The sequence below is a fragment of the Variovorax ureilyticus genome (assembly GCF_037889935.1).
Lineage (GTDB): Bacteria > Pseudomonadota > Gammaproteobacteria > Burkholderiales > Burkholderiaceae_C > Variovorax > Variovorax ureilyticus.
Window position 1 is genome coordinate 1 of record NZ_JBBKZU010000020.1, and the last position, 110,798, is coordinate 110,798.

The following is a 110,798-nucleotide window of genomic DNA, read 5'->3' on the forward strand; positions in this document are numbered from 1 at the left end:
CCAGATCCAGCGCGCGCTCTCGCTGGACCCCGACCACCCCAAGGCGCTCGCGCTCTCCGCCAGCGCAGCCATGGAGCGGGGCGACACACAGGAAGCCCTGCGCCAATGGCAGCACCTGCATCGGCTGCTGCCGCCGGAATCGCAGACTGCGGCGCGCGTGGCGTCGACCATCGCGCAAATCAGTGCGGCGGCCGCACCCGCTCCGCAACAAGTGGGCCCGGAGGCGATCACCGGCCGGGTGACGCTCGCGGGCAAGCTCCCGAGAACGCCCGCTGCGAACGAGACCGTCTTCATCTACGCGCGCGCGGCCGAAGGGCCGCGCATCCCGCTGGCCGTGATGAAGGGCCGCGCCGGCGACCTGCCCCTCGGCTTCGCGCTCGACGACAGTCTCGCGATGCGTCCGGACCATCGCCTCTCGGGCGCAGGCCAGGTCATCGTGGAGGCTCGCATCTCGCAAAGCGGGCGGGCGCAGCCCATGGAAGGCGATCTGATCGGCACTTCGGCGCCGGTGAAGCCCGGCGCGCGCGACCTCGCGATCGTCATCGACGGCGCTGTAGGACCCCGTCCGACGCAACCTGCGAGCGCATCCCGCTAGGGTGTGCACGAATCGACACGCGCCTTTGCGACTGGCGCGGATCGTGGCATTCTTGCGTCGGGAGTCGCTCCTCGCCATCTCCGGAGGTCTGCATGGCAGCTCGTTCACTCGCCTCGTTGTCGCTCAGCTTTGGGCTGGTCTCCATTCCGGTCAAGCTCTATTCCGCCACGGAAAGCAGCGCGACGGTCCGCTTCAACCTGCTCGCCAAGGACGGTTCGCGGGTCAAGCAGCAGTACGTTTCGGAGAAGGACCCGTCGCTCGTCGTTCCGCGCTCGGAGATGGTGAAGGGCTACGAGTTCGAGAAGGACCGCTACGTGATCTTCACGCCCGACGAGCTCAAGGCCGTCGAAGACAGCGCGACCCACACCATCGAGATCGTCGCGTTCATCCCGGAGCGTGCGGTCGACCCCATCTACTACGACAAGGCCTACTACCTCGCCCCCGACAAGCGCGGCGCCAAGCCCTACACGCTGCTGCTCGCGGCCATGCGCGAGAGCGGCCAGTGCGCGCTCGCCAAGTGGACCTGGAAAGGCAAGCAATACGTGGTGCAGGTGCGTTCGCACGAGGACGGGCTGGTGCTCCAGCAGCTGCTGTATGCGGACGAGGTGCGCTCGATGAAGGAACTCCAGATCGAGCAGGTCTCGCCCTCCGACGCCGAGGTGAAGCTCGCGCTGCAGCTCATCGACCAGATCTCGCAGGACAGCTACGACCCGGCGCAGTTCGTCGACGAGGAGAAGAAGCGCATCCTCGCGGCCATCGACGCGAAGATCGCCGGCGAGCAGGTGGTCGCGGTCGAGCACCGCGAAGAGGCTTCCGGCGGCGGCCAGATCATCGACCTCACCGAGATGCTGAAAGCCAGCCTCGCGAAGTCCGGCGCCGGCAAGCGGACCGCCCGCGCGCCGGCCGAAGAAGTCGTCACACCGATGGTCGCGAACGAGCGCAAGGGCGCCAAGCGCGCCACCAAGGCCGCTGTCGAGGCACCGGCCCCTGCCAGGGCGCGATCCAGGAAGTGACGCTCGACCATCCCGAAACGCCGCACACCCTGCGCAGCATCCAGGAGATGCTGGGCCTCTCGCGGGGCGCCATCGCGGGGTTGATCGCCAACGGCTTCGTGAGTCCCAAGCGCGGGCCGCGCAATGCCTATCGCTTTTCGTTCCGCGACGTGGTGCTGCTGCGCACCGCCCACGACCTGCAGCAGGCCGACATCCCGACGCGCAAGATCCTGCGCGCGCTGCAGCGCCTGAAGGCCACGCTGCCCGAAGAGCTGCCGCTGACCGGCCTGCGCATCACCGCGGTGGGCAACTCCATCGCGGTGCACGACCGCGAAAGCCGCTGGGAGGCGGAAACCGGCCAGTTGCTGATGGATTTCGACGTGGCCGCGACGCGCGGCTCGGTCGCTTTCGTGGACCGGCGGCGCGATGCCACGCCGCCCGCTGTGTCCGCCGAAGCGCTGTTCGCGCGTGCGGAAGCGCTCGAAGCGAACGACATGAAGGCCGCAGAGGCGATCTACCGCGAGGTGCTCGCCATCTCGCCAGATTTCGCGGACGCCTATCTGAACCTCGGCGCCATCCTCTGCGAGTCCGACCGGCAGGCCGAAGCGGCCCGGCTCTACGACGAGGCGGTGCAACGCCTTCCGGACGCGCCGCTCCTGCACTTCAACCACGCGGTGGCCCTGGAGGACCTCGGGCGGCTCGACGAAGCGATCCGGTCCTACGAGCGCTGCCTGAAGCTGGACCCGACCATCGGCGACGCGCACTTCAATGTCGGGCGCCTGTACGACCACCTCGGCCACCGGCGCGAGGCGATCCGGCATTTCAGCGCCTATCGGCGGCTCCAGAAATGAGGCGAGCGCGGCTTGGCTATTCCGCCTCGATGCCGGCCGCGTTCACGATGCGACCCCACTTCTGCGACTCCGACGCCTGGAACTTCGCGAGGCCCTCGGGCGAGGTGGTGAACACCTCGGTGCCGGTCGGCTCGTAGAAGGCGGCCTTCGCGGCGTCGCTCTGCGCGGCCTTCACCAGCAGTTCGTTCAGGCGCTTGACCACGGCCGGCGGCGTCTTGGCCGGCGCGTACGCGGCAAACCAGTAGCCCATTTCGTAGCCCTTCACGCCGGCTTCCGCGATCGTCGGCACCTCGGGCGCCAGCGGAGAGCGCTTCGCGCTCGACACGCCCAGCGCGCGCAGCTTGCCGGACTTGACCTGCGGCAGACCGGTCGCGGTGTCGGTGATCATCATGTCGATCTGCCCGCCGAGCAGGTCGGTCACCGCGAGCGTGTTGCTCTTGTAAGGCACATGCAGCAGCTTGACATCGGCCATCTGCTGGAACAGTTCGCCGGCGATCCGGCTCGACGAACTTCCGCTGCCGAAGCTGTACTTGCCGGGCTGCTTCTTCGCCATCGCGACGAACTCGGCGACCGTCTTCGCAGGGAAGGACGGGTTGACCACCATGATCTGCCCGCCCTTGCCCAGCGCGGCGATCGGCGTGAAGTCCTTCACCGGGTCGTAAGGCAGCTTCTTGAACAGATGCTCGTTCGCCGCGTGCGTGGTGTTGGTGGTGATGAGCACGGTGTACCCGTCGGCGGGCGCCTTCGCGACCATCTGCGAGGCGATGAAGCCGCTGGCGCCGGCCTTGTTGTCGATCACGACTGCCTGCTTCGTCTCCGCAGTCACGCCGTTGCCCAGCGCACGCGCGATCTGGTCCGTCGCCGTGCCGGCCGCGAAGGGCACGACGAAAGTGATCGGCTTGTCGGGGAAACCCTCTGCATGCGCGGCGGATGCCGCCAGCGCGGCAGCGAGCGCGAGGGAAGAAATGCGGTTCATCTGTCTGTCTCCTGGATGGTTGAGGGTCTCGATCGGATTTCAGAATTCGTCAGGGCCCGCGAGCCGGTCGGCAAGTTCGCGCGGCACGCGGATCGGAAGGTCGAGCAGCAGGAAGGACAGTGCCTTGCCATGCGTGTCGAGATTGAGCGCATCGTTGACGCCGCCATCGAGCACGCCGTCGAGCACGAAGTTCATCGCATGCAGCTTCGGCAGCAGATGGCGTTGCACCCCGGTCGGCGCGCGGTGCTCGAATTGCGCCGCGACAGCCTCGGGCGTGACCTGCTCCACCAGCAGCGCGTAGAGATCCGGGTGCCACGCGATCACGCTGATGTTGGAACGGTCGCCCTTGTCGCCCGTTCGTCCATGCGCGGCGCGATAGAGCGCGACTTCGATGTGCGAGTTCATGACGTCGCCTCCTCGATGAAGACATGCCGCACGGTCACGGCGTCGCGCGGCAGCAGGCACGAGATGGTGTTGAGGCGCGGCGTCAGCGCCGTCCGCACCCCGCCGCCGCCAGCCGGCCCGCAGGTGTAGAGCGCCATGACCTCGCGAGCGAGCCGCTCGGCCTGCGCACGGTCATCGTGCGCCGCGGCCACACGCAGACGTACATCGCGCCCGCCCGCGTCGGCTGTTGCCGCGAGCGTGCGGCCGGCGTCGTCTCCGAGCACGCTGACGGCACCGATGAGGTCGACGCGCAGTTGCAGTCCCGAGAGGCGCTTGCGGAGAACCTCCGCCGCGAGCCTTGCGCGAGACTCGGCGCGCGGCCCGGCATAGGAAATCTCCCCCTCTGCGAGCCAGCCGCCTTCGTGGCAGACATTGACCTTGTAGTGCGACGGCCGCGAATGACCTTTCACGCCGCGAAGCGCCACCCGGTCGCGGCCAAGCGCATGGACCGCGGCCTCGGAGATGTCTGCAACCACGTCAGGCGTCAGGTAGGCGCCGGGATCGTGCACTTCGTAGAGCAGTTGCTCCTTCACGGTCGCCTCGGTCACCAGGCCTCCGGTGCCGTCGGACTTGCCGATGATGCAGCCGCCATCGGCATCGATCTCGGCGATAGGGAATCCGACCGCTTCGAGGCCCGGTACGTCCTTGTAGCCGGGGTCAGCGAAATAGCCGCCACAGACCTGCGCGCCGCATTCCAGAAGGTGGCCGGCCATGGTCGCCCGGCCGAGCTTCGCCCAATCGTCCCGGGGCCAGCCGAAGTGCGACATGGCGGGGCCGACGGTCAGGGAGGGGTCCGCCACGCGGCCGCAGACCACGATCTGCGCGCCCGCATCGAGCGCGGCCGCGATCGGCTCCGCGCCGATGTAGGCGTTGGCACTGACGATGCGGATGCCGTCCATGCGCGCGCCGAGTTGCTCGCGCAGCAATGCGAGGTGCTCCGGCGACGAGAGATCGTCTCCTTCGACCACCGCGATGCGCGGCGGCTTCGCGCCCAGTTCGCGCGCCATCTGCGCGATGAGCCGAGCGGCAGCGCGCGGATTGGCGGCGCCGAAGTTGCTCACGATCCGGATGCCATGCTGGAGGCAGCGCACCAGCACTGGCCGCAACATCGCGTCGAGCAAGGGCTCGTAGCCCGCCTCGGGATCGGCACGCCGCCGAAGCTGCGCCAGCGCCAGCGTGCGTTCGGCGAGGGTTTCGAAGATGAGAAAGGCGCGCCGACCGGAAGGGCCGGCTTCGAGCCGCGCGATCAGCGTATCGACCACCGGTCCGGCAGCATCGATCCGATCGCCGGAGAAGCCTGCGGCGCAGCCGATGAGAAGCGAGGGCGTGTCCATGCGAAGGACTCTAAGGCCTCGCAGCATCATCCGTAAAATCGAAAGTTCAGATGAATTGATCGGAATGGCAAATCAATCATGAAGACGCCCGACCTCTCGACACGCCAGCTTCGGGCCTTCCTGGCGTTGGCGGACCAGCGCAACTTCACGCGCGCGGCGGAAAACTGCCATCTGTCTCAACCGGCTTTCAGCGCGCTCATCCGCACCTTGGAAGACGGGCTCGGCACTCGCCTCTTCGATCGCGACACGCGCAGCGTGCACCTCACGCCCGAGGGCAGGCTGTTCGAAGGTTCGGCACGCCGGTTGCTGGAAGAGATGGGCGGCGCGATCCGCGATCTGGCCGATCATGTCGAGCGGCGCAAGGGCCGTGTCCGCGTGGCCGCCCTGCCCTCGCTCGCGGCGGGCTGGCTTCCACGCGTGTTCGCCGAGTTCATGCAGAAGTGGCCCGGCATCACGATCGACCTCGACGATGCCCTGTCCGATGCCTGCCTCGCGCTGGTGCGCGGCGGACAGGCGGACTTCGCCCTCGCTGCTTCAGGCGCCGGTGCGGCGCAGGGCAACGACCTGCGCAGCCGGAAGCTGTGCACCGATCGCTTTCATCTGGTGTGCCGCGCGGACCATCCGCTGGCGCAGGAAGATCGGCTGACACTCAAGAAGATCGCGCCGTGGCCCTTCATCCAGATGGCACGCAACAGCAGCGTGCGACAGTCGCTGGACGCGGCGCTGCACCCGATGCGGCTGAACCAGGTCTTCGAGGTGGAGCACCTCGCGACCGTGATGGGCCTCGTCGAGGCCGGGCTCGGCGTGAGCATCGTGCCGGCGCTCACGCTGTTTCACTTCCGTCGCGAATCACTCGTGACGCGGCCGCTCCCTGTGGCGGGGCTGACGCGCACGCTGCATCTGGTGCAGCGGCGCGAAGGCAGTCTGTCGGTCGCGGCGCAGTCGCTGCACGACCTGATCGTGGAGCGGCTGGGCTCGCTGAAGGTCGACTGATCGCAGAGCGCTTCTTCAACGGATGAGCGTCTGCAGTTCCTTGAAGAGCGGATGCTCCGCGGTGCGCACCCACTCGAAGCCGACCATCTCGGTCGTGACGAGTTCGGCGCCCGCACCGGCCAGCCGGTCGAAGGCCGCATCGCGGTTGCGCTCGGTACGCGAGCTGCAGGCGTCGGTCACCACCCACACCTCGAATTCGTCTTCGAGCAGATCGAGCGCGGTCTGCAGCAGGCACACATGCGCTTCGCATCCGGCGATGACGATCGTGTTGCGCTCTTCGGCGGCGGGCTGCTGCTTCTGCAGATGCTTCGGCAGGCTGCGCGCATTGCCCTGCGGCGCCTTGGCCGGCGTGCGGAGCCATTCGCCGAGGCCTTCTTCCGCGCCGCTGAAATGCATCTTGGCGAGCGTGCGCTGGCACAGCGCGCGGATGTCGGGGAGGTTTTCGCCGAGCTTGGACGGGTTCTGCTCCGTGCCGAAGACCGGCACGCCCACGAGTTGGGCCAGCTTGCCGAGCCGCACCGCGTTCTTCGCGACGGCCTCGGCCTCGAAGATCGCGGGCATCAGGCGGGCCTGATAGTCGACGAGGACCAGTTGGGATTGCGATGCGTCGAGCAGCATGGGGTGTCTTCTTTCGGAGGTGATGGCGGCGATGCGCGCCATGGGCGATTCGATGGTCAAATTATCGAACAAGCGCCCGGGCCGACGAGCCTTGCGCAACCACCAAGGAAGAGACGATGAACGCCCCGCTCAGCACCGCCGCGCTGATGTCCGGCCAGGACTTCCGCGAATCGCTCCGCCGCTCGCGCCCGACCGTGTATGTCGACGGCCGCAAGGTGGACAGCGTGGCCGACGAGCGCGCCTTGCAGCCCGGCATCAACGCCATCGCGCTGACCTACGACCATGCGCTGAAGGCGCAGTCGAACTCGTATTGATGTGCGAGAAGCGGTGGACCCGCTTGCCGCTGGTGTGCTGCACCACGGTCATGACCGGCTCATCGACTTGCCCGTGCCGCCTGGCCGCGCAGACGGGAGTCAGTGAGATTCGCGAGCCCGGCAAGCATCTCCTGCTCGTGTTGCTGGCGGCCGCGCTGCTCGCGGGCTGCGCATCCGTGCGGCCTCCGAAGAGGCCGATGGACACGTTCCTCCACAAGAGCCCCTGCACGCCGGATGCACGCACGCTGCTCGTGCTGCTGCCCGGCGCCTATTCGGAGCCGGACGAGTTCGTACGCGAGGGCTTCGTCGCCGCAGTCGAAGAACGCCGGCTGGCGGTCGACGTGCTGCGTGCCGATGCCCCGCTGGGCTACTACACCAGCGGAATGGCAATCCTCCGGCGCCTGGGCGAAGACGTGATCGCGCCCGCGCGACGGCAGGGCTACACGTCGATCTGGATCGCCGGCATCTCGGTCGGCGGCCTCGGTGCCCTGTCCTATGCGACGACGAATCCGGGCCAGTTGGACGGCATCGTCGTGCTGTCCCCCTACCTCGGGGAACGCACCACCAGCCTCGACATCGCGAACGCGGGCGGCCTCGTGCGCTGGCGCGCGCCGAACCGCAGCCTGCCCGGCGACAACGGCGAGCAGCGCTTGTGGGCATGGCTCCAGCGCTACGGCGCGCAGCCCGATGCGCCGGACCTGCCGCGGCTCTACCTGGGTTTCGGGCGCGACGACCGGTTCGCGTTCAGCCACGAGTTGCTGGCCGCCGTGCTGCCGCCCGGCCATGTGTTCCGCACCGAGGGCGGGCACGACTGGCCCGAATGGCGGCGGCTCTGGGACGAGATGCTTCCGGTGCTCGGGCTGCCGGGCTGCCCCTTGCCCTCGCGCTAAGGCTGCAACCGCATCAGCTTGCCGTTGGATTCGTCCGTCAGGATGTAGAGCAGGCCGTCCGGCCCCTGCTTGACGTCGCGGATCCGCGCACGGCCTTCTTCGAGCAGCTTGTGCTCGGCGGCCACCTTGCCGTCCTTGATCTCGATGCGATCGAGATACCCGAACTTGAGCGAGCCGATGAAGAGATTGCCCTTCCACGCCGCGCCGTAGCGGTCGCTGGTCAGGAACGCCATGCCCGAAGGCGCGATCGACGGCACCCAGTAGTGAAGCGGCTGCTCCATGCCTTCCTTGTGGGTGATGCCCTCGCCGATCTTGCCGCCGCCGTAGTTCTCGCCGTAGGTGATGACCGGCCATCCATAGTTGCGGCCCGCAAGGGGGATGTTGATCTCGTCGCCGCCCTGCGGACCGTGTTCGTGCATCCACAGCCTGCCGTCCGGTCCGATCGCCGCGCCCTGGCCGTTGCGGTGGCCGTAGCTCCAGATCTCCGGCAGCGCCCCGGGTCGGCCGACGAAGGGGTTGTCCTTCGGCGCCATCCCGTCCTTGGCCACGCGGACGATCTTGCCGAGGTGGTTGTCGAGCTTCTGCGCGTCTTCCTTGCGGCTGAAGCGCTCGCCCAGCGTGAGGAACAGCGTGCCGTCCGGCATCTCGACGATGCGGCAGCCGAAGTGATTGCGGCTCACGACTTTCGGCTGCTGGCGGAAGATGATCCTGAGGTCTTCGAGCTGGCCGCCGTCCGCCGAGAGCGCTGCCCGCGCGAGTGCCGTGCCGTTGGCCGCGTCGTTGTCCTTGTCGGGCTCGGAGAAGCAGAAGTAGATCGTCCGGTTCTGCTCGAAGCCGGAATCGGCGAGCACATCCAGCAAACCGCCCTGCCCGCCAGCCGCGATCGGCGGAAGCCCCTTGACCGGCGCGCCGACCTTGCCATCGGCCGCGACCACTCGCAGGCGGCCAGGTCGCTCGGTGACGAGGAAGCGACCGCCGGGCAGAAAAGCCACGCCCCAGGGGTTCTCCAGCCCCGACGCAACGACTTCGGGCCGGGGTGCTGCGACGGCGGCGCCCGCGACCATCGCTGCAAACCAAAGAGTCCATCGCGGCACTGCACGGGCGTTCATCCATATGGAGGTCATGCGCATCCTTCGAAGAAGCGGTCTTGCAATCGTTTGGCCATTCCATCCAATTTCAAAGACTTTTGCATTACACGCCGCTCGACGCTTATCGCGGATAACTGAAACATTTACATTTTTTGATATGAGAGGATCGAAAAAATCCATCTGCAGCAACAAGTTACGTGCAAAATCGCGACTTCGCTTCAAATTGACACCCCGGGGTGTCATCCATATCCTTACGCGCCATGCGTTTTATCCTACTCACCGCCGGCCTGCTGCTAGCGATCTCGGTCCATGCCGCGCCGCTCCAGCGTGCGGAGTTCGGCGATGACGCCGTCGAGGCGCAGGTCGTCGTCGACAAGACCCTGAAGGGCCAGTTCCAGCAGGTGCGCCAGACCGTCGTCGACCGCACTTCCGACCTCGTGGTCACCACCATGGGTTTCCTGGGCGTTCCTTACCGCCGCGGCGGCAACACGGTCGAGACCGGTTTCGATTGCAGCGGCTTCGTCCGCGCGATGTACAACCAGACCGTCGGCCACCTGCTTCCCCGCCGCGCCGAAGAACAGGCCGCCGCCACCCAGAAGATCGACCGCAGCGAACTCAAGCCCGGCGACCTCGTCTTCTTCAACACCATGCGACGCGCTTTCAGCCACGTCGGCATCTACGTCGGCGAAGGGAAGTTCATCCACTCGCCCAAGCCCGGCGCGCAGGTTCGCGTGGAAGACATGAGCGGCAGCTATTGGCAGCGGCGCTTCAGCGGCGCTCGGCGCGTGGTCGACGCGCAGGACGACGCCGCCAAGACCTCCGGCGACTGACCCGCAAAGCCATTCCATGAAAAATCCCGCCGCTGGCGGGATTTTTTTGTTCCAGGACCCCGGCGGATCCGGCTCCGCCGGTCCGCCGGGGGTGCCCCCTGAAAGGGGGTGCCCGAGCTACACGAAGTGAGCGAGGCTGGGGGTCAGCGCTTCTTCACCGGGGGGAGATCCGTGCAGCTCCCGTGCGCCACTTCCGCCGCCATGCCGATGCTCTCGCCGAGCGTCGGGTGCGGGTGGATCGTCTTGCCGATGTCGACCGCATCCGCGCCCATTTCGATGGCCAGCGCGATCTCTCCGATCATGTCGCCCGCATGGGTCCCGACGATGCCGCCACCGACGATGCGGTGCGTCTCGGCGTCGAACAGCAGCTTCGTGTAGCCCTCGTCGCGCCCGTTGGCGATGGCCCGGCCGGAGGCGGTCCATGGAAACAGCCCCTTCTCGACCTTCACGCCCGTCGCCTTGGCCTGGTCCTCGGTGAGGCCGACCCAGGCCACTTCGGGATCGGTGTAGGCCACGCTCGGGATCACGCGCGCATTGAAGGCTGCGCTCGCGAGTTCGTGATCGCCCTTCTGCTCGCCGGCAATGACTTCGGCGGCCACATGCGCCTCGTGCACCGCCTTGTGGGCCAGCATCGGCTGGCCGATGATGTCGCCGATCGCGAAGATGTGCGGCACGTTGGTGCGCATCTGCACGTCCACCGGGATGAAGCCTCGGTCAGTCACGGCAACGCCCGCCTTCTCGGCGCCGATCTTCTTGCCGTTCGGGCTGCGGCCGACCGCCTGCAGCACCAGGTCGTAGACCTGCGGCTCCTTCGGCGCCTGCTCGCCCTCGAAGGTCACGCGGATGCCTTCCTTGGTCGCCTCGGCGCCGACGGTCTTCGTCTTGAGCATGATGTTGTCGAAGCGCGGCGTGTTCATCTTCTGCCAGACCTTGACGAGGTCGCGGTCCGCGCCCTGCATCAGCCCGTCGAGCATCTCGACCACGTCGAGGCGCGCGCCGAGCGTGGAATACACCGAGCCCATTTCGAGGCCGATGATCCCGCCGCCGAGGATGAGCATGCGCTTGGGTTCGACACCGAGTTGCAGCGCGCCGGTGGAGTCGACGATGCGCGGATCGTCCTTCGGCATGAAGGGCAACTGCACCGCCTGCGAGCCGGCCGCGATGATGCAGTTGCGGAACTTCACCACTTGCGACTTGCCGCTCGCGTCCTTGCCGTCGCCCGAGGTCTCCTGCACCTTGAGGTGATACGGGTCGACAAATTCGCCGATGCCGCGCACGGTCGTCACCTTGCGCATCTTGGCCATCGCAGTCAGGCCGCCGGTGAGCTTGCCGACCACCTTGTTCTTGTGGGCGAGCAGCTTGGCACGATCGATCTTGGGATCGCCGTAGCTCACGCCCAGATCGGCGAAGTGCTTGACCTCGTCCATCACCGCCGCGACGTGCAGCAGGGCCTTGGATGGAATGCAGCCGACGTTGAGGCAGACACCGCCGAGCGTCGCGTAACGCTCGACCAGCACGACCTTGAGCCCCAGGTCGGCCGCGCGGAAGGCGGCCGAGTAACCGCCGGGGCCGGCGCCGAGCACCAGGACATCGCATTCGACATCCACGCCGCCCGCATAGGTCGACGCAGCCGGCGCCGCAACAGGAGCAGCCGCGGCCTTGGCCGCCGGTGCCGCCGCGGGTGCTGCAGGAGCGGGTGCCGGCGCAGCAGAGGCGCCTTCCGCCGCATCGAGCGTCAGCACGACCGAGCCTTCGCTCACCTTGTCGCCCACCTTCACGGCCACCGCCTTCACCACGCCGGCGTGCGACGAGGGAATCTCCATCGACGCCTTGTCCGATTCCACCGTGATGAGGGACTGCTCGACCTTGACCGTGTCGCCCGCCTTGACGAGGACCTCGATCACAGCGACTTCCGAGAAATCGCCGATGTCCGGCACTTTGACTTGTACTTCGCTCATTTGGACACCTTCAGTTTGAGTGTGAGAACGTCGACCGGTGCGGCCGAGTTTCTATCGAATTCACAGGCCGCCGCCACGCCGGCTTCGGCCACGTCGCGCGCGCTGCGCGCCTTGTCGTAGGCGGCGTGCATCGCGCCGAGTGCGAAGCTGCGGCCGGAGCCGATGCTCCAGAACTGCTTGAACTCGAAGACTTCGCGATAGCTGTAGACGCCGTAGATGCCGCTCGGGTTGGCCATCAGCATGGTGAACTGGCTCGACTCGTACGGCTCATGTTCGTCTTCCTTGGTCTGCAGGTAGAACGAGTCCTTCAGCACCGGATGCAGCCGCGTGAAGGTGTGGAAGATCTCGTCCTTGCTGCCGAAGCGCAGCGCCTCCACCGGCTGCCCCGCAAGCGCGTGCTGCAGCACGAGGTAGTGCGCCGCCGCGCCGGCCATCGCGAAGATGGTCTGGCCGGCTGCGTCGTTGACCATGAAGAGCTTCCGGTTCGCCTCGGCGTTGAACGACAGACGCGTGTCGCCGAACGTCACCAGCGAATCGGAAGCCATCACGACCTGACCGCCTTTGCGGACGGCCACGACCGTGGTCATAGGATGATTCGACGGTAGTCGGCGAGGACCTGACCCAGGTACGCATTGAACCGGGCGGCCGCGGCACCATCGATGACGCGATGGTCGTACGACAGCGACAGCGGGAGCGTCAGGCGCGGCACGAACTGCTTGCCGTCCCAGACCGGTTTCATCTGGCCCTTGGAGAGACCCAGGATCGCCACTTCGGGCGCATTGATGATCGGCGTGAAGTGCGTGCCGCCGATACCGCCGAGCGAACTGATCGAGAAGCAGCCACCCTGCATGTCGGCCGAGCCGAGCTTGCCGTCGCGCGCCTTCTTGGCGAGTTCGCCCATCTCCTGGCTGATCTGGATGATGCCCTTCTTGTCGGCATCCTTGAGCACCGGCACCACGAGGCCATTGGGCGTGTCCGCCGCGAAGCCGATGTGGTAGTACTGCTTGTAGACGAGCTGGTCGCCGTCGAGGCTGGTGTTGAACTCGGGGAACTTCTTGAGCGCCGAGACCACGGCCTTGATCACGAAAGCCAGCATCGTCACCTTGACGCCCGACTTCTCGTTCTCCTTGTTGGTGGAGACGCGGAAGGCTTCGAGCTCCGTGATGTCCGCTTCGTCGTTGTTGGTGACGTGCGGGATCATCACCCAGTTGCGGTGCAGGTTCGCACCACTGAGCTTCTTGATGCGCGACAGGTCCTTGCGCTCGACGGTGCCGAACTTGTTGAAGTCGACCTTCGGCCAGGGAATCAGCCCCAGCGCAGCACCGTCCCCGCCGCCCGCCGGCGCCTTGGCCCCCGCAGCCTTCGTGCTGACTGCGCCGCTCATCACGGCACGGGTGAAGTTCTGGACGTCTTCCTGCGTGATGCGGCCCTTGGGCCCGCTGCCCTTCACCTCGTCGAGTGGCACGCCGAGTTCGCGCGCGAACTTGCGCACCGACGGCGATGCGTGCGGCAGCTTGCCGCTGGGTGCGGCGGTCGGGTCATGCGGAGCCGGCGCGACGGCCGATGCCGAAGGCGCTGCGGCCGGTGCAGGTGCCGATGCGGTCGCGGCCGCAGGCGCAGCGGCGGCCTGGGCGGGCGCCGGAGCCGGAGCAGCCGCACCACCGCCTGCGCCTTCGATCACCGCGATCAGGTCGCCGATGTTGACCTTGTCGCCGACCTTGACCTTGAGTTCCTTGAGCACGCCGGAGGCCGACGACGGGATCTCCATCGAGGCCTTGTCCGACTCGACGGTGATGAGCGACTGCTCTTCCTTGATGGTGTCGCCGGGCTTGACCAGCACCTCGATCACCGCGACGTCCTTGAAGTCGCCGATGTCGGGCACCTTCACGTCGATCGGGCCGGCGGCTGCGGCCGGTGCGGGCGCAGCGGCTGCAGGCGCGGGCGCAGGCGTCGGCGCTGCAGTGGCAGGCGCCGCCGCGGCCGGTGCCGGTGCCGGTGCTGCGGCAGCCGCGCCTTCGGCCTCGAGCAGCAGCACCACGGAGCCTTCGCTCACCTTGCTGCCGACCTGGACCTTGAGTTCCTTCACCACGCCGGCCTGGCTCGACGGGATCTCCATCGACGCCTTGTCCGACTCCACCGTGATCAGCGACTGCTCGGCCTTGACCGTGTCGCCGACCTTCACCAGCACTTCGATGACTGCGACCTCATCGAAATCGCCGATGTCCGGCACCTTGACTTCCACTGTAGCCATATCGTGTCTCCCGCCCTAGGGCGCAGTTGATTGTTGGTTGGTCGTTTTATGCGTAGAGCGGGTTGATCTTGTCGGCGTTGATGCCGTACTTCTTGATCGCATCGGCCACCTTTTGCGCGGGAATGGCGCCGTCCTCGGCCAGCGCCTTGAGCGCGGCCAGCACGATGTAGTGGCGGTTGATCTCGAAGTGCTCGCGCAGCTTGGCGCGGAAGTCGCTGCGGCCGAAGCCGTCGGTGCCGAGCACCTTGTAGTTGCGGCCCTTCGGGACGAAGGGGCGGATCTGCTCGGCGTAGGCCTTCATGTAGTCGGTCGATGCCACCACCGGGCCGGTGCTCGCGGCGAGCTGCTGGGCGACGAAAGGCACGCGCTGCTCTTCGGTCGGGTGCAGCAGGTTCCAGCGGTCGGCATCCTGGCCGTCGCGGGTCAGCTCGTTGAAGCTCGGGCAGCTCCACACGCCGGCGCTGACGCCCCAGTCCTTCTCGAGCAATTCCTGCGCGGCGATGCTTTCGCGCAGGATGGTGCCGCTACCGAGCAACTGCACGGCGGGCGCCTTGGCCTTGAGCGCCGGCGCCTGCTTGCACAGATACATGCCCTTGATGATCTGCTCTTCAGTGCCGGGCTGGAGGCCGGGCATCGCGTAGTTCTCGTTGAGCAGCGTGAGGTAGTAGTAGACGTTGTCCTGCTTCTCGACCATGCGCTTGAGGCCGTGGTGCAGGATCACGCCGACTTCGTGCGCGAAGGTCGGGTCGTAGCTCACGCAGTTCGGGATCGTGTTCGCGAGGATGTGGCTGTGGCCGTCCTCGTGCTGCAGGCCTTCGCCGTTCAGCGTGGTGCGGCCCGAGGTGCCGCCAAGCAGGAAGCCCCGCGCCTGCATGTCGCCCGCCGCCCAGGCGAGGTCGCCGATGCGCTGGAAGCCGAACATCGAGTAGTACACGTAGAACGGCACCATGATCCGGTTGTTCGTGCTGTACGACGTGGCCGCCGCGATCCAGCTCGACATGCCGCCGGCTTCGTTGATGCCTTCCTGCAGGATCTGGCCGGCCTTGTCTTCCTTGTAGTACATGACCTGGTCCTTGTCGACCGGGGTGTACTGCTGGCCCGCGGGGTTGTAGATGCCGACCTGGCGGAACAGGCCTTCCATGCCGAAGGTGCGTGCCTCGTCGACGAGGATCGGCACCACGCGCGGGCCGAGGGCCTGGTCGCGCAGCAACTGCGTGAGGAAGCGGACGTACGCCTGCGTGGTCGAGATCTCGCGGCCTTCGGCGGTCGGCTCCAGCACGGCCTTGAAGGTTTCGAGCGACGGCACGGTGAAGCTCTCGTCCGCCTTGGTGCGGCGATGCGGCAGGTAGCCGCCGAGGGCCTTGCGGCGCTCGTGCAGGTACTTCATTTCCGGGGTGTCGTCGGCCGGCTTGTAGAACGGCAGGTCTTCGATCTGGCTGTCCGGGATCGGGATGTTGAAGCGGTCGCGGAAGGCCTTGATGTCCTCGTCGCCGAGCTTCTTGGTCTGGTGGACAGTGTTCTTGCCTTCGCCGATCTTGCCCATGCCGAAGCCCTTGACGGTCTTGATCAGCAGCACGGTCGGCTGGCCCTTGTGATTCACGGCCGAGTGGAAGGCCGCGTAGACCTTCTGCGGATCGTGGCCGCCGCGGCGCAGCGCCCAGATGTCGTCGTCGCTCATCTTCGAGACCATCTCGAGCGTGCGCGGGTCGCGGCCGAAGAAGTGCTTGCGAACGTAAGCGCCGTCGTTGGCCTTGAACGACTGGTAGTCCCCGTCGTTGGTCTCCATCATGATCTTGCGCAGCGCGCCGTCCTTGTCACGCGCCAGCAGCGGGTCCCAGTTGCTGCCCCACAGCAGCTTGATGACGTTCCAGCCCGAACCGCGGAACTCGCCTTCGAGCTCCTGGATGATCTTGCCGTTGCCGCGCACCGGGCCGTCCAGGCGCTGCAGGTTGCAGTTGATGACGAAGACCAGGTTGTCGAGGTTCTCGCGCGCGGCCAGGCCGATGGCGCCGAGCGACTCGACTTCGTCCATTTCGCCGTCGCCGCAGAAGACCCAGACCTTGCGGTTCTCGGTGTTGGCGATGCCGCGTGCGTGCAGGTACTTGAGAAAGCGCGCCTGGTAGATCGCCATCAGCGGGCCCAGGCCCATCGACACGGTCGGGAACTGCCAGAACTCCGGCATGAGCTTTGGGTGCGGGTAGCTCGACAGGCCCTTGCCGTCCACTTCCTGACGGAAGTTGAGCAGTTGCTCTTCGGTCAGGCGGCCTTCGAGGTAGGCGCGGGCGTAGATGCCGGGCGAGACGTGCCCCTGGATGTACAGGCAGTCGCCGCCGTGGTTTTCGCTCTCGGCGTGCCAGAAGTGGTTGAAGCCGGCGCCGAACATGGTCGCCAGCGAGGCAAAGGAGCCGATGTGGCCGCCGAGGTCGCCGCCCTCGGGCGGGTGGTGGCGGTTGGCCTTCACGACCATCGCCATCGCGTTCCAGCGCATGTACGAACGCAGGCGCTCCTCGATTTCGTTGTTGCCCGGCGAGCGCTCTTCCTGGTCGGTCTCGATGGTGTTCACGTAGGCCGTGTTGGCCGAGAACGGCTTGTCGATGCTGTTCTGACGGGCATGTTCGAGGAGTTGCTCGAGCAGGAAGTGCGCCCGTTCCGGCCCCTCGCTTTCGATGACTGCCGATAGGGCATCCATCCATTCGCGCGTTTCCTGCGCGTCTTGGTCGTTCGCGGCCGAACCGAAGAGGTTCTGAGGATTCGCCGACATGCTTGTCTCCTTTTTGACAGGGGTTGTGGCAGTAATTTAGTGCCGGATTGGCAGTGCGGCGGGAGTTTCTCACAGAATTTCCGCGATTTCAAATAGTGCGTAGCGATTTCTTAATATGAAATTCACCAATGAAACCTTGATTGCGTTTTCATGGGTTTCCCCTGCCGGCCGCATTTCGAATGGACGGGTTGACACCCTGTCCGAAAGGTGATCACCTAAACTCGCCCGATGCCCTTCTCCTCCCCGATCGCGGTCGCGCGCAGCGCGGTCCACGCATCGCCGCTTTCATGGTGGCGCCGTTGGTGGCGCCGGCAGACGCCCATGCTGCAGGACGCCGTGGCGATGCTCGCGCCGCTCGCCGCCGTGCTGCTCTTTCTCGCGGCCATCGTGTCGGCCTTCTGGTACTTGCGCGCGGAGGAAATGGAGCGCGTGCAGGAATCGGTCAGGCGCGACGTCGAGTACGCGCAGCAGCGCGTTCGCATGCGCCTCCTCGAACGGCAGGAGCAACTCTCGCGGCTGGCCCGCGATGCCGCCAACCGCGAGATCGACGTCGCCGAATTCGCGAGCCGCGCCGAGTCACTGGTCAGCCAGTTTCCGGAACTGCAGGCCGTGACATGGATCGACGACCGTCGCCGCGTCAAGGCAAGCTATGCGGCGCCAAGCGTGCATCCCGCGCAGCAGCGGGCGATCGGCGAGGTGCTGCGGCCCGGCGACACCGAAAGCAGCTACGCCCTGGCACGCGAACTGGGGCAACTGGTGTACTCGCAGGCGCTCGCGGGAGGCGATCCGGCACCGATGCTGCAGCTTCACATTCCGATGTTCGACCAGGGGTTGTTCGCCGGCACGCTGCTGGGCGAGTTCTCTGTCGACGGGCTGCTGCGCTACGGCATGCCGGCGGAGGTCTCGGCGCGCTATGCGGTGTCGCTGCTCGACGCCAAGGGCGGCCTGATCGCCGGGAACACCGTCGCCAATCCCAAAGGCGCCGGCAACCGCCTGCTGCCATGGGCCGTGCATACCAACGAATACGAAGTGCCGGTGTCGCCGGTCGGCAATGGACTGGTGCTGCGCGCACAGGCCTATCGCACCTCGCAGGGCGTGGTCGGCAACGGCCTCTTCTGGCTGGTCGGCGCGCTCAGCGTGCTGACGAGTTGGATGCTGATCGGCACCTGGCGCCACACGCGGCGACGTCTGCAGGCGCAGCAGGCGCTGGTGGCCGAGACCAACTTCCGTCGCGCAATGGAGAACTCGATGCTCACCGGCATGCGCGTGCTCGACCTCGAAGGCCGCATCACCTACGTGAACGCCGCCTTCTGCGCGATGACCGGCTGGAGCGAAAACGAACTGGTCGGCCAGACGCCGCCCTTCCCCTACTGGCTGGAGTCCGACCGTGAGGTGATGAACGAGCGGCTCGAGGAAGAGCTGCACGGTCGCGCCCTGCCCGGCGGCTTCCAGGTGCGCGTGAAGCGCAAGAACGGCAGCGTCTTCAACGCGCGGCTGTACGTCTCGCCGCTGATCGATGCACGCGGACACCAGACCGGCTGGATGACCTCGATGACCGACATCACCGAGCCGACGCGCATCCGCGAGCAGCTGTCGGCTTCGTACGAGCGCTTCACCACCGTGCTGGAAGCGCTGGACGCGTCGGTGTCGGTGGCGCCGCTCGGCAGCGAAGAGCTGGTGTTCGCGAACAAGCTCTACCGCCTCTGGTTCGGGTCCAATACCGTCGGCCACTTGAACATGGTGGCGCAAGCGGGGGTGCCGGCTTCACATGCCCGCGACGAGGAGCTCGACGACGTGGACCCCTTCGCCGGACTGCCGATCGATCAGCTCACCGCGGCCCAGCCGGCCAACAACGAGATCTTCGTGCCCGAACTCGGGAAGTGGCTGGAGGTGCGCTCGCGCTACCTGACCTGGGTCGACGGCCGCCTGGCGCAACTCGTGATCGCGACCGACATCACGCCGCGCCGCGACGCCGAGGATCTCGCAGCGGCGCAGGCCGACCGCGCGCACGCCGCGAGCCGCCTGATCACGATGGGCGAAATGGCCTCCAGCGTGGCCCATGAACTCAACCAGCCGCTGACCGCCATCACCAACTACTGCAACGGCATGATGTCGCGGATCAAGGGGAACCAGATCGATTCCGACGCCCTGCTCGCGGCGCTGGACAAGACATCCAAGCAGGCCCAGCGCGCCGGCCAGATCATCCAGCGCATCCGCTCCTTCGTGAAGCGCAGCGAGCCCAACCGCACACCGGCCGAAGTGGCGATGATGGTCAGCGAAGCGGTCGAATTGGCGGGCATCGAGTTGCGCCGCCGCAACGTGCGCCTGAACCACTACGTCGCCGCGCGCCTGCCGGTGCTGCGCGTCGACCCGATCCTGATCGAGCAGGTGATGGTCAACCTGCTGAAGAACGCCGCCGAATCCATCGACCTCGCCAACCGGCCTCTGGCACGCCGCAGCGTGGAGCTGCGGGTGCTGCCGAAGATCATCGAGGGGCACAACGCGGTCGAGTTCTCGGTCCAGGACACCGGCATGGGGCTTTCGCCCGAAGTCATGGAGCGCTTGTACGAGGCGTTCTTCTCCACCAAACCCGAAGGCATGGGGATCGGTCTGAACCTGTGCCGAACGATCGTCGAATCCCACCGGGGCCGAATGCAGGCGGAGAACATCTACAATGGTCCGGATGTGGTCGGATGCCGTTTTTCCTTCTGGATTCCGGTGTTAGACGCTATCGATTCAGTAGCAAGCAACGAGGCGAAGGTACCTGCATGAGTTTGATTCCCAAGAAGGGCACGGTGTATGTCGTTGATGACGACGAGGCAGTTCGTGATTCGTTGCAATGGCTTCTCGAAGGCAAGGACTACCGGGTCCGCTGCTTCGATTCGGCCGAGTCGTTCCTCTCCCGCTACGACCCGCGCGAAGTCGCCTGCCTGATCGTCGACATCCGCATGGGCGGCATGTCAGGCATCGAACTGCAGGACCGGCTGATCGAACGCCGCTCCCCCCTGCCCATCGTGGTCATCACCGGTCACGGCGACGTGCCCATGGCGGTGGACAGCATGAAGAAGGGTGCGATGGATTTCATCCAGAAGCCCTTCAACGACGAGGCGCTGGTCGCACTGGTCGAGCGGATGCTCGAACACGCCCGCGGTGCCTTCGCCCAGCATCAGCAATCCGCCAGCCGTGACGCCCTGCTGTCGAAGCTCACGGGCCGCGAGGCGCAGGTTCTGGAACGCATCGTCGCAGGTCGACTCAACAAACAGATCGCCGACGACCTCGGCATCAGCATCAAGACGGTGGAGGCGCACCGCGCCAACATCATGGAAAAGCTCAACGCCAACACCGTGGCCGATCTGCTGAAGATCGCGCTCGGCCAGGCGGCGCCCGCCAAGGCCTAGCAGCCCAACGGCCACCCTCTCGCACCCTACGCCTGCGCAAGCGGGCGTTTTTACTTGGAAAACAGGAAAACGATGACAGCCCAACTGATCGACGGCAACGCGCTGTCCCGAAAAATTCGCGCGGACGTGTCCGGCCGCATCGCGGCGCTCAAGGCGAGCGGCGTCGAACCCACGCTCGCGATCGTGCTGGTGGGCGACGATCCGGCAAGCCAGGTCTACGTCAAGCACAAGGTCAACGACAGCAGCGAGACCGGCCTCACCGCCAACCTCGAGCGCTACCCGGCGAGCATGACCGAAGCCGACCTGCTCGCCCGCATCCATGCGCTCAACGAGGACCCCAAGGTGCACGGCATCCTCGTCCAGCTGCCGCTGCCGCCGCACATGGACAGCCACCGCGTCATCGAGGCGATCTCGCCCGCCAAGGACGTGGACGGCTTCCACGTCGCGAGCGCCGGGGCACTCATGGTCGGCCAGCCGGGCTTCTGGCCCTGCACGCCGCACGGCTGCATGAAGATGCTCGAATCGATCGGCTACGACCTGCGCGGCAAGCATGCGGTGGTCATCGGGCGCAGCAACATCGTGGGCAAGCCGATGGCGATGATGCTGCTGGCCAAGAATGCCACGGTCACCATCTGCCACAGCGCGACGAAGGACCTCGGCGCGATCACGCGGCAGGCCGACGTGGTGGTCGCTGCCGTGGGCAGACGCAACATCCTGACGGCAGACATGGTCAAGCCCGGTGCGGTCATCATCGATGTCGGCATGAACCGCAAGGAAGACGGCAAGCTCGCGGGCGATGTCGATTTCGACGGCGTCAAGGATGTCGCGAGCTGGATCACTCCCGTGCCCGGCGGCGTCGGGCCGATGACCCGCGCCATGCTGCTCGCCAACACACTTGAAGCCGCCGAACGCGCCGCAAGATAAAGACCACCCCGTTGCTTGCTCACTGCGTGTAGCCGCCTCCCCCTCGAGGGGCGTCACCGGCGGCCCGGCAGAGCCGGTTCCGCGGTGACTCCCGAACGGTCTTCGCTTCGCTCGACCTGGAATTGACATGACTGACAACCCGCTTCTCGACTTTGCTGATCTTCCCCTGTTCGACCGGATCCGGCCTGCGCACGTGTCGCCGGCGGTCGATGCCCTGCTGGCGGAGGCCGAGGCTGCGCTGCAGACCGTGACCGCGCCGGAGTTTCCGGCGGATTGGCTGGCGATCTCCCGGGTGCTCGACGTGGCGTCCGAGCGCTTCAGCCGTGCATGGGGTGCGGTGGGCCATCTCAATGCGGTTGCCGACACGCCCGAGCTGCGCGCCGCCTACAACGAGGCGATGCCGCGCGTGACCGCCTTCTGGACGCGCCTCGGCTCCGACGAGCGCCTCTACGCCAAGTACAAGGCGATCGATCCCGCCACGCTCAATGCAGAGCAGCGCCAGGCGCATCACAACGCGATCCGCAACTTCGTGTTGGGCGGTGCGGAACTGCAGGGCGCGGCCAAGTCTCGCTTCGCAGAGATCCAGGAGCGCCAGGCCGAACTGAGCCAGAAATTCAGCGAGCACGCGCTCGACGCCACCGATGCCTTCGCCTACTACGCTTCGGCCGGAGAGCTCGAAGGGCTGCCGGACGATGTGGTCAGCGCCGCTCGTACGGCCGCGGAGGCCGAGGGCAAGCAAGGCTACAAGCTCACGCTGAAGATGCCCTCCTACCTGCCGGTGATGCAGTTCGCCAAGAGCACCGCGCTGCGCGAACGGCTCTATCGCGCCTACGTCACCCGCGCGAGCGAACTCGGCGATCCGGCCTTCGACAACACCGAGCTGATCCGTGAGATCCTCGAATTGCGCCAGGAAGAAGCCAAGCTGCTCGGCTACGCGAATTTCGGCGAGCTCTCGATCGTTCCGAAGATGGCGGAATCCGCCGACCAGGTGATCAAGTTCCTGCGCGATCTGGCTGGCAAGGCCAAGCCATATGGCGAACGCGACCTGGCCGACCTGCGCGTCTTCGCGGCCGAGCAGCTCGGCATCACCGATCCGCAGCCCTGGGACTGGAGCTACATCGGCGAAAAGCTCAAGGAAGCGCGCTACGCCTTCAGCGACCAGGAAGTCAAGCAGTACTTCACCGCGCCGAAGGTCATGGCGGGCTTGTTCAAGATCGTCGAGACGCTGTTCGAGGTGTCGATCCACCGGGACCAGGCGCCGGTCTGGCACCCGAGCGTCGAGTTCTACCGGATCGAACGCAACGGCCAGAAGGTCGGTCAGTTCTACCTTGATCCGTCGGCACGGGCGGCCAAGCGTGGCGGTGCCTGGATGGACGACGTTCGCGCGCGGTGGCTGCGCCCCGACAACGGCGCGCTTCAGACGCCGGTCGCACAGTTGGTCTGCAATTTCGCCGAAGGCGTCGACGGCAAGCCGCCGCTGCTCACGCATGACGACGTGACCACGCTCTTCCATGAGTTCGGCCACGGCCTGCATCACATGCTCACGCAGATCAACGAGCGCGATGTCTCCGGCATCAGCGGCGTGGAGTGGGATGCGGTCGAACTGCCCAGCCAGTTCATGGAGAACTTCTGCTGGGAGTGGGACGTGCTTGCCCACATGACCTCGCATGTCGACACCGGCGAGCCCCTGCCACGCGCGCTGTTCGACAAGATGACGGCGGCCAAGAACTTCCAGAGCGGCCTGCAGACGCTGCGGCAGATCGAGTTCTCGCTGTTCGACATGCTGCTCCACACCGCCTACGACGCCACGACCGCCACGCCCGGCGACGTGATGGCGCTGCTCGGCGAGGTGCGCCAGGAAGTGGCGGTCATGCCCTCGCCGGCGTTCAGCCGCACGCCCCATACCTTCAGCCACATCTTCTCGGGCGGCTATGCGGCCGGCTACTACAGCTACAAGTGGGCCGAGGTGCTGAGCGCCGACGCCTACGCCGCGTTCGAGGAAACTGCCGGCGCCAACGGCGAGCCGAGCATCGAGACGGGTCGCAAGTATCGGCAGGCCATTCTCGAAGCGGGCGGCAGCCGCACCGCGATGGAGTCGTTCAAGGCCTTCCGCGGCCGCGAACCGCAGATCGACGCCCTGCTGCGCCATCAGGGCATGACGGAACCGCAGCCCGCGTGAGGCCGGCCCTTGGCGGAGCCTGAGATACTCGGCGGCATCCGATTCCGGGAGACCTCGATGAAACACCGCTTCGCCATCGCCAGCCTTGCCTTCCTGCTGGTCGCCACGTCGTCCTTCGCCCAGGCGGTTTACCGCCAGGTCGACAAGGACGGGCGCGTGACCTTCTCCGATCAGCCCCCGACTGCTTCTTCGCAGCCCGCCACCCCGCGAGCCGGCAATACCGTCAGTTCAGCCGTGGGCCTGCCCTACGAATTGCGGCAGGTGACCCAGCGCTACCCCGTCACGCTCTACACCGGCGACGAGTGCGGCCCCTGCACCGCAGCGCGTTCGCTGCTGACCACGCGCGGCGTGCCATTCAGCGAGCGCACGGTCAAGAGCAACGAGGACATCACCGCGCTGCAGCGCCTGAGCGGACAGAATGGCCTCCCGTTGCTCACGATCGGCTCTCAACAGCTCAAGGGTTTCTCGGACAGCGAGTGGTCGCAATACCTCGACGCGGCAGGCTATCCGAAGAGTTCGCAACTGCCTGGCGGCTACCAGAATCCCCCGGCCCAGCCCCTGGTGGCGCTGGCGCCCGCTGCGCAGCCCGCCCCCGCCGCGGCGCCGACGCCTGCCGCGACTCCGGTCCCCGCGACCTCATCCAACGAGCCGTCGCCGAGCAATCCGGCCGGCATCAAGTTCTGAGAGCGCCCGGAGGCTGCCTCGGCCTCAACCGAACCGCATCGTCCGCACGCCGGACGATGTCCCCAGCAGGCACACGCTGGCCCGCTGGCGAGCGAAGACCCCCACCGTGATCACCCCGGGCCACTGGTTCACCTCCGTCTCGAAACCGAGCGGATCGGTGATCCGGAGGCCAGTGACGTCGACGATGTGCTGGCCGTTGTCGGTCACGAGCGGCGCACCGTCCTTGCGCCGCACCTGCGCCTGCCCACCCAGGCGCGCGAACTGGCGAATCACGCGCTGGGTCGCCATGGGGATCACCTCGACCGGGAGCGGGAACGCCCCGAGCGTATTGACCAGCTTGGACGAGTCGGCGATGCAGACGAACCGGCGCGACTGCGCCGCCACGATCTTCTCGCGCGTCAGCGCCGCGCCGCCGCCCTTGATCATGTAGCCGCGGCCGTCGATCTCGTCGGCGCCGTCGATGTAGACCGCCAGTTCTTCGACCTCGTTGCTGTCGAAGACCGGGATGCCAAGCGCCTGAAGACGCTCGGTCGATGCCACCGAGCTGGAGACCGCGCCCCGGATCTGCGTCTTGAGGGTCGCGAGCGCGTCGATGAACTTGTTCACCGTCGAGCCGGTGCCGACCCCGACGATCTCGCCCTTGACCACGTAATCCAGCGCGGCGAGGCCGACCTGCGCCTTGAGTTCGTCCTGGGTCAGGGCCGGAGCCGGAGCGGGGGAAGTCATCGGGGAAAATCCTTGGCTGATTGAAGTCGAGAATTATCCGATGCCCCTGCTGTTGCCCTCGTCGCTTTATGGACTTGCCCGTCCGTTCCTGTTCGGTATGGATCCCGAGCATGCCCACGAAATCACCCTGGATGCGCTAGCGCGCACGCAGAACACACCGCTTGCCTGCGTCTACGCCGCGCCGCGCGTGGAAGACCGGGTCACGCTCGCGGGACTGACCTTTCCGAACCGGGTGGGGCTCGCGGCCGGACTCGACAAGAATGCTCGCTGCATCGACGCCTTCGCCTCGATGGGCTTCGGCTTCGTGGAAGTGGGCACGGTCACGCCCAAGGCGCAGCCGGGCAACCCCAAGCCGCGCATGTTCAGGCTGCCCGAGCGCAACGCCCTCATCAATCGCCTGGGGTTCAACAACGAGGGGCTCGAAGCCTTCATTGCGAACGTGCAACGCGCCCGCTTTCGTCGCAACGCATCGAAGGTCCCGATGCTTCTCGGCCTCAACATCGGCAAGAACGCAGCCACCCCGATCGAGCGCGCGGTGGACGATTACCTGATCGGCCTCGACGGCGTGTACCCGCATGCCGACTACGTGACGATCAACATTTCGAGCCCCAATACGGCGAACCTCCGCTCGCTCCAGAGCGATGAAGCCCTGGATGCACTCCTTGGCGCCGTGGCCGACAAGCGCGAGGCACTCGCCGCACGTCAAGGCAAGCGGGTGCCCCTGTTCGTGAAGATCGCGCCCGATCTCGACGAGGCCCAGGTCAAGGTGATTGCGGCCACGCTGCTGCGCCATGGGATGGATGGCGTCATCGCCACCAACACGACGCTGTCGCGCGAAGCGGTGGCCGGCCTGCAGCATGCCCAGGAAGCTGGCGGCCTGTCGGGCGCGCCGGTCAGGGAAGCCAGCAACCGCGTCATCTCGCAGTTGCGGGCCGCGCTGGGAAGCAAGTTCCCGATCATCGGAGTCGGCGGCGTGCTGAGCGCGGCCGATGCCAAGTCGAAGATGGATGCCGGTGCGGACGTGGTGCAGATCTACACCGGCCTGATCTATCGGGGGCCGGGGCTGGTCCGGCAGGTTGCCCAGGCGCTGCGCCGCGGCGACGCCTGAGCGCAGGGGTCAGCGCATCCGCCAGAGGACTGGCACGATCACGCTGGCCCAGCGCACGATGCGGCGCGGCCCGAGCACCGCGACCACCGCCGCCGCAGCCACGCCGGTCGCGACCGGGTGCTCGCGCGCGATGCGCATCGCGGCGGCACTGGGGGTTTCGTTCGGCACCGGCGCTTCACCCTTGCCCGACGAAGCCGCTTCGAGCGTGGCGATGCGCACCCGCTGCTTCTCGATACGCACCAGCAATTCCTCGCGGGTGAGGGGGCGGCGTTCGCGCTGCGCTGCGCCGTGGTTTCCCTTTCCGAGACTTTGACGCAGCCAGGCCCGGTCGCGCTCGAACTCGCGGAGAACCGGCTCGAAAGCCGACGACGACTTGCCCGTCATCGACAGGAGTGCGATCACCGAGGCCAGCCAGAGCGCCACCCAGACCAACGCGACCAGCCAGGCGGCCAGTGCACGATGCGGCGTATCCCAGAAGTGGACGACGATGGCCACGGACAGAAGTGCGATCGCGATCGTGGTGAGCCCGACCACCGCGATGACGAGCCCGAGCATCCATCGCAGACGCTTCTTTTCGTCTTCCCAGGCAAAGCGCAGGAGTTCGGCACGGTCTTCGGCCGCCAGGGCACCCTCGCCGATCAGGATTCGCAGACGTCGAAGCTGGGACTTGATCCCGAAAAGCGACGACAGCCTCATGCGCCGGCCTCGCGAGCCTCGGCAGCGCTGGGGCGAAGGAACTCAGCGGCGGCCAAGCAGCAGGCCCACCAGCACACCCACCGCCAGTGCTGCGCCGGCGATCTGCCAAGGCTCGTCATGGGCGTAGGCGTTGGCGCTGGTAGCCGCCTCGCGCGCCTTCTGGGCGGCGACGCGGCTCTTCTCTGCTGCCAATTCGCGCGCGATCGCCAGCTTGCTGTCGATGCGCTGGCGAAGCGCCTTGATGTGAGGGACCGAATCGAGATCCTTGCTGGCGAGCACGCCACGCACGTCGCTCGCGATGTCTTCAGCCACGGCGTTGGCGGCCGCTTCGAGGTTGGTGGTTGCAGTCATTGAAAAAGGTCCTCCTCAACGCGCCGGCACCGCGCCGGCAGCTCACGCCGACAAACGACGCACCGCCGCATGGTACATGCCCGCGCGCGTCTACGACAGCAGTTCAGCCACCTGACGGGCAATGGCCAGGCTGCTCGTCAGGCCCGGCGATTCGATCCCGAACAGGTTGACCAGACCCGGCACGCCATGGTCGGCCGGCCCGGAAATCACGAAGTCGGCCACCGCATCGGCCGGGCCCGAAATCTTGGGACGCATGCCCGCGTAGCCGGGCTGGAGCGCACCATCGGGCAGGCCGGGCCAGTATCTGCGAACCTCTGCGTAGAAGCCCAGGCCGCGGGCAGGATCGACCACAAGATCGTCCGGACGATCCACCCACTGCACGTCAGGCCCGAACTTGGCCTGGCCACCCAGGTCGAGCGTGAGATGCACTCCGAGCCCGGCCGCCTCCGGTACGGGGTAAATCAACCTGCTGAACGGTGCCCTCCCCGACAAGGTGAAGTAGCTTCCCTTTGCATAAAAGGCCTGCGGCACGGCTTCCGGAGCAAGCCCTTCGAATCGCCGCGCCAATAGCGGGGCCGAGAGTCCCGCCGCATTCACCACGCCGTTGCAGCGCAGGCGGGTGCCGTCGTCGGTCGTCAGCACGATCCCCTCGTTCGTGCAGGCGGCGCTCGCGACACCCGACTTGAGAGCGACGACACCTCCCGCGTGCTCCAGATCGGCCTGCAGGCTCAACATGAACGCATGACTGTCCACGATGCCCGTGCTGGGGGAAAGAAGCGCTGCGGTGCACGCCAGATGCGGCTCCAGCGCACGCGCTTCTTCGCGGGAGAGGAGAACCATGTCGTCCACACCGTTGGCAGCGGCCTTGGCCATGATGACGGTGAGCTGGTCGACCTGAGGATCCGAGGTCGCCACGATGAGCTTGCCGCAGCGACGGTGCGGCACGCCGCGCTCATGGGCATAGGCATAGAGCAGCTTCTTGCCTTCGACGCACAGCCGCGCTTTCAACGAGCCCTTGGCGTAGTAGATGCCGGCGTGGATCACTTCGCTGTTGCGAGAGCTCGTGCCGGTGCCGATGGCCCCTTCGGTCTCGAGCACGATGACATCGCGCCCCTGCAACGCGAGGGCCCGCGCTGCGGCCAGACCGACTACGCCAGCGCCGATGACGGCGCAATCGAATTCATCCATGACGCAAGGATAGCGGCGCGCGGCCGCCGCTCACGCCGGCTTGCCTACGGACGCTGTCCGGGGAAGCGCGAGATCGCCCGGCGGCGTCGCCGGCCCCTGATCGGGCTCGACGGGCAATTCCGGAAGATCCGGCGGATCGGGGGAGATGGGAGGCGGAAGATCGGGACTGGTCGCCATGGCGGTTCTCCTTCAACCACAGCCCTCGTTCTACGGGAGGTGACAGCGCGACGCAACAGGCCAGGCGCGCGACTTCAGGCGGACTCGCGCCGACTGCTTCGCAAACGCGCAGCCATGCTGCCGGAAGAACAAGAACCTGGGAGGGGAAATTGGTGGGCGGTGCAGGCTTCGAACCTGCGACCCCAGCAGTGTGAATGCTGTGCTCTACCCCTGAGCTAACCGCCCGAAGCGCCGGCGAGGATGCCTGCGCTGTCTTGGAATTTCGTACCGTTCGGTGCGAAGCCTGCGATTATGCCACAGCCATTTCGCCGATCTTGCGAAATAGCGTCCGACCGCTGCTACTTTTGTCGAGCTGCACCAGAACTTCCTCGTGCGCAGCCAGTTCGTGCTCCGCGGCAACCAGCACCGGCAACTCGAAAGTGCGCAGGTCGACGATCAACACAGCGCCTTGCTGGGGCTCGTCGGCCGCGACGTCGATCAGGAGTGCATCCTGTCCGCGCGTCAGGTTGATGTAGACGTCCGCGAGCAGTTGCGCATCCAGCTTTGCGCCGTGGAAGGTGCGGTTCGAGCGATCCACGCCGAAGCGATCGCACAGCGCATCCAGCGAGTTGCGCTTGCCGGGGTAGACCGACTTCGCCATCGCCAGCGTGTCGGTCACCTCGGAAACGAAGCTGCGCAGCGGCGCAAGCCCTGCCAGTTCGAACTCCTTGTTCAGGAAGCCAACGTCGAACGCCGCGTTGTGAATGATCAGCTCGGCACCGCGCAGGTACTCCACGATGTCGTTGGCCAGGGTGCCGAACTTCGGCTTGTCCCGCAGGAAGTCGGTGGTCAGGCCGTGCACCTTGAGCGCGTCCTCGTGGCTTTCGCGCTCAGGATTGAAGTAGATGTGCAGGTCGTTGCCGGTGAGCTTGCGGTTTAACAGCTCGACGCATCCCAGTTCGATGATGCGGTCGCCGTTCTCGGCGGACAGGCCAGTGGTTTCGGTGTCGAGGACGATCTGCCGGGTCATCAATGATTTTCTTTGGCGTGATTGATGGAGTACTTCGGAATTTCAACCGTGAGGTCCGATTGTGCAAGGATCGCCTGGCAGCTCAGGCGCGATTGCGGCTCCAGGCCCCAGGCGCGGTCGAGCAGGTCCTCTTCCTCTTCCTCCGCCTCGTTCAGGGACTCGAAGCCCTTGCGCACGATCACGTGACAGGTGGTGCAGGCGCAGCTCATTTCGCAGGCGTGCTCGATGTGGATGTCGTTCTCGAGGAGCGCTTCGCAGATCGAGGTGCCGGCGGGCGCGGTGATCTCGGCGCCCTCGGGACAGTACTCGGCGTGGGGGAGGATCTTGATCGTGGGCATGAAGTGTTCTTTAGAGGGACTCGATCTGGCGGCCCGCGAGCGCACGCGTGATGCCGGCATTCATGCGCCGGGCGGCGAACGACTCGGTGCCGTCGGCGAGCGCCTTGGTGGCGGCCTCGATCACGCCAGCGTTGCCCGAGGACTGCGCGCGGCGCAGCGCATCCATCAGCGTGTCGATATCGTCGCGCTCTTCCGAGGACAGGAGAGCACCGTCGGCATCAAGTGCGCTTTGTGTGGCCAGCAGCATGCGGTCGGCATCCACGCGGGCTTCGACGAGCGCGCGGGCCTGCATGTCCTGCTGCGCGGTGGAGAAGCTCTCCCGCAGCATGGTGGCGATCTGGTCGTCGGAAAGCCCGTAGGAGGGCTTGACGGTGACGCTCGCCTCGACACCGCTGCCCTGCTCCTTCGCGCTGACGCTCAGCAGTCCGTCCGCATCGACGGTGAAGGTCACGCGGATCCGCGCCGCACCGGCGGCCATCGGCGGAATGCCGCGCAATTCGAAGCGCGCGAGGCTGCGGCAGTCGGCGACCAGATCGCGCTCGCCCTGCACGACGTGGAGCGCCAAGGCCGTCTGGCCGTCCACGTAAGTCGTGAAGTCCTGCGCCATCGCGGTCGGGATGGTCTGGTTGCGCGGCACGATGCGCTCGACCAGTCCGCCCATGGTCTCGATCCCGAGCGAGAGCGGGATCACGTCGAGCAGCAGCAGGTCATCGGCGCCGCCATTGCCGGCCAGCTGATGGGCCTGGATCGAAGCGCCGAGGGCCACGACCTCGTCGGGGTTCAGGTTCGTCAGCGGTTCGCGGCCGAAGAACTTGCCGACGGCATTGCGGATCTGCGGCATGCGCGTCGCGCCGCCGACGAGCACGATGCCCTTGAGTTCGGCCGGCTGGAGCCGCGCATCGCGCAGCGCCTTGCGCACCGATGCGATGGTGCGCGCTGTGAGCTTTTCCGTCACGGATTCGAACTGCTCGCGCCGCACTTCGAACTGGATGTCCCCCGCCTGCAGGTGCGCCGAAAAGACCGCCGAATCCGTCGAGGAAAGCGCTTCCTTGGTCGCCCTGGCGGCCACCAGCAGCGCGGCCTTGTCTGCATCGCTGACCGCCTTGAGGCCCGTCTGCGCGAGGACGAATTCGGCCAGCGCGTCGTCATAGTCATCGCCGCCCAGGGCCGAGTCGCCGCCGGTCGCGATCACCTCGAAAACGCCCTGCGTCAACCGCAGGATCGAAATGTCGAAGGTGCCGCCACCGAGGTCGTAGACCGCATAGACGCCTTCGCTCGCGTTGTCGAGCCCGTAGGCGATCGCCGCGGCCGTGGGCTCGCTGATCAGGCGCAGCACATGGAGGCCGGCCAGCTGCGCGGCATCCTTGGTCGCCTGGCGCTGGCCTTCGTCGAAGTACGCGGGGACGGTGATCACCGCACCGTACAGGTCATCGTTGAAGGTGTCTTCGGCACGGTAGCGCAGCGTCGCGAGGATCTCGGCGCTGACTTCGATCGGCGACTTCACGCCAGCGGCGGTCAGGACGCGGACCATGCCGGCCTCGTCCGTGAGGTGGTAGGCCATCGCGTCGCGATTGCCGATGTCCTGGACGCCGCGTCCCATCAACCGCTTGACCGAGGTGATCACGTTCGCGGGATCTTCGGCGCGCGCTGCCAGGGCGTCGAAGCCGATCTGCCGGCGGTCCTTGTCGAGGTAGCGGACGGCCGACGGCAGGATGACGCGGCCCTCTCCATCGGGCAGGCATTCGGCCACGCCATTGCGGACAGCGGCGACCAGCGAATGCGTCGTGCCGAGGTCGATGCCGACGGCGATGCGGCGCTGGTGCGGGTCGGGCGCCTGGCCGGGTTCTGAAATCTGGAGCAAAGCCATCAGGCCTCCCGCCGGGCCGCCCCAAGGGAGGCCTGCGCCCCCTCGGGGGACAGCGAATACACGAAGTGACGAGCGTGGGGGTGGTTCATCGCGCTATTGTCCCAATTGGTCCGACTTGGACTCGATGTCCTCGGCAAAGCGCTCAATGAACATGAGGGCTCTGATCTGCTTGGCCGCTGCCGGGTAGTCGCCCTTTTCGTCGATCAGCCAGTCGAGCGACGACAGCGCGCGGGCGCGGCCCGCTTCGACTTCGGCGCGAAGCTTCCCGATCGCAGCATCGCTTTCCGCCTCTTCGAGTTCTTCTCGCCATTCGATCTGGTGCATCAGGAAGTCCGCCGGCATCGCCGTGTTGTTCTCGGCATTGATCGGCGCACCGTTGAGCCCGCAGAGATAGGTCGCGCGCTTGATCGGGTCCTTGAGCCGCTGGTAGGCCTCGTTGATCCGCACCGACCATTGCATGGCAACGCGCTGCGCTGCGGCTCCCTGCGCAGCAAAGCGATCCGGGTGCGCTTCTCGCTGAAGCTCCTTCCAACGGGCATCCAGCGCGGCGCGATCCTGCGCGAAGGTCGCCGGAACGGCGAACAGGTCAAAGTCGGTATCTGTCAGGTTCATCAGGCAGGTCGCCGGGCCGCCCCTAGGCCTGCCTGCGCCCCCTAGGGGGGCAGAGAGGACACGAAGTGCCGAACGTGGGGGCAAGCATGATTGCTAAAAAGCCGCCAGCACGTGACATGGTGGCGGCTCGGGCTCGAAGCCGGGTGAAATCAGATGCGGAAGCTCTCGCCGCAACCACAGCGGTCGCGCTCGTTCGGGTTGTTGAACTTGAAGCCCTCGTTGAGGCCTTCCCGAACGAAGTCCAACTGCGTTCCGTCGAGGTAGGCGAGACTTTTGGGGTCGACCAGCACCTTCACGCCGTGGTCTTCGAAGACCACGTCTTCGGGCGAAAGCTCGTCCACGTACTCGAGCTTGTAGGCCAGCCCCGAGCACCCGGTGGTCTTGACGCCCAGCCGCACCCCCACGCCCTTGCCTCGCTTGCCGAGGTAGCGGGTGACGTGACGGGCGGCGGATTCGGTCAGGGTCACAGCCATGTCAGTGTGCAGCCTCCGCCGCATTCGTGGCGGCGCCATGCTTGGCCTTGTAGTCGTTGACTGCCGCCTTGATCGCGTCTTCCGCGAGGATCGAGCAGTGGATCTTCACCGGCGGCAGCGCCAGTTCCTCGGCGATCTGCGCGTTCTTCAGCGCGGCCGCTTCGTCGAGCGTCTTGCCCTTGACCCATTCGGTCACGAGCGAGGACGAGGCGATCGCCGAACCGCAGCCGTAGGTCTTGAAGCGCGCATCCTCGATCACGCCCGTTTCGGGGTTGACCTTGATCTGCAGCTTCATGACGTCGCCGCAAGCCGGTGCGCCGACCATGCCGGTGCCCACCGTCGTGTCGCCCTTTTCGAAAGAGCCGACGTTGCGGGGATTTTCGTAGTGGTCAATGACCTTCGATGAATAAGCCATGGGGTACCTCTTGGATTTCTAGTGGGCCGACCACTGGATCGTGCTGAGATCGATGCCGTCCTGGAACATCTCCCAGAGCGGGCTCAGCTCGCGCAGCTTGGCAACGTTGTGCTTGATCGTCGAGATCGCATAGTCGATCTCTTCCTCGGTCGTGAAGCGGCCGATCGTCATGCGCAGGCTGCTGTGGGCCAGCTCGTCGCTGCGGCCGAGCGCGCGCAGCACGTAGCTGGGTTCGAGGCTCGCCGACGTGCAGGCGGAGCCGCTGGACACCGCCAGCCCCTTGATGCCCATGATCAGCGACTCGCCTTCGACGTAGTTGAAGCTCATGTTCAGGTTGTGCGCCACGCGGTGCTCGAGGTCACCGTTGATGAAGACCTGCTCGACGTCCTTCAGGCCGTCCAAGAGGCGCTGCTGCAGCGCCTTCGCCTTGGCGATGTCTTCCTTCATTTCGAGCTTGGCGAGGCGGAAGGCTTCGCCCATGCCCACGATCTGGTGCGTGGGCAGCGTGCCCGAACGCATGCCGCGCTCATGGCCACCGCCGTGCATCTGGGCTTCGAGCCGCACGCGCGGCTTGCGGCGAACGTACAGCGCGCCGATGCCCTTCGGGCCATAGGTCTTGTGCGAGGCCAGGCTCATGAGATCGATCGGCAGCGTCTTGACGTCGATCTCGACCTTGCCCGTGGCCTGCGCAGCGTCGACGTGGAAGATCACGCCCTTCTCGCGGCAGAGATTGCCGAGCGCCACCATGTCCTGCACCACACCGATCTCGTTGTTCACGAACATCACGCTCGCAAGGATCGTGTCGGGCCGGATCGCAGCCTTGAATGCCTCGATGTCGAGGAGGCCGTCTTCCTGGACGTCCAGGTAGGTGACTTCGAAGCCCTGACGCTCGAGTTCGCGCATGGTGTCGAGCACGGCCTTGTGCTCGGTCTTCACCGTGATCAGGTGCTTGCCCTTGCCCTTGTAGAAATGGGCGGCGCCCTTCAGCGCGAGGTTGTTCGATTCGGTGGCGCCCGACGTCCATACGATTTCGCGCGGATCGGCGCCGATCAGTTCGGCCACGTAGCCGCGCGCCTTTTCCACCGCCTCTTCGGCTTCCCAACCCCAGGCATGGCTGCGCGATGCCGGGTTGCCGAAGTGCTCGCGCAACCACGGAATCATCGCGTCGACAACGCGCGGATCGACCGGCGTCGTGGCGCCGTAGTCAAGGTAGATCGGGAAATGAGGAGTGACGTCCATGGCTGGCTCGGGCTGTCGTGGGTGTTTGGTTCTTCGTGTGCGATGAGTCGGCGCCCGCAGGCGCCTTCGAGGTCAGGACTTCGCGAAGGCGTTGCCCAGCGCGAACACCGAATTGGGCGCATTGACCCGGATCGGCTTGACGACCGGCTGGCTGGAGATCGCGCGCTTGACGGCGGGCTTGTTCTCGATTTGCACGCCCTTCGCGATCTGGTCGTCCACCAGCTTCTGCAGCGTGACTGAATCGAGAAACTCGACCATGCGCTGATTCAGCGACGCCCAGAGTTCGTGCGTCATGCAACGGCCGGCCTCGCCAAGGCAGTTCTCCTTGCCGCCGCATTGGGTGGCATCGATGGGCTCATCGACGGAAACAATGATGTCGGCCACGGTGATATCCGCAGCCTTGCGGCCCAGCGAATAGCCCCCACCCGGTCCGCGGGTCGATTCGACCAGTTCATGGCGGCGCAGCTTGCCGAAGAGTTGCTCCAGATAGGACAACGAAATCTGCTGCCGCTGGCTGATTGCGGCCAGCGTGACCGGACCGGTGTTCTGGCGCAGCGCCAGATCGATCATGGCCGTCACCGCAAAGCGGCCTTTGGTAGTGAGACGCATCGCAAGCTCCTTGAGTGCTTACCGTTGAAATGACACCGCGACCAGGGGCCTCGGTGACGTCGTCTCCGCCCTGCCCGACCCCTGCTTGACTGGTGAACCAGTGAATGGGAGTCGGCCCTTCATCGCGAAGTTTCTTGTTTGTTGACTGTTTCGCTCAAGTATACCAGAAGCCCCTGTTGAGCGCTCGGGTAAACCCGATTGCAGTCTCGAAGGGTCTCAGGCGGCCGATTCGCCGGGGGCGATGCTGTCGTGTCCCGGACCGCCGAAGGCCTGTTCGCGCAGCAGCGCCAGCTGGTCCCGAACCCGCGCTGCCTTCTCGAATTCGAGGTTCCGCGCATGCTCCAGCATCGTCTTCTCGAGGCGCTTGATCTCGCGCGCGATGTCCTTTTCGGACATGTCTTCCACCTTGGCCCGCTCAAGCTCGCGCTTCGCTGATTCCTTGCTCGACTTTTCGCTGTAAACCCCGTCGATGAGGTCTCGCACCTGCTTCACGATGCTCCGCGGCGTGATGCCGTGCGCCTCGTTGTAGGCGATCTGGCGCGCGCGGCGGCGCTCGGTTTCGCCGATCGCCTTTTTCATCGAGTCGGTGATCCGGTCCGCGTACAGGATCGCCTTGCCGTTGAGGTTGCGCGCCGCCCGCCCGATCGTCTGGATCAGCGAGCGCTCCGCGCGCAGGAACCCCTCCTTGTCGGCATCCAGGATCGCCACCAGCGACACCTCGGGAATGTCCAGCCCCTCGCGCAGCAGGTTGATGCCGACCAGCACATCGAACGCGCCGAGGCGCAGGTCGCGCAGGATCTCGACCCGCTCCACCGTATCCACGTCGCTGTGCAGGTAGCGCACCTTCACCCCGTTGTCGACGAGGTAATCGGTGAGTTGCTCGGCCATGCGCTTCGTCAGCGTGGTGATGAGCACCCGTTCGCTCTTCTCCACCCGCAGGCGGATCTCCTGCAGCACGTCGTCCACCTGGTGCGTCGCGGGACGGACCTCGACCTCGGGATCGATCAGTCCGGTCGGCCGGACCAGTTGCTCCACGACATTACCGGCGTTGTCCTTCTCGTACTGCGCCGGCGTGGCGGAGACGAAGATGCACTGCCGCATCCGGTGCTCGAATTCCTCGAACTTGAGAGGCCGATTGTCCAGCGCCGACGGAAGCCGGAAGCCGTATTCGACGAGCGTGGTCTTGCGCGCCCGGTCGCCGTTGTACATGGCGCTGAGCTGGCCGATCATCTGATGGCTCTCGTCGAGGAACATCAGCGCGTCCTTCGGCATGTAGTCGGTCAGCGTGGCCGGCGGATCGCCGGGGGCGGCGCCCGAAAGATGCCGCGTGTAGTTCTCGATGCCCTTGCAGTGACCGATCTCGGCCAGCATTTCGAGGTCGAAGCGCGTGCGCTGCTCCAGCCGCTGCGCCTCGACCAGCTTGCCTTCCGCGAGGAAGAACTTGAGCCGCTCGTCCAGCTCGAGCTTGATCGTCTCGACCGCGCGCAGCACCTTGTCGCGCGGCGTCACGTAGTGGCTCGACGGATAGACCGTGAAGCGCGGGATCTTCTGGCGGATGCGCCCCGTGAGCGGGTCGAACAGCTGCAGCGATTCGATCTCGTCGTCGAACAGCTCGACGCGGATCGCCAGTTCGCTGTGCTCGGCCGGGAAGACGTCGATCGTGTCGCCGCGCACCCGGAACGTGCCGCGCGCGAAGTCCTGCTCGTTGCGCGTGTACTGCATGCGGATCAGCCGGCCGATCACGTCGCGCTGCCCGATCTTGTCGCCCTGCCGCATGATGAAGCGCATCTGCGTATAGTCCTCGGGCGTGCCGATGCCGTAGATCGCGCTCACGGTGGCGACGATCACGGTGTCGCGCCGCTCCAGCACGCTCTTGGTGGCCGACAGGCGCATCTGCTCGATGTGCTCGTTGATGGAACTGTCCTTCTCGATGAACAGGTCGCGCTGGGGAACGTAGGCTTCCGGCTGGTAGTAGTCGTAGTAGCTGACGAAGTACTCCACCGCGTTCTTCGGGAAGAACTCCCGGAACTCGCTGTAGAGCTGCGCCGCCAGCGTCTTGTTGGGCGCGAAGACGATCGCCGGCCGGCCGAGGCGCGCGATCACGTTCGCCATCGTGTAGGTCTTGCCCGACCCGGTCACGCCCAGGAGCGTCTGGAAAACCTCGCCGTCCTGGACGCCTTCGACCAGGCCCGCGATCGCCGTCGGCTGGTCGCCCGCCGGCGGGTAAGGCTGGTAGAGCTCGAACGGCGAACCCGGAAACCGGACGAACTCGCCCTGCTCCACCGGCCCGAAGGACTCGGCGTGCGGCGGTTCTGAAGGCTCTGGAATGACTTGGGAGGCTTGTGGCATGGCGTGGGAGCGGGAAAGGTGCGGGCGCGGCCGGTAAAATTCAAGCGAACCGGAAAGCTTAAACGCTGCTCCGGATTCACGCGAATCGTCCACCCCCCAAAGGATTTCTCCATGTCTATGTTCACCGCCGTCGAGATGGCGCCCCGCGACCCGATCCTGGGCCTCAACGAGCAATACGCCGCCGACAGCAACCCGCAAAAAGTCAACCTCGGCGTTGGCGTGTATTACGACGACAACGGCAAGCTGCCGCTGCTGAAGTGCGTCCAGGCGGCGGAAGAGGACATGATGAAGGCGCCCAGCGCGCGCGGCTACCTGCCGATCGACGGCATCGTCGCCTACGACAACGCGGTCAAGGGCCTCGTCTTTGGCGCCGACAGCGAACCCGTCAAGTCGGGTCGCATCGCCACGATCCAGGCGATCGGCGGCACGGGCGGCCTCAAGGTCGGCGCCGACTTCCTCAAGAAGCTCTCCCCGTCGGCCAAGGTGCTGATCAGCGATCCGAGCTGGGAAAACCACCGCGCCCTCTTCACCAACGCCGGCTTCACCGTCGAAACCTACGCGTACTACGACGCCGCCAAGCGCGGCATCAACTTCGACGGCATGCTCACGGCCCTGCAGACCGCGGCCGCCGGCACCATCGTCGTGCTGCACGCCTGCTGCCACAACCCGACCGGCTACGACATCACGCCCGCGCAGTGGGACCAGGTCATCGCCGCCGTCAAGGCGCGCAATCTCACCGCGTTCCTCGACATGGCTTATCAGGGCTTCGGCAACGGCATCGCCGAGGACGGCGCGGTCATCGGCAAGTTCGTCGACGCGGGGCTGACCTTCTTCGTCTCGACCTCGTTCTCCAAGAGCTTCAGCCTTTACGGCGAACGCGTCGGCGCCCTGTCGGTGCTGTGCAAGGACAAGGAAGAGGCCGCCCGCGTGCTGTCGCAGCTCAAGATCGCGATCCGTACCAACTACAGCAACCCGCCGATCCACGGCGGCGCCGTGGTGGCCGCGGTGCTCAACGATCCGGCGCGCCGTGCCGTCTGGGAAGAGGAACTCGCCGAGATGCGCGTGCGCATCAAGGCCATGCGCCAGAAGCTGGTCGACGGCCTGAAGGCCGCCGGCGTGAAGCAGGATATGAGCTTCATCACCTCGCAGATCGGCATGTTCAGCTATTCGGGCCTCACCAAGGCCCAGATGGTTCGCCTGCGCGACGAGTTCGGCGTTTACGGCACCGATACCGGCCGGATGTGCGTCGCGGCACTCAACAGCAAGAACATCGACTACGTCTGCCAGAGCATCGCGAAGGTTCTCTGAAACCGATCGGCGCCGCGGAGGACTGCGGCGCCGGGGTCGTCCAGTTCCCGGCCGAAGGCGGCGGACTACGCCGTCCGATGGCCGCGACTGACGGCATCTGAGGCATCCGCGACTGCGTTGCAAACGCTCGCACAGGCTCAATGTCACAAGTGCGGCTCTTAAGTGGGGCGCACACTCTATTTCGGCTGTTGAGCTGCTGATATATTGCATCGCAATAACTAATTGGGCCCTCCGATGCTCTACCAACTCTATGAAGCGCAACGCTCCCTGATGGAGCCCTTTGCGGACTTCGCCCAGGCAGCTTCCAAACTCTATGGCCAGGGCGCCGTGTTCGGTCAGACGCCCATCGCACAGCGCATGGCCGCCGGCTACGACCTTCTCTACCGTCTCGGCAAGGACTACGAAAAGCCGGAATTCGGCATCAAGACCGTCAACGTCGGCGGTCGCGACGTCGTCATCCATGAAAGCATCGAAGTCGACAAGCCTTTCTGCCAGCTGCGTCGCTTCAAGCGCTTCACCGATGAACCCAAAATACTTCAGACACTGAAGAGTCAGCCGGTCGTCCTCATCGTCGCTCCGTTGTCAGGCCACTACGCGACGCTGCTGCGCGACACCGTGCGGACCATGCTGCAGGACCACAAGGTCTACATCACCGATTGGGTCAATGCCCGCCTCGTGCCGCTTTCGAAGGGCGAATTCCACCTCGACGACTACGTCAACTACGTGCAGGAGTTCATCCGCTACCTCCAGGGCGAGTACGGCACCTGCCACGTCATCAGCGTGTGCCAGCCCACGGTGCCGGTTCTGGCTGCGGTGTCGCTCATGGCGAGCCGAGGCGAGAAGACCCCGCTCTCGATGACCATGATGGGCGGTCCCATCGACGCTCGCAAGTCGCCGACCGCGGTCAACAACCTGGCGATGAACAAGAGCTTCGAATGGTTCGAGAACAACGTGATCTATCGCGTGCCTGACGGCTTCCCGGGCGTGGGCCGGCGCGTGTACCCGGGCTTCCTGCAGCACACAGGCTTCGTGGCTATGAACCCGGACCGCCACGCGAGCAGCCACTACGACTACTTCAAGAACCTGATCAAGGGCGACGATGCCAGCGCCGAAGCGCATCGCACCTTCTACGACGAGTACAACGCCGTGCTCGACATGGATGCGGACTACTACCTGGAAACCATCCGCACGGTGTTCCAGGAGTTCGACCTGGTCAACGGCACCTGGGAAGTGAAGAGTCCGGAAGGCACGCAGGAACTGGTTCGTCCGCAGGACATTCACTCGACCGGCCTGCTCACCATCGAAGGCGAACTCGATGACATCTCGGGCTCCGGCCAGACGCGGGCCGCCCACGAGTTGTGCACCGGCATCGTTTCCAGCGAACAGCACCATCTCGAAGTCAAGGGCGCCGGCCACTACGGCATCTTCAGCGGCCGCCGCTGGCGCGAGAAGGTGTATCCGCAAGTCACGGCATTCATCCTGGAGCACGATCAGCCCCAAACGCGCGCGCCGCAGGGAGTCCTGGCCCAGGAAGATGCGGTTCCGGCCCCGTCGAGGGCCAGGAAGCGCGCGACGTCGGCCGCCGCACGCAAGACCAGCGCGCCCCGGACCCGTACAGCCGCGCGCAAATCGCCGTGACATCGTGATCCCGCTGGCCTCGCGCCTTCTCGAGGCGCTGCCGCAGACGCAATGCACGCGTTGCGGCTACCCGGACTGTGCGGGGTATGCCAAGGCGATCGAAGCCGGCGAGGCCGGCATCGATCAGTGCCCGCCCGGCGGGGAGGAAGGCGTCATCCGCCTGTCGCAATTGACCGGCCAGTCCGCCGGCCCCGTCGATCCGCACTTCGGTGTCGAAGGTCCGCGCATGCTCGCGGTCATCGACGAAGCGTGGTGCATCGGATGCACGCTCTGCCTGGATGCCTGCCCGACCGACGCGATCGTCGGCATCAACAAGCGCATGCACACGGTGATCGAGGCGCACTGCACAGGATGCGAACTCTGCATTCCGGTGTGCCCCGTCGATTGCATTTCGATGGAGTCCGCCACGCCGGGCAGGTCGGGTTGGCAGGCATGGTCGCAGGCGCAAGCCGACCATGCGCGCCAACGCTACGAGAGACTCCAGGAGCGGCGCCAGAAACACGTCCCGGCAGCGGAAGCGACGCCACCGGCCGCCCCGACGGACCGCAAACGCGCGATCATCGAGGCCGCGCTGGCGCGCGCACGCGCCGGCAAACCCACTGCCGAATCCGGAAAGCGATGAGCGTCGACACCCTTCTCCTCTTCGTCATTGCCTCCCTCGCCCTCGCGATCACCCCGGGGCCGACGATGCTGCTGGCAATGTCCAACGGCATCGCGGGCGGAATGCGCGCGGCGGCCTGGGGCATCGCGGGCGCCTCGCTGGGCAGCGCCATCGTGATCGGCACGGTGGCGCTGGGATTGGGTTCGATCCTCGCCGCGTCCGAATACCTTTTCAACGCGATCCGGATCTTCGGCGTCGCGTATCTCGTCTGGCTCGGCGTGAAGCTCTGGCGCGCACAGCCGACGGATGTCGCGTCCGAACTGACCGCCGCGGCCGCCAAACCGCTGCGTGGACGGCTCGCGCTGGCGCGCAGCCTGGCCGTGGCGTTGTCCAACCCGAAATCGCTGATCTTCTTTGCGGCCTTCCTGCCGCAGTTCGTCGATACGGCGCGGCCGCAAGGCATGCAATACGTGATCCTCGGCGCGGTCTTCGTCGGCATCGACACCTGCGTCATGCTCGGCTACGCGACGGCCGGCTCGCAGGCGGTGCGATGGCTGTCGCAGCGCAGCCTGCGCATGCTCAATCGCGGCTGTGCGGCGGGTATGTGGCTGCTGGCAGCCACGCTGGCGGTCTGGCGCCGTCCGGGCGCCTGAGCGCCTACGCGCTTCAGGTGCCGGCCAATGCCGAGAAAGCCTTGACGACCTCCGGCGGCGCCTGAACCAATTCGACCAGCACACCCTCCCCGGCAATCGGAAATTCCTCGTTGCCCTTGGGGTGGAGAAAGCAGATGTCGAAGCCCGCCGCCCCCTTGCGAATGCCACCCGGCGCAAAGCGGACACCCCGTGACGTGAGCCATTCGACCGCACGGGGCAGATCGTCGATCCACAAGCCGACGTGGTTCAGCGGCGTCGAGTGAACGGCCGGCTTCTTGTCGGGATCGAGCGGCTGCATCAGGTCGACCTCGACCTTGAAGGGACCGCTGCCCATGGCGCAGATGTCTTCGTCGACATTCTCGCGCTCGCTCCTGAACGTGCCGGTGACTTCGAGCCCCAGCATCTCGACCCAGAGCTTGCGCAGGCGCAGCTTGTCGGGCCCGCCAATCGCAATCTGCTGGACGCCCAGCACCTTGAACGGCCGATCCATCACGCGAACTCCAGGATCACCTGGTCGACCGAGAGCGATTCGCCCTTGGCGGCCGCGATGTTGCCGACGACGCCATCGCGGGCCGCGAAGAGCACGTTCTCCATCTTCATCGCCTCAATCACCGCGAGCTTCTCGCCGGCCTGCACCCGCTGGCCCGGCTGCACGGACACCTCGACGAGCAAGCCCGGCATCGGCGACATCAGGAACTTGCTGAGATCCGGCGGTGCCTTGTAGGGCATCAGCTTCATCAGGCGCGCACCGAGACGCGACAGGACCACCGCCTCGATCTGGGTCCCGTTGTGCGAGATGCGAAGCGCGAGTGGATTCTTGCCCGCGCCGCGCTCGACCTGGGCCGTGAACGCGCGGCCGTTGACCGCACCTTCGACGCGGATGCTCCCCAGTGCCGCCTTGCTGTCGATCTTGTAGCTGCGATCGCCCACGGTGACCGCGCTCGAACCCGTCTGCCCATGGAAATCCGAGACCGACACCGGTTTGTGAACGTGCTCCCCCTTCTCGTCGAGCACGACCACGACGAACTGCTCGCCCACCTTGACGCCGTGCCCATCGAGTTGGCCGCTGATGCCCGATGCGCGGGCGCGATAGCGGCGGTTCATGTAGGCGGCGAGCGCAACCAGGAAGTCCGGATCGTCATGGGGCACATCTTCCGCATGGAAGCCCTTGCCGTAGTGCTCGGCGATGAAGCCGGTGTTGAAATCGCCGCTGACGAACTTCGGATGCGCCAGCAGCGCCGCCTGGAACGGGATGTTGCTGTTGATGCCCCGGATCACGAAGCCGTTGAGCGCCTCGCGCATCATCGAGATCGCGTGCGCGCGGTCGCGCCCGTGCACGATCAGCTTCGCGATCATCGAGTCGTAGAACATCGGGATCTCGCCGCCGTCGTACACGCCGGTGTCGACGCGCACGCCATGGAGATGCTCGGTGTCGGCCGAGAACATCGTCTCCTTCGGCGGCTGGAAGCGCACGAGGCGCCCGGTCGACGGCAGGAAGTTGCGGAATGGATCTTCCGCGTTGATGCGGCACTCGATCGCCCAGCCGTCGCGCTTCACGTCCTGCTGCGAAAGCGGCAGCTTCTCTCCCGCGGCGACGCGGATCATCAGCTCGACCAGGTCCAGACCGGTGATGGCCTCGGTCACCGGATGCTCCACCTGCAGCCGCGTGTTCATCTCGAGGAAGTAGAAGCTCTGGTCCTTGCCGACCACGAACTCCACCGTGCCGGCGCTCTGGTACTTCACGGCCTTGGCCAGCGCCACCGCCTGCTCGCCCATGGCCTTGCGCGTCTCATCGCTGATGAACGGCGACGGCGCTTCCTCGATCACCTTCTGGTGCCGGCGCTGGATCGAGCATTCGCGTTCGTTCAGATAGATCACGTTGCCGTGCGCATCGCCCAGCACCTGGATCTCGATGTGGCGCGGCTCCTCGACGAACTTCTCGATGAAGACGCGATCGTCGCCGAAGCTGTTGCGCGCCTCGTTGCGGCACGAGGTGAAGCCCTCGAAGGCTTCCTTGTCGTTGAAGGCCACGCGCAGACCCTTGCCGCCGCCGCCGGCCGATGCCTTGATCATCACCGGGTAGCCGATGTCCTTGGCGATCTCGACCGCCCGCTCGGCCGAATCGATGGCATCGTTCCAGCCGGGAATCGTGTTGACCTTGGCCTCTTTCGCGAGCTTCTTCGAGGCGATCTTGTCTCCCATGGCCGCGATCGAATAGTGCTTGGGGCCGATGAAGACGATGCCTTCCTCTTCCACCTTGCGCGCGAAGGCTTCGTTCTCGGACAGGAAGCCGTAGCCCGGATGCACGGCCTCGGCGCCGGTCTTCTTGCAGGCCTCGATGATGCGGTCGGCCTGCAGATAGCTTTCGCGACTCGGCGAGGCGCCGATGTGCACCGCCTCGTCGGCCAGTTCGACATGGCGCGCTTCCTTGTCGGCATCGGAATAAACGGCCACCGTGAGGATGCCCATCTTCTTCGCGGTCTTGATGACGCGGCAGGCGATTTCTCCGCGGTTTGCAATGAGTATTTTTTTAAACATAGTGACGTTCTCTCGCGCGCTCAGAGGGGGATGTTGCCGTGTTTGCGCCACGGGTTCTCGAGTTTCTTCTCGCGCAGCATGACGAGGCTGCGGCAGATGCGCTTGCGGGTTTCGCTCGGCAGGATCACGTCGTCGATATAGCCACGCGCGCCGGCCACGAAGGGGTTGGCGAAGCGCGCCTTGTATTCGGCTTCGCGCGCGGCGAGCTTCTCGGGGTCGTTCTTGTCTTCGCGGAAGATGATCTCCACCGCGCCTTTTGCGCCCATCACCGCGATCTCGGCGCGCGGCCAGGCGAGGTTCACGTCGCCGCGAAGGTGCTTCGAGGCCATCACGTCGTACGCACCGCCGTAGGCCTTGCGCGTGATGACGGTGATCTTCGGCACCGTGCATTCGGCGTACGCATAGAGCAGCTTCGCGCCGTGCTTGATGATGCCGCCGTACTCCTGGCTGGTGCCGGGCATGAAGCCGGGCACGTCGACGAAGGTCACGACCGGGATGTTGAAGGCATCGCAGAAGCGCACGAAGCGCGCCGCCTTGATCGACGACTTGATGTCCAGGCAGCCGGCCAGCACCAGCGGCTGGTTGGCGACGATGCCCACGCTCTGCCCTTCCATGCGCGCGAAGCCGATCACGATGTTCTTGGCGTAGTCGGGCTGCAGCTCGAAGAAGTCGCCGTCGTCGACCACCTTCAGGATCAGCTCCTTCATGTCGTAGGGCTTGTTCGGGTTGTCCGGCACCAGCGTGTCCAGCGACAGGTCGGCGCGGTCGGCCGGATCGCCGCTCGGGCGCACCGGCGGCTTCTCGCGGTTGTTGAGCGGCAGGTAGTTGTAGAGGCGGCGCAGCATCATCAGCGCCTCGACGTCGTTCTCGAACGCCATGTCGGCGACGCCGCTCTTGCTGGTGTGGGTGGAAGCGCCGCCGAGCTCCTCGGCGGTCACGTCCTCGTGCGTCACCGTCTTCACCACCTCGGGGCCGGTCACGAACATGTAGGAACTGTCCTTGACCATGAAGATGAAGTCGGTCATGGCCGGCGAATACACCGCGCCGCCCGCGCAGGGGCCCATGATCATGCTGATCTGCGGCACCACGCCGGAAGCCATCACGTTGCGCTGGAACACCTCGGCATAGCCGCCGAGCGAGGCCACGCCTTCCTGGATGCGCGCGCCGCCCGAATCGTTGAGGCCGATCACCGGTGCGCCGACCTTCATGGCCTGGTCCATCACCTTGCAGATCTTCTCGGCGTGCGCTTCGCTCAGCGCGCCGCCGAAGACGGTGAAGTCCTGGCTGAAGACGAAGACCAGCCGACCGTTGATCATCCCGTAGCCGGTGACCACGCCATCGCCCGGGATCTTGTTGTCGGCCATGCCGAAGTCGCTGGAGCGGTGCTCGACGAACATGTCCCACTCTTCAAAGGTGTTGTCGTCGAGCAGCAGCTCGATGCGCTCGCGCGCAGTGAGCTTGCCTTTGGCGTGCTGTGAATCGATGCGTTTCTGTCCGCCGCCGAGGCGAGCCTGCTCACGGCGCTTTTCGAGTTCTTCGAGGATTTCTTTCATGGCTTGAGGGGAGTCGGAGTTGATCTTGCGGGGTGTCGGGTTCTTCGCATTTGGCATGGACGGCAGGCTACGCCTGTCCAGCCTGCGACGCCAGAAGATTGCGTGCGGCCGTCGACGCCGGGAGCGTGCCCGCCGCGACTTGGGCGATGGCCTGCGGCAGCAGCTCGCGCACTGCCGGATGCTGGCGAAACGCCTGCTTGAGGCCTGCGTCGATGCGCTCCCACATCCACGCAAGCGCTTGCTTCTCTCGCCGCGCGGCGAGGCGGCCGTTGGCGGTCTGCACGGACTTGAATTCGAGGACGGCGTCCCAGAAGGCATCGACGCCGGTGCCGACCAGCGCGCTGAGCTGGATGACCTTGGGCTGCCACTGGGCTTCCGGCGCTGCAGTGCCGTGCCCGCCGTGCGACCCATGGACCACATGCGCATGCGCCGGATTGCCGTGGTGCCCGAACAGGCGCAGCGCGGAAGTGATCTGCGCCTGCGCGCGTGTGGCGGCGTCCTTGTCGAGATCGGCCTTGTTGATGACGACCAGGTCGGCGAGTTCCATCACGCCCTTCTTGATCGCCTGCAGATCGTCGCCCGCGTTCGGCAGCTGCAGCAGCACGAACATGTCGGTCATGCCCGAGACCGCGGTTTCGCTCTGGCCGACGCCGACCGTCTCGACGATCACGATGTCGTAGCCGGCGGCCTCGCACACCAGCATCGCCTCGCGCGTCTTTTCCGCGACGCCACCGAGCGTGCCCGACGAAGGGCTCGGGCGGATGTAGGCGCGCTCGTCGATCGAGAGCTTTTCCATCCGCGTCTTGTCGCCGAGGATGGAGCCGCCAGATACGGTCGAGGACGGATCGATGGTCAGCACCGCCACGCGATGCCCGCGCCCGATCAGGTACAGCCCCAGCGCCTCGATGAAGGTCGACTTGCCCACGCCGGGCACACCCGAGATTCCCAGACGGAACGACTTGCCGGTGTGCGGCAGCAAGGCGGTCAGCAGTTCGTCGGCCTGCGCGCGATGGTCGGCGCGGGTGCTTTCGAGCAGCGTGATCGTCTTCGCGATCGCGCGGCGCTGGGCAGGCCCTTCCGACGTCACAAGCGCCTCGGCCGTGAACGGGGTTCGAAGCGGCATGTCAGCGTCCGCCCGGCCGCCCGAAGGACGCTGAGCACCCCCTCGGGGGGCAACGAACGAAGTGAGTGTGGGGGCTCATTCGACCGCGACCGCCGCGCGGATCTGCTCCAGCACGTCCTTGGCGCTGGCCGGGATCGGCGTGCCGGGGCCGTAGATCCCCTTCACGCCCGCGTCGTACAGGAAGTCGTAGTCCTGGCGCGGGATCACGCCGCCCACGAACACGATGATGTCGTCGGCGCCCTGCTTCTTCAGTTCCTCGATGATGGCGGGCACCAGCGTCTTGTGGCCGGCCGCGAGCGTGCTCACGCCCACGGCGTGCACGTCGTTCTCGATGGCCTGGCGGGCGCATTCCTCGGGCGTCTGGAAGAGCGGGCCCATGTCGACGTCGAAGCCGAGATCGGCGAAAGCGGTCGCGACGACCTTCGCGCCGCGGTCGTGGCCGTCCTGGCCGAGCTTGGAGATCATCACGCGCGGGCGGCGGCCCTGTTCCTCGGCAAAGGTGGCGATTTCCTTCTGGAGCGCTTCCCAGCCTTCGGCCGAGTCGTAGGCCGCGGCATAGACGCCGGTGACCTTCTGCGTGTCGGCGCGATGCCGGCCATAGACCTTCTCGAGCGCATCGCTGATCTCGCCGACAGTGGCACGCAGCCGCACCGCCTTGATGCTCAGGTCGAGCAGGTTGCCCTGGCCGCTGTCCGCCGCGGCGGTGAGCGCATCGAGCGCCGCCTGCACCGCGGCACCGTCGCGCTTCTCGCGGATGCTCTTGAGCCGGGCGATCTGGCTTTCGCGCACCTTGACGTTGTCGATTTCGAGGATGTCGTGCGTGTCCTCGTCCTTGAGCTTGTACTTGTTGACGCCCACGATCACGTCCTTGCCCGAATCGATGCGCGCCTGCTTGTCGGCGGCCGCGGCTTCGATCTTGAGCTTGGCCCAGCCGCTGTCGACCGCGCGGGTCATGCCGCCCATCGCCTCCACCTCTTCGATGATCTTCCAGGCGGCATCGGCCATGTCCTGCGTGAGCTTCTCCATCATGTAGCTGCCAGCCCAAGGGTCGATCACGTTCGTGATGTGCGTCTCTTCCTGGATGATGAGCTGCGTGTTGCGCGCGATGCGGGCGCTGAACTCGGTCGGCAGCGCGATCGCTTCGTCGAGCGCGTTGGTGTGCAGGCTCTGCGTGCCGCCGAAGACCGCGGCCATCGCCTCGATCGTGGTGCGGACCACGTTGTTGTACGGGTCCTGCTCGGTGAGCGACCAGCCCGAGGTCTGGCAGTGGGTGCGCAGCATCAGGCTCTTGGGGTTCTTGGGCTCGAACTCCTTCATGATCCGGCACCACAGCAGGCGTCCCGCGCGCATCTTGGCGACTTCGAGATAGAAGTTCATGCCGATGGCCCAGAAGAAGCTCAGCCGACCCGCGAAGTCGTCCACGTCCAGGCCTTTGGCCAGCGCCGTCTTCACGTATTCCTTGCCGTCCGCGAGCGTGAAGGCCAGTTCGAGCGCCTGGTTGGCACCGGCTTCCTGCATGTGGTAGCCGCTGATCGAGATCGAGTTGAACTTCGGCATGTTCCTGGCCGTGTACTCGATGATGTCGCCGATGATCCGCATCGACGGCTCGGGCGGGAAGATGTAGGTGTTGCGGACCATGAACTCCTTGAGGATGTCGTTCTGGATGGTTCCGCTGAGCTTGTCCTGCGCGACGCCCTGCTCTTCCGCCGCAACCACGTAGCCCGCGAGCACCGGCAGCACCGCGCCGTTCATCGTCATCGAGACGCTGACCTTGTCGAGCGGGATCTGGTCGAAGAGGATCTTCATATCCTCGACCGAATCGATCGCCACGCCGGCCTTGCCCACGTCGCCGGTCACGCGCGGATGGTCGCTGTCGTAGCCGCGATGGGTGGCGAGGTCAAAGGCCACGCTCACGCCCTGGCCGCCCGCGGCGAGCGCCTTGCGGTAGAAGGCGTTCGATTCCTCGGCGGTCGAGAAGCCCGCGTACTGGCGGATCGTCCACGGGCGCACCGCGTACATCGTCGCCTGCGGACCGCGCAGGTAGGGCTCGAAGCCCGGCAGGGTGTCGGTGTACTTCAGGCCCTGGAGGTCGGCGGCCGTGTAGAGAGGCTTGACGGTGATGCCGTCCGGCGTGATCCAGTTCAATGCATTCACATCCCCGCCGGGCGCCGACTTGGTGGCGGCCTTGGCCCAGGCCTCGAGGGTGGCATTGGAAAATTGCGGTTCGGGTTTGCTCATGGCGCCGTTCTTCTGTGGTCGGTCGGGTCTCTGGGGGTGCGTGCGCAGGGGCGCAGCACGGGATGATCGCGAGTCTAACCCATCTGTAATTATTAATTCAAACCCAAAATTTGGGTTACAGTTCTAACCATGTCAGCCGCCACCCTCACCCCTCGTGCGCTCTACGAAGAAGTCGCCGAGCTGCTTCGCCAGCGCATCTTCAAACGCGAGCTCGAACCGGGAAGCTGGATCGACGAACTCAAGCTAGCCGAGGAATACGGCATCAGCCGCACGCCGCTACGGGAGGCGCTGAAGGTGCTGGCAGCCGAAGGGCTGGTGACGATGAAGGTTCGCCGCGGCGCCTACGTCACCGAGGTGTCGGACAAGGATCTGGCCGACGTGTATCACCTGCTGAGCCTGCTGGAGAGTGACGCCGCCGGCGTGGTGGCCGAGCGCGCCACCGACGCCGAACTGACCGAACTCGAAGCGCTGCATGCCGAACTCGAAGCCGCGGCGCGGCCGGGCCATGTGGATCGGGAGAACTTCTTCGCGATCAACGAGCGCTTCCACATGCGCCTGCTCGCAATCGCCAACAACCGCTGGCGCGATCAGGTGGTGGCCGACCTGCGCAAGGTGATGAAGCTCAATCGCCACAACTCGCTGCTCAAGTCGGGGCGCATCAGCGAATCGCTGAAGGAGCACCGCGCGGTCATGGCCGCCATCAAGGAACGCGACCGGGCGAGCGCGATGGCCCGCATGCAGCAGCACTTCCGCAACGGCCTGGAGGCCGCGGCCTGACCGCGATCAGCCGGCCGCGGGGGCGGAGATCCCCATCTCGGCGTTGATCTGCCGCACGGTTTCGAGCAGGCGCGGCGCGATGCGTCCGACCATCGTCTCCCTGGGCAGCAGATAGGCCGGCCCCCCGCAGCTCACCGCATAGCGTTCGCCGCGCGGCCCGCGAAGCGCGAAGCCCAGCGCATGAATGTGCGGGTGCCATTCCCCGAACGAAGCGCAGTACCCCAGCCGCGCATGCTCTTCGATGCCGGCCATGATCCGCGGCGCCAGTTCGGCCCAGTTTTCGCCGCTCGCAAGCTTGATCTGGCCCAGCAAATCTTCGCGGTCGGCCGGCGGCAGCGCCGCAAGATACGCCCGGCCCGCGGCAGAGGTTGCGATCGTCATGCGCGAGCCGACTTCGATGCGCGAGGTGATGAGCGCGGTGCGCGGACGGATCGAATCGATGATGAGCATGTCGAGTTCATCGCGCACCCCCACGTGAACACTGGCGCCCGCGAACTCGGCCAGCGCGGTGAGGTGCGGCCGCGCCAGTGAGCGCAGATCGAAGTGCCGCAGGTACCGCGTGCTCATGTCCAGCAGCGCCGGACCGAGGGTGAAGCGCTCCGTATCGGGCGACTGCCTCAGGTAGCCATTGGCCACCAGCGTCGCGGCGAGCCGCGAAACGGTGGCCTTGGGGATGCCCGTCGCGTCGGCCAGGTCGCGGTTGCTGAGCGGGCCGGCCGCGTCGCCGACGACCTTGAGCACGGCCAGGCCTCGCGCCAGCGCAGTTACTTCGTCCTTCGCGGAACCGCCCATGGGATCGGTCATCGGCACATCCATTTTTCAAAACGTTGTTTCATATTTTCTCAAGAAGTCGTTGACGACGGTCAAGTAGTCGCTATTATTTCAAAACACTGTTCCATAAATTACCATGACGAGACAAGCAACCTCCACTTCCCGCCGCAGGTTTCTCCTGACGGGCACCCTGATGGCCGCAGGCCTGGGCATCGGATTCGACGCCGCCGCCCAGGATTTTCCGAAGGGCCCCGTGAAGATCATCATCCCCTTCGCGCCCGGCGGGCCGACCGACACTGTCGGCCGCCTGATCGCCCAGAAGCTGCAGGAGATGTGGGGCCAGCCGGTGCTCGTCGACTACAAGCCCGGCGCAGGCACTGCGATCGGCGTCGACTTCGTCGCCAAGGCCCCGCCGGACGGCCTGACCATCGGGATGGTGAACTCCTCCTTCGCGGTGAATCCGTCCCTCCGAAAGACGCTGCCCTACGACACCGTCAAGGATCTCCAGGGCATCACGCAGATCGCGAACCTGCAACTGGCCATCGTCGCCCGCCCGGATGCGCCCTTCAACACGCTGGCAGAACTCGTCGCCTACGCCAAGAAGAACCCCGGCAAGCTGACCTACGGCACCCCGGGCGCCGGCAGCACGACCCACCTGGGCGCCGAACTGCTCAAGCGCGAAGCAGGCTTCGACATGCTCCATTCGCCCTTCAAGGGCAGCGCACCCGCGCATACGGAACTCATGGGCGGACGCATCGACATCGTGGTCGACCCCTTCCTGTCGGTGCTGCCTTTCGTGAAGGCCGGGCGCATGAAGATGATCGCGACGATGGGCCCGAAGCGCGTCGAAGGCTTCAACTATCCGACGGTTGCCGAGACGATCCCCGGCTTCAACGTCAACGCGCTGCTGGGCTTCGTCGCGCCCCACGGCACGCCGCGCGCCATCGTCCAGAAGATCCAGGCCGACACCGAGAAGGTCCTGCGCAACCCCGAGATGCGAAAGCGCATCGAGGAACAGGGCATGGAGGTGGTCGCTTCCACGCCCCAGCAATTCGACGCCTTCGTGCAATCCGAAATGACCCGCTGGGCGCGCGTCATCAACGAAGCGGGCATCCAGGCCGAGTGAGCGTTCCTCCAATCCATTCCCAACCCACCATGTCCCTCAAGCTCAAGCCCCTCCATCCCGTCTTCGTCGCCGAGGCCAGCGGCATCGACATCACGCGCCCGCTCTCCGACACGCAGGTGCGGCAGATCAACGCGGCCATGAACGAGTACGCCGTGCTCGTCTGGCGCGGCCAGGCGCTCACCGGCCAGCAGCAGATCGACTTCGCCAAGTCCTTCGGCCCGCTGGACCTCGGCCTCAAGAAAGTGTTCAAGCGGCAGGAACGACTCGAAGACGAGCGCCTGATCGACATCTCCAATGTCGACGCGCAGGGCAATGTCGCGCGACGCGATTCGCCGAAGAACCTCTCGAACTTCGCCAACCAGCTCTGGCACAGCGACAGCTCGTTCCAGAACCCGCGCGCCGCGTACTCGATGCTGCATGCGCTCGTCCTTCCGAGCTGGGGCGGCACCACGGAATTCGCGGACCTGCGCGCGGCATACGACAGCCTGCCCGAGCGCACCCGGGCCGAGATCGAAGGCCTCTGCGCAGAGCACTTCGCGCTGCACACGCGCATCCTGCTGGGCGACGATGCCTATACCGACGATCAGAAGAAGACCATCCCGCCCGCGGTGTGGCCGCTGGTGCAGACGCATCCGGGCTCAGGGCGCAAGCTGCTCTTCGTCGGCGTGCATGCGCGGGAGATCATCGGCTGGCCGATCGCGGAAGGCCGCATGTATCTGCAGGACCTGCTGGAGCACGCCACGCAGCGCGAACATGTCTACCGCCACGAATGGCAGGTGCACGACCTCGTGATGTGGGACAACCGCAGCACGCTGCACCGGGGGCGGCGCTACGACATCAGCGAGCGGCGCGAACTGCGCCGAACGACCATCGAGGACGTGCCCGAGGCGCATCTCATGGCCGCTTGATCGGGCAGCGCGGCTCAGGCGGCCTGCGCGACCGGCTCGCGCGCGATCGCCATGACTTCGTGCGGCGCGTGCGACTTGAGGCGGTGGTCGCTCCAGACCTGCCGCCAGCGCCGCGCCCCCGGAAGGCCATTGCGCAGGCCGAGCATGTGGCGCGCGATGTTCGACCAGGGCGTGCCGTGCTCGGCGGCCTCGCGCGCCATGTAGTCGCACATCTGCTCTTCGACCTCTTCCCGCGTGAGCGTGGTGGGTTCATCGCCGAAGAAGGCGGCGTCCCACTCCGCGAGCCACCAGGGGTTGTGATAGGCCTCGCGCCCGATCATCACCCCGTCGAGAAGGCGCAGGTGCGCGTGCATCCCGGCGTTGTCGTTCAGGCCGCCGTTGATCGAGATCCGCAACGCCGGAAACTCGTGCTTCAGCCTGTGCACGATCTCGTAGCGAAGCGGCGGCACTTCGCGGTTCTGCTTCGGCGACAGACCCTTGAGCCACGCATTGCGCGCATGGACGATGAAGGTATCGCACCCCGCCTCGCTCACCTTGCCGATGAAGTCGCGCACGAACTCGTAGCTCTCGACCTTGTCGATGCCGATGCGGTGCTTGACCGTGACCGGCACGTCCACCACGTCGACCATGGCCTTGACGCAATCGGCAACGAGGTCCGGCTCGTTCATCAGGCAGGCACCGAAGGCGCCACGCTGCACCCGTTCGCTCGGGCAGCCGCAGTTGATGTTGATCTCGTCGTAGCCCCATTCCTGGCCCAGCTTCGCGCACTGCGCGAGATCGGCGGGCTCGCTGCCCCCGAGTTGCAGAGCGACCGGATGCTCTTCGGCGTTGAAGCGCAGATGGCGCGGCACATCGCCGTGGATCAGCGCGCCGGTCGTCACCATCTCGGTGTAGAGCAGCGCGCGGCGCGTGAGAAGGCGATGGAAGTAGCGGCAGTGGCGATCCGTCCAATCCATCATCGGAGCAACCGATATGCGCCCCTCGTAACTCGTTGATTTTAAAGGATTCATGTTAACAACATGGAGGCAAAAACCCCCTGTTTTTGGAGTCTCATACACACGGGATACACACGCGGAGTACATTATCTAGGACCATCCAATACCTCCAAACCTGTACTCACACGTGGCCTCTATCACCACACTCCCCTCTGGAAAGATCCGCGTCACTGTCCGTCATCACACGACCGGGTTCTACAAGAACGGGACTTTCACCACACCAGCAGAAGCACGTGCAGCTGCTGTCGCTTGGGATGCCGAAGCCCAGGCAGCGAAGACCGGCAACCTGCGAACCGTTCCCAAGGGATCGACGCTGGCTGACCTCATCGATCGCTATATCCAGGACACCCCCAAGACCTACGGCAGGTCCAAGCGCCTTGCTCTCGAACTACTCAAGCGCGACTTGGGCGCTATCCAATTGTCCAAGCTTTCCGCTGTTGTCCTAAATGACTGGGTGGACAAGCGCCTGAAGGCGGGAGCTGGAGGTGTGACCGTCGCGATGTACCTCAGCTCCCTCTCATCGGTGCTCAGCTTCGGCAAGCATGCTCGGCGTCTCAACCTTGATGTTGACCTCGCCAAGAACGCTAGGAAAGCGATCACCTATCGAGGCATCTCTACCAGGCCCGGTGAACGGTCGCGGGAACCTACCGCTGACGAGTTGTCGAAGCTCTACGCCTACTGGGCTGGTCGCGATCGACTCAAGAACCCCATGCAGACCATCTGCGAGTTCGCCCTTGCGTCGAGCATGAGGCTTGGGGAGATTGTCAAACTCAACGTGGCTGACTTCGATCCAGAGGCCTCCACTATTTGGATCAGGTCACGCAAGCACCCTGACCCAACCATCAAGGCAACCAATGACCAGCTGGTGCCCCTCCTCCCTGACGCGCTGGCCATCGTCAAGGAGATGGTGGGCAAGCGGAAACGCGGCAAGGTCTTTGAAGGCGTGACGAGGGTCGCTGTCTCAGCTGCCTTCACGCGTGCAGTGGCGGCCCTTGGGATTGAAGACCTGCACTTCCATGACCTGCGACATGCGGCCACCGCCCAGTTCTTCCGTGACGGCCTGGACATCCCCACCGCCTCGCTGCTCACGGGCCATAGGGATTGGGCGATGCTGCGCAGGTATACCAAGGTGACCCCGGCAGACGTGCTCGCGAAGTACAAGCCCGCCAAGAAGCCGACGGTAGAGCAGGACTAACCATTCGCGAAAGTCGATAGTCTCGACACTATCAAGGTTCCTTCTTCACCAACTCAAGGAACCTCGATGACCAAGACCATTGCCCCTGAAGCCCCAAAGCTGACGCCGTCCCAAGCCTCCATGGCATCACGCAAAAAACGGCTCGCCTCCATGACACTCGAACAGCTCGCAGAGTGGAGGCGATACCAAAGCGAAGCGAGCATGCGCTCTCAACGAATCAAAGCGATTCGGAAACAGCTCGAAGAACTTGCCGCAGCAGACTGAAAATCAAAGCCCCGTTGAACGGGGCTTTTTATTTTTTAAGGAATCGCGTTAACACAGACCTGTTAACAGCGATGCATTTGAGTCCTGTTAAATAGACCCTCACGCCCACATTGACATTGGTCAATGTGGGCGTTTCTATTTGGGCCATCGGGTTTATCCCTATTTGTAAATGAATCGTCTCGCGCTTGGCATGGATAGGGGCTTTGCAAAAGTCAGTGAGCCCTCTTCCACCTGTTTAGCCCATCGCATTTCGTAAATCGGTTGCAGCGCCTCCATCGCTTTGCAAGTATTGGCCGCGTGGACGACGAACTCACTTCAATTGCCAACGACCTGGGATACCTGACAGAGCCGCAGCTGCTGGAACTCTGTGGGATCACGAGCATTACAGCTACTAAGTGGAGGTCGCTTAAACGCGGGCCACCATATGTCTTGGCAGGGAACAGCTTCCTTTACCAAAAGCAAGCTGTTCTGAATTGGCTGGAGAGTTTGTCTCACAAAGAAGTGCTTGTTCCCAAGGGCAAGCGCATTTCACGAAGTCATCTTTTGTAGGAGCTTATATGTCTCTCGATTTTCAACAACTCTGCGATCGCTTGACCGTTCTCTATGGTCGGTGTGAACTTGACCGCGATCCTTGTGAAACATATGAAGGAGCTGGTCATATGCATGTCAGCATCCTTGATAAAAGCAGGTCTCTGCCTCGATTCATTAAGGTCATCTCTGAAAAGCCTATTAATACGGATCAGTTCATTTCTTCGTTTGCTGAAATCATGAAGTTGATGCCTCCAGGGGAAAAGGTCAATGTCAAGTTCATCAATTACAAGAGCGAAGATTTCAGTGTAACTGGCACCATTCAGGCGAATGGAGATTTCAAGGTCACCGACAAGGGCAACTTCATGAGGGTCTTCAGCTTGGATGAACTCGATCCCTTGGAGTATCTCGATTATTGTGCTACTCAGATGATCGTTTGCCGGAGTAGCCCCGAGAAGTGGGACGCGCTTTTGATTATCAGTGAGCGAGGCAATGGTAAGTGGAATGTCGGCCTCCATCATTTCATGACCGGCAATGGAACCCGTGAGGAATTTGTCGCGGCTGCTAAGGTGAAGCTGGATCAAACCGAACTTGGAAATATTGGTCGCCCCAATGGCCCTGGGTTGGTGTACCTGGACCTCACGCAGCCTGTCGAAGAGGTGGAGGCCAGCGATGTCTAAGAAACAAAGGATCGATACAGACAATTCACTGTTTATGGCTCTGGCGTCTATGTTTGAGAATGGGTGGCCCCCACCTGCTTTTGAACTCAAACAAGTGGTCTGGGACAACATTGTCACAATTCAATTTCATCCAAATGAAGGCGGGCTCATTACCACTGAACCCACTGATGAGAAATATACGGGCGATGTCACTGTGACCAAGATTGTCAAATACAAACCGGAGAATTGAATCATGCGTTCACCTGACCTTACAGATCAAGAGCGTGAAATCTGGACCGCCATCCTTCGCTGCCTCGGCGAAGAGTACGAAGAGCGCCGTATGGAAGTACACCGCAATGGCGAGATGAGCCATTTCCTTTTTCCTGACAATACCTATGGAGTTGCTTGGGGATTGGAGGGAAGCGATTGCCTCAAGAACAATTGCTTTTTTATCTCCGTCGGTGTGCCTGGAGATGGCACCTATACCAATTACGAAATGGTCGTCAAAGATCTTCTCACGGAGCAGATGACCGTTGAAGTCAAGCATGTGGGTTGGGGTAGCTATATGCCTCCGGAATTGCTGGAAGAACACTGACCAGCATCAGGCGGTAGGTGGGTAGCAGGTCAGTGTCGCCTGCCCTGCTCCACCAGTGGAGCAAGCTCCCTGGGTACCTGTTCCAGGCGCCCAGGGACACCCCCAAAAGACATCCCACTGCAGCTGTCCGTCGGTCCCGGGATCACACGAACGATGGGGGGCCTTGGTACCACCAAGGGTAGGAGGAAAAACGCGACGTACCTTTAGATGCACTGAGCGCTTTAGCGCTATAGATATAAGACCTAATTCCCAAATAGCTAAAAAGTCTATTCGACAATTTAAATAAATCTCGACTTTATATCTTCGCGAATTCTTTTAGGGCTAAATATAAGAATCCAAACCTGAAAGGATAATCTTTATATGAGCCACACTGCAAATGAAATTGAGGCCATTGGCCGGTACAACCGCGAAGCACAAGCCAGGACCCGTGCTCGAACTTTAGGCTTGGACCCAGAACAATTGAATTTTGACCCGAATCAATGTCCATGCTTCTCACCGTCTGGTCTGGCGAAGTCAATTGAATCAACGGCTGTTATGCGATTACTGGAGGCCAGATGGCATGAACAACAGACCTCCACTGGTGGTGCCAAGAAGACCAAGAAAGGAGTTGCAGCATGAGGGGAACAGATATTTCGCCTGGGTCTATATTTGGTCGACTGACCGTGGTCGAGGTATATGCCAATCCAAATAAGGCTTCACATACACGTGTACTGTATATGTGTAAATGCTCTTGTGGATCAGTGGCCCATGTTACTAAAGCCAATCTTATAAACGGCAATTCAAAATCCTGTGGCTGTTTGAATCGAGAAATTACTTCCAAGAGATCCAAGACTCATGGTTGTAGCCGAGGCAATAGAACATACAAAACATGGAAGTCCATGATGAGTAGGTGCTACGCCAAAGGTTATTCAAATTATCCGTTTTATGGAGGTCGTGGGATTACTATTTGTGATCGCTGGCATAGCTTTGAAAATTTCCTTGAAGATATGGGCCATCGGCCTGCTGGTCTAACTATTGAACGTCTTGATAACAACGGCAACTATGAGCCTGGGAATTGTCGTTGGGCGACACGTAAGGAACAGTGCAGAAATACTAGATTGACTGTCTGGGTCAAATGTCTGGGTGTGCGAGTTCGTTTACCTGCTCTCATTGAAGCTACAGGTATTTCTTATAGCACCGTATATCGCAGGCTTTATCGTGGTTGGTCCGTGGAACGGGCCATTGAATTGGAAGGATATGCATCATGAAATCAAGTGCTGAAACGGTCGCCTATGACACTGCCACGGGTATTGGGAAATTGTTCGACCCGCCACTGACCGCACAGGAAGTGAATGCGCGACTGGAGGCCGCGGGGCTTCATGTAAAGGATGAAGCTGGTGTATGGCGTGCGACCAAACTTGGGTCGCAGTTCTGTGTATTCATTTCCATTGGCCCTGGAGGAATGAATAAATGGAAAGGATCAGCAGTCGTTGAATTGCTGAAAGCAAAGCCCGCAGCTGCCAAGCCCAAAACGAAATTGGGAGCGTTTGCGAAGAAGGCCAAGGTGCCATGACCATTTACTTCACCGTCACGAAGCTCGGAAGACGAATGACGCCACCCCGCCGAGCCAGGGAATTAAATCAAATGCTGGAGGCAGCAGGTATGCAGGTCCATGACTTTGATCGCTGGTCACTGACACCATTAGGCAAGCGCTTCGCAAGAGTGGCGGTGAAACAGATCGGACTCATCAAGTGGAAAGAGGATGTTGTTCCTCATCTGGACAACCCTAATACACAAGCGGGTTAAATAAAAAAGCCCCGACCAAATTAATGACCGGGGCTTTGAGCAGGTTTACCATGAACTCCATCACCCCATTGTCAATGAGGCGAATATATGATGCCACAATTTGGCCCAATTGATTCAACGACCAGTGTCGAAGATGCAGCGAGAAGCTACATGATGGCTGGCCTCCATGCTATTCGCCTTGTATTTGGGACCAAGGCAGCACTTGAACGAAGGTGGCAGCATAGAGAGACAGCACCGCCTCATAAGTTCAAAGGGTTCGGTGTTGGCCTGCATCATGGTCCCAGCGGCACTTGCTGCATTGACCTGGACGATTTGATGATGGCCCGTGTCTATTTCAAAAGCCATCAGATCGACATCGACAAGTTCCTCAATGATCCAAGGTCAGTGAAGATTGACAGCGGACGCAAGAACAGGGCAAAGCTTTTGTACCGGGTTCCTGATGGTGTCGATCTTCGCTATTTGCCAGTTATGGGTGCAGACAAAAAGCGTCCCATCATTGAGCTACGTGCTGGCTATGGCCGCCAAGATGTGTTGCCTCCATCACGCCATCCTGATACAGGCTTGGCCTACGGATGGGTCGGCGACTGGCAAAATATCCCGGAGCTGCCTAGTGAACTTTTAATGCGATGGAAGGTCGAGCAAGCTTCGATCAAAACCAAGCGCCTTAAAGATCTGGAAGCCAGTGCGGTTAACCTTGACCCAGATGAGAAGCCTCTTTACTTCAGATCGTCAATGCAGCGAGCAGAGGCCTATGCTGCATTGAAGGCTATCCCAGCGACCGGCGAACTTAAGTGGCCTGATATAGATGATAAGACAATCATCACTCAATGGAACCATGACAAGTTCACTGATCTAGGTTTCGCCTTTGTAGATGCCACGGGTTATGGTGTCAGTCAAGAATTGAGCTTGGAAGCATTCAACCAATTTCTTGAATGGTGCCGTCAAGATCAAGATGTGTATGACGAGGACGGCCTGTGGACCAAGTGGTTAAGTTATCAGACACCCGGTGGTGTTAAGGCCGCCATTTTATTCAAACTCGCAAATTTGAATGATGACGGATGGAAGCCCAGATTCCTGGCCCAGTGGTATGAAGACCACCCGGAAGACGACCCGCATAACAATGACGACGATGTGGAGGCCGATGACGACGACGACGGGGAAATGTCTGATGTCGAGCGACTGAAGGCGGCTCCGCAGTTGATGCGGACTAAACCCAGGCCTCCAACTCCTGCCGTACCTGGATTCTTCAATGTCGGTGAGCTCGCGTCTCTTGTCGCCAAAGGAGGGACAGGTAAGACGACATTTCTATTGCAGCTAGCCATCCACCATGTTCTTGGCAGAGAGTTTTTTGGCCTGGATATTATCGAAGGCGATGTGGTCTATTTTTCCAAAGAGGATACGCTCGAAGATTTGCTGCTTGCAGTGAATTACCAGATGCAGGCGCTCATGCTCTCAGCGACTGATCGAAAGCGGGTCAAAAAGGGTCTAATACTGATTTCGACCCTGCACCCAGACCTTCAGTTGAAGACCAACGCTTTGGTGAAGACGGATTTCAAATCAGCCACGCCTACCAAATTAATTAAAAATATAATCGAGGCCTTCGAACATAGATCAATGGCATTGTTCGTGTTCGACACTAACCGCCATTGGATTTCCTCCGATTCAATGAGTGAAAGCGCGCAGATCGTTGGTCTGGGTGAGATTAGCAAGCTCATCAATCATCCGGCTTTCAAAGGCAGCTATGCCATTGTTCTCGACCATACGGGACAGTCTGTCAACCAAGACCATCAATATGCCGCCATTGGATCGAGTACCAAAGGCGATCTTATTCGAGGCGTCACCACGTTGATCCCTCAAAGCGAACCCAATGCAAATGAGGATTTGATCTACACCTGGGAATCTGCTCGAGGTTCCTTGCATCGTAGAGGTAAAGCTCAACTCAAATTGAAGCGTCGTAGCAATTCCTATATCTTTGAACGTCATGAACCGGAGGCCGCCATTATTGATCCAGAGTTTGGGGAATTGACCCCGGATGTCCAACGGGTTCTGAAGCACCTCCACGCTCAAACTGACCATAGTTCAACCAAGACCGCGATCGCTGAAGAGCTTGGTATCACAACCAAGACCTTACTTAATCGAAAGGTGATTGAGGATATGGTTAGCAGGAAGCTGGTCACTGATTCTGGCAAGAATAAGGGCGCCAGGATCACTCTCACAGCCGAAGGCCTTTTGGCATATGAGGCTTGCGTCAGGAAACCTAATTGAGATTTTATTGGGTAGTACCCGATATTTTATTGGGTAGTACCTGATAAGAGGCCCCCACTCATCCCACCATCCCCTCCGTAGTGAAACGGAGGATGGGTGCGTGGCTATTGGGTATCAGGTAATTCTCTAGGGACCGATAAAACTTCCTAATAAAATGGAGGCCTTAAGCGCTACAGACCACAGGCTTAATGTTCCTATAAGTAACATTACCCTGCTCCCCCTGGTTGTCCCTGCCGCTCCAGGACGCCCCTGGTTCCTGCCACGATGGTCCAGGTGCTCACGGATGGTCTGCCCTAGGCATCGAAGCTGCCCTAGGACTTCATCGCCCCACAGACCACCCTGCCCTGTGTACTTCCTTATGCATGCATGGCATAACGTTGGCATGGCTTATACACGTCCCCTCATCATCGAGCGTTCGTCCAGTGCCACTGTCTTCTGGTTCGCCGCTCATCTTGATTACACCGAGGCATCTCAGATGCTTCAGCCTGATCGGTTGAAGTTCAATTCGTGGTGTCCAAGACCTGACGACTTCATAGGTTCCAATAGACCTGTGTTCACTGAGAAGGTTCGACATGGTGTACCTGTACCACCGTCAGTGGTTCAAGCACCCAAGCCAAAGCGAGAGAAGAAGCCACCTCCTGTTGTGAATCAATCCGCTCGTGCTATTGCCACAAGACAAGCGCGTGAATGGGCCAAAGCAATGATTGGTTAATGACAGGGGTCCAAGGCGAAGATCGGCTGTCGATGGCTACACCGTGAATAGAACTCAACATATTCGAAGTTCGTATTCGCAATCACGTTAATTGAATATCGCTCGGCTATTGCCATGTCTGCGCATTCAATACTCGCCTAGCAGTGCAACGATTTGCATGCACTCGCGTTAAGCAAGTCGAGAATCATTATCACTCACAGTACCACTGGCACCGCACATTTTGCCAAGCCCCGGGGGGTCTTCTCCAGTCGAGAGGGGGGTGGGGGCACATCGCCCGTTCTCTCGAATTTTTTCTTGTTTATCGATTTCCGATTTGACCCAGGCAGCTGCCAAATATCCAGTATTAAGCCAAAAGTCGATCAATGAGGATTGCGACAAGGTTAAGACAGATGGAGACCACATCAATCTGGATCGCAGGGGATCATAAATAGGTCAAATTGGATCATTGACCAATGACTCTCGAAATTTTGTCAAGTCGACCCAATTGCACCCCCCCCCTAATTCTTTTAACCAAACGTTGCAGTATTGTTCCAAGGGCAGCTCCTTTTGCCAGCCTAAAAGCACATAGTGCTTCTATAGGCCCACCAGTTTAATGGCCTATTGGAGCCAGTGCTTCTTGTCTAATTGAACAGCGCGGCTCCTGGTAATTAAGGAGCTAATTCAATGGACTTGATTCGCACTAAACAAATCGCCCAGTATGTTCCTCGGTGTGAAGAATGGCGACCACCACCCGATTCAATTGAACAAATCACCCGTCAGTTGGCGGCCCAGGGTATCAAGGTCAAGGAGTCAAAGAAATGACTCCCACACTGGGCCAAGCAGCCCGCGAACTCGACAGGCTGAAAACATACCTCAATCTAACTGATGATCGCTATGCAGCGATCGAGGTAGTTTGTCCTACAGTTCAGATTGGAAAAGGCCTTGCGTCTTTGCAATCGTCAATGGTGGCCCTGGCTCAATTCTCAGTTCCATCTGAGCTTGAGGATATTCCACGAGAAGGCACCGAACGTCTAGCCAAAGTCACAGACGCTATTCATGCCGTCGAAGCTCAATTGACAATTCTCCGCAGCTGCGTCGAGCACATTAAATCCGGTGCGCCTATCGAGGATAGCAATTCCTCTTATGCAATGGCTGCACGGCTGGTGAGGTCTGCCTCTCGCGCTGGTGAAAGCGTGGAGGCCAATGCGCTTCAGAAATATCTCGATGAGAGCATCGTCCTGGCACAGCGGAAAGTGGACGTGCTCAAGGAAAAGAAATTCCGAGTTGCCAATGCCTGTGAAATGAGTCATGTCAAGAACAGGTTGAAATATCTCACTGCCCTGCTTCAATTGTCAAGGCAAACTCCTGCCTCGGTTCTTGCCAATGGTGTGGTGGAAACAGCCATCTCTCTTGGCAATAAAGAACTAAATGATTTGTCGGCTCGTTTGAATTCCTACTATGCCAAGAATGGACCCGCATCATGACCGCTATCACTACCCAAGTAGAACAATTGCGGAAGGACCAGGCCATGTTAGCAGCCCAGCAATTGGAATTCGATAAAAGGCTCAAGGCTTTCAAAGCTCCCGTGGCCTCCACTGGCATTACAAAGGCCCAAGTGGAAGTTATCTACGAAACTGTGAGGAAGGCTTTGGATCAGCGGGAGGAAAAGATCCTGCAATCCCACGGACAAGTTCATCGAGCTGCGATTAATGAAGTAAAGGATCAAGCCCTTGCTGCTACGCTGCTAGGCAAATCAAGTTTCATTGACGCTTGCGATCTATTGCGTGGTGCAGTGGAATCAATTCTCGCAGGCACAGGCAGTCGAACATGATTTCGGCCATGCTCAAATCCTTCGAGCTATTCGAGAAGTTTCGTACCGCGTTGGCTGATGAAGCGGTCAAGGCAGTAGGGCCTGATGCGCTGCTCAGTGTGTTGCGATACACCTCGAACCCGAACAGCCGCATGCTGACCGCCAGACACAGATCAGCGTCACTGTTGGACCGTGCAGCGCACATGGGCTACTTTGCACCGCTCCATCTGAAAGACGAGTTCGGTGCAATAGCGTTCTATCTCAGGCAAACCGATAAGCTGAATCTGGTCAAGGGTCTGGGTCGTGCGTTGGTGGGCATCGAGAGCGGGGCAACTTCCTGTGCTTTCTTGATGGGTCATGTCGTGCCCCAAGGACCACTGTCCACGGCTGCTAAACAGCGTGTAGCGATCGCAGGCCCGACTACCCTGGTCGCATACCTCCTGGCTCGCTACGTCCAGGAGCTTCTGTATCTCCCGCCAGATCAGTTCGTCCGCCTTCTCCATGAGATGAAGGTCACGGGCCAATTGTTCATGTTCACAGACGATGAACGCGTGATCCTGGGCATGCCCCATGAGGAACGAATGGAGGCCACCACTCAGGGCTTCTTGATCGGCCAAATGCTTGCCTTTCACGACCCATCGCTGGATGAGGAATCCAGTTCCATGCAGCTGCGACTCACCCCTGCAGAGGTCAAGCAACTGGCATTCAACGGCCGCCACAACTTCGAACCATTCCTACTGGAGCAAGACCATGGAAACAATTCCGATCGATCAGGACCGCCTCAGCTTGTTCATGAAGATGGAGATGGCTCGTGACCTCAAACCAGCATTGAGACGTCATGCGGAGATGTGCCTTCGGTCCATGAACCGTGAACCATCGGAAGACAAGGTGGAGGCTATTGTCAATGAAGTCATTCAGCAAGGGCTGGATGCGGCTGCTTGTTTCACTTGCATTGAGAAGGCGGTTCAATCATGAGAACCCCATATGACCCGCTCAATGGTGTTGGCCAGAGAGACTTCGGTGCACCGCCGACTCATGCCGTTGACTCGTTGGACACGCTTCGTGGTTACGTCGGCCCGCAACCAGAACAGATGGCGGCCATAGATGCAGACCCAATGAATACCTCGGCGTACTGGCTGAAGCGCGGGCAGCAGGAACAGGTGATACAGGCCAAGGAAACCTTTGTGCGGTTCACGGCCATGCTCAACGCCATGAACATTCCGGCTTCTGCGGAGGCTCAACTGCGCGACGAGCTTCTGTCTGTTCTTGGTGGTCACGGATACACGGCTGCTGGTTGATTGTCATGGCTGATCTTCAGTTAGCGCGGAACACCACGCAAACGATCAAGTACACCTATCCAGGTGATACGCCAATGTCGAAGGCGACTGCGGCATTCCTTACCAAAGGCTTGCGGGCTGAACTCATCACAACTGCAATGGCAGGTGCTCAGGCCCAAGAGAAGATGGGTAACTCGTTGAACTTCACTGTGGTCGATGGCACTGCCGGTAGGTCATTGCTAGAAGTCAACAGGAAAGCTGTGCTCCGCTTTGGTCAGGTACTTTCGCGTCAAGCCCTGCGCGATGTTGAGCGTGCACTGGTGGCGGCCATTAATAACAAGACCACGCGTCGTAGTGGTACGTTGTCTTCGATGGGCAATTGGCATTGGGTCATGACGAACAGGGGAGAGAACGTCAATCTCAATACCATGGGCAAGAACATCCAGTTCTCTGCTGATTCAAAGTTGATGTTGCTCCCTGAGAACGTGCCCTATGCCACTGTGACTAACAGGAAGGTGGCAAATAGCAAGCTTCCGGGTTTCATGAAAGTTGCTGCCAAAGTAGCTTCTCAATCCAGGTACCTCGTCGGGTTCAGGGTCAGTGTGAACACGACTCGAAGGTTCGCTGTTCCTGGTGAAAAGAATGACTATGGCACAGCGTATCTGGTCATCAGGCCGGGTGCACGTTCCAGCTCCCGGCGTCGTTAAGAAAGGAATACGGCCATGGTCGACATTACCGAGAATCTGGTTACCACATGGACCTTGGATATTTCCAAGGCGCTGACCAATATCAATAAGGCCACTGAGTCGTTGAAGGGTATTGATAAGGGGATGAACAATCTCAACAGTAGTGTTGGGAAAATGAGTTCAACGTTCGATGGCCTTGTCGGTGGGCTCACGAAGCTAGCTGCCGGCTTCGGTGTGTTCAAGATCATGGAAGCAGGTATCGGTGCACTGAAGGACACCGCCGCCGCCATTCTTGAAATGTCGAAGGCGGTCGATGAGTTGGCAGACGCCTCGGAACAACTTGGCATCACTGCTGAAGACTTGCAGGCATTGCAAGCAGCCGCCATTCTTGGTGGTACTGGCGTTGAGAAGATGGACGCCGCGCTTAACTCGCTCGTCCCTAAGCTGGCCAATGTGGACGATGCGACGTCGAAGGTCTCCCAGCGGCTGCGTCTGTTTGGTATCAGTGGAGCAGACAGCCCGCTTGATGCCATGATGAAACTGGCAGATGGGTTCAGCCAGTTCGGTGATGCTGCGCAGAAGCAGAGAGTGGCGATCGAGCTATTCGGTAAGGCAGCTGGTCCGCAGATGGCGCAGTTCCTGAGTCAAGGGTCTGAAGCTATTCGCCTGCTGATGAACAATGCAGACAAGATGGGGGCCGTCTTGCGTGATGACGTGGTCAAGTCCACGGCTGAATTCAGGGACAACCTCGACCGTCTGTCGCTGAACCTGAAGACAATCGGCAACACGATCTATTCCTACCTGATCGGCCCACTCGCCGACTTGTCTACTGCGCTGGTCAACAACATCCAAAAATGGGGTCTGTGGTCTGGGACCTTGACCACTATCTGGCAGACCATGGCAGGCACTCCACTGGAGAACATCAAGAAGTCGATTGAGGCCGATGTCAAGGCGATCGAGGGGATGAACCAGAAGATCGCCCAGTTGAATAGCTCTGGCAACACTACATCAGTTGCCTACAGTGAGTTGGTGCGGCAGAAGGAACTGCGTGAAGCAACCTTGGCCACCAATGAAGCGCTTCAAAAACAGCTCGAATACAACTACACCTCGCCTGCTTTTGTTGGTCCTACAAAGCCGTCAGGTCTTAAAGAGAATCCATTCAAGGCTTTTACTGCTGGTGCTTCCGGTGCAAAGAAGGCGGTCAAGGAACTTCAAGATACTTGGACTGCCTGGATTGAAGCGGTCAACAAGGGGCTGGTCAAAGCCAATGAATCTGTAGGCCTTGATATCGACAAGCTGATTGTCCTTGAGATGGAACTCGCACGACTCAAGGCCATGGGTCAGGAAGGCTCTGCCCAGTTCAAGTACATCCAGGGTTTGTCTGAGGCCATCATGCCTGTCTCTGCCGCGGTTGCGGAACTGCGGAAACTGGAAGAGGTTATCTTTGACATCGGTAAGCAGCAGTCCGCTGTACAAGGCCTTGAATTCAAGCTCAATGAACTGGAGACCGCTGGTAAAGGTTCCATGCTCATGGCTGAGAAGCTGCGTGACCGTATCGGCGAAATCAAGTCTCTTGGTGATCCAACGTTTGCAGCAATCGAGGGCCTGAGGAAATTTGATCGGGCTGTCATCGAGGCCGAGAAGTCCACCATCGCGATGTGGGATGCCTTTGCCAAGGGCGATATCAGCATCAGGGCATTTGTCAAGGGTGTGAACGAGATGAACTCGACCACCGGAGAAATGCAGCAGTCTGTGGACAAGATCACGAAGCAGACCGAGAGCATCGGCGAAGCCTTCGCAAAGGCCGGTGAGAGCTTCACTTCAGGGTTCGTGTCGGACCTCATCGACGGGCTTGGAAAAGCTGAGTTCGCGTTGGGCGACTTCTTTGAGTCGTTCGTAAAGATGGTGGCCAAAACGCTCGTGAATTACCAGGTCCAAAAGTTCTTCAAGATGTTTGGGGACGCCTACCTTGGCGGCGGAACCAGTAGCAGCAGCCCGTTTGCCAAGGGTGGTGCATGGAATCTCGCAGGCCTCCAGTTCATGGCGAGTGGAGGCATCCTCAACAGCCCCACGATGTTCCGTAATGCTGGTCGTCTGGCTGTGGCCGGTGAGGCCGGTCCTGAGGCAGTGGTTCCCCTGCAGAGGAACGCCTCCGGCGATCTGGGTGTCAGCGCGTCCCCGGTGAATATCACGATCAACAACAACGCAGCCCAGACCACCGAGGTGACGCAGACCTCCAGCGACAACGCAGACGGGTCCAAGCAGATCACGGTTTTCATCGAGCAGAAGGTTCGCTCCATGTTCTCCAGCGGCAGCATGGATAGGACCATGAACTCGTCCTATGGCCTGTCGCGCCAGCCTCGCTGAATGGAGGCCACCATGTCTATGCCAGTGATCAGGGTCACGAAGTTCGACGGGATAGAGGTCTTCGACGTCCCCCAGCAGAGGGCGCTGGCGATAGCCCAGGAATATGGCCCACAGATGTCTACACAGAAGGTTGCTGCGCTACTGGCAGCCTCAACCAACCTCACTGCTAACCAGATTGAGCGGTTGCCTGTAAGCACATATACCAAGATCGCATTCGAGGTGATGCGTCGCCTGAATGCCAGGGTCGCAGCCGCGAATCGTTGACCTACTTCCCCGTTGAAATCGGGCGCAGCCATTCAACGGCTGCCTGATCTGGAGGCAGCCCCCGGAGGTGCTCGTCGTGGGCAAGGTCCTCTGCCACCCCCTCCAACTGCACTGGATCAACCGTCCTCCATCTCTTTGCCAGTTCGTGGGCGCAGGCAGCGATCCACACGTTCTGGGGAAGGTTGATGACTGGGGTTTCCATGCCCCAAGAATACTGGATAAAACTACAGTGTTCAAGTAGGCTTCGAAGGCGCGCCCTACTGGCAGAATCGGGAAAGGTAACCGACATGAAACACCTCGACTGGCAATACGAGCTTCACGTGCATGGCGTCTCGAAGGGGAAGCTGTCGCTGGATGACTTTGCCGAGCTCGCGAAGAAGCTTGCCGATCTGCTGGGGTCGAAGGACAAGGTGCATTTCGGTGCCCTCAAGAACGGCAGCGCCAAGCTTCAACTCAAGGTAGAAATCCCGGTTCGCCAGGCAGTCAACGTTCAGCTTCTACGGGCGAAGAACGATGACGGCCCAGGTGCCAACAAGGTGGTCTGGATCGATGAGTTCCTTGGGAAGAGGGGTTGGCATGGCGAACTCAAGAACGACCAGGGAAACGTCGTTATCAACTTCCCTGGCGCCATCAACAAGGCACCCCCTGAGCCTGTTCAAACGGTGCATCAGGCGAGCACGATCGTTGGCCAAGTCATAAAGATTGGTGGCCGCGATGAAACCGTCCCCATGCAGATCCGAACACCTGACGGCGTTTTCGTTGATGTGAATGTGAAGGGTCGCGAACAGGCAAGGAAGCTGGGCCAACATCTCTTCGGCGCTGATCTGAAGTTCAGCGGTAATGCGACTTGGACGAGGGATGAGGAAGGCCATTGGAGTTGCAGCGATATGGAAGTGCTTTCGTTCGAGGAACCGGACGCGACCTCGCTGGTAGGTCTGTTCGCATCCCTCCAGCAGGTTCCCGATAACCATTGGCATCAGGTCGACGACCCAATCGCCGAATGGAAGAAGCAGCATCGGGAGGACCACTGATGAAGGCGCTCATCGATAGCAACGCCTTGATCGACCTCCTCGATCCGCGTACTCCAAGGAGCCGGTCTGATCGGATGAAGGGTCTTCTGGAGGACATCGACAAGAGCAATGGGAAGCTGCTCATCCCTGCCCAAGTCGTCGGCGAGTACATCGCAGGTGCTGGTCCCGCAGGTCAGCCCATTCTCAAGGCGCTTCTAAACAACCGACGTATCGAGGTTGTCAGCTTCGATCATGTGGCGGCCACTGAATGTGCACTCATGGATCGGGCAGCCGTGGCTGCTGGAGGACACAAGCGAGCGCCCCTCGGTCGGGACGCTCTTTGGCAGAAGGTCAAGGTAGACCGCCAGATAGTGGCGCTCGCCAAGGTGCACGCGGTAGACCTGATCGTCTCCAGCGATGGAGATATTCCGAAGCTTGCTCAGGCAGTCAATATTCGATGCACTGCAGTCAAGGACCTCGCGCTACCTGGATGGGCACAGCAGGTCCACATCGATGAAATCGCAGAGCCGCCACGACCAAGGCGTACCGAGCGTGTGAAAGTCTTGGAGGAGCCTGTACTACGCGCGGTCGCTCCTTCCGATGGGTCTGGCGCTATCTAGCCTCCAGTGGGTCGGCTGTTAGGGAACTTAGCTATTAGCGAGGAAAGCTTGGCTGCCTTCTTTGCTTTGTCAGACTTCGCCTTGCGCTCCATCAAGATCATCTCAATGGATTCTCGAAGCAGAGGAAGAACTTCGGCACACTGTTCCTCAGTTAGCTGATGCACGCCTTCGCTGAGAATGCTGTAAAGGGCAGCGTTGTCCACCATGAACTCGGGTAGTTGGTCTGCCAGCATCTTGATTCGCTCCGGCGTCTTGGCGGCCACATACTCAGGCCAAGCGTTCATCCCGACGGCTTGCATGTGTGCAGCCTTGGCCTCGTCCAAGACCTTCTCGAAGACTCGCCGGTAGTACACGCAGGCTGCAACCGAGTAACCATGTGCTGTCGTGTGGATGGCTTGCACGAACTCTCGACGCAGTTCTTTGGGCATGGCATCTCCGAGCTCTTTCAGGTCCCCCATCTGAATGTCGCTCATGGATGGATACTGCCCCATCTTCGTCAGCTTGACCTCAGACTTTTCAAGGTGCCCGCCGGTCGTCTGAAAATAGAGGATCAGTGGATGTCTTCCCCGCGTACAGGTCGCACGAAGCGAGAAGTGCCCAGACCAGTAGACGCGCATCCCGCTTGCAGAACCTGATGCCGCTGATACCAATGTGGTTCTCTTTTTTAGCTCCTGAGCCTCTTGCGTTGGAACGGTGGCCCATGTAGCCGGCGCTTGGCAGCCGGGACAGTACATATCAAACCGTTCCTCAGTGAGCCTGAGTGCTCGGAGCTGCGCCTCGGCATCTCCATCAAAGCCTACAGGCGTGTAGAGAGGCGTCTTGATCAGGCCCTCCAGCAACTGGATGGCGGTCGGGGGTTTCGGAATGGCAGCTTCGGGCATGCCAAGGAGCATATCCGAGCGATTGACAACTCAAGAGCTAACGGTGCTCATACTCGCGGCGTACTCACGGAGCCCCGCAAGTGGTTGATATTCAAAGAGATTCGATATCTTCCATCATCGGCGCCACGCTCACGCGCATGGCGGCGAGCTGTTGATTGGGTCGATCCTTGTCGATCATCTGGGGGGAACTCGAAACGCTGTGTTCCCTGCATTGTCCCAGCCCGCCGCCGACCCGCGCCGGCGTCGGGCCTCAGCGCACCGTCGACCAGACAGTGGCGCGGCACCTCGGCTGATCCTCGGGCGGCAGGAAGTTGCAGTTCTCCAGGGCCCGCCGCTGCATGTCGCTCAGCCTCGGCTGATTGCGCCGCGAGGGCGGCGGCTGGTGCCAGTTCGGCGGTGGCGGCTGATGCCAGTGCTGGCCCGGACCGCGGCGCACCCATCGCCTTCCCTGGCCGCGCTGCCAGCCCTGGTCCCACATGCAGCGCTCGAAGTTGTGGCTCCGGCTGCAGAAATGGAGATCTCGATCGAACTGCGGGCTGTTGTGCCACTGGGCCATGGCCGTCCCCGAGCCCGTCAGGCCGGCAAGGGCCAGCAGGGCCGCCGTGATCAGTTTCTTCATGGTCATGGATTCTGCGCCCCGGGTCATTCAGATCTCGTGAAGTTCGGTGTTGTTGATGATCAGCTTCAAGAAGTAGTAGGCGAAGAAGGGCGTGGCGAGCCCGAAGGTGATCACGATCAGGATGACCCAGATCAACGCCTGCACGAAGATGTCGCCGAAGCTCAGCGTGTTCACGAACTTGTACTTGGCCATTGAGATGCCCTTCAGGATGGAGTTGCCGAAAAGTACCTCAGTCGACGCCTCGAGGCGTCGACTCCCTACGCCTTGACAAATCTCGGATCAAGTTGCCGGCCGCTCAGCAACGGCGCGAGATTCGCAGGCGGCTGGTAGGCCGCGAACTGGGCAAGGTAGGCCTGCACGCTCGGATGGACCAGCGCGTTGGCCGGAAGCACGCGCGGCGCATGCGGCCGGATGTCGAAGGGGGGATCGCGATACGGCGTGTGAATCGGTCCGAAGACGAAGGGCTCGGTCGCCTTGTATTGCCGCGAAATCGCGACGCCGCAGCCCTGCAGGCGCGCGATCATCCAGTCGAACGACAGCGTCGCCAGGTCCCAGGTCGGATAGCCGCCGCCGACGTCGGCATGCGCGCCGGCGAACCAGCGCTGCTGGATGCCGTCGCGGTCGTCCCACAAGGTCGGCTCGAAGTCGCTGCGCTGCTCGTCGATCGCGAGCGCGTGGAAGCCGGCCTTCACCTTGGCCGACAGCGCCCGGTCCGCGAATTCGAAGATGTCGACCTTCGAGGCATCGGCGAGGTCGTAGGTCGGCACCCCGAGCGCGCCGACGGTGTCCCAGACGGCGACGGCCTCTATGCCGACGTTCTGCACCAGGCGGTTCAGGTCGATCGCCTCGGACTTGAATTCCTCCAGGTAGCCGAGCAGCGTGCTCTGCTTGCCCATCAGCTTTCGATGGCGTGCCCATACGAAGATGCCGAGCCTGTAGGCCTTCGCGGGGTCGTAGGCGCCGTCCTGGCCCCGCATCGCGTCCTGCGGCAGCAGCCCCATCTTCGCGATCATCCCGGCCAGCGCGCGCACCGTGTAGGCGCCACGGCTGAAGCCGACCAGGTAGATGCGGTCGCCCGGCGCATGGTTGCGCGAGATGAAGGTGTAGCCGCGCACGATGCGTTCGATGAAGCCTTCGCCGAACACGCCGCCGAGGATCTTGCGGATGACGTTCTGCGAATCGCCCACGCCATGCAGGTACTTGGCGATCTGCGTGACCTTGGCGTCCGGACCGGCAGCGACCTTCTCCTGCTCGTCCTGCTTGCGCAGCGAATCGGCGGTGACGTCGCCGTCGAGCGCGGCGAACAGGCGCAGCACGTTGGTGGCATCGGCCTGCACCTCCTGGCCGTCGCCATGCCCCAGTCCGTTCCATGTGCCGTCGGCGCAGAAGATGATGTTCTTCGACACGAGCCGCCCCCTTTCGTCCTGGATGCGCCACGGACGGCGCACGCGCAGTGTGGCCGCTTCGTCCGCGCCAAGCCATGCGCCATTCGCTGTATGCCGGGCGGGGGCGCCCTGCACGCCCACGGCAGAAGTGCTAAGGTGCCGGGCCCTCGGGTTAACCCCTAAAGAAAACCGAAAGAGCTGTCTTGTCGCATCCCCACGCACCCGCCCCCGCCGGACTCTCCACCAGTCTCACGCTCCTGTTCGCCGTGGCATGCGGCCTCTGCGTCGCCAACATCTACTTCGCGCAACCGCTGATCGGGCCGATCGCCGCGACGCTGCAGCTCCACGCGGGCCTTGCGGGCTTGATCATGACTCTGACCCAGCTGGGCTACGGAACCGGCCTGCTGCTGCTCGTGCCACTCGCCGACGTGGTCGAGAACCGCCGGCTGATCATCTTCGCGATGGCCGGCGCGGTGCTGGGGCTGGTAGGGATCGCGCTGTCGAATTCCGCAGCAACCTTTCTCGCCGCATCCTTCGTGGTCGGGACCTGCGCGGTGGCTGCGCAGGTCCTGGTTCCGCTGGCCTCGCACCTGGTGCCCGAAGCGACGCGCGGCAAGGTGGTCGGCAACATCATGGCGGGATTGCTGGCCGGCATCATGCTTGCGCGGCCTTTCTCCAGCGTCGTGGCCTCGGCGCTCGGGTGGCGCGCGGTGTTTGCGATCTCCGCGGTCCTGATGGCCGTCCTCGCCGTCGTGCTCTGGCGGGCGCTCCCGCAGCGCCGGCCGCATGCATCGTTCGGCTATGCGCGCACGATGGCATCGCTGCCGGGCATCGTCTGGCGCACGCCGCTGCTGCGGCGCCGCGCCTTCTACCAGGGGATGATGTTCGCGGGCTTCCAGGCGTTCTGGACCGCCGTGCCGCTGGCGCTCGCACGCGAGTTCGACATGGGACAAGCCGGCATTGCGCTCTTCGCGCTCGCGGGCGCCGCCGGAGCGCTCGCCGCGCCCTGGGCCGGTCGTCTGGCGGATCGGGGCCTGACGCGGCCGGCCACGGGCTGGGCCATGGCCGCCGCGCTGCTGTCCTTCGCGCTGGGCGCCGTCGGGGTGCATTTCAGGTCGCTGACGGCTCTCGTGGCGGCCGGCATCCTGCTCGACGGCGCGGTGCAGCTCTGCAATGTGCTGAGCCTGCGGAGCCTCTACGTGCTTGCACCCGAGTTGCGCGGGCGGCTCAACGGGCTCTTTCTCACTTTCATCTTCCTGTGCGCGGCTGTGGCCTCCGGGCTGGCAGCAGCCGTCTATGCCTTCCATGGCTGGAACGGGCTGAGCCTGCTGGGAGGCGGCTTTGCGGTGGTCGCGCTGTCGTTCTATGCGACAGAGTTCCGCCGGAATGCCCTTGTGCGGGCACCATCGGAGCGGCTCCCCGGATAATCAGGGTTAACCCTGATTACCTCCCCGCCGAATGACCACCCCCGCCGAGACGTCGCCCCCCACTTCTTCCCGCATGCCCGTCGCCCTGCTGGCGCTCGCCGCCGCAGCCTTCGCGATCGGCACCAGCGAATTCGTCGTGATGGGGCTCTTGCCCGACATGGCGCAGGACCTCGGCGTCACGCTCTCGCAGGCGGGCCTGCTGGTCACCGGCTACGCCATGGGTGTGGTCGTCGGCGCGCCGGTCTTCGCGGTGGCGACCGCACGGCTGCCGCGCAAGGCCACGCTGATCGCGCTGGCCTCGCTGTTCGTGCTGGGCAATCTGCTGTGCGCGCTGGCGCCGAACTACGGCCTGCTGATGGCCGCGCGCGTAGTCACCGCGTTGGCGCACGGCACCTTCTTCGGGATCGGTTCGGTGGTCGCCGCCGGGCTGGTCGCGCCCAACAAGCGCGCGCAGGCCATCGCGCTGATGTTCACCGGACTCACCCTCGCCAACGTGCTGGGCGTGCCCCTCGGCCGGATCATCGGCGAGCACTACGGCTGGCGCATGACCTTCGCGGCCATCGTGCTGATCGCGCTGGCGGCGGTCGCCTCGCTCGCCGCGCTGCTGCCGCGGCACATCGAGATGCAGAAGGGCGACATCCTGCGCGAGTTCACCGTGCTCGCGGACGGCCGTGTGCTGCTGGCGCTCGCGACCAGCGCGCTCGCGTCGGCGAGCCTCTTCGTCGTCTTCACCTACATCGCGCCGCTGCTCACGCAGGTGAGCGGCTTTGCGAACTCGGCGGTCGCGCCGATCCTGCTCCTCCTGGGCGTCGGACTCACCATCGGCAGCACCATCGGCGGACGGCTCGGCGACCGGCGGCTCGTGCCGTCCCTGCTTCTGGTGCTCGGTCTCAATGCGGTCGTGCTCGGGCTGATGCATTTCGTGCTCCCGCTGCGCGCGCCGATCGTCGCGACGATGCTGGTGTGGACCACGCTGTCCTTCGCGCTCGTGCCGCTGCTGCAGACGCTCATCGTCCAGCATGCGAGCGCCGCGCCCAATCTCGCCTCGACGCTGAACCAGGGTGCTTTCAACCTCGGCAATGCGACCGGCGCCTGGATCGGCAGCGGCATGCTTGCAGCCGGTGCGCCGCTGGCGGATCTGCCATGGGCCGCCGCGGCGATCACGATCGGGGCGCTGGCACTCGCGTCATGGAGCAGCCGGCTGGGGGAACGCGCGCCCTCGCTCCAGCCAGCCTGACACTGATGCCCGAGGTCTTCGTACATCCCTTCTTGCTCAAGCTAGGGAAGTCACCAATCAATCGGTGCATCTGAGTATCGCCAGCGTCAATCCGAGTACCAAACCCGCAATTCGCAGTCTCCAGAATCCGACCACGACGACCCGCCGTCGTCGATCCCAAGGAGACAAACATGAAGCGTTTTCTGAAGGCGGGCCTGGCGCTCGCGATTGCGGGCACGGGCCTCGCGCATGCCGCGACGGAACTGGTCGTTGCGACCGTGAACAACGGCCACATGATCGAGATGCAGAAGCTCACCAAGTTCTTCGAACAGGCGAATCCCGACATCAAGGTCAAATGGGTCACGCTCGAGGAAGGCACGCTGCGCCAGCGCGTGACGACCGACATCGCCACCAAGGGCGGGCAGTTCGACGTGATGACCATCGGCATGTACGAAACGCCGATCTGGGCCAAGAAGGGCTGGCTGGTTCCGATCGCGACCGATGCCGCCTATGACGTCGACGACCTTCTGCCTGCGATGCGCAACGGACTCTCGGCCGATGGCAAGCTCTACGCTGCGCCCTTCTACGGCGAAAGCTCGATGCTCATGTACCGCAAGGATCTCGCGGACAAGGTCGGCTTCAAGATGCCCGACCAGCCGACGTGGGTGCAGGTGAAGGAACTCGCCGGCAAGATCCACGACCCGAAGAACGGCGTCTACGGCATCTGCCTGCGCGGCAAGCCGGGCTGGGGCGACAACATGGCGCTCCTGACCACCATGGTCAACACCAACGGTGGCCAGTGGTTCGACACGAGCTGGAAGCCGCAGATCGACTCCAAGCCCTGGCACGACGCGATCAGCTTCTACGTCGACCTGATGAAGGCCTACGGCCCGCCCGGCGCGTCGGCCAACAGCTTCAACGAGAACCTCGCGCTCTTCAACGAAGGCAAGTGCGGCATGTGGGTGGACGCGACCATCGCGGCCTCGTTCGTGAGCGATCCGAAGCAGTCGAAGGTGGCCGACAAGGTCGCGTTCGCGCAAGCGCCCGTCGCAGTCACGCCGAAGGGCGCGAACTGGCTCTGGGCCTGGGCGCTCGCGATTCCCGCGGGCTCGCAGAAGGTCGATGCGGCGCAGACCTTCATCAAGTGGGCCACGTCGAAGGACTACATCAACCTCGTCGCGAAGGAAGAAGGCTGGGGCTCGGTGCCCACCGGCACGCGCAAGTCGACCTATGCGTCGCCGGAGTTCGTCAAGGCTGCGCGCTTCGCCGAGGCCGAGAAGAAGGCGATCGACACCGCGAATCCCAACGACAGCACGTTGCCCAAGTCGCCCTACGTCGGCGTGCAGTACGCGGCGATTCCGGAGTTCCAGGCGATCGGCGTCGCGGTCGGCCAGCAGATGAGCGCGGCGCTTTCGGGCAAGGTCACGGTCGATCAGGCGCTGAAGACCTCGCAGACGACGGCGGAACGTGAGATGAAGAAGGCCGGGTACTACAAGTAACCCCCGGCATCAGGACACTTCGCCGTGTCTCACCTCCCCACTCCCGTGCAGGGGACGCAGCCTGCGGACCAGCAAAGCTGGATCCGCGGCAGCGCTCCCAGCAATCGGAAAGAGGCTCCCGTGAACCGCCTGCTGCCCCGCGCCTTGATGGCACCGGCCGTGCTGGTGCTCGTCCTCTGGATGCTGGCGCCGCTGTTGATGTCGATCTATTTTTCGTTCGTCAACTACAACCTCATGCAGCCCGGCGAGCGCACCTTCAACGGGCTCGCGAATTTCGAGTACTTCATCACCGACCCGGACTTCTGGCCCGCGGTGTGGAACACGCTGATGCTGATCGGCAGCGTGATCGTCATCACGGTGGTGCTCGGCGTGGCGCTCGCGCTGCTGGTGAACGAACCCTTCCCGGGGCGCGGCATCGTGCGGGTGCTGCTGATCTCGCCCTTCTTCGTGATGCCCACGGTGAACGCGCTGCTGTGGAAGCACATGATGATGAACCCGATCTACGGCATCCTCGCGGACGTCTGGCGCACGTTCGGCGCCGAGCCGATCGACTGGCTCACGGACCTGCCGCTGTTCTCGGTGATCGTGATGGTGGCGTGGCAGTGGCTGCCGTTTGCCTGCCTGATCTTCATCACCTCGCTGCAGTCGCTCGACCGCGAGCAGATGGAAGCCGCTCGCATGGACGGCGCCACGGCCGTGCAGCGCTTCGGCTACCTCACGCTGCCGCACCTCGCGCGGCCGATGGCGGTGGTGATCATGATCGAGATGATCTTCCTGCTCTCCGTGTTCGCCGAGATCGCGATCACGACCGCCGGCGGCCCCGGCAACGAGAGCACGAACCTCACGTACATGATCTTCAAGCAGTCGCTGATGAACTTCGACGTGGGCGTTGCATCGGCAGGCGCGCTGTTCGCGGTGGTGCTGGCCAACATCGTGGCCGCCTTCCTGATCCGCATCATCGGCAAGAACCTCGACTGAAGGGACGCACGCCATGGACGAAAGCCGCCTCCCCCTGATCCTGCGCACCGTCGGCGCATGGATCGTCACCCTGCTGCTCTTCTTCCCGCTGGGCTGGCTGGTGCTGACCTCGTTCAAGACCGAACTGCAGGCGATCCATGTGCCGCCGCTTTTCTTCTTCGAGCCCACGCTGGAGAACTTCACGGAGGTGCAGCGCCGCAGCGACTACCTGCTGTTCGCGAAGAACTCCCTCGTCACGAGCATCGGCTCGACGATCGTCGGGCTTGCGATCGCGGCGCCGGCCGCCTACTCGATGGCCTTCTTCCGGACGAAGCGCACGCGCGACATCCTGATGTGGATGCTTTCCACCAAGATGATGCCGGCCGTCGGCGCGCTGGTGCCGATCTACGTGATCGCGCAGACTGCGGGCCTGCTCGACACGCGCACCGCGCTCACCGTCGTCTTCACGCTGTCGAACCTGCCGATCATGGTGTGGATGCTCTACACGAGCTACAAGGACATCCCGCCCGAGATCCTCGAAGCCGCGCGCATGGACGGCGCGAACCTGTGGACCGAGTTCCGGCATGTCGTGCTCCCGCTGTCGATCGGCGGGCTCGCCTCCACCGGCCTGCTGTGCCTGATCCTGAGCTGGAACGAGGCCTTCTGGGCCCTCAACCTCAGCTCCGCGAAGGCCGGCACGCTGGCGACCATGATCGCTTCGTATTCGAGCCCCGAAGGTCTCTTCTGGGCCAAGCTCTCGGCCGCTTCGGTCATGGCGATCGCACCCATCGTCGTCTTCGGCTGGTTCAGCCAGAAGCAACTGGTGCAAGGCTTGACCTTCGGCGCAGTGAAGTAACGAATCAGAGAGGACTTCGACATGGCCTACCTCCAACTCGACAACATCCAGAAGAGCTTCGGCGACACGCACGTCATCAAGGGCGTGAACCTGGAGATCGACAAGGGCGAGTTCATCGTCTTCGTCGGTCCCTCGGGCTGCGGCAAGTCGACCTTGCTGCGCCTGATCGCGGGGCTCGAATCGATCACCAGCGGCAAGCTCTCGCTCGACGGCAAGGACATCACGCACACGCCCTCGGGCAAGCGCGACCTCGCGATGGTGTTCCAGAGCTATGCGCTCTATCCGCACATGAGCGTGTACGACAACATGTCCTTCGCCCTCAAGCTCGCGAAGGTGTCGAAGGACGTGATCAAGACCAAGGTCGAGTACGCGGCGAAGACGCTCAACCTCACGCAGTACCTCAACCGGACCCCGAAGGAGCTTTCCGGCGGCCAGCGGCAGCGCGTCGCGATCGGCCGCGCGATCGTGCGCGCGCCGAAGGTGTTTCTCTTCGATGAGCCGCTCTCCAACCTCGATGCCGCCCTGCGCGGCAACACGCGGGTGGAGATCCACAAGCTGCACCGCGCGCTCGGCGCGACCAGCATCTACGTCACGCACGACCAGGTCGAGGCGATGACGCTGGCCGACCGGGTGGTGGTGCTGCGCGACGGCCTCATCGAGCAGGTCGGCACGCCGATGGAGCTCTACGACCACCCGGCGAACCAGTTCGTCGCGCAGTTCATCGGCATGCCGTCGATGAACATGGTGCAGGCGAAGGCGATCCCCAGCTTCTCGGCGCTGACGGGCGGAAAGCTGCCGTCGGACGGGTTCCTCGGCGTGCGGCCCGAGCAGCTGCACGTTCATCGCAACGGCCACGGTGGCGGCGGTGGCGCGTCGGCGCAGGTCGATCTCATCGAGGCGCTCGGCGCGGATACGCTGATCCACGTCAACGTCGATGGCGTGCCCCTCATCGCGCGGCAGAACGAGCGCACCGAGCTCCAGCCCGGCGATTCGGTCAGCGTCGAGCTCGATCCGTCGGTGCTTCACTTCTTCAATCGCGATGGCCGTGCGGTCGCCGCCTGACATGAAGCTCCCCCCCAGGCTGCGCGCACTTCGTGTCGCTTCGCCACTGCCGGGGGCAACACCGGCGGCCCGGCGAAGCCGGTTCCGCGGTGTTCCACGAACGGGCCCTGCGCCGCAAAACGCAGTGGAGTATTTGACATGACCCGATCCGCTCCTTCTGAATTCACGGTGCTGCACCTCGGACTTGGCTCCTTTCATCGCGCGCACCAGGCCGTGTACCTGCAGGCGCTGATCGACGCAGGCGACACGCGCTGGTCGCTCGCGGGCGCGAACCTGCGGCCGGACATGGCCGAGGTCGAAGCGGCGCTCATCCGGCAAGGCGGTGCATATACGCTCGAAACCGTGTCGCCCGCCGGCGAGTACCGCTACCAGCGCATCGAGTCGATCCGTGAGGTCCTGCCCTTCGATCCCACGCTTGCGGGCGCGATCGCGCGCGGCGCGGATCCGCGCACGCGGGTGATCTCCTTCACCGTGACCGAGGCGGGCTACTACCTCGACGGGGCGGACGGGCTCGACTTCGCCGCCCCCGATCTCGCCGCCGATCTCGATCGCGCACAAGGCGGTGCAGGCGGCACCACGATCTACGGTGCAGTGAGCGCAATCCTGCGCGCACGGCGCACGGCCAACGGCGGCGCAGTGACGCTGCTGAACTGCGACAACCTCCGGCACAACGGCGAGCGCTTCCGCAAGGGGCTGCTCGCCTTCATCGAGAAGACCGGCGACAGCGACTTGCTGGAATGGGTGTGCACGCAGACGACCTGCCCCAACGCCATGGTCGACCGCATCACGCCCAGGCCCCCGCCCGAACTGCGACAGCGCGTGCTGCAGGCCACAGGCTGGGACGATGCCGCGCCGGTCACCGGGGAGAGCTTCATCCAGTGGGTGATCGAGGACGACTTCGCGAACGGCCGGCCGGACTGGGGGCGCGTCGGCGTTCAACTGGTCGAGTCGGTCGCCCCTTACGAGGAGGCGAAGATCCGCATCCTGAACGCCACGCACAGTTGCATCGCATGGGCGGGCACGCTCGCGGGCTTCCAGTACATCCACCAAGGCACGCACGATGCACGGATCCGCCGCATGGCCTTCGACTACGTGACGGACGACGTGATCCCCTGCCTGAATTCGCCGGACCGCCCGAGCCCCGTCGACCTGCCTGCGTACCGCGACGTGGTGCTCGAACGCTTCGGCAATCCGGCCATCCGCGACACGAACCAGCGGGTGGCGATGGATGGCTTCTCCAAGATTCCGGGCTTCATCGCGCCGACGGTGCGGGAGCGGCTCGCGCGCGGCGCAGGCATCGACAGCGTCGCGATGCTGCCGGCGCTGTTCCTCGCCTTCCTGCAACGCTGGCACCGGGGCGCGCTGCCGTATGTCTACCAGGACCAGGGCATGGACGACGCCGCCGCGCACGCGATCTGCGATGCGGCCGACCCGGTCGCCGCGCTGGCCGGCAACCGCACGCTGTGGGGCGACATCGCGGGCGATGCGCGCCTGGTCGATGCGCTGCGCAAGGCGGATGCGCGCGTGCAGGCCTTCATGCAGGGGCGCGCGGCATGACCGGCCGTCTCGCGCAACGCCACGTGCTCATCACCGGTGCCGGCGGTGGCATCGGGCTCGCGATCGCCGCGGCCTGCCTCGCAGAGGGCGCGCGCTGCACGCTCGCGGACCTCGGGCCAGCGCCATCCGAAGGCGTGGAACAGCTGCGCCGCCAGCATCCGGAGGCGCTCGCCTATGTCGAAACCGACGTCACGCAGGCGCCGTCGGTCGGCGGCATGCTCTACGCGGCGCGCGCGGCACATGGGCCCGTCCACACGCTGGTCAACAACGCCGCGATCTTCGACATGGCACCGCTGCTGCAAAGCGACGAGGCCTCGTTCGACCGCCTCTTCTCGGTCAACGTGAAGGGCATGTTCTTCGTCATGCAGCGCGTGCTGCAGCACATGATCGACGAGGGCGTGACCGGCGGTTCGGTGATCAACATGGCATCGCAGGCCGGCCGTCGCGGCGAGGCGCTCGTGTCGCACTACTGCGCGACCAAGGCGGCGGTCATCAGCTACACGCAAAGCGCCGCGCTCGCGATGGCGCCGCACGGCATCCGCGTGAATGCGATCTCGCCGGGCGTGGTCGATACGCCGATGTGGAGCCACGTCGATTCGCTCTTCGCGAAGTACCAGAACCTCCGGCCGGGCGAGAAGAAGCGGCAGGTGGGCCTGGAAGTCCCTCTCGGCCGCATGGGTGCGCCGGACGACATCGCGGGCGCCGCCGTATTCCTCGCGAGCGACGAGGCGCGCTACATCACCGCACAGACACTCAACGTCGACGGTGGTAACGTCATGAACTGATGAAGGTCCTGCCAGGGAACGTTCCATGACATCGGCGCGCCATCGTCACCTCCCCCGCCACCGCGAACCCGAGCTGGAGCGCGAGATCACGCGCTCGCCCTCGCTCGGCTACGAGGCGCCGGAGGAGTCCGGCCTCGTGCGGTGCCTTGCGCACGGCATTCCGAGCCCGCTGGTGCGCTGGCACTTCCATGAGGAGTACGAGCTGCACCTCATCACCGAAACCTCCGGACGCGCCTTCGTCGGCGACTGGATCGGCCCCTTCCAGCCGGGCCACCTGGTCCTGTGCGGACCGCGGCTGCCGCACAACTGGCTGTCGCTCGATGCGCCCGAAGGCGGCGTGGCCGAGCGCGACCGCGTGATCCAGTTCCGGCACGAGCCGATCGAGAGCGCGGCAGCGGGCATCCCCGAGCTGCGCGAAGTGCTGCAACTGCTGGAGCGCTCGCGCCACGGCATCGAGTTCTTCGGCATCGCGGACCGCGCGCTCGACCACTGGGAATCCGTCAAGGCCGCGCATGGGCTGCAGCGCCTCGCGCGCTTCCTCGAATACCTGGCCGAGTTGGTGAAGTGCACCGACTATCGGCTCCTTTCCAACGTGCAGATGCAGGGCGTGGAGGGCGATGCCGAGGTCGACCAGATCAACGTGATCGTGAACCGCATCACCTCGAACCTCGCGGAACCGATCGTGATGTCCGACATCGCCACCGAACTGGGCATGAGCGAAAGCCGCTTCAGCCGGTTCTTCAAGCGCTCGACCGGCAACAGCTTCACCGACTTCGTGAACCGCGTGCGCATCAACAGCGCCTGCCACCTGCTGATGCAGACCGACCATTACGTGACGGACATCTGCTATCAGGTCGGCTTCAACAACGTCGCGAACTTCAACCGGCGCTTCCTCGAAATCAAGGGCATGACACCCACCGAGTTCCGCCGGCAGAGCGACAGCCGCTACAGCAACCTCGCCTGACGCACGGCCATGTACCTCGGGCTCGATCTCGGCACCTCGGAGCTGAAAGCGCTGCTGCTGGCGGACGATCACCGCATCGTGGCGCTCGCGCGTGCGCCGCTGACGGTGAGCCGGCCGCAGCCCCTGTGGTCGGAGCAGCTGCCCGCGCAGTGGTGGGAAGCGCTCGAAGCCGCGATGGCGGCACTGCGGCGAAGCAATGCGGATGCGCTTTCGGCGGTGCGCGCCATCGGCCTTTCCGGGCAGATGCACGGCGCGGTCGCGCTCGATGCGAGCGGACAGGTGCTGCGCCCCGCGATCCTCTGGAACGATGGCCGCAGCGCCGCGCAATGCGACGAATTGACGGCGCTCGTGCCGCACCTCACCAACATCACCGGCAATCTAGCGATGCCCGGCTTTACCGCGCCCAAGCTGCTGTGGATGCGGGCGCACGAGCCGGAGCTGTTCGCGCGCACGGCCTCGGTGCTGCTGCCCAAGGATTGGCTGCGGTTCATGCTCAGCGGCACGCGGGCGAGCGACATGTCCGATGCCTCGGGCACGCTGTGGCTCGACGTCGCGGCGCGCGACTGGTCCGACGAGATCCTCGCCGCATGCGGACTGAGTCGCAGGCACATGCCCGAGCTGCTTGAAGGCAGTGCGGCAGCAGGCCGGCTCAAGCCGGAACTGGCAGCGCGCTGGGGACTGCCCGCGGGCATCCCGATCGCCGGAGGCGGCGGCGACAACGCGGCCAGCGCGGTGGGCATGGGCCTGGTGTCCGCCGGGCAAGGCTTCGTCTCGCTCGGCACCTCGGGCGTGATCTTCGTCTGCGGCGACCGCTTCGCGCCCGACCCGGACCGGGCGGTGCACGCTTTCTGCCATGCGCTGCCGAATCGGTGGCACCAGATGTCGGTGATGCTGTCGGCTTCGAGCGCCGTGACCTGGGCTGCCCGCAGCTTCGGGCTGGGCAACGAGGCCGCGCTGCTCGCCGCGGCGGCGACCATCGGCATGGACGCTCGGCGGCAGGCCCCCTTCTTTCTTCCCTACCTGTCGGGCGAACGCTCTCCGCACAACGACGCGAATGCACAGGGGGTGCTGTTCGGCCTCACGCATGCGCACGGGCCGGCGGAGATCGCCTACGCGGTGGCCGAAGGCGTGAGCTTCGGACTTCGCGACGGGCTGGACACCCTCCAGAAACCCGCCGGCGACTTGATGCTGGTCGGCGGCGGTGCGCGCAGCGCGTGGTGGGCGCAACTGCTTGCCGACATCCTCCAGGTGCCGCTCGCGGCGTGCGAGGGCGGCGAAGCCGGTGGCGCGCTGGGCGCGGCGCGGCTCGCGTGGCTGGCGGACGGCGGATCGGAAACGGCGGTGTGCCTTCAGCCGCCGGTGCGGCAACGCTTCGAACCGAACATCTCGCTGCGGGACATGTTCACCGTGCGGCACCTGCGCTTCAAGTCGCTGTATGCCGCCCTGCGCGGGAGCTTTGCGACGGCTGATGCGTGACCGACGCCCGCGGCCCCGCTTCGCATCACCCGTTCGGAAGCACCCGCGGAACCGGCTTTGCCGGGCCGCAGGGGTGCGCCCCCTCGAGGGGGTGCAGAGCCACACGCAGCGGGCGAGGCTGGGGGTGGGTCAAGAACCGCCCATCGGTCCGAATGACGTGCGAAGCCCCGCATAGTCGGTCGGGCCGCTGCTTTCGGGCGGATTGCCGGTCGCCGACAGCCAGGCCGCGATGCTCGGCAGGCGGCGATCGAAATAGAGCTGCAGGTGCATCCAGTTGCCCGTGTTGGTGTGGCCCTCGGTCTTCTCGAGCGCCTCGACCGCGATCGTGCGGAGGCTGCTCACCATTGCGAGCGAGCGACCGTCCAGCAGCTGCAGCGTCACCTCGCGGCCCTGCATGAGAACTTCCTGGAGGATGCGGCGATGCACGCTGTAGTCGTCCCAGCTGCGCTTGATGCAGGCGTCGTTGAGCTCGCGAAAGACCCAGTGCATGTGGCTGGCGAACATCGCGGCCACCTGCCCGGCCTGCCGCAGGCTCTGCCGGGACGCCGTCACCTGCAGCCGCACCGCCCAGAGCATGGCCACCAGCACCCCCAATGTCTGCACCCATGCGGCCCATTCGCCCGAGGTCATGGGCCGGAAGATCCAGCCCACGACGATCAGGAATCCGATACCGGCGCCGATTGCCGCGCCTCCGAGCTTCCGCATGCTTCCCCCCCAGGATCGACGGCTTCCCGCTCAGCTTCGCGGGCCGTCCTTGCCGAACAGTTTCCGGATCGCGGCGACACCCGCGACCAAGGCGTTGGAATAGGTGACGTACGGGTCGGTCGCGGCCTCGATCGGCAGATAAGGCAGCGCGTCATCCGTCTCGTAGTCCGTGGCTTCCAGCAACACCCAATAGAACTCGCCCTCTTCGAGTTCTTGAACGGTCAGCGCGATATTTCGCAATTGCGACATAGGGTTAGGCACGGGACTTCGTTGGACATCCGATGCTAGTCAAGTCATCTAAGGAACGCCTACGCACAATTTCACGATTTGACACAAATGTGACCATTAGATTTACTTTAGGCAAGCCCGGATACCCTGAGGGCGAAGGGCATTCGCCCCCGCCGGCCGGGTCACCAAACTTTCCTACAGGTCTTGACGCGCGCCCAACCTAAGCTCAGTCTTGTCCCATCCACCGTCAGGAGGAGACATGAAGCACTTCAATCTCGATCCTCACATGACCGCCGTCGTCGGAGGCGCCTTCTACCCGAGCGGTCACTCCATGGTGATGTTTCCCGACGCGGCGGACGCCAACCGCATCGGCCATCAACTCCTGGACAACGGCTTCAGCGGCGACGAGATCTATCTGATCCCGCCGCACGTGATCATCGAGCAGATCACGCCCACGATCCGCGACGACGCCAACCCGCTGCCTTCCGCAGGCACGGATGCGGCCACGGTCCGTGCCTTCACCAAACTCGCGCGCGAGGGCCACACCGCCCTGCTCGTACGTACGCGCAACGAAGACGCGGCGAACAAGCTCATGGAGTTCGTGCGAACGGTGCCCTACTCGATCGCCCAGCGCTACCGCACGCTGGTGATCGAGGATCTGTAGGTCAAGCGCCCGCAGCGTGCGACAGAACCGCCCGGGCCATCGCCTGGGCCAGTTCATGCTCGCCGAGGAGCACGGTGGCCGACACCTCCTGCGAGAGCAGGCGGGCTTCGTCCTCGTTGTGGCTGCGGATCACGGTCTCGATCCCCGGGTTGAGGGTGCGCGCCGCCTCGATCATCTGGCGCACGTTGATCGCATCCGCCGTCGCCACCACCAGCACGCGCGCCCGCGCAATGTGGGCCTGGATCAGCACACCCGGCTCCGCCGCATCGCCCCATACCGCCGCCATCCCCTCGGCCCGCAGCTTTTCGACCAGCTCGCGGTTCTGCTCGGCGACCACGAAGGGAATGTCGTGCGCCGACAGCGTCGCCGCGATGCGCCGGCCGACCCGCCCGTAGCCGACCAGCACGACCTGCTTCGAGAGGTACTTCGCAGCCGTGCTCATCGGCAGCTCGGCCAGCGGATCGTCGCGCGCCTCGAGCCCGCGCGCGAACGACGAATGCGCGTGCAGCCATCTCTGGATGGGCGAGATCAGGCTGAACCACAGCGGGTTGGTGGCGATGGAAATCAGCCCCGCCGCGAGCAGCAGGCTCTGTCCCTCCACCGGCAGCAGGCCGAGCCTTCCGCCGAGCGAAGCCAGGATGAACGAGAACTCGCCGATCTGCGCGAGGCTCGCACTCACCGTGAGCGCGGTGCCGAGCGGATAGCGGAACAGCAGCACCAGCGCACACGCCGCCACCGACTTGCCCACGACGATCACCATCACCACCGCCAGCACCTGCAGCGGCCGCTCGACCAGCACCATCGGGTTGAACAGCATGCCCACCGAGACGAAGAACAGCACCGCGAAGGCATCCCGCAGCGGCAGTGATTCCTGCGCGGCGCGATGGCTGAACTCGGATTCGCGCATCACCATCCCCGCGAAGAAGGCCCCCAGCGCGAAGGACACGCCGAAGAGCGCGGCCGCCGAGAACGCGATGCCCACCGCCGCCGCAACGACACAAAGCGTGAAGAGCTCGCGCGACCCGGTGCGCGTCACCTGCCACAGCACCCACGGGAACAGGCGCCGCCCCACCACAAGCATGAGCGCGACGAAGCCGCCGACCTGCAGCAACGTGAGGCCCAGCGTCTGCCAGATCGGCTCGGTCCGCTGCCCGGGATCGACGCCGACCAGGGCGTTCGCGAGCGGCGGCATCAGCACCAGCACGAGCACCATCGCGAGGTCTTCCACCACCAGCCAGCCGACCGCGATGCGGCCGGTGAACGAATCGAGGATGCCGAGGCTTTCCAGCGCGCGCAGCAGCACCACCGTGCTCGCGACCGACAGCGACAGGCCGAAGACCAGCGCGGCACCGAGATTCCAGCCCCACCATGTCGCGAGCGCGCCGCCGAGCACCGTCGCGACCGCGATCTGCACCAGTGCGCCGGGCACCGCGATCTTGCGCACTGCGAGCAGGTCGTCGAGCGAAAAGTGAAGCCCGACGCCGAACATCAGCAGCATCACCCCGATCTCGGCAAGCTGGGCCGCGATGCCCGCATCGGCCACGAACCCCGGCGTGAACGGCCCGATGATGACCCCCGCAAGGAGATAGCCGACCAGCGCCGGCAACCGAAGCCGCACGGCCAGAAAGCCGAGCAGCAGCGCCAGCCCGAGGCCGGCGGCGAGGGTGTTGATCAGTGAAACGCTGTGCGGCATCGCCTTGCATTCTGCAGAGCGATGCTTTTGCCCCGGATTCAGGTGGCCATTTTCTCGTCGCGGGCGTTCAGGAGTTCTTCCGGCTCCTGCGCCTCTTCCCAGGTCTCGTTGTTGAGCCCCGCCTGGAGCCGCTCCATGTCGAGTTCGTCGGTCCATTTGGCAACCACGAGAGTTGCGACGCCGTTGCCGATCAGGTTGGTGAGCGCTCTCGCTTCGGACATGAAGCGATCGATGCCCAGGATCAGTGCGAGGCCCGCGACCGGCACATGGCCCACCGCCGAGAGCGTTGCCGCGAGCACGATGAAGCCACTGCCGGTGACGCCTGCCGCGCCCTTCGAGGTCAGCAGCAGCACCCCGATCAGCGTGAGCTCCTGCATCAGCGTCATCGGCGTGTTGGTTGCCTGCGCGATGAAAACAGCCGCCATCGTCAGATAAATCGAAGTGCCGTCGAGGTTGAACGAGTAGCCCGTCGGGATCACCAGCCCGACAGTCGTCTTGTTGGCGCCGAGGTTCTCCATCTTTTCCATCATCCGCGGCAGCACCGACTCGGACGACGAGGTGCCGAGCACGATGAGCAGCTCTTCCTTGATGTACTTGATGAATTTCCAGATGCTGAAGCCGTGGAAACGCGCGATCAGCCCGAGCACCACGAAGATGAACAGCAGGCAGGTCAGATAGAAGGTGCCCATCAGCTTGCCGAGCTGGAAGAGCGAGCCGATGCCGTACTTGCCGATGGTGAAGGCCATCGCACCGAACGCGCCGATGGGCGCGAGCTTCATGATGTAGTTGATGATCACGAAGAGCACGTGCGAGCCCTTCTCGATGATGTCGAACACCAGCGTGCCGCGCCCACCAAAACGGTGCAGGGCGAAGCCGAAGAGCACCGCGATCAGCAGCACCTGCAGGATCTCGCCCTTGGCGAAGGCGTCGACCACGGTGTTGGGGATGATGTGCATCAGGAAGTCGACCGTGCCCTCCATCTTGCCCGGGCCGGTGTAGGCCGAAAGCGCCCGCGTGTCGAGCGAGGCCGGGTCGACGTTCATGCCCGCGCCGGGCTTGAACACGTTGACCAGCACCAGCCCCACGACCAGCGCGATGCTGCTCACGATCTCGAAATACAGCAGCGCGAGGCCTCCTGTCTTGCCGACCTTCTTCATGTCCTCCATGCCCGCGATGCCGACCACGACGGTGCAGAAGATGATCGGGGCGATCAGCATCTTGATCAGCTTGATGAAGGCGTCGCCCAGCGGCTTCATGGATTCGCCGACCGTTGGGAAGAAGTGCCCGAGGAACACGCCGATGATCACGGCGGTGATCACCTGTGCGTAGAGGGATCGATAGATCGGCGGCTTTTTGCGAGCGGGTGCTTCGGGGGTCATGAAGGAACTCCTTGTGTGCTTGTCGTGGATCGGCGCGACTTCGGCGCGCTAGACCCAGCTTCTGGCTCCTGGTCCCTCCCAACAAAAAAGACCCGCCAGGGCGGGTCTTCGTTCCGTCGAGGCTGAGTAGCCTCCTCCTCAGTGCATGTGCAATCCGCCGTTCACGGAGAAGTCCGCGCCGGTCGAATAGCCGCCGTCTTCGGATGCGAGCCACGCGATGATCGAGGCGATCTCGCCCGGCTCGCCCAGGCGCTTGACCGGGATCGTGCCGACGATCTTGTCGAGGACTTCCTGGCGGATCGCCTTGACCATGTCGGTGCCGATGTAGCCCGGGCTCACGGTGTTGACCGTCACGCCCTTGCCGGCGAGTTCCTGCGCCAGCGCCATGGTGAAGCCGTGCATGCCGGCCTTGGCGGCCGAGTAGTTGGTCTGGCCGGCCTGGCCCTTCGCGCCGTTGACCGAGCTGATGTTGATGATGCGGCCCCAGCCCTTTTCCACCATGTCGCCGACGACCTGTTTGGTCACGTTGAACATGCTGTTGAGGTTGGTCTCGATGACGGCGCTCCAGTCTTCGGGGGTCATCTTCACGAACATGCGATCGCGCGTGATGCCCGCGTTGTTGACCAGCACGTCGATGGGCCCGTGCTCTGCCTTGGCCTTGGTGAAGGCTTCGACCGTGGACTGCCAGTCCCCGACGTTGCCGACGGACGCATGGAACTCGAAGCCTTCGGCTTTCTGTTCAGCGAGCCACTTGGCGTGGTCCCGGGTCGGACCACATCCTGCGATGACGGTGAAGCCGTCCTTGTGAAGGCGCTGGCAAATGGCCGTTCCGATGCCTCCCATGCCTCCGGTGACGTATGCGACTTTTTTGCTCATGAGTATTCCTTACGTAGGTGAAGCCTGAACAGGCGTTGGTCACTGTAGCGAAGTTTCTCACCAACTCTCGATCAGGAAAACACTGACCCCTCATTGCAACCGGGTGTCACAACCCGTCCATATACTGATTTGATGTCTTCCATCGCGTTGATCGACATCGCCAAGTCATGGGGCGACAGCACCGCGCTGCACGCCGTGAACCTGCAGATCGAGCCCGGGTCGTTCTGCGTGCTGCTCGGCCCCTCGGGCTGCGGCAAGTCGACCACCCTGCGCATCCTGGCCGGACTGGAGTCGGCCACGGCCGGACGGGTGCTCATCGATGGGCGCGATGTCACGACGCTCCCGCCGGCGCAGCGCGGCATCGCGATGGTGTTCCAGAACTATGCGCTCTTCCCGCACCTCAGCGTGGCGGACAACATCACCTTCGGCTTGTCGGTGCGCAAGGTGCCGGCCGCGGAAACCGCGCTTCGCCTGAGAAACGCGGCCGACCTGCTCGGCCTCGGCGCGTTGCTCGAACGCAGGCCCGGGCAGCTATCCGGAGGTCAGCAGCAGCGCGTGGCGCTCGGCCGTGCGCTGGTCGCTCAGGCCAGGGTCTGCCTCATGGATGAGCCGCTCTCCAACCTCGACGCGCAACTGCGCCAGGACATGCGGCGCGAACTGCGCGAGCTGCAGCGGCAACTGGGCCTCACCGTCGTCTACGTCACACACGACCAGGCCGAGGCGATGAGCATGGCCGACCAGGTGGTGCTGCTGCATCAGGGCCGCGTCGAGCAGGCCGGCATGCCGCGTGACCTGTATGCCAGACCGGCGACGACCTTCTCGGCGAGGTTCATCGGCACGCCGCCGATGAACCTCGTCGCGCTCGAAAGCGGACGCATCGCCGGCAGCGATGCCGACACCGGCATGCAAGCCGCAACGCTCGGCGTGCGACCCGAGGCGATCGTCCTTGACCCGCAGGGAATGCCGGCCGAAGTTCAAAGCGTGGAATACCTGGGCGCCGACCTCGTCATTGCCTGCCGCATCGGCTCGCAGACCGTGCTGGTTCGGACGGACGGCCGCCATCACGCCGAGTCCGGCGATCAGGTGGGCCTGCGCTGGGCCCTGGAAGATGCCCACGGCTTCGATGCCGTGGGAAAACGTATTCATTGATCCGCCTTTTTCGATCCAGAAGGAAGAACAAGACCATGCAACGCAAGACCTTCGTCCGGGCGCTCGCCGCCCAGTTCATCGCCGTCGGCGGCCTTTTTGCCGGCGCATCCGGCACGCTCCATGCGCAGACGCCGGTGGAAGTCCAGTTCTATTACCCGGTCGCCGTGGGCGGCCCGATCGCCAAGATCATCGATGGCTTCGCCGCCGGCTTCATGAAGGAGAACCCCGGCATCAAGGTGACGCCGATCTACGCGGGCACCTACCAGGAAACCATCGTCAAGGCCTTGACCGCGCACAAGTCCGGCACGCCGCCCGTGACCTCGGTGCTGCTGTCGACCGACATGTTCACGCTGATCGACGAAGACGCGATCGTGCCCTTCGACGATTTCGCGAAAACCGCGGACGACAAGGCCTGGCTGGGCGGCTTCTACAAGGCCTTCATGATGAACAGCCAGACCGGCGGCAAGACGTGGGGCATTCCGTTCCAGCGCTCGACCGTGGTGATGTACTGGAACAAGGAACTGTTCAAGGAAGCCGGCCTCGACCCGAACAAGGCCCCGGCCAACTGGGCCGAACTCAAGGACGCCGCCGCCAAGCTGACGAGGAAGGACGCGAGCGGCAAGGTCACGCAGTGGGGCGTGCAGATTCCGTCGAGCGGCTTCCCGTACTGGCTCTTCCAGACGCTGACCACGCCGAACGACGCGATCCTTGCCAACGAAGCGGGCACGGCAGTCAAGTTCGACGACCCGAAAGTCGTCGAGGCGCTGCAGTACTGGGTGGACCTCGGCAAGGCCGGCGTGCACCCGCCCGGGGTGGTCGAGTGGGGCACGACGCCGAAGGACTTCTTCGAGAAGAAGGCGGCGATCATCTACACCACCACCGGCAACCTGACCAACATCAAGGCGAACGCCAAGTTCGATTTCGGCGTCGGCATGATCCCGGCCAACAAGCGCAAGGGCTCGCCCACCGGCGGCGGCAACTTCTACATCTTCAAGAAGGCGACGCCGGCCCAGCAGGAGGCTTCGTTCAAGTTCATCAAGTGGATCACGCAGCCCGAGCGTGCCGCGCAGTGGAGCATCGATACCGGCTACGTCGCCGTCTCGCCAGCCGCCTACGAAACCGATGCGCTGCGCAAGTACGGCCGCGACTTCCCTGCGGCACTGGTGGCGCGCGACCAGTTGCCGTTCTCGGTCGCCGAGTTCTCGACGCATGACAACCAGCGCGTGACCAAGGCGCTCAACGATGGCCTTCAGGCCGCGCTGACCGGGACCAAACCACCGGCACAAGCCATGCAAGATTCGCAAAAGGAAGCCGATCGCATCCTGAGAACTTTCAAATGACCCCCAGGCTCCCCTGCTTCGCAGGTCCGCCAAGCCGATTCCCCAGGTGCCCTGGCGTCAGACTTCAGGCATGAGGCCGCGCGCCATCCACGCCTGGCTGATGCTGCTGCCGGCGCTGGTGCTGCTGGTCGCGTTCACGCATTGGCCGGCCATCTCCACGTTGATCGACAGCTTCTTCTCCACGCCCAAGGGCAAGCGGCCGGGCGTGTGGGTCGGGCTGGAGAACTACGAAGCGATGGTCGGCGACCCGGTGTTCTGGAAGGCGGTGCGCAACAACCTCTGGTTCGCGGGCGCGACGATCCCGACGTCGATCGCGCTCGCCCTGGTGATGGCGCTGTGGGTCAATGAACGCATCGCGGGCCGCGCCTTCCTGCGGATGGCGTACTTCACGCCGACGGTGCTGCCGATGATCGCGGTGGCGAACATCTGGCTCTTCTTCTACACGCCGCAGTACGGCCTGCTCGAGCAGATCACCGGCGCGCTGGGCCTCCCCTCGCACAACTGGCTCGGAAGCCCCTCCACCGCGCTCGGCGCGGTGACGGTGGTCGCGATCTGGAAGGAAGCGGGCTTCTTCATGATCTTCTACCTCGCCGCGCTGCAGACGCTCAACCCGAGCCTGCGCGAAGCGGCGGCGATCGAGGGTGCATCGCGCTGGTACTTCTTCCGTCGGGTGCAGTGGCCGCTTCTGATGCCGACCACCCTGTTCGTGCTGGTCAACGCCTTCATCAACGCCTTCCGCATGGTCGACCACCTGTTCGTGCTCACACGTGGCGGCCCGGACAACGCGTCGATCCTGCTGCTCTACCACCTGTACGAAGTGGGCTTCAGCTTCTGGGACACCGCCTATGCATCGACCATCACCGTGGTGCTCGTGGCAGTGCTCGCGGCCATCGCGCTGTTCCAGTTCTTCGTGCTGGACAAGAGGGTGCATTACAAATGAACGCAGCCACGCAGCGGCTTGCCTTCAACGAGCCCACCTGGATCGACACGATCGCGGCCTGGCTGCTCGCGCTGTTGTGGATCCTGCCTCTGGCCTATGCGGTGTGGACCGCCTTCCACCCGGCCGAATATTCGACGCGCTTCGCACTCGCCGCGCCGCTCACGCTCGACAACTTCCGCCGCGCCTGGGAAGCCGCGCCGTTCGCGCGCTACTTCCTCAACACCACGCTGCTGGTGGCGATGGTGCTCGCGGCTCAACTCGTGCTCGGCACGCTGGCCGCCTACGCCTTCGCGCGCTACGAGTTCAAGGGCCGCAACGTGGCCTTCGCGCTGGTGCTGGTGCAGTTGATGGTCATGCCGGACATCTTGCTCGTCGAGAACTACAAGACCATGGCGCGGCTCGGCCTGGTCGACACGCTGGTCGCCATCGGCCTGCCCTACTTCGCCTCTGCGTTCGCGATCTTCCTGCTGCGGCAGACCTTCATGGGCATCCCCAAGGAACTCGACGAGGCCGCACGCGTGGAGGGAGCGAGCGCGATGCAGACGCTCTGGCGCGTCTACGTGCCGCTCGCCAGGCCCGTCTACACCGCCTTCGCGCTGGTGTCGATCAGCTTCCACTGGAACAACTTCCTGTGGCCGCTCATCATCACCAACAGCGTCAACGCGCGGCCGCTCACGGTCGGGCTGCAGGTCTTCTCCTCGGTTGACCAGGGGGTGGACTGGTCGGTGATCACCGCGGCGACCTTGATGACTTCCGCGCCGCTCTTGATCGCGTTCCTGCTGTTTCAGCGGCAGTTCGTCCAGAGCTTCATGCGCGCCGGAATCAAGTGACTCAATAGGACTTCGGCAGGCCGAGCACCTTCTCGGCAATGAAGCAGAGGATGAGTTGCGGGCTCACCGGCGCGAGGCGCGGAATCCATGCTTCGCGCAGGTAGCGCTCCACGTGGTATTCCTTCGCGTAGCCCATGCCGCCGTGGGTGAAGATCGCGTTCTCGCAGGCGCCATAGCAGGCTTCCGCCGCGAGGAACTTCGCGCTGTTGGCTTCCGCGCCGCAGGGCAGGTGCCGGTCGTAGAGCCAGGCGGCCTTCTGCACCATCAGGTGCGCGGCTTCGAGTTCCATCCACGACTTCGCCAGCGGATGCTGGATTCCCTGGTTCATGCCGATCGGCCGGCCGAAGACCTCGCGCTCGCTGGCATAGCCGGTGGCGCGCTTCAACGCGGCGCGGCCCAGCCCGATCGCCTCGGAGGCGATCAGGATGCGCTCCGGGTTCAGGCCATGCAGGATGTAGCTGAAGCCCTTGCCCTCCTCGCCCACCCGATCCTCGACCGGGATGCGAAGGCCGTCGATGAAGACCTGGTTGGAATCGACGCACTTGCGCCCGAGCTTGTCGATCTCGCGCACCTCGACCTTCGAGCGATCGAGGTCGGTGTAGAAGAGGCTCAGGCCCTCGGTGCCTTCGCAGTCCTCGATCGGCGTGGTGCGCGCGAGCAGCAGGATCTTGTTCGCGACCTGCGCGGTGCTGATCCAGACCTTCTGCCCATGCACGACGTAGTGGTCGCCCTCGCGCACCGCGCGCGTCTTCAGCTTCAGCGTGTTCAGCCCGGTGTTCGGCTCGGTCACGCCGAAGCAGGCGCGGTCCCTGCCCTGGATCAGCGGCGGCAGCCAGCGCCGCTTCTGTTCGTCAGTACCGAAGACCACCACCGGATGCAGGCCGAAGATGTTCATGTGCACCGCGGACGCGCCCGACAGCCCCGCGCCTGTCGCGGCGATGGTGTGCATCATCAGCGCCGCCTCGCTGATGCCGAGCCCCGCGCCGCCGTGTTCCTCCGGCATCGCGATGCCGAGCCAGCCGGAATCCGCGAGCGCGCGGTGGAAGTCGTCCGGAAAGCCGCCCTCGCGGTCCTTTCGCAGCCAGTAGTCGGCATCGAAGGGAGCGCAGACTTTCTCGACGGCGTCGCGGATCTGCTCCTGCTCGGGCGTAAGGCTGAAATCCATGTTTCGTCTCCTGATTCAATCGCGGGCAGGCCGGCGGACCTTGTCCGGCGACTCGCCATAGGGTGGGCTGTAGATCACCAGCAGCTTGACCGGCGCATCGCTGGTCACCTCGAAGCGATGCATCGCATCGGCGGGAAAGAAGCAGGTGTCGCCGGGCAGCATCTCGAAGCCTTCACCGGCCACCTCGACATGCGCGGTGCCTTCGAGCAGATGGCAGGCCTGCTCGATGCCAGGGTGGGCATGCGGCAAGGCACCACCGCCTTTGTGCAGGGTGCCCATCAGCACCTCCATCTGCCTCGCGCCCACGGTTTCGGGACCGATGAGCCGCCGGTTGCTCGTGTGATGGTGGTTGGCGGGCTGGTAGGCGGGAATGTCTTCGCTGCGGATCAGGTACTTGGGTTTCATGGGTCAATGCGTCGATTCGGGCTGCGCAGCGACACAGGCGCCGCTCGCCAGGAGTTCTTCTACCGCCGACTGCGAATAGCCGGCCTCGCGCAACAGCGCCACGGTGTGTTCGCCCAGCCGGGGCGCAGGCGTGGACCCGCGCGCGGGCGGCGTGCCGGACCACTTGGTCGGATGCGCCATCACGTGCATCGCCCCTTCGGTCGGATGCACCGCATCGCGCAGGAAGCCCGTCGCGCGAAGCTGCGCATTCGCGAGCAGGTCGCCAGGGCTGTTCATCGGCATGTTCGGCACGTCGGCCGCATCGAGCAGCGCGCGCCATGCCTCGGTGGTGCGCGTGCGCATGATGCGGGCCACCTCGGCATAGACCGCATCGATATGCGCCGCCCGCGCGCCGTGCGTCGCAAAACGCGGGTCGGCGCCGAGCCCGTCGGACTCGCCGATCGCAGCGAAGAAGCTGCGCCAGTGCTTGTCGTTGTAGATCAGCACGCAGAGCCATCCGTCCCCGGTCGCATAGGGCTTGCGGTGCGGCGTCAGCAGACGGGCATAGCCGGGCGTGCCCAGCGGCGGATCGAAGGTCAGCCCGGCCATGTGGTCGCCGAGGATGAACTGCGACATCGCCTCGAACATCGGCACCACCACCAACTGCCCTTCTCCCGTCTGGCTGCGCGCATACAGCGCGGCGGTAACGGCATAGACCGCATGCAGGCCCGTGACCCGGTCGGAGAGCGTCGTCGGCGCATAGGTCGGCTCCGGCGCGCCGTATTGCTGCATGAGCCACGGCAGCCCGGTCGCGCCCTGGATCAGGTCGTCGTAGGCCGGCCGCGCGGCGTCGGGCCCGTCCTGGTCGAAGCCGCAGCAGCTGACGTAGATGACTCGCGGGTTGCGCTCCTTCACCGCCTCGTAGTCCAATCCGAGTCGCGCCATGGCCTTGGGCCGCACGTTGCTGATCAGCACGTCGCAACGCTCGGCGAGCTTGAGCGCCGCCTCGCGTCCACCCTCGCGCTTCAGGTCGAGGACGATGCTTCGCTTGCCTGCATTGGCGTGCAGGAAGATGTGCCCCATGCCCGGGTTGTTCATCGGTCCGACGTGGCGCATGTTGTCGCCGTCCGGGCTCTCCAGCTTGATGACCTCCGCGCCGAGTTCGGCCAGGATCTGGGTCGCGTACGGCCCCATGATCACCGAGGTCATGTCGAGGACGCGCACGCCCGCGAGCGGACCGGCGTGCTTGGCCTTTCCTTCCTGTGTCATGGCTACTCCTGCCGGATACCGGCCTGCTTGATCAGCGAGGTCCAGTGTGCGAGCTGGTCGGCCACGTACTTCGCGAAGTCGTCCGGGCCGCTGCTGGGCCAGACTTCGAAGCCGAGCTGCGCGAGCTGCTCCTGTACTTCCTTTTCGGCCAGGACCTGCCGAAGCTCGGCGTCCAGCTTCTCGACCACGGGCCGGGGCATGCCAGCCGGGCCGAAGACGCCGTTCCACGAGGTCAGGTCGAAGCCCTTCACCGCGTCGGCGACCGGCGGGACCCCGGGCAGCGATTTCACCGGCCTCTGGGTCGTCACCGCCAATGCACGCACGCTGCCCGCCTTGATCATCGACATGCTGGACCCGAGATCGGCGACATACATCTGCACCTGCCCGCCCATCAGGTCCGTCAGCGCCTGGGGGCTGGACTTGTACGGCACGCCGAGCAGGTCGATGCCGGCGATCCGCCGGATGGTCTCGGAGGCCACCAGCGAGGTGCTGTTCGGGGTCGCATAGGAGAGCTTGCCCGGATTCGCCTTCGCGTGATCGATCAGCTCCTTCATGCTCCTGGCCGGAAACTTCGAATCCACGACGACCGCGAAAGGCAGCTCGCCCACGCGCGCGATCGGCGTGAAGTCCTTGACCGGGTCGTACTTGAGGTTCGCGAACAGCCCGGGGTTGGCCGAATGCGAGGTGTTCGTGGTCATGAAGAGGGTGTAGCCGTCCGGCCTCGCCTTCGCGACGAACTGCGCGCCGATCTGCGCGCTGGCGCCGGCCTTGTTGTCCACCAGCACCGGCTGCCTGAGCCGCTCGCCGAGGCGCTTCGCCACGATGCGGGCGACGGCATCGGTGCCGCTGCCCGCCGCGAAAGGCACCACCATCGTGATCGGCGCGGAAGGGTAGTTCTGGGCGAATGCGAATGGCGCCGACGCAAACGCAAGCACCGTGAAAGCCCGTCGAAAAAGCTGCATGGGGTTGTCTCCTGAATATCCGTCGTCTGATCGCGACCCTCGCATCTTGGAGACGACAACCATTTGCGTCCAATTCACTTTGCGGCTGGAACGATTCATTTCTAGAATCGTTGGGCATGAAGCTGCATTTCCTTCGGTACTTCACCGTGCTGGCCGAGGAACTCCATTTCGGCCGCGCCGCCGATCGCCTCGCCATCACCCAGCCGCCGCTGAGCCTCGCGATCAAGGCACTCGAGGAAGAGCTCGGCGTGCAGTTGTTCCTGCGCAGCAGCAAGCACGTCGAGCTGACGCCAGCCGGTTCGGCGTTCCTGGAAGAAGCCCGCCAGATCCTCGACCGCATTGCGCGCGCTTCGTCGATCGCGCTGGCGGTCGCCAGCGGTAGCCGCGGGCGGCTGGATGTCGGCATGACCGGTTCGCTCGTCTACCGCGGCGTGCCGGCCATCGTCCGGCGATTCAACGCCGACGCGCATGGCATCGACCTGGTCCTGCGCGAAATGTCGACCTCCGAGGAACTCCAGGGCCTGCTGCACGGCCAGCTGGATGCGGGCTTTCTCAATGCCTTCGTGGTGCCGCCCCAGTTGCGGTCGCTGCCCCTGATCGAGGATGAATTCGTGCTCTGCCTGCCGGCAAACCACCGCCGCGCCGGGGCGAAATCGGTCGACCTGGGCGAGCTTGCCGACGAGCGCTTCGTGATGTTCTCGCGCGACGTGTCACCCGCGAACTACGACAACGTCATCGCGATCTTCAGCCGCGCCGGCGTGCACCCGAAGACGGTCCATGCCGCGCGGCAGTGGCTCACCATCGTCGCCATGGTGGCCGAGGGGTTGGGGGTGTCGCTGGTGCCGCGCTCGCTCGCACGGTCGAACGTGGACAACGTCCGCTTCGTGCCCTTCGGCGGCGCGCCCGCCATCGCGCCGGCGCTGCTGGTGTGGAACCCGGCACGGATGAGTCCAGCACTCGAACGATTCATCGCGAGCGCCGCGGCGACGATCGAAGAACTGCGAAAGGATCTCCGCCCGAAGCGAAGGAGGATGACGCGTCAGGGTCAAGGCGACCTGATAAAACGGCCCCATCAACCGCAACGGGGCGCCTCATGAAACTCGTGACCTGGAACACCCAATGGTGCTGCGGCCTCGACGGGGTCGTGAGCGTGAAGCGAATCATCCAGGGCGCGCGCGCCATGGCGGACTTCGACGTCCTCTGCCTGCAGGAGATCGCCGCCGGCTTCGGCGGCATGCCCGGGCGGCCCGGCGACCAGCCTGCGGACGTGCAGGCCTTGCTGCCCGGTTTCCAGGTCTTCTTCGGCGCAGCGGTGGACGAGTTCGATGCCAACGGCAAGCACCAGCGCTTCGGCAACCTGATCGCCACCCGCCTGCCGGTTTCGCGCGTGCAGCACTACCCGCTGCCCTGGCCGCCCGATCCGAAAGTGACCAGCATGCCGCGCATGTGCACGACCGTGACGCTGACCAGTCCCGATCTGGGCTCGCTGCGGGTGATGACCACGCACCTCGAGTACTACTCGGCGTCGCAGCGTTTCGCGCAGGCCAGAGCCTTGCGCGACCTGCATGTGGAAGCCTGCAATCTGGTCGCCGCGCCGCCGGTGCCCGACACCATCGGCACTCCCTTCCAGGCCAAGCTGCACACTTCGCAAGCCGTCTTGTGCGGCGACTTCAACATGCCGGCGGCCGATCCGGGCTACGACGAAATCCAGCGCCCCTTCACCGATCCGGCGCTGCCGGTCGGCGGCGTGCCCGACATGCGGCTTCAGGATGCGTGGCCGCTCGCGCATCCGGACCGGCCGCACGATCCGACCTTCCGCCTGTTCGACCGGACCTACGGCCCCGACCCGATCGCCTGCGATTTCATCTTCGTCAGCGATGCGCTCGCGCCGCGCGTGCGCCGCGTCGAGGTCGACCTCCAGACCCAGTCTTCAGATCACCAGCCAGTTCTCATCGAACTCTCGGTATAGGCCCGGAAGCGGGGAAATACCGCAGAACCGGCTGCGCCGGGCCCGCTGGTGTTGCCCCGTGCAAGGGGATGCCCGAGCCGCACGAAGTGGACGAGGCCGGGGTGAGCCCTACTCACCCTGGATGCCGGCGGCGCGGATCACCTTGCCCCATTTGTCCACCTCGGAGGCGAGATGGGTCCGCAGTGCCTCCGGCGTGACCTTCTCCATTGGCACGATCTCGGCGCTCAGGTCCGCAATGCGGCGCTTGACCATGTCGTCCTGCAACGCGACGCGCAGGGCAGCGTTGAGCTTGTCGATCACCGGCTTCGGCGTTCCCTTGGGCGCATAGACGCCGTGCCACACGCGCACGTCGAAGCCCCTCAACCCCTGCTCGTCGAGCGTGGGAACGTCCGGCAGGCTCGGCAGGCGCTTGGGCGTGGTCACGCCGAAGACCTTTACGCGGTTGCCTTCCGTGATGACCGGCACCGTCTGCGTGGTCTGGTCGCACAGGAGGTCGACCTGCCCGCCCATCAGATCATTGAGCGCGGGGCCGGCGCCCTTGTACGGCACGGTGGTGAGGTCCACGCCGATCTGGCTCGCGAACAGCAGGCCGCACAGCTGCGACACCGCACCGATGCCGGCGTTGGCGAGCGAGACCTTGTCCTTGTTCGCCTTCACGTAGCTCAGCAGTTCCTGGAAGTTGTTCGCCGGGAAGTCCTTGCGCGACAGCAGGGTCATCGGCACATCGAGCACCTGCCCGACGTACTCGAAGTCCTTGAGCGGGTCGTAGGGCAGCTTCTTGTAGAGCGCCGGCGCGGTCGCCATGCCCATGTGGTGGATCAGGATCGTGTAGCCATTCGGCGCCGCCCTGGCGACGCGCGCCGGCGCGATGGTGCCGCCGGCGCCGACCGTGTTCTCGACGATCACCGTCTGGCCGAGCGACTTGCCCATCGGGATCGCCAGCATGCGTGCCACGACATCGGTGGGGCCGCCGGCGGAGTACGGAACGACCAGCGTCACCGGCTTCTCCGGCCACGCAGCCTGGGCCGCAGCGGGCATCTGCATGCCCGTGGCACCGCACGCCAGCGCCAGCAGGACGCAGGTCTTCGACGCCGATTTGGTTTTCATGATGTCTCCTTGACAACGATCGGGAAACGACCATCGTCAGGGCAGACCGGCAGCGGCACAATCAGCGAATCTTGAAGACGGGCTTATGTTTTCCTTAAGTCGAGGGAAACACCTACATCACGCCGAAGGTCCGGAATGCCTCGCACGCACCCATGCCATTGCGGATGGCATCGGCGACCTTGTTCTCGGTGCGCACCTTCTCGAGAGCCTTCTGCACCGCCTCGGCCTCGACCTCGCGGGGGATGACCAGCACGCCCTCTCGATCACCGAAGAGCAGGTCGCCCGGCGCGATGCGCACGCCGTCGATCTCGATCGTGCAGCGGTAGTCGATCACCTGCCCGCGCACCCCCTGGTCCTGCGCGTAGGTTCCGCGGCAGAACACGGTGAAGCCGAGATGCTCGATCTCGTTCGCATCGCGCACATAGCCGTCCAGGATGGCGCCCGCCGCCTTCAGGCGCTGCGCGCGCGTCGACATGAGCCCGCCCCAGAGCGCATAGCGCAGCGAGGCGCCGGTGGCGATGTAGATTTCGCCGGGCCTGAGGTCGTCGAGCGCCTCCAGCATCAGGCCGAATGGCTTGCCCGACAGGGGCCCTGCCGACTTCCGGCCGTCGTTGATGACATCGGCTTCCAGCACCGGCATCGCGCGGCCGACGATGCGCATCGACCTTTCCAGCGGCGCGATGCCGGCCGGCAGAAATTGATGGTGATAGCCCATGGTGTCGAGCACATCGCCTACCGCCGCGACGAAGAGCTCGTCGCGGATCTGCTGGAACAGCGTGCTGTCGTTCTCGTTCATCCTTCTTGTCTCCTGCTTGGTTGTCGTCTCGATCGGGAAAGAAAAAAGCCGCGCCCAACGGACGCGGCTTTGGTCAGGCAAGCAGCGCTCAGCGCTCGATCGTCAGTGCCACGCCCATGCCGCCACCGATGCACAGCGACGCGATGCCCTTCTTCGCGTTCTGGCGCTGCATCTCGTGCAGCAGCGTGACCAGAATGCGGCAGCCGGACGCGCCGATCGGGTGACCGATGGCGATGGCGCCGCCGTTCACGTTGACCTTGCTCACGTCCCAGCCCATTTCGCGGTTCACCGCGCAGGCCTGCGCCGCGAAGGCTTCGTTGATCTCGAGCAGGTCGAGATCCTGCGGCTTCCAGCCGGCGCGTTGCAGCGCCTTCTGCGATGCCGGTACCGGGCCCATGCCCATGAAGGCCGGATCGAGGCCGGTGCTCGCATAGCTCGCGATGCGGCCGAGCGGCTGCAGGCCGAGCGCGGCCGCCTTCTTGGCGGTCATCACCATCACCGCGGCGGCCCCGTCGTTCAGACCCGAAGCGTTGCCCGCGGTCACGCCGCCGGCCTTGTCGAAGGCGGGGCGCAGGCCCGCGAGCCCTTCGGCGTTGGTCTTGCGGTTGATGAACTCGTCCTTGTCGAAGACGATGGGATCACCCTTCTTCTGCGGGATGTTGACCGCGACGATCTCATCCTTGAACTTGCCGGCATCCTGCGCGGCGGCCGCCTTGGTCTGGCTGCCCAGCGCAAGCTCGTCCTGCGCAGCGCGGCTGATGTCGTACTTCTTGGCGACGTTCTCGGCCGTGATGCCCATGTGGTACTGGTTGTACACGTCCCACAGGCCGTCGACGATCATCGTGTCCTGCAGCTTCCAGTCGCCCATGCGCTGGCCGTTGCGCGAGTTGGGCAGGACGTGCGGCGCGAGGCTCATGCTCTCCTGGCCGCCAGCCACGACGATCTCGCTGTCGCCGGTCGCGACCGCCTGCGCCGCGAGCATCACGGCCTTGAGGCCGGAGCCACACACCGCGTTGATCGTCAGCGCGGGCGTTTCCTTGACGATGCCGCTCTTCAGCAGCGCCTGGCGCGCCGGGTTCTGGCCGGCGCCGGCCGCCAGCACCTGGCCCATGATGACTTCGCCGATCTGGTCGGGCGCGACCTTGGCGCGTGCGAGCACCTCCTTGATCACGAGGGCGCCGAGTTCGGTCGCCGGAATGCCGGCCAGCGATCCGCCGAACTTGCCGACGGCGGTGCGTGCAGCTGAAACGATGACGATGTCTTCCATGTGTGCTCTCCGATGCGTGGATTGAGAATTGAATGACGGAAACAGGGATCAGGCCTTTGCCTTGACGTAACGGCCCGGCGCAGGTTCCATCGCCTTGTAGGCGCTGCCCTTGCCGTAGGACTTGGGGGCTGGGATTTGCTTGCCCGCGTGGGTCTTGAGCCAGTCGGACCAGTCGGTCCACCAGCTGCCGGGATGCTCGGTGGCACCGCTCAGCCACTCGGCCTGCGTCTTCGGCAGCTTGCCGTCCGCGCGGATCCAGTGGCTTCGCTTCTTGCTCGCGGGCGGATTGATCACGCCGGCGATATGGCCCGAAGCGCCCATCACGAAGCGCTTCTTGCCTGACAGGAGTTGAGTCGACGCATAGGCGCCGCCGATGGGCACGATGTGGTCTTCGCGCGAGCCGTAGATGTACACGGGCGCTTCGATGCTGCCCAGATCGACCGCCTCGCCGCACACCGTGAGCGCGCCGGGCTGCGCCAGCTTGTTCTCGTGGTATGTGTTGCGCAGGTACCAGCAGTACATCGGCCCCGGCAGGTTGGTCGCGTCGCTATTCCAGTAGAGCAGGTCGAAGGGCGGCGGCGTCTCGCCCTTCAGGTAGTTGCCGACGACGTAGTTCCACACGAGGTCGTTCGGCCGCAGGAAGCTGAAGGTGGACGCCAACTCGCCGCCCGCCAGCAGGCCGCCGCTGCCCATCTGCATCTCGCGGAACTGCACGAAGCCTTCGTCGATGAAGATATCGAGCACGCCGGTGTCGGTGAAGTCGAGCAAGGTGGTCAGCAGTGTGACCGACGCGGCGGGCTGTTCGCCGCGTGCGGCCAGCACGGCCAGCGCAGTGCTCAGGATGGTGCCGCCGACGCAGAAGCCGAGCGTGTCGATCTTGCCGCCGGCCTTGTCCTGCCCGGTGATCTCCTGCGTGACGTGGATGGCCTTGATCGCGGCATCCTCGATGTACTGGTCCCAGGTGTACTGGGCCATCGACGAATCCGGGTTGCGCCAGCTCACCACGAAGACGCGGTGCCCCTGCTCCACCGCATAGCGGATCAGCGAGTTGGTCGGCTGCAGATCGAGGATGTAGAACTTGTTGATGCACGGCGGCACCAGCAGCAGGGGCCGCTCGTAGACCTTGGCGGTCAGCGGCTTGTATTCGAGGAGCTGGAACAGGTCGTTCTCGAAGACCACCGCGCCCTCGGTCGAGCCGACGTTGCGGCCCACTTCGAAGGCGCTTTCGTCGGTCATGCTCATATGGCCCTGCTGCACGTCGTGCATCAGGTTCTGGATGCCCTTGGCGATGCTCTCGCCTTGCGTGTCGATCGCCTTCTTCTGCGCCTCGGCATTGAACGCGAGGTAATTGCTCGGCGACGATGCCGCCATCCATTGTTCGACCGCAAAACGCACGCGGGCGCGAGTTTTGTTGTCCGCCTCGATGGCTTCGGCCATGCTCATCAAGGTGCGCGCGTTGAGGAGGTAGACCGCCGCGGCAAAGGAAGAAAGCGGATTGTGGCTCCATGCCTCCCCGGCAAAGCGCTTGTCGCCGCTGGTGCGGGCCGCGATGTCCTGCTGCCAGAGCTGCGCCGCTTCGCTCAGGTACTGCTGCTGCAGTTCCTGGAGCCTTTCGGGGTCGAGCGAAAACTTGGGGAGTTCCGGGAAGGGGCTGTGTCCGTTGCCGTGCGCGCCGATCGTCTGGAGTGCCTCGAGTGCCTTGCTCCATCCCTGCGAGAGCGCCTGTTGAAACGGCGCGAAGGTGTCTGCAGCCGCGGCGTGTTCTTGTTTCATGGTGTCTCCTGACTCCTCACCTGTTCTGAATGGCATTTGAGTATGCTGCATTCACGAATACCCGGCCAGCGCGGCATTCGATACCTTCTTGAAAACATCATCTATGCACCTCGTCGTGATTGCCTGGCTGTATGTTGCCTTGATGATGGCGGTCGCAGAGGCCACCAACACCAACGGCACGGTCCTGGGAGCGGTGTTCACCTTTCTACTCTACGGCCTGATTCCGGTGGCACTGGTGGTTTACCTGATGAGCACCCCTGCGCGCCGTCGCGCCTTGAAAGAGCGCGAAGCCGTAGAGCGTGAAGCAGCCATTCGCGCACATGCAGCATCCTCAGTCGCGCCAGACGCAGGCGGCGAACCGTCCGCTGATGCGGTCGCGCCGGTGCGAGAAAAATCGTAACGGGTTGTGCACCGTACACCACGCATCGGTGCTGTCGTTGCCGTAGAGCTGCGTGACACCGGCCGCATGCAGGCGCTGCCGCGCAAGCCCTGCGAGATCGGCCATCCATTTGCCTTGCGCTTGCGCCGGCTCGAAGCACTGCCGCGCATCGGGCGACATGCTCTCGAAAGCGGCGCGGACTTCATCCCCCACTTCGAACGCATCGGGGCCGATGCACGGGCCGAGCCAGGCGATCACGCGCTGCGCGCCGCCGCTCGCGCCGAAGCCATCGAGCGTGCGTTCGAGGATGCCCGCGGCAAGGCCCCGCCAACCCGCATGGGCTGCAGCAACGCATTCGCCGGACTCATCGGTGAACAGCACCGGCAGGCAGTCGGCCACCATGATCGTGCAGGCGATTCGGCGCTGGACCGTGATGCAGCCGTCGGCGACCCTGCCGTCGATCGCCCCGCTGCCCAGAACGGCGACGTCGGTCGCATGCACCTGCTGGAGGAACACGGGCCGCGCACCGATCGCATCGGCGAACGCCTGGCGGTTGACGCGCACCGCGGCCGCCTCATCGCCGACGTGGTCGCCGAGATTCAGGCCCTGGTAGTTGCCGAGCGAGACGCCGCCGGCGCGCGTCGTGCACACCGCATGCACGCCGGGCGGCGCCGGCCAGTCGGGGACGATCCAGTCGGAGGGAATCACGCTTCGGCGTCAGGCGATTGCGAAGGCTGTGCGCGCTGGAATGCCTCGAGCTGCATGCAGGCCTCGTACGCCGCCATGGTGCGGGGCAGACCGCTGAAGTCGCAGTCGAAGCGCTGTCCGTTGAATATCTGCGGCACGAGGCAGCAGTCCGCCATGGTCGGCGTGTTGCCGTAGCAGTAGGTGCTCGCGGGCAGCAGTGCCAGCTGGCGCTCGAAGGCCAGCAAGCCCTCGCGCACCCAGTGGCGATACCAGGCGTTCTTGGCATCGTCGTCGAGCTTGAGTTCGCGCACGAGGTACTTCAGCACGCGCAGGTTGTTGAGCGGGTGGATCTCGCACGCGATCGACTGCGACAGTGCCCGCACCTTCGCGCGGCCCACCGGATCGTGCGGCAGCAGGGCCGGCTCGGCGTACACCTCGTCGAGGTACTCGATGATCGCCATGGACTGGGTGAGGCGTTCGCCTTCGTCCTCGAGCAGCGGCACGAGCATGTCGGGCGAAATCGCGGAGAACGGGCCGGTCTTGTGATCGCCGCGGGCGATGTGCACAGGGATGTATTCGTAGTCGAGGCCCTTCAGGTTCAGCGCGATGCGCACCCGGAAAGAGGCGGAGGAACGGAAATAGTTGTGCAGCTTCATGATCCGGCAAGCATATCGCCGCCCGGTGACACCGGCCAGCGAGGTGGGCAGGGCAAGGCCGGAGGGCGGCCCGCCGCCTGCTCTGGCACACTGCCGTTTTCGCAGGAAAAAGCGCAGTAAAGGACTCTATTTCCCATGGCTTCCGAGTACGTATTCACCCCCCACCCCGTCGTCTCGATCCCCGTCGTCGGACAAGCCGCCCGGTTTCCGGTGCACCGCATCTATTGCGTCGGCCGCAACTACGAAGAGCACGCCAAGGAAATGGGCTTCACCGGCCGCGAACCGCCCTTCTTCTTCATGAAGCCGGCGGACGCCGTGGTGGTGGTCGATGCCGGCGCCACCGGCACCATGGCCTATCCGACGCTCACCAAGAACCTGCACCACGAGATCGAGTTGGTCGCGGCCATCGGCACCGGCGGCAAGGACATCAAGGCCGCGGACGCCCACAAGCACATCTTCGGCTACGCGGTCGGCCTGGACATGACCCGCCGCGACCTGCAGAACGACATGAAGAAGCAGGGCCGCCCCTGGGATATCGGCAAGAGCTTCGAGCAAAGCGCGCCCATCGGGCCGATCGTGCCGGTGGCCAAGGCGGGTGACGTCGAGAAGGCCGAGATCTCGCTCCAGGTCGCCGGCGCAGACCGCCAGCGCAGCAACGTCAGCAAGCTGATCTGGAACATCGCCGAGACCATCGAGCACCTGTCGGCCGCGTGGGAACTGCAGCCCGGCGACCTGATCTTCACCGGCACGCCCGAAGGCGTGGCCGCAGTGGTCGCCGGCGATACGCTGGTCGGCGAGATCACCGGGCTGCCGGCACTGACGGTCAAGGTGGTCTGAAGCGCACGCAGAACCTCCGATGTTCCTGCGCGTTCCCATCAAGCACTGCAAGAACTGCGGCACCGCGGTGGTCTACCGTGTTCCCGATGACGGGGACACGAAGGAGCGCGCGGTCTGCCCCGCGTGCAACACCATCCACTACGAGAACCCGCTGAACGTGGTGGGCACGATCCCCGTGCTGGGCGACCGCGTCCTTCTGTGCAAGCGCAATATCGAGCCGCGCTGGGGCAAGTGGACGCTGCCCGCCGGGTTCATGGAGCTCAACGAGACGACCGAGCAAGGCGCGGCGCGCGAAACCGACGAGGAAGCCGGTGCCGAATACGAGATGGAAGGTCTCTTCGCGGTGATGAGCGTGGTGCGGGTCGGGCAGGTCCATCTGTTCTACCGCGCACGGCTCTTGAGCGACCGCTTCGATCCGGGCCACGAAACCCTCGAAGCACGGCTCTTCACCGAAGAAGAGATTCCCTGGGAGGAGATCGCCTTCCGTACCGTCAAGGCGGCGCTGGAGCGCTACTTCGAGGACCGGCGTCGCGGCAGCTTCGACCGGGTCCATACGCTGGACATCGTATGAGCCGGTTAGCGCAAGGTGCGGCCCTCCTCTGCTTGGCGGCCCTCACGGTGTTCGCGAGGGCCGAACAGGTCGGCGACGTCGACACCGCCTTCAAGCTCATCGGCCCCGACCACAAGATCGTGGTCGATGCCTACGACGACCCGAAGGTCATTGGCGTGACCTGCTACGTCTCGCGCGCGAAAACCGGCGGGGTCTCCGGCGCCCTGGGCCTTGCGGAAGACAAGGCCGAGGCCTCGATCGCCTGCCGGCAGGTGGGACCGGTGAGCATCACGCAACCACTGCCCAAGCGCGAAGAGGTGTACAGCGAGCGGCAGTCGATCCTCTTCAAGCGGCTTCGCGTGGTACGTATGGTCGACGTGAAGCGCAACACGCTGGTCTATCTGACCTACTCCGATCTCCTCATCGACGGCTCCCCGAAGAACAGCGTCACCGCGGTGCCCATCGATCGCGGAGCGCCGATTCCGGTCAAGTAGAGCAACGCAATCCGGGCATGGACGGCAGCATCCGCAGCGGCACGCCCGGCAGCGCGATCCGCGAGTTGTACGCCGCGCTCTGGCGCTATGCCGAAGGCGGGCGGCCCAGGTTGCTCGTGGCGACGGTGCTGCTTACCGCGTCGCAGCTGATGCGCCTGACGATGCCGTGGCTCGCAGCGCAGGCGATCAACGCACTGCAGACAGGACAGATCGATCGCTCGGGACGGTGGATCGCGGGGCTCGCCGCCGTCTACCTTCTCTCGTGGGCGATCCACGGTCCGGGGCGCATCCTCGAGCGCAATGTGGGGCTTCGCGTGCGCGAACAACTGGCCGATGCGCTCTACGCGCGCATCGCCGCGGCGCCGCTCGCATGGCACGAAGGACACCATTCGGGCGAGTTGCAGCACCGCGTGCACCAGGCGAGCCGCGCGCTGGCGGACTTCGCGCAGAACCAGTTCATCTATCTCACGAACATCGTCAACTTCATCGGGCCCCTGATCGCGTTGACGCTTCTCTCCGGAGCCAGCGGCGCGATGGCGGTGCTGGGCTACATCGTCATCGCGGTCATCATCGTGCGCTTCGATCGCGCGCTCATGCGGCTCGCGCGCGCGGAGAACAACGCCGACCGGCGCTACGTCGCGGCGCTGCTCGATTTCCTCGGCAATGCATCGACGGTGATCGGACTGCGGCTTTCGAGCGCCTCGCGCTGGCTGCTGAAGCGGCGAATGGAAGCGATCTCCGAGCCGTTGCGGCGCACGGTCGTGCTCAATGAAGGCAAGTGGTTCGCCGTCGACCTGATGGGATTGGCGCTCACGTGGGGGCTGGTCGTGGCCTACGTCTGGCAGAACCGCACACCGGGCGAGACGCTGTTGCTCGGTGCCGTCTTCATGATCTACCAGTACGCGCAGCAGGCGGCGAGCGTGGTGTCGTCGATGGCAGCCAACTTCCAGTTCTTCGCGCGCATGCATACCGACTACACGAGCGCCGGCCCCATCTGGGCGGCGCCTTCGCGCATGCAGGCGCCGGCCGAAGAAGCCATCGACGCCGAAGCGCAGTGGCGCACGCTGGAGGTCAAGGACCTCGTATGGAAGTACGCACCGCGCAATCCGCAGGCATCCGCCGAGACCGCTCGCAGCGGATTGCACGAGGTGTCGCTCAGGCTGCGGCGCGGCGAGCGCGTCGCGCTCGTGGGCCCGAGCGGCGGGGGCAAGAGCACGCTGCTGCGCGTGCTCGCCGGTCTCTATCCGCCGCACGGCGGCACACTCGCCATCGACGGAGAACCTCAGCCATGGCCGTGCCTGCGACACATCGCCACACTGATCCCGCAGGAAACCGAGGTGTTCGAGGCGAGTGTCCGGGAAAACCTCGGCTTCGGACAGCCCCTGGCGGACGCGGACCTCGATGCCGCGATGCACGTAAGCACCTTCGACGACGTGCTCAAGGCCACGCATGGCGAACTCGATACGCCGCTCTCCGAGCGCGGCTTCAACCTCTCCGGCGGGCAGCGCCAGCGGCTGTCTCTCGCGCGGGGCGTCCTTGCAGCAAGTGGCAGTTCGCTGTTGCTGCTCGACGAGCCGACGAGTGCGCTGGATGCGACTACCGAGGGCCGCGTGCTCGATCGCATCGCCGCCGCTTTCCCCGATGCGTGCGTGATCGCGTCGATCCATCGACTGAGCCTGCTCGACCGCTTCGATACGGTCCTGCTGATGGAAGCCGGAAGGATCGTCGACGCGGGTCCGCGCGAGGCCTTGCTCGCTCGTCGGCCCCTGCTCCAGAAGCTCGCCGCCCCCACGACGCCCGCACCATGCTAAAAATGGCCTTCTGTCGCGAGGTCGGGAACCCCCTGCCCTCCATCGCGTTCGAAAGAGCCGCCATGAAAGTACACAACCACTTTTTTCGCGCCGCTGCCGTCACGGTGGCGGCTATCTCTCTGGTCGCCTGCAAGTCGACGCCCCTGAACCAGAGCCAGGGGCCGGCACCCGGCTTCTATCCCTTGCCGCCGGCCGGCGCGCGACCGGCGCCACCACCGGCACCGGCGAAGACGGCGACCTTCCTGCGTCCCGCGCCAGGCCGGACCATCTCGACCTTCGATGGCAATCGCAACAAGGGCATCGACATCGCCGGCAACATGGGCGATCCGATCGTCGCGTCGGCCGATGGACGCGTGGTCTACGTCGGCGGCGAGCTGCGTGGCTACGGCAACATGGTCATCGTCAAGCACAACGACACCTATCTCACCGCCTATGCGCACGCACAGACGATCCTCGTGAAGGAAAACGAAGTGGTGCGGCAAGGCCAGAAGATCGCCGAGATCGGCAACAGCGGGGCCGACCGCGTGAAGCTTCATTTCGAGATCCGCAAGCAGGGCGTGGCGGTGGATCCCGAGCCATACCTCAGCGGCGACCTGCACTAGGCTCGGCTAAGTACTCCGTTTCGGAAGTTCGCACACGTATTCTTCAAGCGGCCAGCTTCAGGCTCTGCGCCCATCGATCGCGCATGCGTGCGATCAAGGCATTGAGATCGGTGCGGGTGA

General features: G+C 64.0%; 111 protein-coding genes and 1 tRNA gene. 62 read left to right on the forward strand and 50 right to left on the reverse strand.

Features of this window, described 5'->3' with window-relative positions:
• The 3 genes from WKW77_RS30345 to WKW77_RS30355 form a co-directional block, all read left to right on the forward strand.
• Window positions 1-595 (forward strand): c-type cytochrome biogenesis protein CcmI/CycH (locus tag WKW77_RS30345; RefSeq protein ID WP_422823299.1); only part of this gene is annotated, 595 nt, incomplete at its 5' end.
• Window positions 596-687: 92 nt separating this feature from the next.
• Window positions 688-1,608, forward strand: a complete 921-nt coding sequence (ku, locus tag WKW77_RS30350) for a non-homologous end joining protein Ku (RefSeq protein WP_340360612.1) — start codon at window positions 688-690, stop codon at window positions 1,606-1,608.
• Window positions 1,605-2,438, forward strand: coding sequence for a tetratricopeptide repeat protein (locus WKW77_RS30355; protein ID WP_340360613.1), 834 nt, complete (start codon window positions 1,605-1,607; stop codon window positions 2,436-2,438). The genes ku and WKW77_RS30355 overlap by 4 nt, the downstream gene beginning before the upstream one ends.
• A gap of 16 nt (window positions 2,439-2,454) precedes the next feature.
• Here WKW77_RS30355 and WKW77_RS30360 read toward each other — a convergent pair whose 3' ends face one another.
• The 3 genes from WKW77_RS30360 to WKW77_RS30370 are packed head-to-tail and all read right to left on the reverse strand — an operon-like array spanning window position 2,455 to window position 5,192.
• Window positions 2,455-3,414, reverse strand: a complete 960-nt coding sequence (locus tag WKW77_RS30360) for a Bug family tripartite tricarboxylate transporter substrate binding protein (RefSeq protein WP_340360614.1) — start codon at window positions 3,412-3,414, stop codon at window positions 2,455-2,457.
• A 39-nt stretch (window positions 3,415-3,453) separates the two neighbouring features.
• Window positions 3,454-3,819 (reverse strand): AtuA-related protein, encoded by a 366-nt coding sequence (locus WKW77_RS30365; protein WP_340360615.1) that lies wholly within the window; start codon window positions 3,817-3,819, stop codon window positions 3,454-3,456.
• The gene (locus WKW77_RS30370) at window positions 3,816-5,192 is read right to left on the reverse strand and encodes an acyclic terpene utilization AtuA family protein (protein WP_340360616.1); all 1,377 of its coding nucleotides are present in this window, start codon (window positions 5,190-5,192) and stop codon (window positions 3,816-3,818) included. Before WKW77_RS30370 ends, WKW77_RS30365 begins: the two co-directional genes overlap by 4 nt.
• Before the next feature lie 78 nt (window positions 5,193-5,270).
• Here WKW77_RS30370 and WKW77_RS30375 point away from each other — a divergent pair, with 78 nt between their 5' ends.
• Window positions 5,271-6,185: a LysR family transcriptional regulator gene (locus WKW77_RS30375; protein ID WP_340360617.1), complete on the forward strand. Its 915-nt coding sequence runs from the start codon at window positions 5,271-5,273 to the stop codon at window positions 6,183-6,185.
• Between the two features lie 15 nt (window positions 6,186-6,200).
• Here the strand turns inward: WKW77_RS30375 and WKW77_RS30380 are convergent, their stop codons facing one another.
• Complete coding sequence (locus tag WKW77_RS30380) at window positions 6,201-6,803, reverse strand: isochorismatase family protein (RefSeq protein ID WP_340360618.1); 603 nt, start codon at window positions 6,801-6,803, stop codon at window positions 6,201-6,203.
• 116 nt (window positions 6,804-6,919) lie between these two features.
• Here WKW77_RS30380 and WKW77_RS30385 point away from each other — a divergent pair, with 116 nt between their 5' ends.
• Window positions 6,920-7,117, forward strand: coding sequence for a 4-hydroxyphenylacetate 3-hydroxylase N-terminal domain-containing protein (locus tag WKW77_RS30385; RefSeq protein ID WP_340360619.1), 198 nt, complete (start codon window positions 6,920-6,922; stop codon window positions 7,115-7,117).
• A gap of 197 nt (window positions 7,118-7,314) precedes the next feature.
• Complete coding sequence (locus WKW77_RS30390) at window positions 7,315-8,007, forward strand: alpha/beta hydrolase-fold protein (RefSeq protein WP_340360620.1); 693 nt, start codon at window positions 7,315-7,317, stop codon at window positions 8,005-8,007.
• Here the strand turns inward: WKW77_RS30390 and WKW77_RS30395 are convergent.
• A complete protein-coding gene (locus WKW77_RS30395; RefSeq protein ID WP_340360710.1) occupies window positions 8,004-9,071 on the reverse strand; it encodes a PQQ-dependent sugar dehydrogenase in 1,068 nt (355 codons plus the stop codon). The two genes, WKW77_RS30390 and WKW77_RS30395, sit on opposite strands and share 4 nt — an antisense overlap.
• Before the next feature lie 284 nt (window positions 9,072-9,355).
• Between WKW77_RS30395 and WKW77_RS30400 the strand changes: the two genes are divergently transcribed.
• The gene (locus WKW77_RS30400; protein ID WP_340360621.1) at window positions 9,356-9,925 is read left to right on the forward strand and encodes a C40 family peptidase; all 570 of its coding nucleotides are present in this window, start codon (window positions 9,356-9,358) and stop codon (window positions 9,923-9,925) included.
• A 143-nt stretch (window positions 9,926-10,068) separates the two neighbouring features.
• Here the strand turns inward: WKW77_RS30400 and lpdA are convergent, their stop codons facing one another.
• The 4 genes from lpdA to aceE are packed head-to-tail and all read right to left on the reverse strand — an operon-like array spanning window position 10,069 to window position 16,895.
• Entirely contained in the window at window positions 10,069-11,883 is a 1,815-nt protein-coding gene (gene lpdA / locus WKW77_RS30405; protein WP_340360622.1) for a dihydrolipoyl dehydrogenase, read from the reverse strand.
• Window positions 11,880-12,470 carry an Ntn hydrolase family protein gene (locus tag WKW77_RS30410; RefSeq protein WP_340360623.1) on the reverse strand — a complete coding sequence of 197 codons (591 nt, stop codon included), beginning with the start codon at window positions 12,468-12,470 and terminating at the stop codon, window positions 11,880-11,882. Before WKW77_RS30410 ends, lpdA begins: the two co-directional genes overlap by 4 nt.
• A complete protein-coding gene (aceF, locus tag WKW77_RS30415) occupies window positions 12,467-14,134 on the reverse strand; it encodes a dihydrolipoyllysine-residue acetyltransferase (RefSeq protein ID WP_340360624.1) in 1,668 nt (555 codons plus the stop codon). Before aceF ends, WKW77_RS30410 begins: the two co-directional genes overlap by 4 nt.
• A gap of 46 nt (window positions 14,135-14,180) precedes the next feature.
• Complete coding sequence (gene aceE / locus WKW77_RS30420) at window positions 14,181-16,895, reverse strand: pyruvate dehydrogenase (acetyl-transferring), homodimeric type (protein ID WP_340360625.1); 2,715 nt, start codon at window positions 16,893-16,895, stop codon at window positions 14,181-14,183.
• Between the two features lie 228 nt (window positions 16,896-17,123).
• On the opposite strand from aceE, the gene WKW77_RS30425 reads away from it, so the two are divergent.
• From WKW77_RS30425 to WKW77_RS30445, 5 genes are all read left to right on the forward strand, one after another.
• Window positions 17,124-19,667, forward strand: a complete 2,544-nt coding sequence (locus WKW77_RS30425; protein WP_340360626.1) for a PAS domain-containing sensor histidine kinase — start codon at window positions 17,124-17,126, stop codon at window positions 19,665-19,667.
• On the forward strand, window positions 19,664-20,293 hold the full coding sequence (locus tag WKW77_RS30430; protein WP_028253580.1) for a response regulator transcription factor: 630 nt from the start codon (window positions 19,664-19,666) through the stop codon (window positions 20,291-20,293). Before WKW77_RS30425 ends, WKW77_RS30430 begins: the two co-directional genes overlap by 4 nt.
• Before the next feature lie 72 nt (window positions 20,294-20,365).
• Window positions 20,366-21,217, forward strand: coding sequence for a bifunctional methylenetetrahydrofolate dehydrogenase/methenyltetrahydrofolate cyclohydrolase FolD (gene folD / locus WKW77_RS30435; RefSeq protein WP_340360627.1), 852 nt, complete (start codon window positions 20,366-20,368; stop codon window positions 21,215-21,217).
• A 121-nt stretch (window positions 21,218-21,338) separates the two neighbouring features.
• Window positions 21,339-23,396: a M3 family metallopeptidase gene (locus WKW77_RS30440; RefSeq protein ID WP_340360711.1), complete on the forward strand. Its 2,058-nt coding sequence runs from the start codon at window positions 21,339-21,341 to the stop codon at window positions 23,394-23,396.
• A gap of 57 nt (window positions 23,397-23,453) precedes the next feature.
• Window positions 23,454-24,080, forward strand: a complete 627-nt coding sequence (locus WKW77_RS30445) for a glutaredoxin family protein (RefSeq protein ID WP_340360628.1) — start codon at window positions 23,454-23,456, stop codon at window positions 24,078-24,080.
• A 24-nt stretch (window positions 24,081-24,104) separates the two neighbouring features.
• Here WKW77_RS30445 and rpiA read toward each other — a convergent pair whose 3' ends face one another.
• Entirely contained in the window at window positions 24,105-24,806 is a 702-nt protein-coding gene (gene rpiA / locus WKW77_RS30450; RefSeq protein WP_340360629.1) for a ribose-5-phosphate isomerase RpiA, read from the reverse strand.
• A gap of 40 nt (window positions 24,807-24,846) precedes the next feature.
• Between rpiA and WKW77_RS30455 the strand changes: the two genes are divergently transcribed.
• Window positions 24,847-25,914: a quinone-dependent dihydroorotate dehydrogenase gene (locus WKW77_RS30455; protein WP_340360630.1), complete on the forward strand. Its 1,068-nt coding sequence runs from the start codon at window positions 24,847-24,849 to the stop codon at window positions 25,912-25,914.
• Between the two features lie 9 nt (window positions 25,915-25,923).
• Here the strand turns inward: WKW77_RS30455 and WKW77_RS30460 are convergent, their stop codons facing one another.
• From WKW77_RS30460 to uvrB, 14 genes are all read right to left on the reverse strand, one after another.
• Entirely contained in the window at window positions 25,924-26,610 is a 687-nt protein-coding gene (locus tag WKW77_RS30460) for a phage holin family protein (protein ID WP_340360631.1), read from the reverse strand.
• A 42-nt stretch (window positions 26,611-26,652) separates the two neighbouring features.
• Window positions 26,653-26,961, reverse strand: a complete 309-nt coding sequence (locus tag WKW77_RS30465) for a glycine zipper domain-containing protein (protein WP_340360632.1) — start codon at window positions 26,959-26,961, stop codon at window positions 26,653-26,655.
• A gap of 90 nt (window positions 26,962-27,051) precedes the next feature.
• On the reverse strand, window positions 27,052-28,149 hold the full coding sequence (locus WKW77_RS30470) for an NAD(P)/FAD-dependent oxidoreductase (RefSeq protein WP_340360633.1): 1,098 nt from the start codon (window positions 28,147-28,149) through the stop codon (window positions 27,052-27,054).
• 30 nt (window positions 28,150-28,179) lie between these two features.
• Window positions 28,180-28,326, reverse strand: coding sequence for a hypothetical protein (locus WKW77_RS30475; protein WP_340360634.1), 147 nt, complete (start codon window positions 28,324-28,326; stop codon window positions 28,180-28,182).
• A gap of 150 nt (window positions 28,327-28,476) precedes the next feature.
• Window positions 28,477-28,551: transfer RNA gene (locus tag WKW77_RS30480), tRNA-Val, on the reverse strand.
• Between the two features lie 64 nt (window positions 28,552-28,615).
• Complete coding sequence (gene dnaQ / locus WKW77_RS30485) at window positions 28,616-29,335, reverse strand: DNA polymerase III subunit epsilon (RefSeq protein WP_340360635.1); 720 nt, start codon at window positions 29,333-29,335, stop codon at window positions 28,616-28,618.
• Window positions 29,335-29,673: an ISC system 2Fe-2S type ferredoxin gene (gene fdx, locus WKW77_RS30490; protein WP_093161770.1), complete on the reverse strand. Its 339-nt coding sequence runs from the start codon at window positions 29,671-29,673 to the stop codon at window positions 29,335-29,337. The genes dnaQ and fdx overlap by 1 nt, the downstream gene beginning before the upstream one ends.
• A gap of 10 nt (window positions 29,674-29,683) precedes the next feature.
• Window positions 29,684-31,540, reverse strand: a complete 1,857-nt coding sequence (gene hscA, locus WKW77_RS30495; RefSeq protein ID WP_340360636.1) for a Fe-S protein assembly chaperone HscA — start codon at window positions 31,538-31,540, stop codon at window positions 29,684-29,686.
• 93 nt (window positions 31,541-31,633) lie between these two features.
• Window positions 31,634-32,152, reverse strand: a complete 519-nt coding sequence (gene hscB / locus WKW77_RS30500) for a Fe-S protein assembly co-chaperone HscB (protein WP_340360637.1) — start codon at window positions 32,150-32,152, stop codon at window positions 31,634-31,636.
• A 149-nt stretch (window positions 32,153-32,301) separates the two neighbouring features.
• Window positions 32,302-32,625, reverse strand: coding sequence for an iron-sulfur cluster assembly protein IscA (gene iscA, locus WKW77_RS30505; RefSeq protein WP_093161763.1), 324 nt, complete (start codon window positions 32,623-32,625; stop codon window positions 32,302-32,304).
• Between the two features lies 1 nt (window position 32,626).
• The gene (iscU, locus tag WKW77_RS30510) at window positions 32,627-33,040 is read right to left on the reverse strand and encodes a Fe-S cluster assembly scaffold IscU (protein WP_340360638.1); all 414 of its coding nucleotides are present in this window, start codon (window positions 33,038-33,040) and stop codon (window positions 32,627-32,629) included.
• An 18-nt stretch (window positions 33,041-33,058) separates the two neighbouring features.
• Window positions 33,059-34,279: an IscS subfamily cysteine desulfurase gene (locus WKW77_RS30515; RefSeq protein ID WP_340360639.1), complete on the reverse strand. Its 1,221-nt coding sequence runs from the start codon at window positions 34,277-34,279 to the stop codon at window positions 33,059-33,061.
• 72 nt (window positions 34,280-34,351) lie between these two features.
• Entirely contained in the window at window positions 34,352-34,888 is a 537-nt protein-coding gene (iscR, locus tag WKW77_RS30520) for a Fe-S cluster assembly transcriptional regulator IscR (protein WP_028253560.1), read from the reverse strand.
• Window positions 34,889-35,104: 216 nt separating this feature from the next.
• On the reverse strand, window positions 35,105-37,237 hold the full coding sequence (uvrB, locus tag WKW77_RS30525) for an excinuclease ABC subunit UvrB (protein ID WP_340360640.1): 2,133 nt from the start codon (window positions 37,235-37,237) through the stop codon (window positions 35,105-35,107).
• Between the two features lie 111 nt (window positions 37,238-37,348).
• On the opposite strand from uvrB, the gene WKW77_RS30530 reads away from it, so the two are divergent.
• The 4 genes from WKW77_RS30530 (at window position 37,349) to WKW77_RS30545 (ending at window position 41,437) form a co-directional block, all read left to right on the forward strand.
• On the forward strand, window positions 37,349-38,545 hold the full coding sequence (locus WKW77_RS30530; protein ID WP_340360641.1) for an amino acid aminotransferase: 1,197 nt from the start codon (window positions 37,349-37,351) through the stop codon (window positions 38,543-38,545).
• Between the two features lie 234 nt (window positions 38,546-38,779).
• Window positions 38,780-40,183 carry a polyhydroxyalkanoate depolymerase gene (locus WKW77_RS30535; RefSeq protein ID WP_340360642.1) on the forward strand — a complete coding sequence of 468 codons (1,404 nt, stop codon included), beginning with the start codon at window positions 38,780-38,782 and terminating at the stop codon, window positions 40,181-40,183.
• 4 nt (window positions 40,184-40,187) lie between these two features.
• A complete protein-coding gene (locus WKW77_RS30540; RefSeq protein ID WP_340360643.1) occupies window positions 40,188-40,805 on the forward strand; it encodes an RnfABCDGE type electron transport complex subunit B in 618 nt (205 codons plus the stop codon).
• Window positions 40,802-41,437 carry a LysE family translocator gene (locus WKW77_RS30545; protein WP_340360644.1) on the forward strand — a complete coding sequence of 212 codons (636 nt, stop codon included), beginning with the start codon at window positions 40,802-40,804 and terminating at the stop codon, window positions 41,435-41,437. The genes WKW77_RS30540 and WKW77_RS30545 overlap by 4 nt, the downstream gene beginning before the upstream one ends.
• Window positions 41,438-41,450: 13 nt before the next feature.
• Here WKW77_RS30545 and WKW77_RS30550 read toward each other — a convergent pair whose 3' ends face one another.
• The 5 genes from WKW77_RS30550 to scpA form a co-directional block, all read right to left on the reverse strand.
• The gene (locus tag WKW77_RS30550; protein WP_340360645.1) at window positions 41,451-41,927 is read right to left on the reverse strand and encodes a VOC family protein; all 477 of its coding nucleotides are present in this window, start codon (window positions 41,925-41,927) and stop codon (window positions 41,451-41,453) included.
• Window positions 41,927-43,975, reverse strand: a complete 2,049-nt coding sequence (locus WKW77_RS30555) for an acetyl-CoA carboxylase biotin carboxylase subunit (protein WP_340360646.1) — start codon at window positions 43,973-43,975, stop codon at window positions 41,927-41,929. Before WKW77_RS30555 ends, WKW77_RS30550 begins: the two co-directional genes overlap by 1 nt.
• Before the next feature lie 20 nt (window positions 43,976-43,995).
• Window positions 43,996-45,528 carry an acyl-CoA carboxylase subunit beta gene (locus tag WKW77_RS30560; protein ID WP_340360647.1) on the reverse strand — a complete coding sequence of 511 codons (1,533 nt, stop codon included), beginning with the start codon at window positions 45,526-45,528 and terminating at the stop codon, window positions 43,996-43,998.
• Between the two features lie 67 nt (window positions 45,529-45,595).
• Window positions 45,596-46,651 carry a methylmalonyl Co-A mutase-associated GTPase MeaB gene (gene meaB, locus WKW77_RS30565; RefSeq protein WP_340360648.1) on the reverse strand — a complete coding sequence of 352 codons (1,056 nt, stop codon included), beginning with the start codon at window positions 46,649-46,651 and terminating at the stop codon, window positions 45,596-45,598.
• Between the two features lie 75 nt (window positions 46,652-46,726).
• Window positions 46,727-48,889: a methylmalonyl-CoA mutase gene (scpA, locus tag WKW77_RS30570; protein WP_340360649.1), complete on the reverse strand. Its 2,163-nt coding sequence runs from the start codon at window positions 48,887-48,889 to the stop codon at window positions 46,727-46,729.
• Window positions 48,890-49,018: 129 nt separating this feature from the next.
• On the opposite strand from scpA, the gene WKW77_RS30575 reads away from it, so the two are divergent.
• Window positions 49,019-49,666, forward strand: a complete 648-nt coding sequence (locus WKW77_RS30575) for a GntR family transcriptional regulator (protein WP_340360650.1) — start codon at window positions 49,019-49,021, stop codon at window positions 49,664-49,666.
• A 6-nt stretch (window positions 49,667-49,672) separates the two neighbouring features.
• Here WKW77_RS30575 and WKW77_RS30580 read toward each other — a convergent pair whose 3' ends face one another.
• The gene (locus WKW77_RS30580; protein ID WP_340360651.1) at window positions 49,673-50,470 is read right to left on the reverse strand and encodes an IclR family transcriptional regulator; all 798 of its coding nucleotides are present in this window, start codon (window positions 50,468-50,470) and stop codon (window positions 49,673-49,675) included.
• 103 nt (window positions 50,471-50,573) lie between these two features.
• Here WKW77_RS30580 and WKW77_RS30585 point away from each other — a divergent pair, with 103 nt between their 5' ends.
• Both WKW77_RS30585 and WKW77_RS30590 read left to right on the forward strand, forming a co-directional pair.
• Window positions 50,574-51,563 carry a tripartite tricarboxylate transporter substrate binding protein gene (locus tag WKW77_RS30585; RefSeq protein ID WP_340360652.1) on the forward strand — a complete coding sequence of 330 codons (990 nt, stop codon included), beginning with the start codon at window positions 50,574-50,576 and terminating at the stop codon, window positions 51,561-51,563.
• 29 nt (window positions 51,564-51,592) lie between these two features.
• Window positions 51,593-52,471: a TauD/TfdA dioxygenase family protein gene (locus WKW77_RS30590; protein ID WP_340360653.1), complete on the forward strand. Its 879-nt coding sequence runs from the start codon at window positions 51,593-51,595 to the stop codon at window positions 52,469-52,471.
• A gap of 14 nt (window positions 52,472-52,485) precedes the next feature.
• Here WKW77_RS30590 and dusA read toward each other — a convergent pair whose 3' ends face one another.
• The gene (gene dusA, locus WKW77_RS30595) at window positions 52,486-53,481 is read right to left on the reverse strand and encodes a tRNA dihydrouridine(20/20a) synthase DusA (RefSeq protein ID WP_340360654.1); all 996 of its coding nucleotides are present in this window, start codon (window positions 53,479-53,481) and stop codon (window positions 52,486-52,488) included.
• A 112-nt stretch (window positions 53,482-53,593) separates the two neighbouring features.
• On the opposite strand from dusA, the gene WKW77_RS30600 reads away from it, so the two are divergent.
• From WKW77_RS30600 to WKW77_RS30690, 19 genes are all read left to right on the forward strand, one after another.
• Window positions 53,594-54,661, forward strand: coding sequence for a tyrosine-type recombinase/integrase (locus tag WKW77_RS30600; protein ID WP_340360655.1), 1,068 nt, complete (start codon window positions 53,594-53,596; stop codon window positions 54,659-54,661).
• A 66-nt stretch (window positions 54,662-54,727) separates the two neighbouring features.
• On the forward strand, window positions 54,728-54,925 hold the full coding sequence (locus WKW77_RS30605) for a hypothetical protein (protein ID WP_340360656.1): 198 nt from the start codon (window positions 54,728-54,730) through the stop codon (window positions 54,923-54,925).
• A 557-nt stretch (window positions 54,926-55,482) separates the two neighbouring features.
• Entirely contained in the window at window positions 55,483-56,133 is a 651-nt protein-coding gene (locus WKW77_RS30610; RefSeq protein WP_340360657.1) for a hypothetical protein, read from the forward strand.
• Window positions 56,126-56,362 carry a hypothetical protein gene (locus WKW77_RS30615; protein ID WP_340360658.1) on the forward strand — a complete coding sequence of 79 codons (237 nt, stop codon included), beginning with the start codon at window positions 56,126-56,128 and terminating at the stop codon, window positions 56,360-56,362. The genes WKW77_RS30610 and WKW77_RS30615 overlap by 8 nt, the downstream gene beginning before the upstream one ends.
• A 3-nt stretch (window positions 56,363-56,365) precedes the next feature.
• A complete protein-coding gene (locus tag WKW77_RS30620; protein ID WP_340360659.1) occupies window positions 56,366-56,707 on the forward strand; it encodes a hypothetical protein in 342 nt (113 codons plus the stop codon).
• Between the two features lie 360 nt (window positions 56,708-57,067).
• Entirely contained in the window at window positions 57,068-57,325 is a 258-nt protein-coding gene (locus WKW77_RS30625) for a hypothetical protein (RefSeq protein ID WP_340360660.1), read from the forward strand.
• A 625-nt stretch (window positions 57,326-57,950) separates the two neighbouring features.
• Window positions 57,951-58,259 (forward strand): hypothetical protein, encoded by a 309-nt coding sequence (locus WKW77_RS30630; RefSeq protein WP_340360661.1) that lies wholly within the window; start codon window positions 57,951-57,953, stop codon window positions 58,257-58,259.
• Window positions 58,256-58,492, forward strand: a complete 237-nt coding sequence (locus WKW77_RS30635; protein ID WP_340360662.1) for a hypothetical protein — start codon at window positions 58,256-58,258, stop codon at window positions 58,490-58,492. The genes WKW77_RS30630 and WKW77_RS30635 overlap by 4 nt, the downstream gene beginning before the upstream one ends.
• A gap of 87 nt (window positions 58,493-58,579) precedes the next feature.
• Window positions 58,580-60,757 (forward strand): AAA family ATPase, encoded by a 2,178-nt coding sequence (locus WKW77_RS30640; protein ID WP_340360663.1) that lies wholly within the window; start codon window positions 58,580-58,582, stop codon window positions 60,755-60,757.
• A 1,375-nt stretch (window positions 60,758-62,132) separates the two neighbouring features.
• The gene (locus WKW77_RS30645) at window positions 62,133-62,270 is read left to right on the forward strand and encodes a hypothetical protein (RefSeq protein WP_340360664.1); all 138 of its coding nucleotides are present in this window, start codon (window positions 62,133-62,135) and stop codon (window positions 62,268-62,270) included.
• A complete protein-coding gene (locus WKW77_RS30650; RefSeq protein ID WP_340360665.1) occupies window positions 62,267-62,932 on the forward strand; it encodes a hypothetical protein in 666 nt (221 codons plus the stop codon). Before WKW77_RS30645 ends, WKW77_RS30650 begins: the two co-directional genes overlap by 4 nt.
• Window positions 62,929-63,279 (forward strand): hypothetical protein, encoded by a 351-nt coding sequence (locus WKW77_RS30655; RefSeq protein ID WP_340360666.1) that lies wholly within the window; start codon window positions 62,929-62,931, stop codon window positions 63,277-63,279. Before WKW77_RS30650 ends, WKW77_RS30655 begins: the two co-directional genes overlap by 4 nt.
• Before the next feature lie 8 nt (window positions 63,280-63,287).
• Complete coding sequence (locus WKW77_RS30660; protein ID WP_340360667.1) at window positions 63,288-64,073, forward strand: hypothetical protein; 786 nt, start codon at window positions 63,288-63,290, stop codon at window positions 64,071-64,073.
• Between the two features lie 156 nt (window positions 64,074-64,229).
• Window positions 64,230-64,556, forward strand: a complete 327-nt coding sequence (locus tag WKW77_RS30665) for a hypothetical protein (protein WP_340360668.1) — start codon at window positions 64,230-64,232, stop codon at window positions 64,554-64,556.
• Window positions 64,557-64,561: 5 nt separating this feature from the next.
• A complete protein-coding gene (locus WKW77_RS30670; protein WP_340360669.1) occupies window positions 64,562-65,242 on the forward strand; it encodes a hypothetical protein in 681 nt (226 codons plus the stop codon).
• 15 nt (window positions 65,243-65,257) lie between these two features.
• Window positions 65,258-67,588: a hypothetical protein gene (locus tag WKW77_RS30675; protein ID WP_340360670.1), complete on the forward strand. Its 2,331-nt coding sequence runs from the start codon at window positions 65,258-65,260 to the stop codon at window positions 67,586-67,588.
• A 12-nt stretch (window positions 67,589-67,600) separates the two neighbouring features.
• Window positions 67,601-67,852 carry a hypothetical protein gene (locus tag WKW77_RS30680; protein WP_340360671.1) on the forward strand — a complete coding sequence of 84 codons (252 nt, stop codon included), beginning with the start codon at window positions 67,601-67,603 and terminating at the stop codon, window positions 67,850-67,852.
• Window positions 67,853-68,139: 287 nt separating this feature from the next.
• The gene (locus WKW77_RS30685) at window positions 68,140-68,883 is read left to right on the forward strand and encodes a hypothetical protein (RefSeq protein WP_340360672.1); all 744 of its coding nucleotides are present in this window, start codon (window positions 68,140-68,142) and stop codon (window positions 68,881-68,883) included.
• A complete protein-coding gene (locus tag WKW77_RS30690) occupies window positions 68,883-69,482 on the forward strand; it encodes a type II toxin-antitoxin system VapC family toxin (protein WP_340360673.1) in 600 nt (199 codons plus the stop codon). The genes WKW77_RS30685 and WKW77_RS30690 overlap by 1 nt, the downstream gene beginning before the upstream one ends.
• Here the strand turns inward: WKW77_RS30690 and WKW77_RS30695 are convergent.
• The 4 genes from WKW77_RS30695 to WKW77_RS30710 all read right to left on the reverse strand — a co-directional run bounded on the left by WKW77_RS30695 (window position 69,479) and on the right by WKW77_RS30710 (window position 72,388).
• Window positions 69,479-70,363 carry a hypothetical protein gene (locus WKW77_RS30695; protein WP_340360674.1) on the reverse strand — a complete coding sequence of 295 codons (885 nt, stop codon included), beginning with the start codon at window positions 70,361-70,363 and terminating at the stop codon, window positions 69,479-69,481. The genes WKW77_RS30690 and WKW77_RS30695 overlap by 4 nt on opposite strands.
• A 250-nt stretch (window positions 70,364-70,613) precedes the next feature.
• Complete coding sequence (locus WKW77_RS30700) at window positions 70,614-70,982, reverse strand: hypothetical protein (protein ID WP_340360675.1); 369 nt, start codon at window positions 70,980-70,982, stop codon at window positions 70,614-70,616.
• Between the two features lie 27 nt (window positions 70,983-71,009).
• A complete protein-coding gene (locus WKW77_RS30705; protein ID WP_340360676.1) occupies window positions 71,010-71,174 on the reverse strand; it encodes a DUF6693 family protein in 165 nt (54 codons plus the stop codon).
• Window positions 71,175-71,239: 65 nt separating this feature from the next.
• The gene (locus WKW77_RS30710) at window positions 71,240-72,388 is read right to left on the reverse strand and encodes a DUF2235 domain-containing protein (RefSeq protein WP_340360677.1); all 1,149 of its coding nucleotides are present in this window, start codon (window positions 72,386-72,388) and stop codon (window positions 71,240-71,242) included.
• Between the two features lie 182 nt (window positions 72,389-72,570).
• Between WKW77_RS30710 and WKW77_RS30715 the strand changes: the two genes are divergently transcribed.
• The 10 genes from WKW77_RS30715 to xylB all read left to right on the forward strand — a co-directional run bounded on the left by WKW77_RS30715 (window position 72,571) and on the right by xylB (window position 84,166).
• On the forward strand, window positions 72,571-73,794 hold the full coding sequence (locus WKW77_RS30715; RefSeq protein WP_340360678.1) for an MFS transporter: 1,224 nt from the start codon (window positions 72,571-72,573) through the stop codon (window positions 73,792-73,794).
• A gap of 73 nt (window positions 73,795-73,867) precedes the next feature.
• Window positions 73,868-75,031: an MFS transporter gene (locus WKW77_RS30720; protein WP_340360712.1), complete on the forward strand. Its 1,164-nt coding sequence runs from the start codon at window positions 73,868-73,870 to the stop codon at window positions 75,029-75,031.
• Window positions 75,032-75,201: 170 nt separating this feature from the next.
• The gene (locus WKW77_RS30725) at window positions 75,202-76,509 is read left to right on the forward strand and encodes an ABC transporter substrate-binding protein (protein WP_340360679.1); all 1,308 of its coding nucleotides are present in this window, start codon (window positions 75,202-75,204) and stop codon (window positions 76,507-76,509) included.
• Between the two features lie 120 nt (window positions 76,510-76,629).
• Complete coding sequence (locus WKW77_RS30730) at window positions 76,630-77,487, forward strand: carbohydrate ABC transporter permease (RefSeq protein ID WP_340360680.1); 858 nt, start codon at window positions 76,630-76,632, stop codon at window positions 77,485-77,487.
• Between the two features lie 13 nt (window positions 77,488-77,500).
• Window positions 77,501-78,322 (forward strand): carbohydrate ABC transporter permease, encoded by an 822-nt coding sequence (locus WKW77_RS30735; RefSeq protein WP_340360681.1) that lies wholly within the window; start codon window positions 77,501-77,503, stop codon window positions 78,320-78,322.
• Between the two features lie 21 nt (window positions 78,323-78,343).
• The gene (locus WKW77_RS30740) at window positions 78,344-79,384 is read left to right on the forward strand and encodes an ABC transporter ATP-binding protein (protein ID WP_340360682.1); all 1,041 of its coding nucleotides are present in this window, start codon (window positions 78,344-78,346) and stop codon (window positions 79,382-79,384) included.
• A gap of 138 nt (window positions 79,385-79,522) precedes the next feature.
• Complete coding sequence (gene dalD / locus WKW77_RS30745; protein ID WP_340360683.1) at window positions 79,523-80,941, forward strand: D-arabinitol 4-dehydrogenase; 1,419 nt, start codon at window positions 79,523-79,525, stop codon at window positions 80,939-80,941.
• The gene (locus WKW77_RS30750; protein WP_340360684.1) at window positions 80,938-81,726 is read left to right on the forward strand and encodes an L-iditol 2-dehydrogenase; all 789 of its coding nucleotides are present in this window, start codon (window positions 80,938-80,940) and stop codon (window positions 81,724-81,726) included. Before dalD ends, WKW77_RS30750 begins: the two co-directional genes overlap by 4 nt.
• 25 nt (window positions 81,727-81,751) lie before the next feature.
• On the forward strand, window positions 81,752-82,690 hold the full coding sequence (locus WKW77_RS30755) for an AraC family transcriptional regulator (RefSeq protein ID WP_340360685.1): 939 nt from the start codon (window positions 81,752-81,754) through the stop codon (window positions 82,688-82,690).
• 9 nt (window positions 82,691-82,699) lie between these two features.
• A complete protein-coding gene (gene xylB / locus WKW77_RS30760; protein ID WP_340360686.1) occupies window positions 82,700-84,166 on the forward strand; it encodes a xylulokinase in 1,467 nt (488 codons plus the stop codon).
• 129 nt (window positions 84,167-84,295) lie between these two features.
• Here the strand turns inward: xylB and WKW77_RS30765 are convergent, their stop codons facing one another.
• Together WKW77_RS30765 and WKW77_RS30770 are read right to left on the reverse strand one after the other, a co-directional pair.
• Complete coding sequence (locus WKW77_RS30765) at window positions 84,296-84,871, reverse strand: hypothetical protein (protein ID WP_340360687.1); 576 nt, start codon at window positions 84,869-84,871, stop codon at window positions 84,296-84,298.
• A 30-nt stretch (window positions 84,872-84,901) separates the two neighbouring features.
• Window positions 84,902-85,132, reverse strand: coding sequence for a hypothetical protein (locus WKW77_RS30770; RefSeq protein ID WP_340360688.1), 231 nt, complete (start codon window positions 85,130-85,132; stop codon window positions 84,902-84,904).
• A gap of 226 nt (window positions 85,133-85,358) precedes the next feature.
• On the opposite strand from WKW77_RS30770, the gene WKW77_RS30775 reads away from it, so the two are divergent.
• Window positions 85,359-85,763: a hypothetical protein gene (locus tag WKW77_RS30775; protein ID WP_340360689.1), complete on the forward strand. Its 405-nt coding sequence runs from the start codon at window positions 85,359-85,361 to the stop codon at window positions 85,761-85,763.
• Between the two features lies 1 nt (window position 85,764).
• On the opposite strand, the gene WKW77_RS30780 is transcribed toward WKW77_RS30775, so the two are convergent.
• The 3 genes from WKW77_RS30780 to phbB form a co-directional block, all read right to left on the reverse strand.
• The gene (locus WKW77_RS30780) at window positions 85,765-87,456 is read right to left on the reverse strand and encodes a cation:proton antiporter domain-containing protein (RefSeq protein ID WP_340360690.1); all 1,692 of its coding nucleotides are present in this window, start codon (window positions 87,454-87,456) and stop codon (window positions 85,765-85,767) included.
• Window positions 87,457-87,494: 38 nt separating this feature from the next.
• Window positions 87,495-88,835: a dicarboxylate/amino acid:cation symporter gene (locus WKW77_RS30785; RefSeq protein WP_340360691.1), complete on the reverse strand. Its 1,341-nt coding sequence runs from the start codon at window positions 88,833-88,835 to the stop codon at window positions 87,495-87,497.
• A gap of 138 nt (window positions 88,836-88,973) precedes the next feature.
• Window positions 88,974-89,711, reverse strand: a complete 738-nt coding sequence (gene phbB / locus WKW77_RS30790) for an acetoacetyl-CoA reductase (RefSeq protein WP_340360692.1) — start codon at window positions 89,709-89,711, stop codon at window positions 88,974-88,976.
• Window positions 89,712-89,843: 132 nt separating this feature from the next.
• Here phbB and WKW77_RS30795 point away from each other — a divergent pair, with 132 nt between their 5' ends.
• The 4 genes from WKW77_RS30795 (at window position 89,844) to WKW77_RS30810 (ending at window position 93,970) form a co-directional block, all read left to right on the forward strand.
• On the forward strand, window positions 89,844-90,860 hold the full coding sequence (locus tag WKW77_RS30795; protein WP_340360693.1) for an ABC transporter ATP-binding protein: 1,017 nt from the start codon (window positions 89,844-89,846) through the stop codon (window positions 90,858-90,860).
• Window positions 90,861-90,895: 35 nt separating this feature from the next.
• Entirely contained in the window at window positions 90,896-92,200 is a 1,305-nt protein-coding gene (locus WKW77_RS30800) for an ABC transporter substrate-binding protein (RefSeq protein WP_340360694.1), read from the forward strand.
• Between the two features lie 70 nt (window positions 92,201-92,270).
• Window positions 92,271-93,140 (forward strand): carbohydrate ABC transporter permease, encoded by an 870-nt coding sequence (locus tag WKW77_RS30805; RefSeq protein ID WP_340360695.1) that lies wholly within the window; start codon window positions 92,271-92,273, stop codon window positions 93,138-93,140.
• Window positions 93,137-93,970, forward strand: coding sequence for a carbohydrate ABC transporter permease (locus WKW77_RS30810; RefSeq protein WP_340360696.1), 834 nt, complete (start codon window positions 93,137-93,139; stop codon window positions 93,968-93,970). The genes WKW77_RS30805 and WKW77_RS30810 overlap by 4 nt, the downstream gene beginning before the upstream one ends.
• A gap of 1 nt (window position 93,971) precedes the next feature.
• Here the strand turns inward: WKW77_RS30810 and WKW77_RS30815 are convergent, their stop codons facing one another.
• Genes WKW77_RS30815 through WKW77_RS30830 form a run of 4 tightly spaced genes read right to left on the reverse strand, consistent with a single transcriptional unit; the run spans window position 93,972 to window position 97,750 of the window.
• Window positions 93,972-95,135, reverse strand: a complete 1,164-nt coding sequence (locus tag WKW77_RS30815) for an acyl-CoA dehydrogenase family protein (protein WP_340360697.1) — start codon at window positions 95,133-95,135, stop codon at window positions 93,972-93,974.
• Between the two features lie 15 nt (window positions 95,136-95,150).
• On the reverse strand, window positions 95,151-95,540 hold the full coding sequence (locus WKW77_RS30820) for a cupin domain-containing protein (protein WP_340360698.1): 390 nt from the start codon (window positions 95,538-95,540) through the stop codon (window positions 95,151-95,153).
• 3 nt (window positions 95,541-95,543) lie between these two features.
• Window positions 95,544-96,788 carry a CaiB/BaiF CoA transferase family protein gene (locus tag WKW77_RS30825; RefSeq protein WP_340360699.1) on the reverse strand — a complete coding sequence of 415 codons (1,245 nt, stop codon included), beginning with the start codon at window positions 96,786-96,788 and terminating at the stop codon, window positions 95,544-95,546.
• Between the two features lie 2 nt (window positions 96,789-96,790).
• Window positions 96,791-97,750: a Bug family tripartite tricarboxylate transporter substrate binding protein gene (locus WKW77_RS30830; protein WP_340360700.1), complete on the reverse strand. Its 960-nt coding sequence runs from the start codon at window positions 97,748-97,750 to the stop codon at window positions 96,791-96,793.
• Between the two features lie 116 nt (window positions 97,751-97,866).
• On the opposite strand from WKW77_RS30830, the gene WKW77_RS30835 reads away from it, so the two are divergent.
• Both WKW77_RS30835 and WKW77_RS30840 read left to right on the forward strand, forming a co-directional pair.
• Window positions 97,867-98,847, forward strand: a complete 981-nt coding sequence (locus WKW77_RS30835; RefSeq protein WP_340360701.1) for a LysR family transcriptional regulator — start codon at window positions 97,867-97,869, stop codon at window positions 98,845-98,847.
• Window positions 98,844-99,719, forward strand: coding sequence for an endonuclease/exonuclease/phosphatase family protein (locus WKW77_RS30840; RefSeq protein ID WP_340360702.1), 876 nt, complete (start codon window positions 98,844-98,846; stop codon window positions 99,717-99,719). Before WKW77_RS30835 ends, WKW77_RS30840 begins: the two co-directional genes overlap by 4 nt.
• Window positions 99,720-99,827: 108 nt before the next feature.
• Here WKW77_RS30840 and WKW77_RS30845 read toward each other — a convergent pair whose 3' ends face one another.
• The 4 genes from WKW77_RS30845 to phaC all read right to left on the reverse strand — a co-directional run bounded on the left by WKW77_RS30845 (window position 99,828) and on the right by phaC (window position 104,662).
• Window positions 99,828-100,763, reverse strand: coding sequence for a tripartite tricarboxylate transporter substrate-binding protein (locus WKW77_RS30845; RefSeq protein WP_340360713.1), 936 nt, complete (start codon window positions 100,761-100,763; stop codon window positions 99,828-99,830).
• Between the two features lie 175 nt (window positions 100,764-100,938).
• Window positions 100,939-101,622 (reverse strand): RraA family protein, encoded by a 684-nt coding sequence (locus WKW77_RS30850; protein ID WP_340360703.1) that lies wholly within the window; start codon window positions 101,620-101,622, stop codon window positions 100,939-100,941.
• Window positions 101,623-101,710: 88 nt separating this feature from the next.
• Window positions 101,711-102,889, reverse strand: coding sequence for an acetyl-CoA C-acetyltransferase (locus WKW77_RS30855; protein WP_340360704.1), 1,179 nt, complete (start codon window positions 102,887-102,889; stop codon window positions 101,711-101,713).
• Window positions 102,890-102,937: 48 nt separating this feature from the next.
• Window positions 102,938-104,662: a class I poly(R)-hydroxyalkanoic acid synthase gene (gene phaC, locus WKW77_RS30860; RefSeq protein ID WP_340360705.1), complete on the reverse strand. Its 1,725-nt coding sequence runs from the start codon at window positions 104,660-104,662 to the stop codon at window positions 102,938-102,940.
• A 103-nt stretch (window positions 104,663-104,765) separates the two neighbouring features.
• Here phaC and WKW77_RS30865 point away from each other — a divergent pair, with 103 nt between their 5' ends.
• Complete coding sequence (locus WKW77_RS30865; RefSeq protein ID WP_340360714.1) at window positions 104,766-105,062, forward strand: hypothetical protein; 297 nt, start codon at window positions 104,766-104,768, stop codon at window positions 105,060-105,062.
• On the opposite strand, the gene pgeF is transcribed toward WKW77_RS30865, so the two are convergent.
• Entirely contained in the window at window positions 104,994-105,746 is a 753-nt protein-coding gene (gene pgeF / locus WKW77_RS30870) for a peptidoglycan editing factor PgeF (protein ID WP_340360715.1), read from the reverse strand. The genes WKW77_RS30865 and pgeF overlap by 69 nt on opposite strands.
• Window positions 105,746-106,384: a maleylacetoacetate isomerase gene (gene maiA, locus WKW77_RS30875; protein ID WP_340360706.1), complete on the reverse strand. Its 639-nt coding sequence runs from the start codon at window positions 106,382-106,384 to the stop codon at window positions 105,746-105,748. The genes pgeF and maiA overlap by 1 nt, the downstream gene beginning before the upstream one ends.
• A gap of 135 nt (window positions 106,385-106,519) precedes the next feature.
• Here maiA and WKW77_RS30880 point away from each other — a divergent pair, with 135 nt between their 5' ends.
• The 5 genes from WKW77_RS30880 to WKW77_RS30900 all read left to right on the forward strand — a co-directional run bounded on the left by WKW77_RS30880 (window position 106,520) and on the right by WKW77_RS30900 (window position 110,678).
• On the forward strand, window positions 106,520-107,221 hold the full coding sequence (locus WKW77_RS30880) for a fumarylacetoacetate hydrolase family protein (RefSeq protein ID WP_093161701.1): 702 nt from the start codon (window positions 106,520-106,522) through the stop codon (window positions 107,219-107,221).
• 19 nt (window positions 107,222-107,240) lie between these two features.
• On the forward strand, window positions 107,241-107,792 hold the full coding sequence (locus WKW77_RS30885) for an NUDIX hydrolase (protein ID WP_093161700.1): 552 nt from the start codon (window positions 107,241-107,243) through the stop codon (window positions 107,790-107,792).
• Complete coding sequence (locus WKW77_RS30890) at window positions 107,789-108,265, forward strand: CreA family protein (RefSeq protein WP_340360707.1); 477 nt, start codon at window positions 107,789-107,791, stop codon at window positions 108,263-108,265. Before WKW77_RS30885 ends, WKW77_RS30890 begins: the two co-directional genes overlap by 4 nt.
• Window positions 108,266-108,282: 17 nt before the next feature.
• A complete protein-coding gene (locus WKW77_RS30895; RefSeq protein ID WP_340360708.1) occupies window positions 108,283-110,076 on the forward strand; it encodes an ABC transporter ATP-binding protein in 1,794 nt (597 codons plus the stop codon).
• A 62-nt stretch (window positions 110,077-110,138) separates the two neighbouring features.
• The gene (locus tag WKW77_RS30900) at window positions 110,139-110,678 is read left to right on the forward strand and encodes a murein hydrolase activator EnvC family protein (RefSeq protein ID WP_340360709.1); all 540 of its coding nucleotides are present in this window, start codon (window positions 110,139-110,141) and stop codon (window positions 110,676-110,678) included.
• Window positions 110,679-110,798: the final 120 nt, after the last annotated feature.

Excerpts from the sequence above, each read along its gene's own strand:
- ku (WP_340360612.1), top strand. The coding sequence starts at position 688 with ATGGCAGCTCGTTCACTCGCCTCGTTGTCGCTCAGCTTTGGGCTGGTC.
- WKW77_RS30360 (WP_340360614.1), bottom strand. The coding sequence starts at position 3,414 with ATGAACCGCATTTCTTCCCTCGCGCTCGCTGCCGCGCTGGCGGCATCC.
- WKW77_RS30365 (WP_340360615.1), bottom strand. The coding sequence starts at position 3,819 with ATGAACTCGCACATCGAAGTCGCGCTCTATCGCGCCGCGCATGGACGA.
- WKW77_RS30370 (WP_340360616.1), bottom strand. The coding sequence starts at position 5,192 with ATGGACACGCCCTCGCTTCTCATCGGCTGCGCCGCAGGCTTCTCCGGC.
- WKW77_RS30375 (WP_340360617.1), top strand. The coding sequence starts at position 5,271 with ATGAAGACGCCCGACCTCTCGACACGCCAGCTTCGGGCCTTCCTGGCG.
- WKW77_RS30380 (WP_340360618.1), bottom strand. The coding sequence starts at position 6,803 with ATGCTGCTCGACGCATCGCAATCCCAACTGGTCCTCGTCGACTATCAG.
- WKW77_RS30385 (WP_340360619.1), top strand. The coding sequence starts at position 6,920 with ATGAACGCCCCGCTCAGCACCGCCGCGCTGATGTCCGGCCAGGACTTC.
- WKW77_RS30390 (WP_340360620.1), top strand. The coding sequence starts at position 7,315 with ATGGACACGTTCCTCCACAAGAGCCCCTGCACGCCGGATGCACGCACG.
- WKW77_RS30395 (WP_340360710.1), bottom strand. The coding sequence starts at position 9,071 with ATGGTCGCGGGCGCCGCCGTCGCAGCACCCCGGCCCGAAGTCGTTGCG.
- WKW77_RS30400 (WP_340360621.1), top strand. The coding sequence starts at position 9,356 with ATGCGTTTTATCCTACTCACCGCCGGCCTGCTGCTAGCGATCTCGGTC.
- lpdA (WP_340360622.1), bottom strand. The coding sequence starts at position 11,883 with ATGAGCGAAGTACAAGTCAAAGTGCCGGACATCGGCGATTTCTCGGAA.
- WKW77_RS30410 (WP_340360623.1), bottom strand. The coding sequence starts at position 12,470 with ATGACCACGGTCGTGGCCGTCCGCAAAGGCGGTCAGGTCGTGATGGCT.
- aceF (WP_340360624.1), bottom strand. The coding sequence starts at position 14,134 with ATGGCTACAGTGGAAGTCAAGGTGCCGGACATCGGCGATTTCGATGAG.
- aceE (WP_340360625.1), bottom strand. The coding sequence starts at position 16,895 with ATGTCGGCGAATCCTCAGAACCTCTTCGGTTCGGCCGCGAACGACCAA.
- WKW77_RS30425 (WP_340360626.1), top strand. The coding sequence starts at position 17,124 with ATGCCCTTCTCCTCCCCGATCGCGGTCGCGCGCAGCGCGGTCCACGCA.
- WKW77_RS30430 (WP_028253580.1), top strand. The coding sequence starts at position 19,664 with ATGAGTTTGATTCCCAAGAAGGGCACGGTGTATGTCGTTGATGACGAC.
- folD (WP_340360627.1), top strand. The coding sequence starts at position 20,366 with ATGACAGCCCAACTGATCGACGGCAACGCGCTGTCCCGAAAAATTCGC.
- WKW77_RS30445 (WP_340360628.1), top strand. The coding sequence starts at position 23,454 with ATGAAACACCGCTTCGCCATCGCCAGCCTTGCCTTCCTGCTGGTCGCC.
- rpiA (WP_340360629.1), bottom strand. The coding sequence starts at position 24,806 with ATGACTTCCCCCGCTCCGGCTCCGGCCCTGACCCAGGACGAACTCAAG.
- WKW77_RS30455 (WP_340360630.1), top strand. The coding sequence starts at position 24,847 with ATGCCCCTGCTGTTGCCCTCGTCGCTTTATGGACTTGCCCGTCCGTTC.
- WKW77_RS30460 (WP_340360631.1), bottom strand. The coding sequence starts at position 26,610 with ATGAGGCTGTCGTCGCTTTTCGGGATCAAGTCCCAGCTTCGACGTCTG.
- WKW77_RS30465 (WP_340360632.1), bottom strand. The coding sequence starts at position 26,961 with ATGACTGCAACCACCAACCTCGAAGCGGCCGCCAACGCCGTGGCTGAA.
- WKW77_RS30470 (WP_340360633.1), bottom strand. The coding sequence starts at position 28,149 with ATGGATGAATTCGATTGCGCCGTCATCGGCGCTGGCGTAGTCGGTCTG.
- WKW77_RS30475 (WP_340360634.1), bottom strand. The coding sequence starts at position 28,326 with ATGGCGACCAGTCCCGATCTTCCGCCTCCCATCTCCCCCGATCCGCCG.
- dnaQ (WP_340360635.1), bottom strand. The coding sequence starts at position 29,335 with ATGACCCGGCAGATCGTCCTCGACACCGAAACCACTGGCCTGTCCGCC.
- fdx (WP_093161770.1), bottom strand. The coding sequence starts at position 29,673 with ATGCCCACGATCAAGATCCTCCCCCACGCCGAGTACTGTCCCGAGGGC.
- hscA (WP_340360636.1), bottom strand. The coding sequence starts at position 31,540 with ATGGCTTTGCTCCAGATTTCAGAACCCGGCCAGGCGCCCGACCCGCAC.
- hscB (WP_340360637.1), bottom strand. The coding sequence starts at position 32,152 with ATGAACCTGACAGATACCGACTTTGACCTGTTCGCCGTTCCGGCGACC.
- iscA (WP_093161763.1), bottom strand. The coding sequence starts at position 32,625 with ATGGCTGTGACCCTGACCGAATCCGCCGCCCGTCACGTCACCCGCTAC.
- iscU (WP_340360638.1), bottom strand. The coding sequence starts at position 33,040 with ATGGCTTATTCATCGAAGGTCATTGACCACTACGAAAATCCCCGCAAC.
- WKW77_RS30515 (WP_340360639.1), bottom strand. The coding sequence starts at position 34,279 with ATGGACGTCACTCCTCATTTCCCGATCTACCTTGACTACGGCGCCACG.
- iscR (WP_028253560.1), bottom strand. The coding sequence starts at position 34,888 with ATGCGTCTCACTACCAAAGGCCGCTTTGCGGTGACGGCCATGATCGAT.
- uvrB (WP_340360640.1), bottom strand. The coding sequence starts at position 37,237 with ATGCCACAAGCCTCCCAAGTCATTCCAGAGCCTTCAGAACCGCCGCAC.
- WKW77_RS30530 (WP_340360641.1), top strand. The coding sequence starts at position 37,349 with ATGTCTATGTTCACCGCCGTCGAGATGGCGCCCCGCGACCCGATCCTG.
- WKW77_RS30535 (WP_340360642.1), top strand. The coding sequence starts at position 38,780 with ATGCTCTACCAACTCTATGAAGCGCAACGCTCCCTGATGGAGCCCTTT.
- WKW77_RS30545 (WP_340360644.1), top strand. The coding sequence starts at position 40,802 with ATGAGCGTCGACACCCTTCTCCTCTTCGTCATTGCCTCCCTCGCCCTC.
- WKW77_RS30550 (WP_340360645.1), bottom strand. The coding sequence starts at position 41,927 with ATGGATCGGCCGTTCAAGGTGCTGGGCGTCCAGCAGATTGCGATTGGC.
- WKW77_RS30555 (WP_340360646.1), bottom strand. The coding sequence starts at position 43,975 with ATGTTTAAAAAAATACTCATTGCAAACCGCGGAGAAATCGCCTGCCGC.
- WKW77_RS30560 (WP_340360647.1), bottom strand. The coding sequence starts at position 45,528 with ATGAAAGAAATCCTCGAAGAACTCGAAAAGCGCCGTGAGCAGGCTCGC.
- meaB (WP_340360648.1), bottom strand. The coding sequence starts at position 46,651 with ATGCCGCTTCGAACCCCGTTCACGGCCGAGGCGCTTGTGACGTCGGAA.
- scpA (WP_340360649.1), bottom strand. The coding sequence starts at position 48,889 with ATGAGCAAACCCGAACCGCAATTTTCCAATGCCACCCTCGAGGCCTGG.
- WKW77_RS30575 (WP_340360650.1), top strand. The coding sequence starts at position 49,019 with ATGTCAGCCGCCACCCTCACCCCTCGTGCGCTCTACGAAGAAGTCGCC.
- WKW77_RS30580 (WP_340360651.1), bottom strand. The coding sequence starts at position 50,470 with ATGACCGATCCCATGGGCGGTTCCGCGAAGGACGAAGTAACTGCGCTG.
- WKW77_RS30585 (WP_340360652.1), top strand. The coding sequence starts at position 50,574 with ATGACGAGACAAGCAACCTCCACTTCCCGCCGCAGGTTTCTCCTGACG.
- WKW77_RS30590 (WP_340360653.1), top strand. The coding sequence starts at position 51,593 with ATGTCCCTCAAGCTCAAGCCCCTCCATCCCGTCTTCGTCGCCGAGGCC.
- dusA (WP_340360654.1), bottom strand. The coding sequence starts at position 53,481 with ATGAATCCTTTAAAATCAACGAGTTACGAGGGGCGCATATCGGTTGCT.
- WKW77_RS30605 (WP_340360656.1), top strand. The coding sequence starts at position 54,728 with ATGACCAAGACCATTGCCCCTGAAGCCCCAAAGCTGACGCCGTCCCAA.
- WKW77_RS30610 (WP_340360657.1), top strand. The coding sequence starts at position 55,483 with ATGTCTCTCGATTTTCAACAACTCTGCGATCGCTTGACCGTTCTCTAT.
- WKW77_RS30615 (WP_340360658.1), top strand. The coding sequence starts at position 56,126 with ATGTCTAAGAAACAAAGGATCGATACAGACAATTCACTGTTTATGGCT.
- WKW77_RS30620 (WP_340360659.1), top strand. The coding sequence starts at position 56,366 with ATGCGTTCACCTGACCTTACAGATCAAGAGCGTGAAATCTGGACCGCC.
- WKW77_RS30625 (WP_340360660.1), top strand. The coding sequence starts at position 57,068 with ATGAGCCACACTGCAAATGAAATTGAGGCCATTGGCCGGTACAACCGC.
- WKW77_RS30630 (WP_340360661.1), top strand. The coding sequence starts at position 57,951 with ATGAAATCAAGTGCTGAAACGGTCGCCTATGACACTGCCACGGGTATT.
- WKW77_RS30635 (WP_340360662.1), top strand. The coding sequence starts at position 58,256 with ATGACCATTTACTTCACCGTCACGAAGCTCGGAAGACGAATGACGCCA.
- WKW77_RS30640 (WP_340360663.1), top strand. The coding sequence starts at position 58,580 with ATGATGCCACAATTTGGCCCAATTGATTCAACGACCAGTGTCGAAGAT.
- WKW77_RS30645 (WP_340360664.1), top strand. The coding sequence starts at position 62,133 with ATGGACTTGATTCGCACTAAACAAATCGCCCAGTATGTTCCTCGGTGT.
- WKW77_RS30650 (WP_340360665.1), top strand. The coding sequence starts at position 62,267 with ATGACTCCCACACTGGGCCAAGCAGCCCGCGAACTCGACAGGCTGAAA.
- WKW77_RS30655 (WP_340360666.1), top strand. The coding sequence starts at position 62,929 with ATGACCGCTATCACTACCCAAGTAGAACAATTGCGGAAGGACCAGGCC.
- WKW77_RS30660 (WP_340360667.1), top strand. The coding sequence starts at position 63,288 with ATGCTCAAATCCTTCGAGCTATTCGAGAAGTTTCGTACCGCGTTGGCT.
- WKW77_RS30665 (WP_340360668.1), top strand. The coding sequence starts at position 64,230 with ATGAGAACCCCATATGACCCGCTCAATGGTGTTGGCCAGAGAGACTTC.
- WKW77_RS30670 (WP_340360669.1), top strand. The coding sequence starts at position 64,562 with ATGGCTGATCTTCAGTTAGCGCGGAACACCACGCAAACGATCAAGTAC.
- WKW77_RS30675 (WP_340360670.1), top strand. The coding sequence starts at position 65,258 with ATGGTCGACATTACCGAGAATCTGGTTACCACATGGACCTTGGATATT.
- WKW77_RS30680 (WP_340360671.1), top strand. The coding sequence starts at position 67,601 with ATGTCTATGCCAGTGATCAGGGTCACGAAGTTCGACGGGATAGAGGTC.
- WKW77_RS30685 (WP_340360672.1), top strand. The coding sequence starts at position 68,140 with ATGAAACACCTCGACTGGCAATACGAGCTTCACGTGCATGGCGTCTCG.
- WKW77_RS30690 (WP_340360673.1), top strand. The coding sequence starts at position 68,883 with ATGAAGGCGCTCATCGATAGCAACGCCTTGATCGACCTCCTCGATCCG.
- WKW77_RS30695 (WP_340360674.1), bottom strand. The coding sequence starts at position 70,363 with ATGCCCGAAGCTGCCATTCCGAAACCCCCGACCGCCATCCAGTTGCTG.
- WKW77_RS30700 (WP_340360675.1), bottom strand. The coding sequence starts at position 70,982 with ATGAAGAAACTGATCACGGCGGCCCTGCTGGCCCTTGCCGGCCTGACG.
- WKW77_RS30705 (WP_340360676.1), bottom strand. The coding sequence starts at position 71,174 with ATGGCCAAGTACAAGTTCGTGAACACGCTGAGCTTCGGCGACATCTTC.
- WKW77_RS30720 (WP_340360712.1), top strand. The coding sequence starts at position 73,868 with ATGCCCGTCGCCCTGCTGGCGCTCGCCGCCGCAGCCTTCGCGATCGGC.
- WKW77_RS30725 (WP_340360679.1), top strand. The coding sequence starts at position 75,202 with ATGAAGCGTTTTCTGAAGGCGGGCCTGGCGCTCGCGATTGCGGGCACG.
- WKW77_RS30735 (WP_340360681.1), top strand. The coding sequence starts at position 77,501 with ATGGACGAAAGCCGCCTCCCCCTGATCCTGCGCACCGTCGGCGCATGG.
- WKW77_RS30740 (WP_340360682.1), top strand. The coding sequence starts at position 78,344 with ATGGCCTACCTCCAACTCGACAACATCCAGAAGAGCTTCGGCGACACG.
- dalD (WP_340360683.1), top strand. The coding sequence starts at position 79,523 with ATGACCCGATCCGCTCCTTCTGAATTCACGGTGCTGCACCTCGGACTT.
- WKW77_RS30750 (WP_340360684.1), top strand. The coding sequence starts at position 80,938 with ATGACCGGCCGTCTCGCGCAACGCCACGTGCTCATCACCGGTGCCGGC.
- WKW77_RS30755 (WP_340360685.1), top strand. The coding sequence starts at position 81,752 with ATGACATCGGCGCGCCATCGTCACCTCCCCCGCCACCGCGAACCCGAG.
- xylB (WP_340360686.1), top strand. The coding sequence starts at position 82,700 with ATGTACCTCGGGCTCGATCTCGGCACCTCGGAGCTGAAAGCGCTGCTG.
- WKW77_RS30765 (WP_340360687.1), bottom strand. The coding sequence starts at position 84,871 with ATGCGGAAGCTCGGAGGCGCGGCAATCGGCGCCGGTATCGGATTCCTG.
- WKW77_RS30775 (WP_340360689.1), top strand. The coding sequence starts at position 85,359 with ATGAAGCACTTCAATCTCGATCCTCACATGACCGCCGTCGTCGGAGGC.
- WKW77_RS30780 (WP_340360690.1), bottom strand. The coding sequence starts at position 87,456 with ATGCCGCACAGCGTTTCACTGATCAACACCCTCGCCGCCGGCCTCGGG.
- WKW77_RS30785 (WP_340360691.1), bottom strand. The coding sequence starts at position 88,835 with ATGACCCCCGAAGCACCCGCTCGCAAAAAGCCGCCGATCTATCGATCC.
- phbB (WP_340360692.1), bottom strand. The coding sequence starts at position 89,711 with ATGAGCAAAAAAGTCGCATACGTCACCGGAGGCATGGGAGGCATCGGA.
- WKW77_RS30795 (WP_340360693.1), top strand. The coding sequence starts at position 89,844 with ATGTCTTCCATCGCGTTGATCGACATCGCCAAGTCATGGGGCGACAGC.
- WKW77_RS30800 (WP_340360694.1), top strand. The coding sequence starts at position 90,896 with ATGCAACGCAAGACCTTCGTCCGGGCGCTCGCCGCCCAGTTCATCGCC.
- WKW77_RS30805 (WP_340360695.1), top strand. The coding sequence starts at position 92,271 with ATGAGGCCGCGCGCCATCCACGCCTGGCTGATGCTGCTGCCGGCGCTG.
- WKW77_RS30810 (WP_340360696.1), top strand. The coding sequence starts at position 93,137 with ATGAACGCAGCCACGCAGCGGCTTGCCTTCAACGAGCCCACCTGGATC.
- WKW77_RS30815 (WP_340360697.1), bottom strand. The coding sequence starts at position 95,135 with ATGGATTTCAGCCTTACGCCCGAGCAGGAGCAGATCCGCGACGCCGTC.
- WKW77_RS30820 (WP_340360698.1), bottom strand. The coding sequence starts at position 95,540 with ATGAAACCCAAGTACCTGATCCGCAGCGAAGACATTCCCGCCTACCAG.
- WKW77_RS30825 (WP_340360699.1), bottom strand. The coding sequence starts at position 96,788 with ATGACACAGGAAGGAAAGGCCAAGCACGCCGGTCCGCTCGCGGGCGTG.
- WKW77_RS30830 (WP_340360700.1), bottom strand. The coding sequence starts at position 97,750 with ATGCAGCTTTTTCGACGGGCTTTCACGGTGCTTGCGTTTGCGTCGGCG.
- WKW77_RS30835 (WP_340360701.1), top strand. The coding sequence starts at position 97,867 with ATGAAGCTGCATTTCCTTCGGTACTTCACCGTGCTGGCCGAGGAACTC.
- WKW77_RS30840 (WP_340360702.1), top strand. The coding sequence starts at position 98,844 with ATGAAACTCGTGACCTGGAACACCCAATGGTGCTGCGGCCTCGACGGG.
- WKW77_RS30845 (WP_340360713.1), bottom strand. The coding sequence starts at position 100,763 with ATGCAGATGCCCGCTGCGGCCCAGGCTGCGTGGCCGGAGAAGCCGGTG.
- WKW77_RS30850 (WP_340360703.1), bottom strand. The coding sequence starts at position 101,622 with ATGAACGAGAACGACAGCACGCTGTTCCAGCAGATCCGCGACGAGCTC.
- WKW77_RS30855 (WP_340360704.1), bottom strand. The coding sequence starts at position 102,889 with ATGGAAGACATCGTCATCGTTTCAGCTGCACGCACCGCCGTCGGCAAG.
- phaC (WP_340360705.1), bottom strand. The coding sequence starts at position 104,662 with ATGAAACAAGAACACGCCGCGGCTGCAGACACCTTCGCGCCGTTTCAA.
- WKW77_RS30865 (WP_340360714.1), top strand. The coding sequence starts at position 104,766 with ATGCACCTCGTCGTGATTGCCTGGCTGTATGTTGCCTTGATGATGGCG.
- maiA (WP_340360706.1), bottom strand. The coding sequence starts at position 106,384 with ATGAAGCTGCACAACTATTTCCGTTCCTCCGCCTCTTTCCGGGTGCGC.
- WKW77_RS30880 (WP_093161701.1), top strand. The coding sequence starts at position 106,520 with ATGGCTTCCGAGTACGTATTCACCCCCCACCCCGTCGTCTCGATCCCC.
- WKW77_RS30885 (WP_093161700.1), top strand. The coding sequence starts at position 107,241 with ATGTTCCTGCGCGTTCCCATCAAGCACTGCAAGAACTGCGGCACCGCG.
- WKW77_RS30890 (WP_340360707.1), top strand. The coding sequence starts at position 107,789 with ATGAGCCGGTTAGCGCAAGGTGCGGCCCTCCTCTGCTTGGCGGCCCTC.
- WKW77_RS30895 (WP_340360708.1), top strand. The coding sequence starts at position 108,283 with ATGGACGGCAGCATCCGCAGCGGCACGCCCGGCAGCGCGATCCGCGAG.
- WKW77_RS30900 (WP_340360709.1), top strand. The coding sequence starts at position 110,139 with ATGAAAGTACACAACCACTTTTTTCGCGCCGCTGCCGTCACGGTGGCG.